Annotated in this window: 109 protein-coding genes and 1 CRISPR repeat array (2 of these 110 running past the window's edge); of the genes, 55 read left to right on the top strand and 54 right to left on the bottom strand. The window is 28.1% G+C overall.

Going from position 1 to position 115,343, the window contains the following annotated elements; all coding sequences use genetic code 11:
- The 10 genes from J3E06_RS06395 to J3E06_RS06350 form a co-directional block, all read left to right on the top strand.
- Nucleotides 1-186: the 3' portion of a hypothetical protein gene (locus J3E06_RS06395; protein WP_013179798.1), read on the top strand. It extends 54 nt beyond the left edge of the window; 186 of the gene's 240 nt are visible here — the last part of the coding sequence; its start codon lies off the left edge, out of view; its stop codon occupies nt 184-186.
- A 153-nt stretch (nt 187-339) separates the two neighbouring features.
- Nucleotides 340-1,086, top strand: coding sequence for a hypothetical protein (locus J3E06_RS06390; RefSeq protein WP_013179797.1), 747 nt, complete (start codon nt 340-342; stop codon nt 1,084-1,086).
- Nucleotides 1,087-1,220: 134 nt separating this feature from the next.
- Nucleotides 1,221-1,559, top strand: a complete 339-nt coding sequence (locus J3E06_RS06385; protein ID WP_013179796.1) for a hypothetical protein — start codon at nt 1,221-1,223, stop codon at nt 1,557-1,559.
- Nucleotides 1,560-1,714: 155 nt separating this feature from the next.
- The gene (locus tag J3E06_RS06380; RefSeq protein ID WP_013179795.1) at nt 1,715-2,488 is read left to right on the top strand and encodes a hypothetical protein; all 774 of its coding nucleotides are present in this window, start codon (nt 1,715-1,717) and stop codon (nt 2,486-2,488) included.
- Between the two features lie 61 nt (nt 2,489-2,549).
- Nucleotides 2,550-2,846 (top strand): hypothetical protein, encoded by a 297-nt coding sequence (locus J3E06_RS06375; RefSeq protein ID WP_013179794.1) that lies wholly within the window; start codon nt 2,550-2,552, stop codon nt 2,844-2,846.
- A complete protein-coding gene (locus J3E06_RS06370; protein ID WP_013179793.1) occupies nt 2,839-3,180 on the top strand; it encodes a hypothetical protein in 342 nt (113 codons plus the stop codon). Before J3E06_RS06375 ends, J3E06_RS06370 begins: the two co-directional genes overlap by 8 nt.
- A gap of 51 nt (nt 3,181-3,231) precedes the next feature.
- On the top strand, nt 3,232-3,936 hold the full coding sequence (locus J3E06_RS06365; RefSeq protein ID WP_013179792.1) for a hypothetical protein: 705 nt from the start codon (nt 3,232-3,234) through the stop codon (nt 3,934-3,936).
- Between the two features lie 110 nt (nt 3,937-4,046).
- Complete coding sequence (locus J3E06_RS06360) at nt 4,047-6,869, top strand: phage distal tail protein (RefSeq protein WP_013179791.1); 2,823 nt, start codon at nt 4,047-4,049, stop codon at nt 6,867-6,869.
- Nucleotides 6,870-6,929: 60 nt separating this feature from the next.
- A complete protein-coding gene (locus tag J3E06_RS06355; protein WP_013179790.1) occupies nt 6,930-7,787 on the top strand; it encodes a hypothetical protein in 858 nt (285 codons plus the stop codon).
- A 69-nt stretch (nt 7,788-7,856) separates the two neighbouring features.
- Complete coding sequence (locus tag J3E06_RS06350; protein ID WP_013179789.1) at nt 7,857-8,810, top strand: Gp37-like protein; 954 nt, start codon at nt 7,857-7,859, stop codon at nt 8,808-8,810.
- Nucleotides 8,811-8,901: 91 nt separating this feature from the next.
- On the opposite strand, the gene J3E06_RS06345 is transcribed toward J3E06_RS06350, so the two are convergent.
- Nucleotides 8,902-11,298, bottom strand: coding sequence for a beta-propeller domain-containing protein (locus J3E06_RS06345; RefSeq protein WP_013179788.1), 2,397 nt, complete (start codon nt 11,296-11,298; stop codon nt 8,902-8,904).
- Nucleotides 11,299-11,932: 634 nt separating this feature from the next.
- On the opposite strand from J3E06_RS06345, the gene argF reads away from it, so the two are divergent.
- On the top strand, nt 11,933-12,859 hold the full coding sequence (gene argF / locus J3E06_RS06340; RefSeq protein WP_013179787.1) for an ornithine carbamoyltransferase: 927 nt from the start codon (nt 11,933-11,935) through the stop codon (nt 12,857-12,859).
- 183 nt (nt 12,860-13,042) lie between these two features.
- Here argF and J3E06_RS06335 read toward each other — a convergent pair whose 3' ends face one another.
- From J3E06_RS06335 to glmM, 7 genes are all read right to left on the bottom strand, one after another.
- Nucleotides 13,043-13,504, bottom strand: a complete 462-nt coding sequence (locus tag J3E06_RS06335) for a hypothetical protein (protein ID WP_048187068.1) — start codon at nt 13,502-13,504, stop codon at nt 13,043-13,045.
- Nucleotides 13,505-14,048: 544 nt separating this feature from the next.
- The gene (locus J3E06_RS06330; RefSeq protein WP_013179785.1) at nt 14,049-14,693 is read right to left on the bottom strand and encodes a class I SAM-dependent methyltransferase; all 645 of its coding nucleotides are present in this window, start codon (nt 14,691-14,693) and stop codon (nt 14,049-14,051) included.
- A 123-nt stretch (nt 14,694-14,816) separates the two neighbouring features.
- On the bottom strand, nt 14,817-15,707 hold the full coding sequence (locus J3E06_RS06325; RefSeq protein ID WP_013179784.1) for a DMT family transporter: 891 nt from the start codon (nt 15,705-15,707) through the stop codon (nt 14,817-14,819).
- Between the two features lie 376 nt (nt 15,708-16,083).
- Nucleotides 16,084-16,275 carry a 50S ribosomal protein L24e gene (locus tag J3E06_RS06320; RefSeq protein ID WP_013179783.1) on the bottom strand — a complete coding sequence of 64 codons (192 nt, stop codon included), beginning with the start codon at nt 16,273-16,275 and terminating at the stop codon, nt 16,084-16,086.
- Between the two features lie 131 nt (nt 16,276-16,406).
- A complete protein-coding gene (locus J3E06_RS06315) occupies nt 16,407-16,637 on the bottom strand; it encodes a 30S ribosomal protein S28e (protein ID WP_013179782.1) in 231 nt (76 codons plus the stop codon).
- A gap of 97 nt (nt 16,638-16,734) precedes the next feature.
- Entirely contained in the window at nt 16,735-17,088 is a 354-nt protein-coding gene (rpl7ae, locus tag J3E06_RS06310) for a 50S ribosomal protein L7Ae (RefSeq protein ID WP_013179781.1), read from the bottom strand.
- Nucleotides 17,089-17,422: 334 nt separating this feature from the next.
- A complete protein-coding gene (gene glmM, locus J3E06_RS06305) occupies nt 17,423-18,799 on the bottom strand; it encodes a phosphoglucosamine mutase (protein WP_013179780.1) in 1,377 nt (458 codons plus the stop codon).
- Between the two features lie 228 nt (nt 18,800-19,027).
- Here glmM and J3E06_RS06300 point away from each other — a divergent pair, with 228 nt between their 5' ends.
- The gene (locus J3E06_RS06300) at nt 19,028-20,023 is read left to right on the top strand and encodes a hypothetical protein (protein ID WP_013179779.1); all 996 of its coding nucleotides are present in this window, start codon (nt 19,028-19,030) and stop codon (nt 20,021-20,023) included.
- 54 nt (nt 20,024-20,077) lie between these two features.
- Here J3E06_RS06300 and J3E06_RS06295 read toward each other — a convergent pair whose 3' ends face one another.
- From J3E06_RS06295 to J3E06_RS06280, 4 genes are all read right to left on the bottom strand, one after another.
- Complete coding sequence (locus tag J3E06_RS06295; RefSeq protein WP_013179778.1) at nt 20,078-21,163, bottom strand: M42 family metallopeptidase; 1,086 nt, start codon at nt 21,161-21,163, stop codon at nt 20,078-20,080.
- A 245-nt stretch (nt 21,164-21,408) separates the two neighbouring features.
- A complete protein-coding gene (locus J3E06_RS06290; protein WP_013179777.1) occupies nt 21,409-22,167 on the bottom strand; it encodes a rhodanese-like domain-containing protein in 759 nt (252 codons plus the stop codon).
- 84 nt (nt 22,168-22,251) lie between these two features.
- Nucleotides 22,252-22,911 (bottom strand): selenouridine synthase SelU-like subunit, encoded by a 660-nt coding sequence (locus tag J3E06_RS06285; RefSeq protein WP_013179776.1) that lies wholly within the window; start codon nt 22,909-22,911, stop codon nt 22,252-22,254.
- 309 nt (nt 22,912-23,220) lie between these two features.
- Nucleotides 23,221-23,973: a HesA/MoeB/ThiF family protein gene (locus tag J3E06_RS06280; protein ID WP_013179775.1), complete on the bottom strand. Its 753-nt coding sequence runs from the start codon at nt 23,971-23,973 to the stop codon at nt 23,221-23,223.
- A 115-nt stretch (nt 23,974-24,088) separates the two neighbouring features.
- Here J3E06_RS06280 and thpR point away from each other — a divergent pair, with 115 nt between their 5' ends.
- Nucleotides 24,089-24,679 carry an RNA 2',3'-cyclic phosphodiesterase gene (thpR, locus tag J3E06_RS06275; protein ID WP_013179774.1) on the top strand — a complete coding sequence of 197 codons (591 nt, stop codon included), beginning with the start codon at nt 24,089-24,091 and terminating at the stop codon, nt 24,677-24,679.
- Between the two features lie 155 nt (nt 24,680-24,834).
- Here thpR and J3E06_RS06270 read toward each other — a convergent pair whose 3' ends face one another.
- From J3E06_RS06270 to J3E06_RS06260, 3 genes are all read right to left on the bottom strand, one after another.
- Entirely contained in the window at nt 24,835-25,257 is a 423-nt protein-coding gene (locus J3E06_RS06270) for a winged helix-turn-helix transcriptional regulator (RefSeq protein ID WP_013179773.1), read from the bottom strand.
- A 349-nt stretch (nt 25,258-25,606) separates the two neighbouring features.
- A complete protein-coding gene (locus J3E06_RS06265; protein WP_013179772.1) occupies nt 25,607-26,365 on the bottom strand; it encodes an ABC transporter ATP-binding protein in 759 nt (252 codons plus the stop codon).
- A 136-nt stretch (nt 26,366-26,501) separates the two neighbouring features.
- On the bottom strand, nt 26,502-27,263 hold the full coding sequence (locus J3E06_RS06260) for an ABC transporter permease (RefSeq protein ID WP_013179771.1): 762 nt from the start codon (nt 27,261-27,263) through the stop codon (nt 26,502-26,504).
- Between the two features lie 441 nt (nt 27,264-27,704).
- Between J3E06_RS06260 and J3E06_RS06255 the strand changes: the two genes are divergently transcribed.
- Nucleotides 27,705-28,565 carry a PLAT/LH2 domain-containing protein gene (locus J3E06_RS06255; protein WP_013179770.1) on the top strand — a complete coding sequence of 287 codons (861 nt, stop codon included), beginning with the start codon at nt 27,705-27,707 and terminating at the stop codon, nt 28,563-28,565.
- Nucleotides 28,566-28,623: 58 nt separating this feature from the next.
- On the opposite strand, the gene J3E06_RS06250 is transcribed toward J3E06_RS06255, so the two are convergent.
- The 3 genes from J3E06_RS06250 to J3E06_RS06240 all read right to left on the bottom strand — a co-directional run bounded on the left by J3E06_RS06250 (nt 28,624) and on the right by J3E06_RS06240 (nt 31,293).
- Nucleotides 28,624-29,574: a damage-control phosphatase ARMT1 family protein gene (locus J3E06_RS06250; protein WP_048187065.1), complete on the bottom strand. Its 951-nt coding sequence runs from the start codon at nt 29,572-29,574 to the stop codon at nt 28,624-28,626.
- Between the two features lie 219 nt (nt 29,575-29,793).
- Nucleotides 29,794-30,501, bottom strand: a complete 708-nt coding sequence (gene rpiA / locus J3E06_RS06245; RefSeq protein ID WP_013179768.1) for a ribose-5-phosphate isomerase RpiA — start codon at nt 30,499-30,501, stop codon at nt 29,794-29,796.
- Between the two features lie 333 nt (nt 30,502-30,834).
- Entirely contained in the window at nt 30,835-31,293 is a 459-nt protein-coding gene (locus J3E06_RS06240) for an FKBP-type peptidyl-prolyl cis-trans isomerase (protein WP_013179767.1), read from the bottom strand.
- A 734-nt stretch (nt 31,294-32,027) separates the two neighbouring features.
- Between J3E06_RS06240 and mch the strand changes: the two genes are divergently transcribed.
- Nucleotides 32,028-33,002: a methenyltetrahydromethanopterin cyclohydrolase gene (gene mch, locus J3E06_RS06235; protein ID WP_013179766.1), complete on the top strand. Its 975-nt coding sequence runs from the start codon at nt 32,028-32,030 to the stop codon at nt 33,000-33,002.
- 130 nt (nt 33,003-33,132) lie between these two features.
- On the opposite strand, the gene J3E06_RS06230 is transcribed toward mch, so the two are convergent.
- Both J3E06_RS06230 and J3E06_RS06225 read right to left on the bottom strand, forming a co-directional pair.
- On the bottom strand, nt 33,133-33,291 hold the full coding sequence (locus tag J3E06_RS06230; RefSeq protein WP_013179765.1) for a hypothetical protein: 159 nt from the start codon (nt 33,289-33,291) through the stop codon (nt 33,133-33,135).
- Nucleotides 33,288-33,866: a hypothetical protein gene (locus J3E06_RS06225; RefSeq protein ID WP_013179764.1), complete on the bottom strand. Its 579-nt coding sequence runs from the start codon at nt 33,864-33,866 to the stop codon at nt 33,288-33,290. Before J3E06_RS06225 ends, J3E06_RS06230 begins: the two co-directional genes overlap by 4 nt.
- 297 nt (nt 33,867-34,163) lie before the next feature.
- Here J3E06_RS06225 and J3E06_RS06220 point away from each other — a divergent pair, with 297 nt between their 5' ends.
- The 4 genes from J3E06_RS06220 to J3E06_RS06205 all read left to right on the top strand — a co-directional run bounded on the left by J3E06_RS06220 (nt 34,164) and on the right by J3E06_RS06205 (nt 38,230).
- Nucleotides 34,164-35,747, top strand: coding sequence for a Na+/H+ antiporter NhaC family protein (locus J3E06_RS06220; RefSeq protein ID WP_013179763.1), 1,584 nt, complete (start codon nt 34,164-34,166; stop codon nt 35,745-35,747).
- A gap of 329 nt (nt 35,748-36,076) precedes the next feature.
- Nucleotides 36,077-36,679 carry a winged helix-turn-helix domain-containing protein gene (locus J3E06_RS06215; RefSeq protein ID WP_013179762.1) on the top strand — a complete coding sequence of 201 codons (603 nt, stop codon included), beginning with the start codon at nt 36,077-36,079 and terminating at the stop codon, nt 36,677-36,679.
- Between the two features lie 68 nt (nt 36,680-36,747).
- Complete coding sequence (locus tag J3E06_RS06210) at nt 36,748-37,755, top strand: DMT family transporter (RefSeq protein WP_013179761.1); 1,008 nt, start codon at nt 36,748-36,750, stop codon at nt 37,753-37,755.
- A gap of 25 nt (nt 37,756-37,780) precedes the next feature.
- Complete coding sequence (locus J3E06_RS06205) at nt 37,781-38,230, top strand: DUF61 family protein (RefSeq protein ID WP_013179760.1); 450 nt, start codon at nt 37,781-37,783, stop codon at nt 38,228-38,230.
- A gap of 62 nt (nt 38,231-38,292) precedes the next feature.
- Here J3E06_RS06205 and J3E06_RS06200 read toward each other — a convergent pair whose 3' ends face one another.
- Both J3E06_RS06200 and J3E06_RS06195 read right to left on the bottom strand, forming a co-directional pair.
- Nucleotides 38,293-38,487, bottom strand: a complete 195-nt coding sequence (locus J3E06_RS06200; protein ID WP_013179759.1) for a helix-turn-helix transcriptional regulator — start codon at nt 38,485-38,487, stop codon at nt 38,293-38,295.
- A 78-nt stretch (nt 38,488-38,565) separates the two neighbouring features.
- A complete protein-coding gene (locus J3E06_RS06195) occupies nt 38,566-39,018 on the bottom strand; it encodes a DUF2178 domain-containing protein (protein WP_013179758.1) in 453 nt (150 codons plus the stop codon).
- A gap of 338 nt (nt 39,019-39,356) precedes the next feature.
- Between J3E06_RS06195 and tfrB the strand changes: the two genes are divergently transcribed.
- On the top strand, nt 39,357-40,967 hold the full coding sequence (gene tfrB / locus J3E06_RS06190; RefSeq protein WP_048187063.1) for a fumarate reductase (CoM/CoB) subunit TfrB: 1,611 nt from the start codon (nt 39,357-39,359) through the stop codon (nt 40,965-40,967).
- A gap of 118 nt (nt 40,968-41,085) precedes the next feature.
- Nucleotides 41,086-41,583, top strand: coding sequence for a cyclic pyranopterin monophosphate synthase MoaC (gene moaC, locus J3E06_RS06185; RefSeq protein WP_013179756.1), 498 nt, complete (start codon nt 41,086-41,088; stop codon nt 41,581-41,583).
- Nucleotides 41,584-41,614: 31 nt separating this feature from the next.
- On the opposite strand, the gene purF is transcribed toward moaC, so the two are convergent.
- The 4 genes from purF to J3E06_RS06165 form a co-directional block, all read right to left on the bottom strand.
- Nucleotides 41,615-43,003, bottom strand: coding sequence for an amidophosphoribosyltransferase (gene purF, locus J3E06_RS06180; RefSeq protein ID WP_013179755.1), 1,389 nt, complete (start codon nt 43,001-43,003; stop codon nt 41,615-41,617).
- A gap of 311 nt (nt 43,004-43,314) precedes the next feature.
- Nucleotides 43,315-43,983 carry a triose-phosphate isomerase gene (tpiA, locus tag J3E06_RS06175; RefSeq protein ID WP_013179754.1) on the bottom strand — a complete coding sequence of 223 codons (669 nt, stop codon included), beginning with the start codon at nt 43,981-43,983 and terminating at the stop codon, nt 43,315-43,317.
- A gap of 263 nt (nt 43,984-44,246) precedes the next feature.
- Entirely contained in the window at nt 44,247-45,071 is an 825-nt protein-coding gene (locus J3E06_RS06170) for a 2-amino-3,7-dideoxy-D-threo-hept-6-ulosonate synthase (protein ID WP_013179753.1), read from the bottom strand.
- Nucleotides 45,072-45,709: 638 nt separating this feature from the next.
- Nucleotides 45,710-45,892, bottom strand: coding sequence for a hypothetical protein (locus J3E06_RS06165; RefSeq protein ID WP_013179752.1), 183 nt, complete (start codon nt 45,890-45,892; stop codon nt 45,710-45,712).
- A 314-nt stretch (nt 45,893-46,206) separates the two neighbouring features.
- Between J3E06_RS06165 and J3E06_RS06160 the strand changes: the two genes are divergently transcribed.
- The 8 genes from J3E06_RS06160 to J3E06_RS06125 all read left to right on the top strand — a co-directional run bounded on the left by J3E06_RS06160 (nt 46,207) and on the right by J3E06_RS06125 (nt 55,158).
- The gene (locus J3E06_RS06160; RefSeq protein ID WP_013179751.1) at nt 46,207-47,736 is read left to right on the top strand and encodes a NosD domain-containing protein; all 1,530 of its coding nucleotides are present in this window, start codon (nt 46,207-46,209) and stop codon (nt 47,734-47,736) included.
- Nucleotides 47,737-48,116: 380 nt separating this feature from the next.
- Entirely contained in the window at nt 48,117-49,361 is a 1,245-nt protein-coding gene (locus J3E06_RS06155) for a right-handed parallel beta-helix repeat-containing protein (RefSeq protein WP_013179750.1), read from the top strand.
- A gap of 15 nt (nt 49,362-49,376) precedes the next feature.
- A complete protein-coding gene (locus J3E06_RS06150) occupies nt 49,377-50,663 on the top strand; it encodes a hypothetical protein (RefSeq protein WP_013179749.1) in 1,287 nt (428 codons plus the stop codon).
- 292 nt (nt 50,664-50,955) lie between these two features.
- Nucleotides 50,956-51,684 carry an METTL5 family protein gene (locus tag J3E06_RS06145; protein ID WP_048187354.1) on the top strand — a complete coding sequence of 243 codons (729 nt, stop codon included), beginning with the start codon at nt 50,956-50,958 and terminating at the stop codon, nt 51,682-51,684.
- A gap of 179 nt (nt 51,685-51,863) precedes the next feature.
- Nucleotides 51,864-52,706, top strand: coding sequence for an AAA family ATPase (locus J3E06_RS06140; protein WP_013179747.1), 843 nt, complete (start codon nt 51,864-51,866; stop codon nt 52,704-52,706).
- Nucleotides 52,707-52,762: 56 nt separating this feature from the next.
- Nucleotides 52,763-53,197: an ACT domain-containing protein gene (locus tag J3E06_RS06135; RefSeq protein ID WP_013179746.1), complete on the top strand. Its 435-nt coding sequence runs from the start codon at nt 52,763-52,765 to the stop codon at nt 53,195-53,197.
- Nucleotides 53,194-53,793, top strand: a complete 600-nt coding sequence (gene cyaB, locus J3E06_RS06130; RefSeq protein WP_013179745.1) for a class IV adenylate cyclase — start codon at nt 53,194-53,196, stop codon at nt 53,791-53,793. Before J3E06_RS06135 ends, cyaB begins: the two co-directional genes overlap by 4 nt.
- 615 nt (nt 53,794-54,408) lie before the next feature.
- On the top strand, nt 54,409-55,158 hold the full coding sequence (locus J3E06_RS06125) for an exodeoxyribonuclease III (protein ID WP_013179744.1): 750 nt from the start codon (nt 54,409-54,411) through the stop codon (nt 55,156-55,158).
- 94 nt (nt 55,159-55,252) lie between these two features.
- Here J3E06_RS06125 and J3E06_RS06120 read toward each other — a convergent pair whose 3' ends face one another.
- A complete protein-coding gene (locus J3E06_RS06120; RefSeq protein WP_013179743.1) occupies nt 55,253-55,741 on the bottom strand; it encodes a peptidylprolyl isomerase in 489 nt (162 codons plus the stop codon).
- A gap of 402 nt (nt 55,742-56,143) precedes the next feature.
- Here J3E06_RS06120 and J3E06_RS06115 point away from each other — a divergent pair, with 402 nt between their 5' ends.
- Nucleotides 56,144-57,643, top strand: coding sequence for a DUF2193 domain-containing protein (locus tag J3E06_RS06115; RefSeq protein ID WP_013179742.1), 1,500 nt, complete (start codon nt 56,144-56,146; stop codon nt 57,641-57,643).
- Nucleotides 57,644-57,894: 251 nt separating this feature from the next.
- Nucleotides 57,895-58,614, top strand: a complete 720-nt coding sequence (locus J3E06_RS06110) for an MIP/aquaporin family protein (protein WP_013179741.1) — start codon at nt 57,895-57,897, stop codon at nt 58,612-58,614.
- Nucleotides 58,615-58,733: 119 nt separating this feature from the next.
- On the opposite strand, the gene J3E06_RS06105 is transcribed toward J3E06_RS06110, so the two are convergent.
- Together J3E06_RS06105 and J3E06_RS06100 are read right to left on the bottom strand one after the other, a co-directional pair.
- Nucleotides 58,734-60,710 carry a DNA topoisomerase VI subunit B gene (locus J3E06_RS06105; protein WP_013179740.1) on the bottom strand — a complete coding sequence of 659 codons (1,977 nt, stop codon included), beginning with the start codon at nt 60,708-60,710 and terminating at the stop codon, nt 58,734-58,736.
- A 213-nt stretch (nt 60,711-60,923) separates the two neighbouring features.
- Entirely contained in the window at nt 60,924-61,424 is a 501-nt protein-coding gene (locus J3E06_RS06100) for a 6-carboxytetrahydropterin synthase QueD (RefSeq protein ID WP_013179739.1), read from the bottom strand.
- A 263-nt stretch (nt 61,425-61,687) separates the two neighbouring features.
- On the opposite strand from J3E06_RS06100, the gene J3E06_RS06095 reads away from it, so the two are divergent.
- A complete protein-coding gene (locus tag J3E06_RS06095; RefSeq protein WP_013179738.1) occupies nt 61,688-62,245 on the top strand; it encodes a cupin domain-containing protein in 558 nt (185 codons plus the stop codon).
- Between the two features lie 56 nt (nt 62,246-62,301).
- Here the strand turns inward: J3E06_RS06095 and J3E06_RS06090 are convergent, their stop codons facing one another.
- The gene (locus J3E06_RS06090) at nt 62,302-62,943 is read right to left on the bottom strand and encodes a CatB-related O-acetyltransferase (RefSeq protein WP_418904718.1); all 642 of its coding nucleotides are present in this window, start codon (nt 62,941-62,943) and stop codon (nt 62,302-62,304) included.
- Nucleotides 62,944-63,199: 256 nt separating this feature from the next.
- Between J3E06_RS06090 and J3E06_RS06085 the strand changes: the two genes are divergently transcribed.
- From J3E06_RS06085 to J3E06_RS06040, 10 genes are all read left to right on the top strand, one after another.
- Nucleotides 63,200-63,760, top strand: a complete 561-nt coding sequence (locus J3E06_RS06085; RefSeq protein ID WP_013179736.1) for a KH domain-containing protein — start codon at nt 63,200-63,202, stop codon at nt 63,758-63,760.
- Nucleotides 63,761-64,294: 534 nt separating this feature from the next.
- Nucleotides 64,295-64,963 (top strand): TrmB family transcriptional regulator, encoded by a 669-nt coding sequence (locus tag J3E06_RS06080; protein WP_013179735.1) that lies wholly within the window; start codon nt 64,295-64,297, stop codon nt 64,961-64,963.
- Between the two features lie 411 nt (nt 64,964-65,374).
- On the top strand, nt 65,375-66,031 hold the full coding sequence (locus J3E06_RS06075) for a CBS domain-containing protein (RefSeq protein ID WP_013179734.1): 657 nt from the start codon (nt 65,375-65,377) through the stop codon (nt 66,029-66,031).
- A 155-nt stretch (nt 66,032-66,186) separates the two neighbouring features.
- Nucleotides 66,187-67,032: a CBS domain-containing protein gene (locus J3E06_RS06070; RefSeq protein ID WP_013179733.1), complete on the top strand. Its 846-nt coding sequence runs from the start codon at nt 66,187-66,189 to the stop codon at nt 67,030-67,032.
- A 692-nt stretch (nt 67,033-67,724) separates the two neighbouring features.
- Entirely contained in the window at nt 67,725-68,234 is a 510-nt protein-coding gene (locus tag J3E06_RS06065) for a hypothetical protein (RefSeq protein WP_013179731.1), read from the top strand.
- A 566-nt stretch (nt 68,235-68,800) separates the two neighbouring features.
- On the top strand, nt 68,801-69,199 hold the full coding sequence (locus tag J3E06_RS06060; protein ID WP_013179730.1) for a translation initiation factor IF-5A: 399 nt from the start codon (nt 68,801-68,803) through the stop codon (nt 69,197-69,199).
- A gap of 300 nt (nt 69,200-69,499) precedes the next feature.
- Nucleotides 69,500-70,585 carry a sodium:calcium antiporter gene (locus J3E06_RS06055; RefSeq protein ID WP_013179729.1) on the top strand — a complete coding sequence of 362 codons (1,086 nt, stop codon included), beginning with the start codon at nt 69,500-69,502 and terminating at the stop codon, nt 70,583-70,585.
- A gap of 236 nt (nt 70,586-70,821) precedes the next feature.
- A complete protein-coding gene (locus J3E06_RS06050; RefSeq protein ID WP_013179728.1) occupies nt 70,822-71,442 on the top strand; it encodes a TetR/AcrR family transcriptional regulator in 621 nt (206 codons plus the stop codon).
- Between the two features lie 394 nt (nt 71,443-71,836).
- Entirely contained in the window at nt 71,837-72,991 is a 1,155-nt protein-coding gene (locus J3E06_RS06045) for an efflux RND transporter permease subunit (protein WP_013179727.1), read from the top strand.
- Nucleotides 72,992-73,090: 99 nt separating this feature from the next.
- The gene (locus J3E06_RS06040; protein WP_013179726.1) at nt 73,091-74,668 is read left to right on the top strand and encodes a COG1361 S-layer family protein; all 1,578 of its coding nucleotides are present in this window, start codon (nt 73,091-73,093) and stop codon (nt 74,666-74,668) included.
- A 349-nt stretch (nt 74,669-75,017) separates the two neighbouring features.
- Here J3E06_RS06040 and J3E06_RS06035 read toward each other — a convergent pair whose 3' ends face one another.
- On the bottom strand, nt 75,018-77,243 hold the full coding sequence (locus J3E06_RS06035; RefSeq protein ID WP_013179725.1) for a hypothetical protein: 2,226 nt from the start codon (nt 77,241-77,243) through the stop codon (nt 75,018-75,020).
- A gap of 267 nt (nt 77,244-77,510) precedes the next feature.
- On the opposite strand from J3E06_RS06035, the gene rbr reads away from it, so the two are divergent.
- Nucleotides 77,511-78,089 (top strand): rubrerythrin, encoded by a 579-nt coding sequence (gene rbr, locus J3E06_RS06030; RefSeq protein ID WP_013179724.1) that lies wholly within the window; start codon nt 77,511-77,513, stop codon nt 78,087-78,089.
- 249 nt (nt 78,090-78,338) lie between these two features.
- Nucleotides 78,339-78,707: a DUF1894 domain-containing protein gene (locus J3E06_RS06025; protein WP_013179723.1), complete on the top strand. Its 369-nt coding sequence runs from the start codon at nt 78,339-78,341 to the stop codon at nt 78,705-78,707.
- A 94-nt stretch (nt 78,708-78,801) separates the two neighbouring features.
- Here the strand turns inward: J3E06_RS06025 and cbiB are convergent, their stop codons facing one another.
- The 5 genes from cbiB to J3E06_RS06000 form a co-directional block, all read right to left on the bottom strand.
- A complete protein-coding gene (gene cbiB / locus J3E06_RS06020; protein ID WP_013179722.1) occupies nt 78,802-79,734 on the bottom strand; it encodes an adenosylcobinamide-phosphate synthase CbiB in 933 nt (310 codons plus the stop codon).
- 176 nt (nt 79,735-79,910) lie between these two features.
- Nucleotides 79,911-80,390, bottom strand: coding sequence for a YqaA family protein (locus J3E06_RS06015; protein ID WP_013179721.1), 480 nt, complete (start codon nt 80,388-80,390; stop codon nt 79,911-79,913).
- A 135-nt stretch (nt 80,391-80,525) separates the two neighbouring features.
- Nucleotides 80,526-80,918, bottom strand: coding sequence for a CBS domain-containing protein (locus tag J3E06_RS06010; RefSeq protein WP_013179720.1), 393 nt, complete (start codon nt 80,916-80,918; stop codon nt 80,526-80,528).
- Nucleotides 80,919-81,114: 196 nt separating this feature from the next.
- Nucleotides 81,115-81,975, bottom strand: coding sequence for a UPF0280 family protein (locus J3E06_RS06005; RefSeq protein ID WP_013179719.1), 861 nt, complete (start codon nt 81,973-81,975; stop codon nt 81,115-81,117).
- A gap of 133 nt (nt 81,976-82,108) precedes the next feature.
- A complete protein-coding gene (locus J3E06_RS06000) occupies nt 82,109-83,371 on the bottom strand; it encodes a dicarboxylate/amino acid:cation symporter (RefSeq protein WP_013179718.1) in 1,263 nt (420 codons plus the stop codon).
- Nucleotides 83,372-84,045: 674 nt separating this feature from the next.
- On the opposite strand from J3E06_RS06000, the gene J3E06_RS05995 reads away from it, so the two are divergent.
- Complete coding sequence (locus J3E06_RS05995) at nt 84,046-85,530, top strand: sodium:solute symporter family protein (RefSeq protein ID WP_013179717.1); 1,485 nt, start codon at nt 84,046-84,048, stop codon at nt 85,528-85,530.
- 137 nt (nt 85,531-85,667) lie between these two features.
- Nucleotides 85,668-86,525 (top strand): precorrin-6A reductase, encoded by an 858-nt coding sequence (cobK, locus tag J3E06_RS05990; protein WP_013179716.1) that lies wholly within the window; start codon nt 85,668-85,670, stop codon nt 86,523-86,525.
- Here cobK and J3E06_RS05985 read toward each other — a convergent pair.
- From J3E06_RS05985 to J3E06_RS05975, 3 genes are all read right to left on the bottom strand, one after another.
- Entirely contained in the window at nt 86,515-86,703 is a 189-nt protein-coding gene (locus J3E06_RS05985; protein WP_013179715.1) for a hypothetical protein, read from the bottom strand. The two genes, cobK and J3E06_RS05985, sit on opposite strands and share 11 nt — an antisense overlap.
- A 90-nt stretch (nt 86,704-86,793) precedes the next feature.
- Nucleotides 86,794-87,681 carry a tyrosine-type recombinase/integrase gene (locus J3E06_RS05980; protein WP_013179714.1) on the bottom strand — a complete coding sequence of 296 codons (888 nt, stop codon included), beginning with the start codon at nt 87,679-87,681 and terminating at the stop codon, nt 86,794-86,796.
- 36 nt (nt 87,682-87,717) lie between these two features.
- On the bottom strand, nt 87,718-88,362 hold the full coding sequence (locus J3E06_RS05975; protein WP_013179713.1) for a hypothetical protein: 645 nt from the start codon (nt 88,360-88,362) through the stop codon (nt 87,718-87,720).
- Between the two features lie 933 nt (nt 88,363-89,295).
- Here J3E06_RS05975 and J3E06_RS05970 point away from each other — a divergent pair.
- The 6 genes from J3E06_RS05970 (at nt 89,296) to J3E06_RS05945 (ending at nt 93,000) form a co-directional block, all read left to right on the top strand.
- A complete protein-coding gene (locus J3E06_RS05970; protein WP_013179712.1) occupies nt 89,296-89,538 on the top strand; it encodes a hypothetical protein in 243 nt (80 codons plus the stop codon).
- A gap of 98 nt (nt 89,539-89,636) precedes the next feature.
- On the top strand, nt 89,637-90,122 hold the full coding sequence (locus J3E06_RS05965) for a hypothetical protein (RefSeq protein WP_013179711.1): 486 nt from the start codon (nt 89,637-89,639) through the stop codon (nt 90,120-90,122).
- An 85-nt stretch (nt 90,123-90,207) separates the two neighbouring features.
- Nucleotides 90,208-90,546 (top strand): hypothetical protein, encoded by a 339-nt coding sequence (locus J3E06_RS05960; protein ID WP_013179710.1) that lies wholly within the window; start codon nt 90,208-90,210, stop codon nt 90,544-90,546.
- 114 nt (nt 90,547-90,660) lie between these two features.
- On the top strand, nt 90,661-91,341 hold the full coding sequence (locus J3E06_RS05955; RefSeq protein ID WP_013179709.1) for a hypothetical protein: 681 nt from the start codon (nt 90,661-90,663) through the stop codon (nt 91,339-91,341).
- 252 nt (nt 91,342-91,593) lie between these two features.
- A complete protein-coding gene (locus tag J3E06_RS05950) occupies nt 91,594-91,749 on the top strand; it encodes a hypothetical protein (protein WP_013179708.1) in 156 nt (51 codons plus the stop codon).
- Between the two features lie 12 nt (nt 91,750-91,761).
- The gene (locus J3E06_RS05945; protein ID WP_013179707.1) at nt 91,762-93,000 is read left to right on the top strand and encodes a restriction endonuclease subunit S; all 1,239 of its coding nucleotides are present in this window, start codon (nt 91,762-91,764) and stop codon (nt 92,998-93,000) included.
- A gap of 21 nt (nt 93,001-93,021) precedes the next feature.
- On the opposite strand, the gene J3E06_RS05940 is transcribed toward J3E06_RS05945, so the two are convergent.
- The gene (locus J3E06_RS05940) at nt 93,022-94,566 is read right to left on the bottom strand and encodes a type I restriction-modification system subunit M (protein ID WP_013179706.1); all 1,545 of its coding nucleotides are present in this window, start codon (nt 94,564-94,566) and stop codon (nt 93,022-93,024) included.
- A 178-nt stretch (nt 94,567-94,744) separates the two neighbouring features.
- Nucleotides 94,745-97,516, bottom strand: a complete 2,772-nt coding sequence (locus J3E06_RS05935) for a type I restriction endonuclease subunit R (RefSeq protein ID WP_013179705.1) — start codon at nt 97,514-97,516, stop codon at nt 94,745-94,747.
- 235 nt (nt 97,517-97,751) lie between these two features.
- Between J3E06_RS05935 and J3E06_RS05930 the strand changes: the two genes are divergently transcribed.
- Nucleotides 97,752-100,286, top strand: coding sequence for a tetratricopeptide repeat protein (locus J3E06_RS05930; protein WP_013179704.1), 2,535 nt, complete (start codon nt 97,752-97,754; stop codon nt 100,284-100,286).
- 537 nt (nt 100,287-100,823) lie between these two features.
- Nucleotides 100,824-103,467: a CRISPR direct-repeat array (repeat unit 37 nt; unit sequence GTCACAGTGCATAATCCATTAAAACAAGGATTGAAAC).
- A gap of 15 nt (nt 103,468-103,482) precedes the next feature.
- Here J3E06_RS05930 and J3E06_RS05925 read toward each other — a convergent pair.
- From J3E06_RS05925 to J3E06_RS05905, 5 genes are all read right to left on the bottom strand, one after another.
- Complete coding sequence (locus tag J3E06_RS05925) at nt 103,483-105,525, bottom strand: hypothetical protein (protein WP_013179703.1); 2,043 nt, start codon at nt 105,523-105,525, stop codon at nt 103,483-103,485.
- Nucleotides 105,522-107,384, bottom strand: a complete 1,863-nt coding sequence (locus J3E06_RS05920; protein ID WP_013179702.1) for a carboxypeptidase-like regulatory domain-containing protein — start codon at nt 107,382-107,384, stop codon at nt 105,522-105,524. Before J3E06_RS05920 ends, J3E06_RS05925 begins: the two co-directional genes overlap by 4 nt.
- Before the next feature lie 6 nt (nt 107,385-107,390).
- Entirely contained in the window at nt 107,391-107,981 is a 591-nt protein-coding gene (locus tag J3E06_RS05915) for a hypothetical protein (protein ID WP_013179701.1), read from the bottom strand.
- 13 nt (nt 107,982-107,994) lie between these two features.
- On the bottom strand, nt 107,995-108,354 hold the full coding sequence (locus J3E06_RS05910) for a hypothetical protein (protein WP_013179700.1): 360 nt from the start codon (nt 108,352-108,354) through the stop codon (nt 107,995-107,997).
- Nucleotides 108,355-108,415: 61 nt separating this feature from the next.
- A complete protein-coding gene (locus J3E06_RS05905) occupies nt 108,416-108,865 on the bottom strand; it encodes a hypothetical protein (protein WP_013179699.1) in 450 nt (149 codons plus the stop codon).
- 165 nt (nt 108,866-109,030) lie between these two features.
- Between J3E06_RS05905 and J3E06_RS05900 the strand changes: the two genes are divergently transcribed.
- Nucleotides 109,031-109,261 (top strand): hypothetical protein, encoded by a 231-nt coding sequence (locus J3E06_RS05900; protein ID WP_013179698.1) that lies wholly within the window; start codon nt 109,031-109,033, stop codon nt 109,259-109,261.
- Nucleotides 109,262-109,419: 158 nt separating this feature from the next.
- Entirely contained in the window at nt 109,420-111,723 is a 2,304-nt protein-coding gene (locus J3E06_RS05895; RefSeq protein WP_013179697.1) for a KAP family P-loop NTPase fold protein, read from the top strand.
- Here J3E06_RS05895 and J3E06_RS05890 read toward each other — a convergent pair whose 3' ends face one another.
- From J3E06_RS05890 to J3E06_RS05855, 8 genes are all read right to left on the bottom strand, one after another.
- On the bottom strand, nt 111,724-112,188 hold the full coding sequence (locus J3E06_RS05890) for a hypothetical protein (protein ID WP_259164644.1): 465 nt from the start codon (nt 112,186-112,188) through the stop codon (nt 111,724-111,726).
- 85 nt (nt 112,189-112,273) lie between these two features.
- Nucleotides 112,274-112,504, bottom strand: coding sequence for a hypothetical protein (locus J3E06_RS05885; protein WP_048187046.1), 231 nt, complete (start codon nt 112,502-112,504; stop codon nt 112,274-112,276).
- Nucleotides 112,479-113,711: a hypothetical protein gene (locus J3E06_RS05880; RefSeq protein ID WP_048187042.1), complete on the bottom strand. Its 1,233-nt coding sequence runs from the start codon at nt 113,709-113,711 to the stop codon at nt 112,479-112,481. Before J3E06_RS05880 ends, J3E06_RS05885 begins: the two co-directional genes overlap by 26 nt.
- A gap of 117 nt (nt 113,712-113,828) precedes the next feature.
- The gene (locus J3E06_RS05875; RefSeq protein ID WP_013179693.1) at nt 113,829-114,110 is read right to left on the bottom strand and encodes a hypothetical protein; all 282 of its coding nucleotides are present in this window, start codon (nt 114,108-114,110) and stop codon (nt 113,829-113,831) included.
- Nucleotides 114,111-114,115: 5 nt separating this feature from the next.
- Nucleotides 114,116-114,310: a hypothetical protein gene (locus J3E06_RS05870; protein WP_157209397.1), complete on the bottom strand. Its 195-nt coding sequence runs from the start codon at nt 114,308-114,310 to the stop codon at nt 114,116-114,118.
- Nucleotides 114,311-114,318: 8 nt separating this feature from the next.
- Entirely contained in the window at nt 114,319-114,621 is a 303-nt protein-coding gene (locus tag J3E06_RS05865; protein WP_013179692.1) for a hypothetical protein, read from the bottom strand.
- 8 nt (nt 114,622-114,629) lie between these two features.
- Entirely contained in the window at nt 114,630-114,995 is a 366-nt protein-coding gene (locus J3E06_RS05860; RefSeq protein ID WP_013179691.1) for a hypothetical protein, read from the bottom strand.
- 12 nt (nt 114,996-115,007) lie between these two features.
- Nucleotides 115,008-115,343, bottom strand: the 3' portion of a protein-coding gene (locus tag J3E06_RS05855; RefSeq protein ID WP_013179690.1) for a hypothetical protein. It continues 99 nt past the right edge of the window; 336 of the gene's 435 nt are visible here — the last part of the coding sequence; its start codon lies beyond the right edge, outside the window — the gene reads right to left on this strand; its stop codon occupies nt 115,008-115,010.

Genomic DNA, 115,343 nt, shown 5'->3' with positions numbered 1-115,343 from the left:
GACATTGTAAGGTCTATAGCCAGAGATGAAGCTGAAAATATGAAAAAAGACCTTAAATTTGAAGCAATTCAAAAAGAAGTTATGGAACTTAAAATGAACAAAATTGCAACAGATGTTGTTGAAAAAGACAACATATATGAAGAGTTAAAAGACTTAAAAAGCAAAAACTCAAATGTTAGAGTCTAAAATTTCAAAATTAGAGGGTAAAATTGATATAATTGTAAAAATACTTTAAAAATTTAATTTACGACCCTCTTACTAAATTTTCACATTTAAACATAATATAATACCCATAATAAAATTAAAAAATATAAAAATTAACTAAAATCAGGTAATAATATGAAAAAATTATTCTTGCCAGTTTTGAATATAACAAATTTAGACGGGTTTGAAATAACTGAAGAATGGTTATCAAAGAATTATGAAACATTAAAGGGTAAACCGGTAAATGTTGACCATAATTACGATAAAAATAGTAATTATGCAGTAGGTCATGTCTCTGAGATAATACTTTCAAAAACTAATGAACTTTATGCAGTTGTTGAAGTTTTTGAGGAAATTTATGAGCTTAAAAATAATTTAAGAGGCTGTTCGATTGAATACAATGAAAATACATCTGGTGAAGAAGGTATTATACGAGCATTAGCATTGTGCTTCGAAACAACTCCAAAAGTAGAGTTTGCTAAATCCAATGGAAATATTGACGTTGCTGAGCTATTAGCATCTATTAAAAATGAAATTAATGAAATTAATGAAATTAATTGTGAAAATTCTAATTCAATGACTAATTTTGAAGAACCAGGTGATAAATTAGATGTTATAATTTCTGAAATTGGACTTTTAAAAGATTTTTGCAATAAAAATAATTCTTTGTTGAAAATGATTATAAAAAAATCCGATGAAAAAAATGAAATTATGGCATCAATGTATTTTAATAATTTTGACAAACCTTTTGATGAATCAAATGATGAATCTTTCAGTAGGATTAGTAAAAACAGTTTAAAATCTTTTAAAAATAATATAAAAGATGAAAATATACCAAATCCCAATAATAAAAGTTTAAAATCTTTTAATATAGATTTTTAAGTCAAAAAATTGTTAAAATACCATTAACAACCTTAATAACATCCTTAATATTTAGAAATTAATTTATTATCACAAAATATTAATGATTAATATTTAGTCGTTATTACGTATAAAATCAATTTAAAGGTGATATTGTGAATGTAATTTCCGTAAAATTGGCTGAAAGCATTGAACCTAATACTTTTGTCACCATTGGTCAAACTGGCGTATTAAAAGCCAGTGGGGCAGATATAATCGGCGTATTATCTAATGAAGGTTGTTATGATACCAAAACCAACAAATTAGAAGCTGAATCTATTGGAAACATATTTGTATTGGGCGTTCAGCGTGTTAAAACTAATGAAGCCTCGTTAATACAAAGTGGCGATTATGTGATAGCAGGTACTGAAGGCTACGCAATAAAATCAGGTACGGCTACAGGTTTCAAAGTTATGCGAGTTTCAGGTAATTATGTAGACGTATTACTAAGATAATCAAAAATAGACAATTTAAAAATTAAATTATTAATTATTAATTATTAATTATTAATTAGTGAATTATTAATTATTGATAAATAATACTGCCAATGTAAAATAACAAAATTTTGATTAAATGTATTTTAATCGTTTAAAATAACCGGGGTGAGGATATGGCGAATGGTTTAACACCTGAACAGCAAAAAATAGTTAAACAAATGTTTAGCAATATTAAAGACTCGCAAGACGTCATTAAAAAAGTAATGCCTGAATCAATAATCGATTCAGCCAGTAGAAAATACATTACGGAGACTATTAACATAGATGATACTACAATATTGGATAAATCCGATATGGAAGTTGTAAACATACCCTATGGTCTTTCTGACGATGTAAAACGTATATTCGATTTAAATGCTAAAATAGTAAGACCTACAAGAATGATGACAAACGAAGGAATATCGAAATTTTCGATAATTTTGGCCAAAATAATAACTAAATCAATAAATTACCACGGTATTAATGAATTAGTCTCAAATGGAACTGAAAAAACTACTACAAATGCGTGGGACACCTGCACCATTAGTAATATTGTGGAAGACATCGAAGACAGCGCCTTTGAAATAATGGAGTACAGTTCTGCCCCCATTAATATGATTGTACCGACCAGTAGAAGAAAGTATCTCAATAAGTTAAATGAATACGGTTTAAAAGCCATCAGGGAATTAGATGGAACTATAGCCAATATATACACATCTAACTTTTTAAATAACGATACTGTGGTATTAGTACCTTATGATGCAAGTATTACAACATTTAACAAAGCTACGCCATTATCTGTCGATTTAGAAGTTTTTGAAAAGACGCAAACAAAACTAATAGCTACGCAAGCTATTTGTCCATCCGTAGATGATAAGAATGGAGTTATTGTTTTAAAAGGCATTTAATTAAAATGACATTTAATTGAAAATTGAAAATAATTTGCCATAAATTATATCTTGTGATATTATGACTGAAATACTGATAACTGACGTAATTTCCAAAATGAAAGTTTATTTAAATTTAGAACAATTTTCAAATGGTGAATTTGCCGAAGAATGTGCAAAAACCGCTATTAATGTATGTTCTGTTGAAAATCTAAACATTATAACGTTTTATGCTTGTTATTTATATATGCGACCATATGATGAAAGTTCTAATGCTTACTTAGAGATATACAAGAATTCCGTGGAAGAAATCAAAAATGGAACGATAGATATAGACAAAGGATTTAAAGAACTTACTGGAGATTGCTATAATGATTAAATACTCCAAATATTATCAATTATTACATAATATAACCATAGAATTTATTAATTCAAATATTACAGTTAAATCACAGTTCAATCCGAAAATTTCGGATTATTTATTTGAAATGGAAATATTTGCTAAACCAAATTTTGATAAAAAAATCTGGAATATTGAATTAATCTTAAAAACTAAACAATTTCACTGTATAAAATTAAACAGTTCTAAAATTGAAGATATAAATTCTAAAATAGACGTTTTAGAAAATATTTTGCAAAAATATGACTTAATATTAAATAGTGTAGAATATAATGATTCTGAACTAAATTTAATATTTAAAACTAACCATTAAACATTAAAATTAAACACCCGAATATAAATTAAGATACAAAAAGGTGAATGAATGGTAATTGCAATTCAAAAACCTGACCAAAAAACCATATCTGCGAGTGGAAAGCTTGCTATCCTGTTAGCCGATTCTAAAGAAGAAATACTTACTACAGACGGCTTAATTACTGAGTTCTCTTTAGAATCTCCTGAAGCTCTTTCAGGTTCTGAAATAATCGCCAAAAACGGATTAAAACTAACGATTGGAAACGATTACGAAATAAACGATACTTTCGGTATTTTTAATAAAATAACGTTTAATACGGCTCCTTCAAGTGAAGATGTGATAACTGTAGAATATAGCTATGCAATTAAAGGACTCGGCGGTGCAAGCGAATTAGAGGTTAAAGAAGAAATTGAAACCGAAGAGAAAAGTATTGACTTTAGTTATGCCAAAATACAGATTGAAAAAGGGAGTTCTTTAAGTGCAAGCTTCAAAGACCTTATTACACTTGGAGATATTGATACGATGGTCGAATTTGGGGGAAACCTCGAAATTACAACAAAATACCGTAAATATATAAATGGTAGCTCAAAAACTGCCACTATTGCAGTTCAGGTATATGAAGAACAAGCTGACGTTGCTTACGGCAATAACTCCCCAAAAAGATTAATTATATTAAAAAACGTTAAAAAGAAGAGTTCTGATTTAAAATTTTCAGCAGCTGAGCGTAATTTTGATTTAACCGTTCAAAAACTTGAGATAATTGACTATCTTTAAATTTAAATTAAAGATGATTTAAAATTAATTAATTAACTAAATAACCATTTAATTTAATTCAACACTTTATTTTTTCATTATTTATTTTAAACGTATAAAAATGTGATAAAATGACATTATATTATCATAAAGAGGCAAATAGCAACATTATAACTGTTAAAGTTCCTTCAATTCCTGCGAAGGGTAGTAAAACTTTATTAATAACTGAAAATAGTGAATACGGTAGTTTTAACAGTCCTAATGACGTTTATAATTATTTCTGGAAGTTTTCAGATATTAGTGCACTCGACGATTGGACGGTTGTAAGCGGTTCAAAAGATAATGCACAATTTAACGACGGAATTATGGAATTATCATCAGTTAATCAGTTTAAATACGCCTTAAACCTACCTGAATCCTATCGTTTAATATCTCGATTTAGACCGAATAATATATATTGCAGTGTTCAGCTAAAAAACGAAGCTGAAAACGACATGTTGCAAATGGGGGATGCTACATACAACTCTGGAAATTATCAAGAACAATACTACAAATTAGGTCAATATACGTACGTTCCATATAATTTACTAAATTCTAACTGGTATGTCCAAGAATTTCACCTTTCTGATTCAAAAGTATGTTTTTATGCAGATAAAAATCCCATATTTGAGCAAACTATATTATATAACGTTAGTTCATTAGATACTCTATATATTAACAGTACTGGAAGTAGCGGTTTAATTTACATTGATTATATTGCAATTGCAGAACATTTTGATAATATACAGTTGAGTTCCGTTAAAGTTGATAATACTTTGGAAATTACCATTTCTAACAACAATGACTTTGATTTGGTTAATTATCAGGTTGATATCGATGTATCAGAGTTGAATGTTAGTTCCAATAATTTAAAAATTGAAGTTTTTGAAGATATTGTGCCGATTATTATATTTAACAGTCAACAGCTTTATACAAGCCAGGATAATTTTGACGTTTATGCAGAAGTTTACTGCGATAATGAGATAAACAGTGTAAAAGTGCAAAATAATCAATATGAACCTCAAAATATGACCAAAATAGCAAGTTCACAAAATACATATGCGCTAAACGTATCACTTTTAGATTCAGTTAATAATTTAAAAGTTATTGCCACAAATGTTAATGGTGCGACGTCAAATTCTAATATAAAAATAGTAAATAAGTTAAATTCCGTTTATGAAGATAAACCTGTTGTAAATATTATTAAAAACCCTGCAATTCCTGAAATTACAAATGAAAATTACATTAATTTAAAGTGTGAAATTACAGATTATGACGAAATACTTTATGTTAGGGCATACAGTAATAAATTAAGCGGTTATATTGAATTAACAAAAGTTGAAGGAACTAATACGCAATACACTTGTGATATACCCTTATTTTATGGGGATAACCATATTAATATAATTGCTTCAGATATTGAAAGCTATTTGGGGACTTCCGAAACTATCGTTATTAGTAAAAATGATACCACCCCTCCAAAAATTGTTTTTGATACAATGGACGTCAAATGTATTGATGAATCATATAAAGCCCGTGCTAAAGTTTACGACGATGAAAGCGGGTTAAAAGATGTTAAAATAGTACATTATGGCGATGAAACTCAAATAAAATATATGGAATACCTTGGAAATGGAATATATGAAAAATTAATAAATTTAATAGACGGTGAAAATCAAATAAGAATTATTTCATCGGATAATAACAATAATGAATTAATTTCAGATGTTAAAACAATTATAAAAGAAAATAAAGAGATAATTAATGTAATTAAGCAAGAATTAACGCCCCAGTTGGATATAGTCTTTGAAAAACCGATTAATAAAGTAGTTAAATCAGATTACTTGATAGAATGCTTTATAAATACGAATTTGGATATTGATGGAATTTATGCAATATTAAATGGAAATTCTGTTCGATTAGACTGTATGGGCGATAAAAGATACGGAAAAAAGGTTAAATTAAAGGAAGGATTAAATAATTTATATTTACAAGCTAAAGGACAGGGTTTAACCAAAAATACCAAAAAATACGCAATATATTACTCGTTAAAAAACACTCTGAAATATATAAATAACGATAATGAGGTCATTATTTTTGAAAAAAATATAAATTTTGAAAAAATAGAAAATGTTGATACATTAATATTTCAAAATATAGAAGGTTTAAATTGTTCAAAAATGAATTATGAGACCAAAAATTCAAATAATGGGATAATTATTAACAATGGAACATTAAATCCGTATAATTTAAAAATAAATGGCTTAATAATTTCAAAAAATCCCGAAATACTAGAAAAAAAGATTAGCAATATATTTTCACCGACTAAATCAGGTGTTCTATATTTACAGTACGATGAAACTTATGAATGCCCTTGTAAAGTTTGCAATATTAATATAAACTCTAATCCAAGCTCTAAAACAGATACGGTTCGTGAGTTTTCTATTGAGTTAATGGCTGAAAAACCTTACTGGTTATCGAGTAAAAAAGTCGTAGACTTTTCAAAAGGCTCTTTAGGATTTACCTACCCATTATCATTACCGTTGAATTTTGGACAAGTAAATAACCGTAAAACAGTGTTAAACACAGGATATATGGAAACTCCAGTCTATTTGGAAATTAATGGACCCACGAATAGCGTTGATGACTGCATATTAATCAATAATACGTCTAATGAATTTATAAAATTGTGTAAAAAACTCGAATCTGATGAATCGGTGTATATTAACACTGAACCAGTAGATGTTATATATTGGAATAAAACTACAGGGGAACGTAAAAAAGCTTATGATTATGTTTCAATTGATAGTAAATTTTTTAATTTAAAAACTGGAGCTAATGATATCGAATTGATTACATCAAATCCTGAATTAAAGATTAATATAATATATCGACTTCGAAATTTGACAATATAACTTTAATAAAATTTTAAGTTAGATTAATTAACAATTAATATTAATAAATAAGGTGATACGATGGAATGGAGCGGATTTTTTAATGATAATAATGGTGATAGACAATACGATGCCGTAGACTGGGCAAAATTTATTACTAAATTAGTTAGTTCGGGTTTATTGTATTTGGGCGATAATTTAAAAGTAGAACACATTTCTAACTCAGATATAATGATAAAAAAAGGTTCTGCACTCATTGAAGGTTATGGTTATGAACTTACCGAAGATAAAATAATTACCTTAGATGTCGGCGGAAGCTCTACAAGGATTGATAAAATTGTTTTAAGACTTGACCGTAGCGAAGATGTTAGAAATATAAGTTTAAAAGTAATAAATGGTAATATGGTGAGAAATGAAACTATTTATGACCTATTAATCGCAGAAATAACCGTTAATGCTGGTCAAACGTTTGTAAATCCTGACAATATTGTCGACAAAAGAGATGATTATTCAGTTTGTGGCGTAGCTCACTCTACAAATCAAGAAGCACAAATCGACACTTGGTTTGATAATATTAAAGAAAAATATAGATTACCACTTGTTGGAGAAATTACCCTATATCAATCATCGGATACGGCACAAATGTACAATAATAATAGTTATACAATTCCAAACTGGCAATTATATGATAGTATCCGTTTTGAGGTTATTTGGCAAGGTAAAGAAGGGTATTATGGAAATTTACAGGTTATTTTAAATGGTGAAGAATACTATATATATACCGATGATGCAAATTGCGAATCACTCCATAAGAAATTTCCAGCTTGTGAAACTGTAAATTGGATTATGACCCCCCAATTCCCCGGTGATAGGTACAGACCTGGACAATTAGTGCAGATGCGAATAATTGGGGAGTATGGAACCAGTTTTTTAACTTAAAATTAATTTTAATTAGGTTTATGTAATTTTAATTAATTTTTGAGCATACGTAAACAATTGTGTGATAATATGTTAAAAATATTAAATAAAAATTTTGAATACATTAATGCAATAAAAATAAGCGAATTATTAAATTTAAGATGGGATAGGAAATTTTATTCTGTAGATGTATTTTCATTTAATTGTAAATATGATGAGCATATTGATGTTGGGCAATACGTGCTTTATAACGGTTATATTGGTATCATAGAATACATAAAAACAACGCTTGACGGATATATTCAGGTCAATGGTAAAAGTGCTTTGTCAATACTGAACAGGCGTATAACAATTAATGAAGATTATGTCGATAGCTTGGCACGACCCTTTAAATCGATTATACTTGAACTAATGTATACAAACTTGGTAAATCCTACGGACAATAACCGTAAAATAGACGTTATTAGCCTTTCGGATATTGTTGCAGATGGCGATACTTATGAATGTAGATGTAAAAGTAAACCCATTGGTGATGTATTAACAACCATATGTAAAGATAATAAAATTGGTCAACGAATGGTTTTTGATTATACTGCTAAAAAATTTATTTATGAGCTTTACAACGGCAAAAATAGAAGTATAAATCAAACTGAAAATGAATGGGTGATATTTTCCCCTGAAATTAAAAATGTGTATGGCCAAGAATATATTAAAGATATTAAATTAGTAAAAAACGTAGAATATGACGATAAATATAATTTATTCACTAAATCACCCTATTCCATTGAAATTGCTTCTGGAATGGATAGATTTGAATTTACCGATGACAATTTTGTTGATACCATAATTACGCTAAATACAACAGTTAGTGATAATTGCGGGTATAAAGATTTATGGGATTTGGGCGATATTATCACCTGTAAGAGTGATAAATTTAATTTTAGCGTAGATTTACCCATTATTGAAGTTTCAGAAATTATTAAAAACAATAATTTTAATTTAAGTGTTAAATTTGGGGATTTAGAGGGATTTAAATTAAATTAAATTAAATTAATATATAATATACATTAAAGTCATTGATTTAAAGATTTAAAAAATTAAAAAAAGTTAATTTTTATTTTTATTATTATTTTTATTATTTTACTTCAAATTCATAAACTATTTTTTGAGTGGTACTACCTTCTTCCCACGTTCTTAAATATTCGAACTCAATTGTAGCATTACCTGTTTTTAAGGCATTTAATTTCCATTTATGAGTACCGGAAGCTCCTATTAATTCCGTTTCTGGTGCAAAGTAGTTATCAGTAATTATTTTCACGACACCGTCGTTTTTAGTATAATTATATTCCCAAGAATAGCCTGTTGATAGGTTTTCTTCGAGTTCTATTTCATAAGTATCATTCACGCTTAAAGAAATTTTTTCGAATGTCGTTTCAACGGAAATCTCTTTTTCAGGCTTAACTACTGTTTCAGTGTCATTATCAATGATTATATCATCATTATCGTATATTTCTACAGTACTTGTAGTTTGGTCTTCACTATCTTCATCATAAATTTTTATTCTATCATCTGGAAGTCTAATTTTTTTAACAACGTCCCAGGTTTCTTGACTAATAATATGTATCTCATCATAAGAGAATGTAAACAAGTAATCATTAATGTATAATGACCTTGAAACACTGAATTCGTGTTTATCTTGTTTTTTCATTGTTATTTTGTAGTCATCAGATGATTCTGCAATTTTTAAAATGTATGCACTATCACCAGATGGGAGAACTACAACTCTGTTTTTATCGTCCCATAAGAATGCGTGAGGTTCATAAAGTGCTGTTGACCATTTTTGACCAGCTATAGAATAACTACTTAATTCAGTTGGGTTTTCTACATCACTTACATCGAATATTGATAATTTTACGTCATTATATTCATCTTTACCAATTCCAAGAACGATATCTTTTTCGAGTGGGTGTAAATATGTTGAATATCCTGGTATTTTTAAATCGCCCAATAAAGTTGGTTTTTGAGGATTACTTAAATCAATCACCATAAATGGGTCTATATCTTTGTAGGTTATTAAATATAATCTTTCACCGTCAAACCTTGCACCGTATATTCTTTCATCGATTCCAAGGTCGTTTAATTCACCGATTACTTTTATTTTATTATCATCATTATCGATATTTGTTATATCGAGAACATAAACTGAATTTGATGATTTGGTTTCAGAAGCCCAATAACCTGTTTTTGTGGTAGCAATTCTTAAATTACCGTCGTATTCATCCATTGAATACTTATTCAATAATTTACCGTTTACACTACCAGATGCTACGCTCAAATCATCGAGTTTAACTTTAATTATTCCAGTACTTTCAATTTCGTCCCATTGTTCTGACATATATTTATCAAAATTTTTGTTAAATTTATCTCTAAGGTCGTATGCTTCTTCGCTTGGAAGGCTATTGTAATACTCTTCAATTGTGCTTGTTATTTCAATATACTTAGCATAGTTCCCAAAATCCTCGTTGCGGTAAACCCTGCTAATTTTATCAGTAATTTCTACTGGGAAATATATATCTCCACTATCTAAAATATACTGAATCATTGCTTTGCTGTAATCTGGTGTAATATAGTATGTAAAGTAAAGATTATCTTCTGAGAAATAAGCTGTTGAATCGTATGTACCTGCAACACTGATTGATTTTTCAATATCTCCGGTGTTTGCATCCATTTTGGTGATAATATAGTTTGTTTCATCATTATAATCTACTATTGGAGGTAATACGGGATAATACATATTTGAATATTCTAACTTATAATTTCTGTAGACAATTGGGTAGTTGTATCTTTCTGAAAATATCATATACAATTTTCCATCAATTATTCTTGAATCAATGTATCTTGTGTCATTTAAATTCTTTGTCCAACTTAATGAAGGGTTTTTAATATCTTCCACGTTGTAGCAAGAAATTTTATCATATTCTATTATCAATAAATTATCGTCTTGAAGGTATAATTCACCACTTTTTCCAATTTCACCGATTAATTTTGCGGTTTCAGGAGGTAAGGCGTCAATCATATATGTTTTACCATAATAACTGTTTGGCGAATAATATATATTTTTACCATCTGTTTTAACGATATCTGCTTCATCTACGCCTTTTACCTGAACGTTTGTTTCAGAATATCGTGAAGAATCTGCCGATTCACCTGTACCGACTGCGGAATCCATTGAAGTTTTGGAAACAGCCGTATTTTCTACGGCATTATAACTAATTGCATCGTTAGTACGCAAACCCATTTCATAACTACTCATTTGAGAATTTTTTAATTCAGTCCTCTGCTCTAAAGCTTCTTTTGAGCCGATTGGAACCATTTCAAAGGTTAAACCATTACCATTATTATTAAAATTCCAATCTTGTAATGAAATAATATCAAGATTAGTATCTTTGTAGTTTTGGCTATTAAAACCTATAATTATGGCGCCTAATGCTACAATTATAAATGCAAGTATGGAAAACTTTTTTAAATCCATTTTAACACCCCTAAATAGTTATTTAAGATATATATTTAAATTTTGATTAAATTGATTAAATTGATTAAATTGATATTTAAACTAATGAGTTATAAATTTTAATGACATTTTTAATTAGAAATATAATAGCATATTAAATATTAGGCTATTAAAATATAAAAAATATTATAATTTGTAAATTACATATGAATCCACAGTTATAATGGATTTCATATGTGTAAATATCCTTTAAATTCGTACAAAAGTACTGACATTTAAATTTGGAGGTTTAGTTTTTATACAACCATTTTTTAGTGAGTCAGTGCTTTAACTCACAATATAGTATATAAATATACTTTATTAAATCAATAATTATTATGTAAGGTACTGACCGAACATTATTTAAGCGTACTTAAATTTAAAATAAATAGATATGAAAAAATGATATTATATGTATATTTATATCTCTAAATAATCAGATTTATATATTATGTGTAATAAATAGTATAACTTGTCAAAATTACCAAATTAATTGTTTTAAATCGAAAAAATGAATTAGAAATAAAAAAATAGATGAAAAATAGATGAATTTTGTTTTAAATTAAATTTTGAATAAATAAATTAAATTTATTTGAAAATAGGAAAGGTGAGTAATATGAGTTTGTTAACACTTTGGGATTTAGAACGCAAAGATATTTCCAAACTTATGGAATATGCAGAATATTTTAAACAAAATAGGTATGGGCACGATGTTTTAAAAAATAAAAACATTGCATTAATATTTGAAAGTCCATCTACAAGAACCAGAATCAGCTTTGACCTTGCAGTAAATGAATTAGGGGGGCACAGTCTAACATTGAACCATAACGAGATACACCTCGGTAAAAAGGAAAGTATTGAAGATACTGCCAGAGTAATGGAAAGATTTGTCGATGCAATAGTTGCAAGGGTTAAAAAACACGATACACTTGAAGAATTGGATAAAAACAGTAAAATTCCGATAGTAAATGCTTTAAGTGATTTAGCACACCCTTGTCAAATATTAGCAGATATACTAACCATTAAAGAAACAAAAGGATTTAAATCAATTGATGAATTCAAAGGATTAAAACTTTCATACTTTGGAGATGGAAACAATATCGCTAATTCGTTAATAATTGCAGGTGCAATTCTTGGAATGGACGTATTTATCGCAACTCCTCGAAGTTATGAACCTAATGGAATATTTGTAAAAAAAGCACTCGAAATAATCGAAAAATATGGTGAAGGTAGTCTTACATTGACTAACGATGCCAAATTAGCTGCAAAAGATGCTGATGTTTTATATACTGACGTTTGGATTAGTATGAGTGATGTAAACAAAGATTTAGAAACTATTAAAAAAATATTCCCGCCATACCAAATAAACAGCAGTTTAATGGAACTTGCAAAAGAAGACTCAATCGTATTACACTGTTTACCGGCTAATAAAGGTATGGAAATTACGTCTGAAGTATTTGAAAGTAAAAATTCATACGTCTTTGACGAAGCAGAAAATAGATTACACGCTCAAAAAGCAGTTTTAAAGTATTTATTTGAATAATTATTGTTTAAATAATTATTGTTTGAATACATTAGTTGATACATATTAAAAAGTATATTATAAGATACTTAAAATTATTATTAATTTAAAATATCTTACTATTTTCTTTATTTTTAGCCAATATTAAGTTATTACTAATTTATTAAGTTATTATACTACTATTTTATTATTATGGTTGTATTATTAAGAATTATCATATTTTTCATAACCTAAATCTGAAAAATCATTATCTTTTAAAATAACAACGCCCGATTTAGACGAATATCTACACATATTCTCATTATTTAAATAATAGTTAACATTTAATTCTTCATTTTCATCTAATAGATGTTTATTTTTTAAAGCACTGTTTAATTCTACACCTATGTTATTAGCAAGAATTTGTTGTTCTAAAGAAGATTTCTGAAGCCATTCACTTGACAAAAATACATTTAAAGTCTTTGGATTTTTATCAAATTTGATTTGTGAGATTGTATGATTATAATTACCAGTGATAAGTCCTAAATCATAGTCGATGGTATATTTGGGGGTATAGGTTGGTATTACATCGTATGCAGATTCTGAAAAAATCATAAACAATCCGATAATTAAAAAAACTAAAAAGTAAGATAAATATACCTTAAAACGTTTTTTGGAGACGTTCAAAGAAATCCCTCCGAATGATTATACTATATACTTGATACTTATATTTACCACATATGGGTGTATTGTTTATTGGATTAAAAATATTAACAATTACATAGTAATTCAACATAAATTATCTTGTATGTTATAACGGTTTTATTTATTAAATATTCGCCATTTAGTTAATTAACCATTTATATGATGCTGTTTACCACATAGTATGCCATACTACTGTTATACTGTTATTATTGAATTTATTAAATAAGTACTCATATAATATTCATAAAATATTTGTGATTATTATAGTATATAGTATTTTCGATATGTTTTATCGTCCTTATCATATAGCCAATATATTAGTACTTGTATGTAAAAAAGTAATATTAAATAATAAATAAAATATATTTTTTAATAAAAAATAATACTAATTTTATATATTTATAAAAAAAGTACGATAAATAAATTAATTTAAATTTACCCGATTAAACTAACTAATATGATAAACGTTAATAAAATAGTATTAACAAGGTTAATATTTACCATATTTGTCATTTGATAGGGTATTTTATTCATTTACTGAATTATCTACTGAATTATCTACTGAATTATCTAATGATTTATTTAAACTACATAAAACTCTATAACCAGATTTTATTTTAACAATTTCCACATTTCCGTATGTTTTTTCCATAAAGTCAGTTAAAGACTTTGCACCGTGTTTTGTTTTAATAACCACATATATTTTACCATTTGGCTTTAAGAAATTTAAACCTTCAGATATTATCTTATGAATAATAGCTTTACCTGCTTTTATTGGAGGGTTTGAGATTATTGTATCAAATTTAGCATCTTTTGGTACTTCTTCGTACAAATTTCCTTGAAATATTTTTATATTTTTATTTTTCACGTGGTTTAACTTTATATTTTGTTTTGCTAAACTTACAGACCTTTTATTTATATCAGTCATAATTACCGAATTAACGTCATCTGCTAAGGATATGCCTATAGCACCATAACCACAACCCATATCCAATATATCATCTTCTTTTTTAAATTCAGAGTAATGTACAAGAATTTGAGAACCTTTATCCACATAATTTGGGGAAAAAATCCCTGCATCTGTGTTAAATAACAGTACTTTGTTATTTATGGTGCCCCTTATAGTTGTTTCATTGTGTTTTGAATTTGGATTTTCTGAAAAATAGTGCATAGTTTTACCTTTTGAAATTTTAAGTTAATTTAATAATATATTAACTTAATTTAATTTAATTTAAGTAATTTAGAATTATTTAAAATTAATAAGTAATTATAGTATAAAAATATTTTATAGAAATTATTTAATTTTACTCTTTCGTTTTTCAGAATAGGTTAACAAACCTACAGACATTAAAACCAAAAAGGTACCTGAAATCATTGAAATATTTAAAGATTCACCCAATAGTAAAACTCCAATAACTACACTCACAATTGGCTCCATAGTACTTAATATAGCTGCGTTAGAAGCTCCTATTTGTCCTACACCCCTTAAGAACAATATTAAAGAGATTGCAGTTGAAAATATTGCTATAAATGCCATAGCACCCCAAGCCATAGGTGTTAAATTTAGTGCAATTCCATTTGTAAGGAATCCATATATCAAAAGAATTGCAGATGCTGAAACCGTTAAGTAATAAGATGATACAATAGCATCTGAACACGTTAATTTACCTTGCCCTGCTGCTACAATGTACACCGCATACAATACTCCAGATATTAAACCTAAAAATATCCCGTAAGGGTTTAAAATTCCACCCTCGCCATTTGCTAATAATACTACACCGATTATAGAAAGTAAAAGGCAAAATATCTTTTCAGCGATTACTTTTTCTTTAAATAACGCCACCATAATTATTACAACAGAAGCGGGGTAAACAAAGTGTAAAACTGTTGCGGCACCTGTTGGTATGTAATAATATGCCATAACTAATGATAAAGCCGCAGCTACATAAAATAACGCTCCATAAAGTGCTATATCAAATATTTTGGTTGTAGTTATTTTTTTATCCACTTTTTTTATATTTAAGTATGCGCCCAAAAAAATGGCTGCAATTAAAAATCTGAACAATATAACCGTTGTAGCATTAGAACCGCCATCAAAAGCGATTAGTGCGAAATAAGGCACCATACCATAAGAGCCTGAAGCCAATAAAACATAAAGAATTCCTTTTAAATTAGATGAAGACATTAAATTACCTTTTTTATTTTATGAATTGATTAAATAACGTTTATAGGGTTAAAGATTATAAATTATATATAAATTGTAAAAATAACTGAAAAATTCTTAATTTTAACGAGTGTTAAAGATTTTTAACTTAACAGAGGTTAATTATCAAGATTAATCAATAAAAAATAATATTCATTCGATATAATCATACGAACCATCCATTTAGATATATGATATCATATCTGTAAAATATTAACAATATTAAATATTACTAATATTACTAATATTATTAGTATTAATAAAAGGAAAATAATAATTTAAATTTAAATTAATTTAGTTATTTAATATAGTTATTTAACTTAATATTAACTTAATTATTTAACTTAAATTATTAAATTTATTGTTGTCCTTTTGTTATTCTTCTGAAGATGTTTGTCCATCTTAATCTTCTTCCTACTCTACCGAGTTTGAAGTTTTTTTCACATTTTGATGAGCAAAAGTGCATAATTGAACCATCTTTTTTAACGTATTTTTTTCCGCATCCTGGTTCAATTTCACCTTCACAAAAGCTACATGTTTTCCATTCCATTTTCATCACCAAGTCGGAATTGTCAGTAATTGAACATAAACAATTGGTAAACATATTAAAAATATTTAATGTTTATAGTTTAACTACTGTATGATATCCGATTATAAGAATATGTTAGGATTGTTATCCACTTATCTTCTTCTTTTTCCTAAAGGTTTTGCTTCTCTCTCGGTTTCTCTTAACATAATAATATCGCCGAGTTTAACTGGACCTTTAACGTTTCTTGTTAAAATTCTACCATTGTCTTTTCCACCTAAGATTTTACATCTTACTTGGAAAATTTCGCCAGTAACTCCTGTTTTACCATTTACTTGAATGATTTCAGCAGCTACTGCCTCTTTGTATACCATTTCATCAGCCATTGCTAATCACCTAATTTGTGCTTATGCTTCGTGTTTCTAATTAATATAGATAAATTCATAAAGCAAATCTAAATTAAATTAAATTAAATTAATTAAATTATGCTTTTAAAGCGTTAACTTTTTCAACTAACTCGTTTAATCCTTCAGCATCTTCGGTTTCGATAATAGCAATTGCTGATGTAGGAACTTCTAAGTTTGCAGCTTTTCCTAAATCTTCTTTTGTAGCGCAATATGTGTATGCGATACCTTTTTCTTCACAGATAGCAGGGATGTGTGCTACGATTTCTTCAGGTTGAACATCTTTAGCAACTACTACTAATTTTGCTCTACTTCTTTCTACTGCTTTGGTTACTTCGTTAGCTCCTTTTTTAATCATAGTAGCTTTGGAAACTACTTCAGCAGTTTTCTCTTCTAATTCTTGTGGTACTTCAAATTTTACATAAACAGCCATATTATGACCTCCTTCACTATTTAAAAAAATTTTTTTTATCCGGATGGCACCCACTCGTATCATCATGGTATTATTAAAAGAGTGGTACACTACTATACTATACAATAGTATATAATATTTACGGTCAAAAAGTTAAAAAATAGTAATAATTAGAAATAATTAAAAATAAATAATGGTATTAATTGGTATTTATCAATACTCTACATATATTTAAGAAAATAAATTATATAAATCAAAAAAATGTTTTTAATCGATTTTAATAGTATATTCTTCTTATTATTTTATTATTATTTTATTATTTTATTATTTTATTATTTTTATTATTTTTATTATTTTAATTTAAAAAATTATCCAATAACTCTTTTGATTGATTAAATAACTCTTTTGCAACTTTTTCATCCTTTGCTTCTACCCTAATTCGAATGTAAGGCTCAGTGCCGGACGGTCTAATTAAAACCCAAGCATCTTTATCTTCGAGGTCAAACCTTGCACCGTCAAGGGTATTTGGTACACAGTTAAACAATTTTTCGCCTTCTTTTGCAACTTTTTGCATTACTTCGCTTTTTTTATCATCACTACAACTTATTTTTTCACGCATATTATCATAAGCGGGTATTTCATCCATTATGTCACATAATTTTTTATTAAAGTGCTCCATCATTTCCAAAAGTCTTAAACCGGACAATATCCCGTCAGGGGTCATATGTATTCCACTGTGTATCCAAGTACCGGAAGGTTCTCCCCCAAATTGAACATCTTCCCCGTTTTTAGCTAATTCTTTAATTTTATTCGATACAGCAACGTCTCCAACTTTTGTACGCATAATTTTTATAGATTTACCTTTTGAATTAGCGTTTACATATTCATCGAGTGCAATAGATGCATCAATTGTTGTAATTATGCTGTTTGTATCCGTTGTTTCTACAATAAATCGAGAATATGCGGTTAAAAGTTTATCAAAATCCGTTATACGTCCTTTTTCGTCAATTGCTATCATTCTGTCGGCATCACCGTCGTGTGCAATTGCGATATAATCTTTATTTGGAACCGAATTTAACCCTTTTATCATATCCATTGTTTCAATTAAGTTCTTTTCGTTTGGTTCGGGCATTCTACCAACAAAACGACCGTCAAAGTGTGAATTTATAGATATTACCTTACAACCCATTTCAGTAAATAAATATGGCGATAATTCGCAAGCTGCAGCGTTGCTACAGTCCACTAAAACGTTATGTTTGTAAGTTAATGGTTTCAAATTGTTTATTATAAATTTGCAATATTCAATTATTGAATATTTGTCTTCAACCACTTTGCCTATAGTACTCCAATTAGTTCGCTCATAATCCTTATTTTCAATTATGGACTCAATATGATGCTCTTGTTCTTCTAAAAATGCAGTACCATCTTTATTAAACAATTTTATACCGTTGTACTCGGGAGGGTTGTGGGAAGCTGTAATCATAATCCCCATTTCATAGTTTTTTGAAGCAAAACCAAGCACTGGTGTGGGTACAATACCTAATTTGCTTACAGTAGCCCCTCCATTTAAAAGACCGGTGATTATAGCACTTTCTATTAATTCGCCGGTTGTTCTTGAGTCCCTACCAATTACTACGTTCTTATAGTCTTTTGCGATTGCAAAACCTACATTATACGCTATTTCGGGGCTTAAATTTTTCATTCTGATTCCTGATGTTCCAAATAATTTCATAATATCCCATTTTTAAAGTTTTATTGCAAAATTTATTAAATCTTGTAAATTATTGTAATATATTGTAATATATTGTAATATATTGTAATATATTGTAATTATTACATTATTTTATATATTTGTATTTATTTAAATTATAATATAGAAAGATAAAATAATAAAATAATTAATTTTAAAAAATATAATATTTAAAAGTTTAAAAATTTTAAAAAGATTAAAGGTTAAAACATGTATAAAATTCTAAAAATGGTTGAAAACATGGAAGATAACGAATTAAAGGATTTTGTAGATGTACTATATCAATATTATATCAATAAAGAAATTAATTTATCTGATGGAAAACTCAAACAATACGGTATTTTTCGAGAAGTTGACGAACTCTTAATATATGATAAAAAAGGACCATTATATATAAGTTTACATAATTTTAATGAAATACCACTGTTTAGAACTGAAATAGAATCTATAGAATATATTAAATCTATGAAACTAACTCCAGAAACGCCATATGATGAATTAACGGAATTTGAAAAGGGGATGCTTACAGAAAATCTTATACAAAAGGCTAAAAACAAAGTACCCATAGGGTACAAAAAACTCATAGAAGATGTTTTAATGGGCAATGATTATTGGATAATCAATAAAAACGGTGAAAAAACACATTTGTGCAAATACGTCGCATATTTAAATGCTTTATGCAAAATAGGAAAATTAAACGAAGCAAAATACGCATTAAAAACTAAAAGTATGGAAAATCATATGGAAAACCTAAAAGATTATAGGATACTTTTAGCAAAATCCATATCAATTTTTGATAATTTAATCCCTAAAAACATCAAATATGCAAATATAGATTATAAATTTATGGGTAAAAGACGAAGACACGAAGAATATAGTATGCTTTGTCAATACGTCCACGTAAATAAGAATTTATCAGAAACGATAATGTCAAAATTGGGTTTAAACAATAATTCGCTCTTAAAAAAGTACTATCCTGTTTTAGTACATACTGCATATACTAATCCAGATATAAGTTATTTAATGCCTTTCTTTATATTTGATGGCTTTGAAAATGTTTCAGTTTATGCTAAAATACCTAAATTACTGAAATTAAAGTACAATATTGACTTTAAAGGTATGGATTTAACTGGAAACAATATTTATTTTGGCAATTGGTCTAAAAAACAATTAAAATCATATTTAAGACCGGGGGAAAGAGTTTAATTTGAAAAATATTAAAATAAAAATAATATTAAAATAAAATAAAATAAAAATAGATTAGAAATAGTTATGTACATTTTCTAAACATTTTATAATTAATTTAGTAGTATTTTCTAAATCTTCGATTTCAATAACTTCCACTGGTGTGTGTATGTATCTTGAAGGTACTGAAACTACTCCTGTAGGTATACCATCTCTTGTTAAGTGAATAGCGGTTGCATCAGTTGTTCCACCGTCTCCCACTTCATATTGAACTGGTATTTCAGTTTCAGTTTTTCCTTCCACTACTTTTTTGTTGATTTCTCTCATCATTTTTAAAACTTTACCACTAACGAGTATGCCCCTTCCGGCTGCATCTGCGATTGTAATAACTGGCCCTTTACCCATTTCGACAGGTGCATCCTCTAATTTAATTCCCGGATGGTCTCCACAGATTGTAACATCTAAAGCAAATGCTACATCAGGGTTTATTCCAAATGCGGATGTTTTAGCCCCTTTTAAACCAACTTCTTCCTGTACAGTTCCTACTGCATAAAACTGGCACTCGATTCCATCTTTTTCGTTTGATTCTGAAATCTGTTTCATAGCTTCCAAAAGAACGGCGCAACCTGCCCTATTATCGAATGATTTACAAGTGATTCTTTTATCTCCAAGCGTATCGAAATCAGTTCTAAATGACATAGGCGTACCTATTTCAACACCCATAGCCTCAGCTTCTTCTCTGTTTGAAGCTCCTACGTCGATAAACATTAAATCGGATTTTATTAATTTGTTTCTTTCGCTTTCATCCATTTTGTGAGGTGGTTTTGAACCTAAAACACCGATTATATCCCCTTTTGTAGTGTGAACAACTACTTTCTGGTTTAATAACATCTGGTCGTTTATTCCGCCGATTTTAACGAATTTTAAGAAACCTTTATCATCAATGTATTTTACCATAAGACCAATTTCGTCCATATGTGTTGCAATCATTATTTTAGGTCCTTTTGTACCTTTTTTTGCAATTAAATTTCCAAAATTATCTTCGTAAATTTCATCAGCGTATTTTTCTAATTCTTTTCTCATGTAATTTCTTACATTGTCTTCATTTCCTGAAATACCTTTTTCAGTTGCTAAATCTTTTAAGTAGTCTAATGTAGACACGTTTTCACCTTCATATGGCGGATTATTAATAATAGCTTTTGCTATTGTTTTATTTATATCTATTATTTTAGTGATAATTTATAAAGATATCTTTTTTAATTTGTGTTTCGCAATAAAATATACATAAACTAAAATTAAAAATAATAACTAAAAAATAAATAAAAATAATAACTAAAAATAATAAATAAAAAATAAAAAATAAATAAAAAATAAATAAAAAAATTAATTATATTAAATAATGTATATTACTTGAGTTTATATCCTTTAAACCCACCTATTAACCGTTTTGTTTTAAAACCCATTAATTTTAATAGCGTTGCTATTGTTTGGCTTCTCATACCGCCCCTTGCACAATAAACGATTATTTCCTTATCTTTATCGAGTTTTAAGAACTCATCCACTAATCTTGGAATACCTGTCTTCATATAATTGCCTGCAAGTTCGATAGCTCTTTCTTTACCTTCCTTTTTAAAAGCAATGCCTATATTTTTATGTTCATCATCCATAAAAAGCGGAATGTTTATGGAATGAGGTATCCTTTTCTCATTGTACTCATTTGGAGCTCTTGCGTCAATCAATATGTAATTTTCCTTGAAATTGTCATAACCATCAATTATGTCATTTTCGGTTTCAATATATTCCGATACTCCATTGTATGTGATGTCTAAATCAGATAAAATATAGCTTAATTCCTCATTTGTTATTAAAGAATCGTCTAATTCTCCACCGATTGATTTTAAGAAGGATTTTATATCTATAGGTTCAAAATAAATTAATTTATTTTCATCCTCTATTTTTTCAAAAGTATACAATTCTGGCTTTTTAACATTCCGATTTTTAATATCTTTCGAAGTTTTTAAAATAAATGAAGCTAATTCACCATTTAATTTACCTGCGAGTATTTTTTCCCCATCAGTTATCACTTTTGAACCATTATGTAATATTATTACCAATATCACATCTTTTTTAAAGGTTAATAACCTTGAAAGTATTTCTTCATCCATAAAATCACATTTTATTAGTTAATAATGCCATTCCTACCATTTTTAATTTTATTCTGGTTATTAATTTTTATTTAAAATTTAGAATTAGGGTTTTAGATTATTTTCTTTTAAAATTACGTTTATATAATCCACCACTTCGTTAATTGAATCTTTTGAATCAACGTTATTTATCTTTAAATTACAGTCAACTTTTTGAATATGCCTTAAATAATGGTCTGCATAAAGATGTTGTTCAATCATTTGCGAAGCTTTATAATATTCATCATTTATAATTAATTCTTCAATCTCTTTAAGAACGTCTACCAATTTATTTTTAAAAAAACTTTCCAATAGTTTAATTTTATTTATTAACATCTCTTTTTCTTGTTCGTTTTGAGGTTCATACCATTTTAAAAGTCTTTTCATCTGACAGTCATATGGGCAGTCAATCAAAATATTGTGTTTGTAGTTTTTTAAGTTTGAATATGGTTCGGGAATTTTAACCTTCTCCTGACCTCCAATATACCTACCTTCAAATTCTACGATACAATAGCCTTTTTTGAGTGCTTTATCGTGTTGTTCACTTAAAAATTTATCAAAAATTTCCTGATTGTTCTGTTTTAAATGGTATAAATCACCTAAAACACTTCCCTTAGTATTTGCGCAACCTTCTATATCTACTACAGAATAGTCTTTTTCTTTTAGTAAATCCAATATTTCGGTTTTTCCGCAACCCGTTTTTCCAAATAGTCCTATAATTATCATTTACGCACCTATGTAATCAATATACTTAATTTATGCTTAAAAAATCCTAATTTCTTAATTTAAGATTTTAACTTTTTGAATATGATGATTACATATGACGTCGTAGTATAAAAACCCTATTAAAAATCTAATACCTATCGGAAAAACTAATTAATTAATGGTATTTCAAAAGTACATTTAAATATAAGAATATAAAAATATATAAAATTATAGGACTATAAAATTATACGCTGTACAAATATTATAAAAATGAATATTCAAAAATAATATAAAATAATATAAAATAATGTAATTACTAATAATTTGATTTTATTGGTTTAATTTATCATTACATATACAATTTGGATTTTTCTTGACTTTAAACGTTAAAAATTCGTTATTTTTTAAATTAATAGATAATAATTTATTTTTCAGTGTTTCACCGTATTCTGTAATGTACTTTATAGCTTCCCCTACTTGTATGGAACCAACAACCCCCGCAGTAAAGCCTAAAACTGGTACTTTATCCTTATTTTCCTTTGTTTTAAAAATACATCTTAAACACGGGGTTTCGTTTGGCACTATTGTACTTACTTGTCCGTGTAAACCTTCAATTGCTCCGTGTATTAGTGGTTTATCATATTTTAAAGCCAAATCATTTAAAATATACCTTGCTTCAAAGTTATCGAGGCAATCAACTATCAAATCACTTTTTTTTATAAATTTTAAATCCGAATCAGGTTGATTTTTTTCTAATTTTTGATTAAAAATATTTATTTTTACATCGGAATTTAATTTTTCTAATTTTTCTTTTGCAGATTCTACCTTTAAATGTCCCAAATTAGTTTCATTATGGATTATTTGCCGATTAAGATTTGACAATTCAATATCCTGATAATCCAATATATTAATTTCGCCTATTCCTGCAGAAGTTAGATATTGCAAAACTATTGAACCTAAACCGCCAGCTCCGATTACTGATACCTTTGAATTTAGTAATTTGTCTTGCGAATCTTTTCCAAAACCTTCTAAATTAATCTGTCTTGCATATCTTTCATAACTATTTTGATTTATTAACCCCATAATTTCACCAAATTTTCCGAAGTTGTAAACTGATATTAAAATATTGCATTATTTATATATAAAGTCCCTACAATATATTTATGGATATTACGACTATATTAGGGCTTGTGATACTATGAGATGTTTTTTAGCGATTGAATTAGATAATGGGATAAATTTAAAAATTAACGAGTTTAAACGTGAATTAAATACTAAATTAAATAATGAAGATACTAAATATAATAAAAATACTAACAAAAACATAAAATTTGTAGAAGATGAAAATTTACATATTACTGTGAAATTTTTAGGTGAAATATCAGAAAAACAGCTTAAAGACTTAAAAAAATTGAAATTAAGTATTAATAAAGATATAATAGTTAGTGGATTAGGTGTTTTTCCCAATAAATACGAGCCTCGAGTTTTATGGGTTGGAATTTCGAATTTAGAAGACGAATTCAAAGAAATAGATAAAAAATTGTCAAAAATCGGTTTTAAAAGAGAATATGGTGCAAATTACACTAAAAAAATAATTGCACATCTAACTATTGCAAGAATTAAAAATGTGGATTATGAAACTAAGAAAAATATACTTGAAATTGTTAAAAATAATAAATCTTTCGAATTTGGAAAATGTAATATAAATAAAATTTCTTTAAAGAAGAGTATTTTAAAGCCAAACGGACCGATTTATGAAACAATTCACGAATATACGAATTTATCATAAAATAATAATAATAATAATAATAATAATAAAATAATAATTAAATATTAAAAATACTTATTTATTTTAGTATTATAATTAGTATCATTTTATTATTCTACTATGTAGGTCATCCATATTGTTGATTAAATTTAATAATTTAATTAGTAGTACTTGAATTATTTTAATTGTTCAAGGATGATTGCAGGACATATTTTTTTAATGCCTTTAATAGTGCCCAATTTATTAAATAAGATGTCAGAAAGTTCTTTACCGTCTTTTGCCCATATTTCAGTCATAATCATGTGGTCGCCAGTTGAAGTGAATACTTTTTTAATTTCTTCAAACTCGCATAAACTTTGTGCAACAGATAAAAAGTCTTCGGGGTTTGTATCAAAACCAGTTAAAGCAACTACACCATAGCCAAGTTTTGAGGTATTTATATTGGTTGTGTATCCCTTAATGACCCCTTCGTCTTCCATCTTTTTTACTCTTTTTCTAACAGAACTTTCGCTTGTTTTAAGCTTCTTTGCAATTTCAGTAAATGCCATCCTGCCATCATCCATAAGCATATTTAAAATATCCATATCTTTATTATCCAAATTATCACCCAAACCCGTTGGCATATAATTTTTTGATAAGATTGAAACAATTATACCCATATTAGACACGTGTTTAACAAGTTTATAAAATTAGTAATAACATTAGTAATATTTGTTAAACCCTTATTTCTAAAATTTTTAAATGTAGTATAGTATATTTTGATTATTAGCAATCAACTATTAATCAATTATATATTATTAATGTATACTATATATAGTTATTAATTTAATTATTTGTTAACTTATTAATTATAAATTATAATCTACCTTAAAAAATATAATTAATATTATTTTTCTTATTATTCGTATTATAAATTATTCTTATTATATATATTATTAATTTTATCAGTTATTTATATGATTTTAAGACTTCCTCTTTTAGACTATCGTATATTTTTTTCTTATAATCTAAAAACTCCGGGCTTATCCTACTTCGTGGTCTTTCGATGTTTATGTCGATGATTTCTTTAATTTTACCCGGTCTTGCGCTCATAATAACCACTTTGTCAGATAAATATATCGCTTCATCCACGCTATGTGTGATAAATAAGATTGTTTTTTTATCTGTTTCCCATATTTTCAACAAGTGATTTTGAAGCATAGACCTTGTTTGTGCATCTAAAGCACCAAAAGGTTCATCCATAAGTACAATTTTAGGGTCATTTGCAAGAGTTCTTGCAATTGCAACTCTTTGTTGCATTCCCCCACTCAATTCATAAGGGTAAGAATTTTCGAATTCTTCTAAACCAATCATTTTTATGTATTTTCTTGCAATAGACAATCTTTCTTCTTTTGGGATATTTTTAACTTCGAGACCAAATGTGATATTTTGAAGCACAGTTCTCCACGGCATAAGCGTGTACTGCTGAAATACCATTCCTCTTTCTGCATTTGTACCGTCTACTTTTTTACCATCGAATATTATTTCTCCACCCGTGATGGTTTCAAGACCTGCGACCATTCTTAAAAGTGTTGATTTTCCGCAACCACTCGGGCCTACGATTGATATAAATTCACTCTTACCAATTTCCAATGAAACGTTATCTACTGCAAGTACTTCATTTTTACCAGTATATTTCTTTATAATGTTTTTTATCTGCAAAGTCATGAAGTACACCTATTTATTTTGATTTACGTTATTTTTTATTATATTATTATTTTTTATTAAATTAGTATTTTATTATTATTATTATTATTATTATTATTACTATTATTACTATTATTACTATTATTATTTTATTAAATTATTTAACCATAGATTTCCATTTAAATTTCTTATCTTGAATATATCGTAATCCCCTATCTAAAACTATGCCAATTAGCCCAATTACAATCATAGCTGCTACAATAATGTCCATCCTACTCAAAGAATAAGCATACATAATTAAATAGCCCAGTCCTGAATCACTCCCAGGCAACATTTCCGCTGCAACAACACACATCCACGCAATGCCTGCCCCGACTCTCAAACCGGTTAATATACTCGGAGAAGCTGCGGGTATGATTACTTTCCTTAAAACGTTAATTCCAGTACATCCCAAAGTTTTTGAAGCCTCTACCAAAATATTTGGGACTTCTTTAACACCTGCTACAGTATTTATCAATATCGGGAAAAATGCACCTATAAAAATGATAAAAATTATTGAAGTACTACCCACACCAAACCAAGCCAAAGTAAGGGGAACCCAGGCAAGTGGGGGAATAGGTCTTAAAAGCTCCATAAAAGTATCAAATATATCATTTACGGGCTTATAATACCCCATCATAATACCTAAAGGAACTGCTACTGCAAAAGCCACCAAAAACCCTGTTAAAACTCTTGTAATACTAATAATCGAATTATCTATAATTGTACCAGTACCCAATAAAGTCATTGTAGGGTTTAACAATACTGCCACTATTGCCTCTAAACGAGGTATTACCGTTGGTTTACCCAAGTATATAGCAAAAACTTCCCAAGCAATTACTACTAATGCAGGCAATAACATACCTTTCAAATTTTTCACGAATGACACCTGTTCATTATTAAAATTAAATTAAAAAGAATTAAACACGTTATTATAATATAAACTATGTTTAATTGAATTAAAACTAAGTTTAAATGTATTTTAAATAATATAATATGGAATATAGTATATAAAGATTAAACATTACGGGAAAATTTTTAACATAAGTATAGATTATACGAAAACTAAATTTAATAACAGATATTATAAGAAATATGTAATTAACATTAACATAATATGAGCTAATTTTTAGAATAAAAATACAATTTGAATACAAAATAATAATTTGATTGTAAGCATATATTTGAATATATAATATAATGAATATATACTTAAACAATTAATTTTAAAATAATAAATATGGTTTTAAAACCATAACCCAAATAGAAAAATGGGTAAATTATCTATAAAAATGGTATAAAAAACATTTGGGGGGCTAAAATGGGAGTAAAATATCAAATAAGTATAAAAACAGAAGATAGGCGATACGCTGGTACGGATTCTAATGTATTTTTAAAAATGTATGGTGAAAGGGGGATTAGTGAAACATACAGATTAAATAAATACATTAAAGGTAATGCTTTTAAAAGAAACGCTACAGACACTTTGGAATTAGACGTTGGGCAAGATATTGGAGATATTTATAAAATAAATATATCTACAGATGGTAGATTTGCAGGTTCTGGATGGATGCCCGATTATATTACAATCAGCAATGATGGTTCAGAAAGAATGGAGTCAAAATTCTTTATTAATCAGTGGCTTGATGGAAATGAAGTTGAAAGAAACGCTGTAAATTACAATAGCGCTTCAGTTGACCCTATTGAACAGAATTCCATATCTGTTGCAGGTGAAACTAAAATATTCGACAATAGACAAGGTAATGAGTCAATAGATTATAACTTTAGGTTTTTAAGTAAATTTACATCAGAAATGGACTTTTTAGAAAAAACTGCTTCGACAATATCGACAGGCACTGAAATAAAAGGTTCATTTTTAGATTACTTTGAAATGTGTGTAAAATTGGAAGCTACAGGTGCCGTTGAGAACCAGATTGAGAAAAAAATCGGTACTGAGGAGTTAATTGAGGAAAGCGTGGCTATGACAATACCTGCAAAAGAAATGATTGAATTGACGCCCTATTGGATAACCAATTATTATAAGGATATGGTTAGTATGGGGGACAGCTCTATTGAATTACTTGTCCCATATCAAAAAGAATTTGGTGGGTATAAACTAACAAGAATAGATGCTGAAAATAACCAAAACGTTATGGTTTCAAACAGTAAAAAACTAATATAAAATAAAAATATAAAATAAAAATATAATTTTAAATTATTTCTTTTTTTAAGTTATTTATTTAAAAGTTATAATATATAGTACTCTTCAAAAACGCATTTGCACCAACATAACTGTTGTTATATTCTGCAATAGGCTCACATTTAACTTTAAATATATAATATATGGGCTTTGAACTACTATTTTCATCTTTAGTCAATTCATACTCTGTTAAACTTTCATAGTTACCCATACCTTTTGAAATAACTATGTCTGCACTTTTAAATTCCTGTCTAAATTCTTCTGAAGATTCTTCGAATCTCGTACCTATTACATCAGTACCACTCGTAATAACCTTTGTAATGTCCGTAATTCCTGCTTCGATAGCATCTTCCATTGTCGCATCATTTAATATTGGTTTTCCCTTAACTGATACGATAACTTCTGCATAATTCATTAATTCTTCAATAAATGGTTTATCGAATACAATTTCGCCCGCATTATCACATATATAGATTATTTTAAGTTTTTCACCGTTATTTTTTGCTTTTGCTTTTGCCTTTTCTTTTAATTTACCCTTTAAATCATTTAATAAATCCTTTGAATAATCAATGTCCAAAATTCCTTCGAGTGTTTGCTCAACTTTTTGCTCCATATTATCTTTTGTACCATAAGGTCCAAAATCGATTACATTTCCAGCTATTGCCAATTTTGCTTTACTCTGTAATCTTTTTAAGTCGTCTCCTTCGTTTACTTCATCAATTATAGTTTTTGTAAGGTACTGTTTTGCATATTTATTTGCATTCATCTTTAATTGCTTATAGGGGTCGTCAGAATTGCTAATTTCTTTAATATGCCTATGCACGTGAGTACCCATCCACGCCGGAACAGCTTGAGAGCCGTAAACGTCTGTTATTTTTTGCATAGTTGATTTTATTAATTCGAATTTTTTTTCGTCATCGTCAGTTATTTCGTTTATTGCGTCCACTATTTGTCTACTTATACATATGGAACAGGATGGTTTTATTTTCAAAGTATCACCGTTGATATACTGCATAAAATAAGTTTAATAAATTAATTTTGATTAAGCCACATTTGTGAAATAATAAATTAAATAATAAAATGTAATAATCATATAAGTGATTTATCCTAAAATAATATTTGAATATTGGAATTTGAAATAATATAATCTATATTTAAAAAAAATGATTTAATAAATAAAGTAATTATTGGTTTTTTAAATTATTTTAAATTATTTTTTTAAAACCTTTACTTTTTTAGAGTCATTACCTACGAGTACCTTATCACATTTTGAGAAAATACCGTTTTCTACAACTCCTACGATGTTATTTAATTCTTTTTCCTTTACATCAGCTTCATCTATTTTAGTGAATACATCAATTATCATATTTCCATTATCTGTAATAACTGGACCCATTTTACCGCCTGAAACTCTAATGGATGGTGCTGTATTCATTTCTAATAATGTGTTTAAAACTGTTGAATATGCAAATGGCAATACTTCTAAAGGTACCGGTGTATTTTCCCCTAATGAAGCTACAACTTTGCTCTCATCAACTAACACTACAAACTCTTTAGCAGAGTAGTCGATAACTTTTTCCATTGTATGGCAACCACCACCACCTTTAATAAGTGATAAACTTCCTTCTTCTACTTCATCAGCACCATCAACTGCAAGGTCGATTTGTCCAGCTTGGTCGAGTGAAACTAAAGGTATACCACATTGACTTGCTAACATTTTAGCATCAAAAGATGTAGGTACTCCGTAAATATATAATTCCTCATCTACGATTCTTTTACCCAATTCTTTGATAAACATGTTTGCGGTTGAACCTGAACCTAAACCGATTACCATTTCATCTTTTACTAATTTAGATGCTTCTTGTGCTACTTTTAATTTTAAATCATCTTGTGTTTCTGCGGATTTTTTCTTAGCCATTTTTTCACCATAATATGCAATAAATTTTACTTTTAAATTTACTTATAAGTTTAATTTTAAGTTTAATTTTAAGTTTAATTTTAAGTTTCAATTATAATTATTATAAATGTACTAATTGTTATAATAAACAATTATTGAATTAAATCATTTTGGTAGCATATAACAATTTCATAAAACTTTTAAAAACAAGATTATCTTTAATTTTGAATATATTACTTATTTAATTAGTCTTTATTTATTTACCTATTTTAATAGTTATTTTAATAGTTATTTTAATAGTTATTTCTTTAAAATACAATTAAAATTAATTAATGATAAATAATTAATCATTAATTATAATTCTTCTAATAATTTTATTGTAAATACTAATGTTTCTCCTGCTAATTCAGGGTTAAAGTCAATTACAACTTCTTCCTCTGTAACTTCTGCAATAATTGCTGGCGGGTACATTTCTCCTAACATAATACACATTCCTTCTTCGGGTTCAAATTCTGCATTTTCGAATAAGTTTCTTGGGATTTTTTCAACTAATTCATCGTTTCTTTGACCGTATGCTTTTTCAGGTGGTAATGTAACTGTGATTTCCTCACCTACTGCAAGGTCTAAAACAGCCTCTTCAAAGCCTTGAATCATTTGTCCTTCGCCAACTACAAACTCTAAAGGTTCGTAAGGTCTGTTTTCATCGTATAAACCTTCTTCTTTAGCTACTGCTTCAATAGATGTGTCGAATATACCGCCATCTTCAAATCTGCCTATGTAATCTACTTTTATTTTACTTCCTTTTGAAACCATTGTATCACTTGAATTTTTTGATTTAAGTTTAAGTTTAAGTTTAAGTTTACTTATAAGTTTAACTATTTACTCATTTCAGTTGAAATTAGTATTTAAATTTGTATGTTATTAATTAGCGATTATAGTGTAAAATTACAAAATCATAATAATTACAAATCATAATTATAATATCTACAATATTATGATACTCATATGAAAGTATCTTGATTCAATATATTTAACATTATTTAAAATAAGTTCAATATAATAAACTCATGTACACTAATTATTTTTATACCTATTGATATATATGTCGAATTAATCGAATTATATACATATATCCGCATCATTATATTATATATATTTTATTATTTAATAAATTTTATAAAAGCCTTGACATAAAAGAATTAATTATAAGATGCTAAAGGAATTATTTAATGGTTCAATTATCATTAATCATCATTTTATAAAGTTGTAGATTAATATAATATTAGCATATGTTAACGTTTCATTAATAATTGTTTTATATCGCAAAGTTTTTAAAATAATTTTTTTTAAATCAAATCAAAACATATAAAAATTAAAAGAGATTAAACTTTAAAAGAGTAATCTTTACAGAGGTAATGTTTAAAGATTATTTTTCACAGGAATTTTATTATCCTCATATATTTGCATAGCATATATTGTACATAGTACATATTATACATAACCACATTAACCTAACCCATATCGATATTAACCACAAAGGTGAAAAAATGATTAGTGTAAACAAAGCATCATTACCTATCGTTGAAAAAATGATGGAAAATGCTGAAGAAATGAAAATTGACGTTTTAAAATTAGAAAACGGTGCTACAGTTTTAGATTGTGGTGTTAACGTTGACGGTAGCTTTGAAGCTGGTAAATTATTCACAAAAATTTGCTTAGGCGGTATTGCTCACGTTGGTGTAAGCATTACAGGAACTTTAGATAATGGTATTGTATTACCTTGCGTAAAAGTTAAAACTTCACAACCTGCAATCGCTACATTAGGCGCACAAAAAGCTGGATGGAGTATTAAAGTTGGCAAATTCTTTGCTATGGGTTCAGGACCTGCAAGAGCTTTAGCAAAAATGCCTAAAGCTACATACGAAGAAATTGACTATGAAGATGACGCAGATATTGCTATTTTATGTTTAGAAGCTTCAACATTACCAAATGAAGAAGTAGCTGAGTTTGTTGCTGAAAAATGTGGCGTAGCTGTTGATAAAGTTTACTTATTAGTAGCTCCTACCTCATCAATAGTTGGTGCTATCCAAATCAGCGGTAGAGTTGTAGAAAACGGTACATACAAAATGTTAGAAGCATTACACTTTGACGTGAGAAAAGTTAAATTTGCAGCAGGTATTGCACCAGTAGCTCCTATTGTAGGGGACGATATGAAAATGATGGGTGCTACAAACGATATGGTTTTATACGGCGGTAGAACCTACTACTACATTGAAAGCGATGAAAATGACGATGTAGAAGCTTTATGTAAAGCATTACCTTCCTGTTCAGCTGAAACATACGGAAAACCATTCTTAGAAGTATTTAAAGAAGCAGAATACGACTTCTACAAAATCGACAAAGGAATGTTTGCTCCAGCTGTTGTAACAATTAACGATATGAGAACCGGCAAATTAGTAAGTGCAGGTAAAATGAACGAAGAAGTTGTTAAAAAATCATTAAAATACGTAGAATTAGAATAATTAATAATGTATAATAAAATAACATAATAGTATTAATAATATAAAATAATATTAATAATATAAAATAAACTTTTTTTCTTTTTTAAATATTGTTAATTAACTATTGTTAAAAATAAAATTTATATTCAAATTAATATGAAACATTGATGTAGTGTAATACCCGAACATGTTTATCTTTTTTAGATTTTTGTTCTTTTTTGGCACCATTAACTTTTGAATCTTCGATTCTTAAAACTTCATTTGCAGGTCCTTTTTTTATAATTACTTTTAAGGATTTTTTTGAGTTCATAACTCATCACCCCTACGATCCATAATTTTTAAGAGTATTTTAAGCATACCCCATATTAGTATTAATATTAAAACTATTGTTATATAATTACTATATATTGCATTATATATATAATTTCCACATAATGTATCTATAACTAAAGCCAAAATCAAAAATATAACCACATATTCTAAGCGTATTAATTTATTTAATTTTCGATTTGATGTAATCATTTTTGATTCCAAAAAATCATAGTACTCGATGACTACTAAATAATAATCTTCTATACTTTCAGAATCTTCAAAAATAGGTTTATTTTCCCCTCCAAAAATTGCCAATGGTTTTCCATGATTAAATATTTCATATAAAACCATTAAAGCCGAAAGAATCAGTGCCAAACTAATTGAAGTGCAAATCGGGTTAATGGATTTAAAACAATTTTGAAATACTCCCAATAATGTCGCAAATATGACATATATTGTCAATATATTAGTTGTATGATTTTTAAGATGGTTATGTTCATCCAATTGTATATAATAAGATTTCTCCAAATCTTCAGAATATTTTTTTAAAAGCTTAATACGTTCATCCTTCATATTTTCACATATGTATGTATAAATTACCTTTTTAACAATTAATTTAATAGCTTATTAATATATTATTCCACCATATTTATATTTTATTAATTTCTTTTCTTTTTTAACCACGTGTTTCAAATCAAAACATATAAAAACAAATTACAATAAATTTATTTTGTGTGTTAATTTAAATATATTAAACATATATACCTGTGAATTAAAATTCCAAATCATATTAATCTACATATACCAATTAAAAAGTTTTATATAGTTGGTATTCAAACGTTTTCAAAATTACTTATTTGGAGGTAAACAATGGAATTTGGATTATTATCATTAGTTCCGCCTATTGTGGCAATTGGGTTGGCACTATTAACTAAAAGAGTATACGCATCGTTATTTTTGGGTATCGTAGCTGGTTCATTAATATTTAATATGAACAATTTGGGCAATGTACCTATGCATTTAATCGATAGCTTTTTAGGAAGTCTTGAAATTACATCAATTACAGGTATTTCGTCATTCACAGAAGTCGGTAATTTATGGAATTTGTTAATTTTGTTATTTTTATTTATGTTAGGTTCTTTAATAGCTTTGATTACCCGAGCAGGCGGAGCTCTTGCTTATGGAAACTGGGCTACTCAAAAAATCAAATCAAAAGAAGGAGCTTGTGTTTCCACATCAATATTAGGTTTATTATTGTTCATCGACGATTACTTCAACTGTTTAACCGTTGGTACGGTAATGAAACCAATAACTGATAAATTTAGCATTTCAAGGGCTAAATTAGCTTATATTATAGATTCAACTGCAGCACCTGTATGTATCCTTATGCCTGTTTCAAGCTGGTTTGCTGCTGTTTTGGGTAATTTAAAAGATTCTGGTGTTGGTAGTGGTGCTTTAGCCAATATGACACCTTCAGATGTATTTATGTCTGCGATTGCTTTTAACACATACGCATTAGTTGCTTTATTTATGGTTATAGTAGTTATTTCGAAATTAAAATGGGATTTTGGACCTATGAAAGACCACGAAAAAGTTGCAGAGGAAACTGGAGACTTATTCCACGGTAATGAAGATATAGCTTCAGCAGAATCAGAAATCGAACCATTAGGAAACGGAAAAGTAAGCTATTTAATTATTCCAATATTAGTATTAATTATTTCAATTGTAGCAGCTATGCTTATATCCGGTGGATTATTAACCGGTGCAAGTTTATTTGATGCAATTACCGGTATTGATGCTTCTTGGGGTTTATTCTGGGGTGGATTAGTATCTTTAGTATTTACAACAATCTACTTCATAATTACAAAAGCGGTACCTGTTGCAGAAACTGGTAAATTATGGTTAAAAGGTTCAAAATTAATGTTGCCTGCTGTATGTATCTTAATTTTAGCTTGGACATTGGGTTCAATCATTAAAGGCGATTTAAACACTGGTGCATTCCTTGCTTCAGTAATTCAAGGTTCAATACCTATAGAAATAATTCCTGCATTATTATTCGCAATCTCTGGATTTATGGCATTTGCTACAGGTACATCTTGGGGTACTTTTGGTATAGTACTACCTATTGCTGTGCCTATTGCAGTAAGCTTGGGCAATTTAGACTTAGTTGTTCCATTTGTGGCTGCTACGTTAGGTGGTGCGATATACGGGGACCATTCCTCACCTATTTCAGATACAACAATTATGAGCTCTGCAGGTGCGGGTACAAACCACGTTGACCACGTTAACACACAGTTGCCATACACAACATTAATCGGTGCTTGTGCATTTATTGGCTACTTGTTAGTTGGATACACGATAAATATGGGATACTGGGTTTCAGCACTCATAAATTTAGGATTTGTAGGTTTAGCAGTGTTAGGACTCTCATACATACTCCATAAAAAATTCTAATTAATTCTAATTAATTCTAATTAATTCTAATTAATTAAAAATATAAATTCTATTTTCTTTTTTTATTTTATTTTATTTTATTTTTTTATTATTATTACTTATAAATTATAGTTAATACACTAATTAATCAAAAAATGTTTTTGTTGAACCTTATTAAATATATATTAATCGTTATTAAAATAGTTAGTAAGTAATATATAGCACGATATTTAATATATTATAATTATTAAATTAATCGAGATACTATTATACTGTAATAAAATGGTAAATACCGTAATTAAATAATATTAGGATGGTAAATAAGGATGTGTGTATAGATTGGTGGAATTGTGCAAGATAATGATGAATATTTGTCCGAATTAAAATCCATAAAGGAAGAATTAAAAGCACTTAGGGTATGTTTAATTGAATATATAAACAGTAATATTAAAAATTCTAATTCAAAAGAAGAACGAAGTAGTTTTGATAAGTTTAGTGAAAATAGGGGCAGTGATAGCAATTTTATGGATTATACTAATTACGAAAATTATGATTTAGAAAATCATTCTTTGGAATTTGAATCGAGTACGTCAAATGAATTCCCTACTCCCGGCGAAAATAGTGAAAATGAATTAAACCATACAAATCACAATCAAAATACAAAATACAAAGAAGTATCTGAAATGGAATTAATGGATGTTCTTTTTGAACCACTTTCCAATAAACGAAGATTATTGATTTTAAAAGCACTTTTAATGTCTAACCGAACATATTCTGAATTATCCATAATTACAGGAATACGGGGGGGCAACTTATTGTTTCATTTACGAAAACTTCAAAATTCCAAGTTAGTATCTCAAAATAGGGAACGAAAAGACTATTATTTAACACATAAAGGAAAGACAATTTTAAATTTGATATATCAAGTATACTATATAATTAGTGAAAAATGAAATAAACTTAAAGAATTCTGGAATAATTTTTTAATGTTATAATTATCAAAATTTAAAGTGGTGTTATAATGATTAACTTAAAAAACATCGTTAAAAAAGACGTTAATAAAGCATATATTGCTGCCACATTAAACGCCACATTAATCGGTTTAACATTTTTATTTACAAAATACGCATTGGTTTATATAGAACCTTTCGAAGTTTTATCGCTTAAATTCGTTATAGCGTATATATTTTTAGCTATTGTGATAAATTTGGGTGTTAAAAAGGTTAATTTTAAAAAATTATATGAATTTAGAAAAGAAATGTTAATTTTGGGGATATTTCAACCAGTCTTATTTTTTGGTTTTCAGGTTTTTGGGCTCAATTATTTACCCATTGCACAAGTCGGGATATTATATTCAATAGCGCCAGTAGTTACGGCCATATTTGGAGTATTATTTTTAAAAGAAACCATAAATTTAAAACAAACAATTTTTATGATAATTTCAATTATCGGAATAATTTATATATACGTTATGCGTAGTATTGGCGGTTATTTTGACCCTGCAAACGAAACAAGTATTATGGGAGTCTTATTTATCGTAATTTCAATACTTGCCACTTCTATGTACGCCGTATCGAGTAGAAAGCTTTCTAAGAACCTTGACCCGATTACAATTACTTACGGTATGATGTTAATCGGTGCATTTGTATTTACACTATTAAACATCGGGATTTCTGCATTTTATGGCGTTCCAAATATATTTGTTAAATTATATACTGTAGGGTCAGATTTATTAAATATTAATTTCATATCGTCCATACTTTACTTAGGGATTGTAGTATCTGTTATTACATCATTTTTGGTTAATTACAGCTTAAGTAAAATAAAAGCTGCAGAATATTCCATTATTTCTAAACTATCGGTTGTAGTATCAATATTGTCCGCAATCATATTTATGAACGAGACTGTTGCGTCCTATCAAATCATAGGCGTTTCTGCAATCATATTTGGGGTAATTGGAGCTAATTATTATAGCGATAACCATATTAAAAGTAAAAATGCAAATGATGATAATGGTAAAATAAAATAGTAAAATAAAATTTAACGGTGAAATAATGAATAAGGGTAATAATAACAATAATAACTTAGGAAAACCATTAAATGAAAGTAATTTATCAGATAAACATATTTATGGGCTTATTAAGGGGTTAAAAAGTTCATTTACTAAAAAAACTTTAGGAGAACTTTTAAACGAAGATAAACCCGTAGTTATGGTAAATGGAGAAAGACATAGGATAAAAAGAAGAGAATTAGATTACTTAAAAGATATTGCTTCAAAAGATTTAAAAATACCAATAGTTTTACAAGTTGATTCTAATTTAAACGAGGGTACTGTTAAAATAGAAGGAATAGATGAAGTAAATGTAATTTCTAAGATATTATCTAAAGAAATTAACAAATTTGATGAAAATAAATTATTATATATTTATAAACCTGAGTTAAGGATTGTTAGACAAAAATTACCAACTACGACGACTTATTTATTTAGAATGGGGTTAGATTAAATCGCTATGATTAAATAAATAATAAATAAATAAATAATAATTAATATCTTTGTAAATTAAAATTATTCTTCATATAAAAAAATCTCTTCAATTTTTACATTAAATAATTTTGATAATTTGAAAGCAATTATTAAAGAAGGGTCATATTTGCCTTTTTCTATCGCCGAGATAGTTTGCCGAGTAACACCTATTTTTTTGGCAAGTTCGTCCTGTGTAAGGTCATTCATAGCTCGAAAAACCTTTATTTTATTTTCCATAGTATCACAATCATAATTGTTTAGTTTTATTATTTTCCCACATTTTATTTATTTTTTTGGATTATTCTAAATTTTTAATTAATCACATCTCCTTTGACGACCTAATAAACCATACTTCCTACCATAATAGTATTTAAAACCAACAAATGAAATTAATAGCGCCATAGCTGACCAGGAAAGCGTTATGCCCATATTTACATAACCTTCCCAAGGTTGTGCAATAACTGGTTTTCCATCTATTAAACTAAGTATAGATACTATATTCATTAGTATTAAACCAGCAACTGCAAAAGCAATTGTACATAGTGCCATTGACGCATTTGCTGCTTTTTCACTTACTTTTAAAACTAATTCATCGACAAGAACTTCTTCTTTATCTAAATTTCTTCTTAATAAAAACATAAATAGCATTCCTGTTAATACTGCACCAAATACCACCAATACTTCTTTTGAAGTAATTCCATAAGAGGTTAATAGTGCCACATAAGCTATTACAATTAATCTGTATTTTTTGTACGTTTCATAATTCATATTATCACCGTATTTACTTTTATTCCACTTATTTTAAAGTTAAAATATTAAAAAATTAAAAAATTAAAAAATTAAATTAAAGTAAATTAAGTTATATCAAGTTAAATTACATAGATTTTAAATTTAAAGATTTGTGTAAATTTATTGTTCCATTTTGTAGACTATAATTTACAAAATGTAAAGTATAATTATAATAATGTAAAATATATTTTACATTTTATTATATTGTGTATGTACTATATAAAGTTTTTGGAATTGCATAAAATAAATATTTGATTTGATATACTTTATATACAATCAAGATAATTATTAATTAAAATGTAATTATGTGTGAAATTATGAAAAATAACGACGATTTATTAATTCCAATTTATATTATGCGAAATAAAATATTTAAAAAATATATGGTTCCAAGCGATTTAACTATCATAGAAGCCTTAGAATATTTAAATAACAATGGTTTCGAAATAAAATATCGTTCATCCTGTAAAGCTGGTCAATGTGGTAGTTGCGCAGTTTGTGTAAATGGTTTACCAAAATTAGCTTGCAAAACCAAAGTTGAAGAAGATATGAAAATAGAACCGCTTAGAAACTTTGAAATAATCGAAGATTTAATCGTAAATAGGGACGAATACTACAAAGCTCAGAAAGAATTTGAAAATTGGATTCATAAAAAAAGTGATGAAAATACTAAAAGTGATGAAAATGATGAAAAAACAGGCGACAATTTAAAATTGCTTAGTGATGAAGATTTATTTTCCACTATTTCAGATATTGGAGAAGTTAGAAACTGTATTGACTGTATGAGCTGTATGTCAACCTGCCCTGCTCGTATGTACTCCGATTATACCGGACCTACATTTATGCGTTTATTGGCAAGATATGCCCGAGATGCCCGAGATAACAAAGATAGGGTGAAAGAAGCCTTTGAAAATAACTTGTACAACTGTACAACCTGCGGAAGATGTGTTAAAGTATGTCCTAATAGTATTGATACCGTACATAATGCCGTTGAAAAATTAAGGGAACTTTCATTTAAAAAAGGTCTAAATTTAAAGAATCATCTCGAAGTTAGGAAATTTATTAATGAAAATCCTGCTAAAAGGACAGTTGCAAGACCTAAAGCTCCAGAAATTCCGTTGCTTGAAGATATATGGAATAATCCGGAAAAATTTAACACAGAATTTACTGAAAAAATTGTGATTGAAAATAAAGACAACGTTAATAAAAGTATTGAATATATTGCAAAAAACGCAAAAACCACTGTAGCTTTATTTACCGGCTGTTTAATGGATTATAGGCTACAAGAATTAGGTAAGTCTGCTATAAGAGTGTTGAATGCTCATAAAATATCTGTAATCATTCCGATGAATCAGGTTTGCTGTGGTTCTCCGCTTATAAGAACAGGACAAACCGATGTGGCAAAAGAATTGCGAAATATCAACCTTGAAATATTTGATAAAGTATTCCTCGATAAATCACTTGATTGTATAGTAACGTTGTGTGCCGGTTGCGGTAGTACTTTAAAAAATGACTATAAGGAAAAGAAATTCATCGTAAAGGATATTACAGAATTACTTGTCGAAAAAGGTTTATTAAATTACAAACCTTATGATATTACAATCACTTATCACGACCCTTGTCATTTGAAAAGAGGACAGGATATATTTGAGCAACCACGTATTATATTAAACAGCATTCCTAAATTAAAGTTCGTAGAAATGGAAATCCCCGACCAATGTTGCGGTGCCGGTGGAGGCGTTAGAAGTGGAAAGCCAGAAGTAGCGTATAGTATCGGCGAGAAAAAAACAGAAATGATACTCAATACAAAAGCTGATTATGTGATAACGGTTTGTCCATTCTGTAATTACCATATTGAAGACTGTCTTAGCAAAGTTTCAAATATCCCCGTTATGAACATTGTTAAATTGCTGGATAAGGTTATTTAATTGGTAATTCATTAAAAAATAAGAATAATAAAAATAATAAAAATAATAAAAATGTACAATTGATTAATAATTATAATTATCAAAAATATAAAAATATAAAAATATATATGGTGAAATTATGGAAAATATTAAAAATACTCAAGAACTTACACACGTTGACGAAAACGGCGTAAAAATTGTAGATATTTCTAAAAAGAATGACGTATATAGAGAGTGTACTGCTAAAGGACTTATAAAATTAAAGCCTTCGACAATTAAAGCAATTGTAAAAAATGAAATTGCAAAAGGGGATGTTTTAACTACTGCACAAGTTGCAGGTACTATGGCCGTTAAAAATACATCAAATATGATTCCCATGTGCCACCCCGTGCCTATTACGTCAGCAAAAGTTAGATTTGAAGTTGATGAAGAAGATAACACAGTTGAAGCTATTTGCAAGGTAAAAAGCACTTATAAAACAGGTATTGAAATGGAAGCACTTACTGGCGTTAGTGTTGCCCTTTTAACTGTTTGGGATATGGTTAAAGCCATAGAAAAAGACGAAAATGGACAATATCCTAATACAAACATCTCTAACATAATGGTTGTTGAAAAAATTAAAAGAGATATTGAATAATTAATAATTGAGTATTAATTATTTTTATTTTTTATTTATTTTTTATTTTTTTATTATTATTACATAATTTACAAGATACATCTGTAGGGTATTCGCCGTTTAAACAAGCTAAACATAAATCTTCCCTACCGATAGCCTCTATTAACCCTTTAATGCTTAAATATTGAATAGAATCGGCGTTTATTGACTCAGCGATTTCTTCATCTGTTCTCGAACTTGCAATTAACTCATCTTTGGTTGCCATATCAATACCATAGAAACAAGGCGATACAATTTTAGGAGAACCTATTTTAAAGTGGATTTCTTTAGCACCGGTTTTTTTAACCATTGTAACAATTTTTTTAGAAGTTGTGCCCCTTACGATACTATCATCGATTAAAATTATCTTTTTATCCTTAATCATATCTTTTACAGGGTTTAATTTCAATCTAACGGCTAAATCCCTCTCTTCCTGGGTTGGGAGGATAAAAGTTCTTCCGATGTATCGGTTTTTAATCAAAACTTCTTTATAAGGAATACCTACTTCTTCAGTATAACCTTGTGAGAAAAGGATACCGGAGTCAGGAACTGGGGAAACTACGTCTGCATCAGTGTTATTTTCTTTTGCGAGGATTTTTCCGATATTTCTCCTTACTTCGTGAACGCTTATTCCGTCAATTGTAGAGTCAGGTCTTGCAAAGTAAACGTATTCAAACATACAGGTTGAAGATTTTTCCGCCTTATTTGGCAAATCATAAGATTTTACTTTATTTCCTTTTACAACAATCATTTCTCCGGCTTTGATATCTCTTTCAAGGGGTACATCTACGATATCTAAAGCACAGCTTTCAGAACTAAAGTATATTTCTCCGTTTTTCATTCCCATACACAATGGTTTAAAGCCTTTTGGGTCCCTTACAGCTATCATCATATCATTGTACACAATTAACATTGAATAAGCTCCATTTAGCTTTTCAGAAACGTTTTTCATAGCTTGGACAATGTCATCGGTTTTTAATAGTTCTCTAACCAATAATTGAGCTATAACTTCGGAGTCAGTTGTAGATATGAAAATATGTCCGTTTTTCTCCAATTCTTCCCTTAATAATGCCGAATTTACAATATCGCCGTTATGAGATATTGCAAAATTCCCAAAAGAGCTATTTACAACGAAAGGTTGGCAATTGTCTATGTTATTCCCGCCTGTTGTTGAATATCTTACATGACCAATACCGATATGACCATAAAGATTTTGGAGTTCTTTGTTTGTAAAAACTTCTGGAACTAATCCAACACCTTTATAACTACCGATATTTTTACCATTTCCTACTGCAATCCCTGCACCTTCCTGACCTCGGTGTTGCAAAGCATATAATCCGTAGTAGACTTTTTTAACGATATTATTTTTAGTTGGTGAGTATATACCAAATATTCCGCACATTTTATCACAAAATCGATTTAAAAGTATATTTTCTTTTAATCTTTTTCTTTTAATCTTTTTAATTTTATAAGCGTATAAGTTTATAATTTACTTATTGAATAATTCTAATATAATAATGTAAGATAATATAATGAAAATATGAATATTAACTATCTGATATATTAAAATATCGATGATTTGAGTTAATAATTTTAAATTTATATGAATGTATACTGAAAACAAATATATAAATTAAACTGAAAATATGACTAAAATAATATAAAAAAATAAATAAGAATATAATAATATATTAAAATTGAATAAAGATTATATTATAATTCGCTTATTAAATCCCTAATTGACTGTTCAACGTCTTTTGCTTTTACTACACCCGAAGCAAGCAAAACACCTTCTGCTCCGAGTTCTAATGCTGATTTAACGTCTTCCCCTTTAGAAATACCTGCACCACAGAGTACTTTCACATCTTTGTTAATATCGTGCACTGCACTAACCGTTCCTTCTACAACTTCAGGGTTAGCTTTTGAAACCGGAATACCTGAACCTATTAATTCAGGTGGTTCAACTGCAATGTAGTCAGGCGATAATGCCGAAACAGCTTTCGAAACGCCGATATTATTTGTACAAACTACACTTTCAAGTTTTAGCTCTTTTGATTTATTTATGATTTCTTCAATGTCTGAAAGTAATAAACGCTTTTCAGAATGGTTTATAAGTGTTCCGAACGCACCAGTACTTTTTACAGCCTCGGGCAAAATTTTACCGGTGTTGCTACCTGGTTTTATCGCATCCATATGTTGAGAGTAAACTTTTACATTAGTTTGCTCTACGATTGTTTTTAAATCTGTGAACTGAGGGGCTACAGAAATCTCTATACCGCTCTCTTCACTGACTTTTTCCGCACATTTTGCTATATTTAGTCCTTTATCGCTAATACTTTCCATATATGTCTTGTAATTAATTATAACAACTGGTTTAATAATATCACCAAATTATTTTACATAAATATGTCGATATATCACTTATGTAGTTTATTTTTAATTTTAAATTTTAATTTTAAATTTTAATTTTAAACATTTTTCTTTGTTTAAATTTTATTTCATAGTATTATAATGCTTCTTATGTGTTTTATATTATTTATATATGAACTAAAGATATTTAAAAAAATAAAAAAGATAAATATATAAGACTAATAAAATAAAAAATTAAAAATTAAAAATTAAAAAGATTGAAAAATATTATATGATTATTCTTCCGGTTTTATTTCTTTTAAGGCTTCTTCGACACTTACTTCATCGTGAACTATCCTACAGATTGCTCTTGTAATTCCGCTTACATCCCTATGTTGGAATACATTTCTACCGGAAGCTACACCGATTGCACCCGCACTTATCGCATCTTTAACCATTTGCAAGAATTCTTCGTCAGTGTTTGTTTTAGGACCGCCTGCTATTACAATAGGCACAGGACATCCTCTTACAACTTCCCTGAAAGAGTCTATATCGCCCGTGTAATTAGTTTTAATAATATCGGCACCTAATTCAGCACCTAATCTTGCAGCGTGAGCTACATATTCGGGGTCTCTTTCGTCAACCACTTTTTTACCTCTCGGGTACATCATTGCGATTAATGGCATTCCCCAGTATTCGCAAGTTTCAGCGATTTTTCCTAAATCTTTATACATTTCATCATCAGTTTCTGCACCCACGTTAACGTGCACTGAAACAGCATCTGCACCGATTCTTAGTGCTTCCTCAACAGACGTAACGATTACTTTTTTATTTGGGTCGGGTGAGAGGGACGTACCAGCGGACAAATGAACTATTAGTCCTATATCTTTACCATATCCCCGATGACCGTATCTAACAATACCCTTATGTTCCAATACGGCGTTTGCGCCACCTTCTGCAACTTTATCTACTGTACTGGGCATATCTTTAATACCATCTAATGGACCAGATGAAACACCGTGGTCTAAAGGTATTATAACCGTCCTTTCGCTTTTTCTATTGAATATGCGTTCTAATCTGATTAATTTTCCAACATTTTTGAGGTTTCCGAATCTTTCCATAATTTCACCATTATCATTATTATCGTTTTTTGTTTTTGTTTTTCATATAATTTATATTATTTGGTTTTAATTTTCCTAAATTAAGCATATATTTTATTTATATCCAATTAAAAGATATATTTCAATAATTCATTTATTTTATTAAATAATACTCATTTTTAAGCTAATTTAAGTCATTTGATTAATATATAGTAATAATTGTTAATAATTGTTAATATATTCGAATATAATTATATTCAAATATTATATAGTTCCATCTAAAATATCAATATATCTATATGAACGATATTATGAATATCACTAATCAATACAGCCCATAAAATACTTGATAAATTAACTATGGTTAAAATTTATTAAAATCCATTAAACTTTATTAAAACGCCATACCGCAAAATTGAATTTAAAATAACAATAATTTATACTCGAATTACAATTTATGACCATATAAATCTATAAACTTATAAATCTAAAATTCACAAATTTACACATTCGTATATGTATATACACAATAACATAGGATATCATACTATAATGAATATAACACAGTATACGGCAAAAATACGGAGTATAACCTTATTTACCAATATAAATACAACAATGCACGTAAATTACGCATCAATAAATACACAGAGATACAATTAATACCACTGGAAGCTAAAATAACTAAAATAACTAAAAATACCAACATTTGATTTAACATTAACAATACTATCTTCTATATTATCCACTAATTTGTTTATGCTGTTAGCTAAACTCATCTTGCTAACTTTACTATCGTGTAGCATACACCTGCTATTACAACTATTTGCAAGGTTTTTCATTTTTATTCACCTTTCATTTGGTTTAATTTATTTGTTTTGTTTCAATGTTTGTTTTTAATGTTATTTTATTAATTTATAATTATTAACTTATCAATATGCTATATATAGTTTATGTATTTTTTAGGATAATTTTTTGCATAATCATATTGTTTTGAAATATTTATATACCCAAAATAATAAATTTACTTATATATTACATAAAAATTACATAAATACTTCATTATCATTTTTTTATTTAAATTATAGGGGTTATTTAGCTTATTTACTTGTGTTAATAAATTAATTAGATTTGATTAAATTGTATGAGGCGAAATATGAGAAATTTATGCGATAAAAATAATAAGAATAATAAGAATAATAAAAATAATAATAAAAATAATAAAAATTTGATAAAATACTTCTTCATACTATCGATTATAGCATTTAGCCTTCAATTAGCAATCGCTGAAAACGAAATATGTGAAGATATTGAATCCATCTCTCGTGAATATATATGCGTTGAAGATATGGATGAGTATGAGCTAATTAATAAAGAAAATATTCTAAATTCAATGAATAATGAAGAATTTAACAGATTTACTTTCATAAAATATAATATTTCAAACAATATGTCTCAAAAATCTAATAATACGACAATTTCAGTCCAAAGTTCGGTGCGAATGGTTAGAAAAGTGATTGAACCCATAAATAACGAATATTATCTATCAAAGGAAAATTTCAGTGAAAATAAAGATTATCCTTACGTGATAAATAATCCCGGCAAATATTATATTACTGAAGATATCGAAAAATATCCAGGTATTTGTTTAAATACCAGTAATGTACTTATTGAGGGAATGGGGCACTTAATGACAAGCAATCGGTCAAATGCAACGATTGCCAATGCAGGAATTACTAATTTATGCGGAGTATCAAATATTACCATTCAAAACTATCACGTTATGGACAATAATGCAGGTTGTGCCATTAGATATGGGGTTTACAATATAACATTTATAAATTGTAGCACTATTGATTGCAATACTGGATTCTTATTTCAAGGTGCGGAAAACTTAACTTTCATAAACTGTAATGTAAGCAACTGTACTAATTACGGATTTGCAGTATCAACCACATCACATTTAGATTATGAAAATTGCTACTGTAATAATGACTATAACCAAGGATTTATGTTTTTATTAGTCGATGACATAAGCGTTAAAAATAGTCTAATTAAATATGGAGGGGCAGGTATTTACGCAGCCTATTGTGAAGATTTAGTGATTGAAAATTGTAAAGCCTTGAATGGAAGTAGTGGAACGTACATACTTCGAACAGAAGACATAGTAATTGATAACTATGATATTAACAACTATTTGGAAGCAGGTCTTTTATTGATTATTACCGAAAATGTTTCCATTAAAAATTCTGATTTAAACAATAATTCCATAAACGCACACTTAGCTTGGATGGAAAATGCTAAATTAGAGAATAATACCTTTAATAATGGAATAAGGGGACTATATAGTGATATAATTAATGGACATGAAGATACTCATTTTAAAAATATTACTATTGTAAATAATGACTTTTTCAATAATACAAGATATGCTTTAAGTTCAGAAGGAACTTCAGAAAATAATTGGGTCTACTTAAACGAATTTTATAACAATAGCAGACTATTGAATACAATGTTTATGATGGGCAATTATATGAATTCACCAGTTATTAATTATACATATAACAAAAAGGATTATACGGGACATCTTGGAAATTATTATTATGATTACACATCAGAGTTTAAAAAATCCTCAAACGGTATATATCAAAATCCTTCATTCGTATATTCCGAAATTGACCTATAATAATTAAAAAATAACATATTCAACTAAATAACCATAAATAATAGAATGATTAGATATTTAAATACAATATTTATTCAATATTGAACTAAATTCCAAATTTGGAATGTAAATACTAATGAAATTCATAATAAAATAATAAAATAATAATAAAATAATAAAATAATAATAAAATAATAATAATAATAATAATATCAGTCATTCAAATGAAATACAATATAATACTTTAAACAAATATTAATAAATGGAAAAATAAATAATTAAAATATATGAATATATAATCTATGAATATATTAATATCTAAATATATGAATATTTACTAAAAAATTAAAATCAGTATAATTATAATTGTATCGAATAATGGATACATAAAGAGGTTAATAATGAAAATACAAAATTCAAGATATATACTATCATTGATGGTATTTTTATCATTGATATTGTGTTGTATTGGCGCATGTAGTGCAGATAACCCATACATACACGAATACGATAGTGAAAATAACACTGTGATTAACAGTAGCTATAACCTTACACATGGTCAAGGTTTTGGATTAATAGCTTCAAGTAATATTACACTTGATTTTGAAAACAATACATTAAATTCATTGAATGAATTTTCAAAAGCACTTGTAAGTTCAAATGAAGATAATAACTATACCAATATTACCATAAAAAATTTAGTATTAACTAACTTCACAGAAGGTATATATTTAAATTATATTGATAATTTAAAGCTTGTTAATGTTAAATCCATAAATTCAACAAATCCTATATACATATCAAATTCTGATAATTTAGTTGTTGAAAACTGTGAATTTATAAATTGTTCAACAGGTTTAAAAATAAAAAATATTTCAAATTCCGAAATTAAAAACTGTTTATTTAACCTATCAAAATATGGTTTAAATAACACTCTTGATTTAAATAATTCTGTGATTGATTCCTGTGTTTTTACAAACGGCGTTCTAGGAATTATGTTTGAAACAAATACGATATACAATATCACAAACAACACTTTTAAAAATAATAAATTTATAAATAATTCCGAATATTCTATCTATTGTGATGAATTTAAGGAATGTGAGAATAATACGTTAGAAAATAACGAATTTATAAATTGTACATATTATACGGTTGTATTTATAGGTACGGGCGACTCATACTTTAACCATAATGATATTAAAAATAATAAATTTATGAATATTTATAACTTAGAAAATTCGTGGAACGGTTGTGCTATTAAAGTAGAATCTACAACCATTGAAAATATGGCCATTACTAATAACACCATTAATAATTGTAGTGATTGCGGTATGTATATATGCGAAGAGTGTATCGGTACTAACAATACGATATCACAAAATACGATATCTAATTGTAGGGATGGTATTTCATTAGAAACTACTGGCGTACATATTTATTTAAATAATCTTCAAAACAACAGATATGCTATTTCACCATATTCGGTATCTTCAAACTATCCACATTCGCCAATTATGACTTTTGCATACAATGGTAAATCATACACCGGTAGACTTGGGAATTACTATGGTGAAGATTTAGGCGATAGTAATAATGGTATTTATGTAAAACCACAAGGCGGTATAGGTGTAGTACCTAGATAATAAGGGGGTGAAAAATTGAAAAAATCAGCATTATTAAGTTTAACCATATTGTCTCTTACACTATTTGTTTTAGGAACTTGTAGTGGAGCAATAATGACATTTAATACGACAATAAATGAATCTGGAACATATACGTTTGATGAAGATTTGATTATCGCACAAAACTACCAATCAGGTATTTTAATAAATGCAAGTGATGTAATAATTGACGGAAATAATTTTAAATTAACTACAAATGCGTCTGAACCAGGGTTTGGTATTTACGTAGGAGAAGGCTATAATTTTACAAATATTGAAATTAAAAATTTAAATATTTCAAACTTTGAACGTGGTATTTACATATGTAATGCCAATAGAGTTTCAGTACATAACTGTGAATTTCATAACATTAGTGAAAATATATTTGCAATAGATGGTGCAGAATTCTACGCATATTTAAATAAAATAAATAAATCTGAGCGTGGTAGTGTACGTTCGGGTCCTATTGCATCACCAAAAGTTGTTTATGAATACGATGGACAAGAATTCACATACAGACTTGGAAATTACTATGATTTAAATGATTCGTACAAAGATGACGACAACAATGGAGTTATAGACTCAGTAATTAGTATTTCTCGTATGCATGACCCATATCCATTAAAAGAAACTCCTGATAACTATGTTATTAAGGAATTATACTACCCAACTGTTGAAAATCTATCAAGATATGAAAAACCTATGATAGTTGATATATTTGCTTTAACAGATGAACCAAAATACTATATGGGCGCAGTTAAACCTGAGCCAACTCCTGAACCTGAACCAACCCCTTCAAAAAGTAGCGTAGGAACAATCGTAAAAGAAGAACAACAACAAGGTACTAAAGAAGGATTCGGTTCACAAAATATAAGGGATAGGGTCACATTATCAAATGTAATTGCTGACGACCCATTAGATGCGAAATTAGCAAGAGAAGAATTAAAAGATAACGTATTGGGCTACAAAGACGATATGACATTAAATGAAGATGCAGTCGTTATAGGCGGACCAGTTTCAAACGCATTCGCTAACAAGTACAATGATATGTTTGAAAAACCTATTTCAAATGATTACCCTGGTGAAAACACCGGTATAATCCAAGTACTTAAAGTACAGGAAACATCTGGTTCAATTGTTCAAACACATTACATAATTTATATAGCGGGTTCCGATAGATTTGGAACAGAAGCTGCAGTCGAATACTTTAAAACACTTACCGAATTACCAGAAGAGCCTATTTTAGTTAAATGGGTTGATGGTAAGCCAGTTTTAGTTGAATAATCGTATAAAGTATGACTAATATTATTCAACTAATCTATTTTTTTTATTCTATTTTTAGTATAAGATTATGTTTATTTATTTTATCTATTTTATTTATTTTATTTATTTTATTTATTTTCATATTCATATTCATATTTACTTTTTAAAATTTTGAAAATATATCATATATATTATAAAAACAATAAACTTAATAGTAATAAAATCTATTTTAAATTTGCAATTATATTTTAAAGTAAATAATAATCCATTATGTAAATCATATATAAATTTATAAGAATTTGGTGGAATTTTGATAAAAAAGAAACATCTTGAAATGGTATTAGATAATTTAAAGGCTCATCCTAACCCAAAAGTAGAATTGGAACAATATTCCACAGAGGGAAACCTTGCAAGCGAATTATTAATGTTTGCAAGAGATGATATACAAGACAACATTATTATTGAATTGGGCTGTGGAACTGGTCGATTTTCAATAGGTTCTTTACTACTGGGGGCTAAATTTGCTTATGGGGTTGATATCGACGAAGAATCAACTAAAACGGCAAATTATAATTTGAAAAATATGGTAAATATACTTGAAAAATTTAACTTAAAATATGTACTTGAAAATAAAAATATTAATAATGTTGAAAATATTTGCATTTTTGAAACTATGGATATAAAAGATGTTTCAAAAGAAAATATACTCAAAAAATTGGAAGATTTAAAAAATAATGAGGATATTAATAATTTTGAGTTAAATGGGAATGAAAAAATTATCGTAATTCAAAATCCACCATTCGGAGCTCAGACTACAAATAAATTTGCAGATAGGGTTTTCCTTGAAAAAGCTTTGGAAGTTGCAGACGTTATTTATACAATTCATAATACTCCGTCTCGGGAATTTATAAAAAAGTACGTTTCAGACAATAATCGAAATATTACCCATATTTTCCAGGCATATTTTAGAATTCCTGCAATTTACGAGTTCCATAAGAAAAAATTCGTTAATATACCTGTCGATATATACCGAATTGAATAAAAATTATATCAAAACTATATCAAAACTATATCAAAATTTGATTAGTAATTTATTAACAAATCCTAACAATTATTAACAAATTATTATATATTAGATTTTACAAATAGTTTTTATAATTTTTAAGGCTGAATTTTATAAAATTAAAAGTACAATAAATATAATTTAAAGATAGTGGTTATATGTTAAAAGGAATAATTAATGGAGAAATCGAGAAAAAAACCATAACTCAGATATATGGACCTCCCGGAAGTGGTAAAACAAATATTTGTATTATTGCAATGATAAAATTTGCTAAAAATAATCAAAAAGTAATATACATTGATACAGAAGGTAGTTTATCCACAGAAAGAGTTAAACAGATTTGTCCACAAGATAGTGAAGGTATTTTTAAAAATACACTACTTTGCGAACCATACACTTTTGAAGAGCAATGCAACGTTATTGAAAGTCTTGAAGCAGTTGAAAATATTGGTTTGATAATTGTTGATGGTATTTCATCATTATATAGATTGGAATTATCAAACAATGTGTTTCATAACACTGAATTAAACCGTAATTTAGCAAGACAGATTCATATATTAAATAAAATTGCTAAAAAAAATGATACTGCCGTCCTTTTAACTAATCAAGCTAAAGACAGTATCGGATACAAATCAGAACCGCCTACAGATTATAAAAATAAAGACTTTAGCGAAGAAAATGAAACAAACGGAAAATACGGAAAATACGGGGATTTGAAAAGTAATAAAATTAGCCCTAAAAATTCGTATGATGATAGTTTTGAACCTACTGGCGGGAAATTATTAGCTTACTGGAGTAAATCCATATTAAAATTGGAAAAATTTAAGAATTTTAGGAGATTAACTCTTGAAAAACATAGATTTCATAAAGACGGGGAATACATAGATTTTCAAATTGTTCAGCACGGATTAGAAGAACTATCAGAAAATAATGAATCTAAAGATTTTAAAGATTCCAAAAATGATATGAAAAAACAAATTTCATTAAAAAATGATTCATAAAATTTATAAAAATTAAAATGCAGATGCTGACCAATATACTGGTTTAAAGTGAGAAAATGGAAGTTACTGGAAAAACTCTTGAAATTATGCAAGCAATAGAAGGCGTATGTACAACAAAAGATGTAGCGGGGAAATTAGAAACCCATCCTAAAAATATTGACCGCCACATTCGAGTACTACGTGATTTAGGACTTGTAGAAACACGAAAAGGTAAATTCGGAGGCATTTGCCTTACAAATGAAGGAAAATATTTATTGAAGAAAAAACATATTAATTTAATAAGTATTAAAGTTAGGATTGTTGCAAATGATAAAATAGGACTATTAGCCGAAATTACATCTATAATTTCTGAAAAAGGCGGTAATATATCAGCCACTACCTTAGAAAAAGAAGATGAGCGGGTTGTAGTTTGGTTAAGTCTTGAAAATTTAGATTATGAAGATTTAAAAAAAATATTAAAGGACAAAGTAATAAAGGTGTCATTGGTATGATAGAAGTTGAAATAAAAGTTTCTCTTGAAAATAAAGATATTAATAAAGTTATATCCGGTTTAGAAAATTTAGGGTTTAAAAAATCAGGTATTAAGGAACAAATCGATGTATATTATAATGGTATTGATAGAAATTTTAGAGAAACTGATGAAGCTCTTAGAATTAGACGTTCTGCTAATTTAAATGACGATTTATCCGTTATTGACGAAAATACGTATATAACGTATAAAGGTAAAAAATTAGATAAAATTTCTAAAACTCGTGTGGAGCACGAAACTGAAGTCGAAGATATCGACGTTATGGACAATATTTTTAAAAGTTTAGGGTTTAAAAGTGTTAAACCAGTTCGAAAAGTTAGGAAATTGCTTAGAAAAACCATAGGTGCGACTGAAGAGGAATATATCGAGGCATCTATTGATTCAGTTGACGATGTAGGTCAGTACTTAGAATTGGAGATTACTGTGGAAAGCTTGGAGCAAAAAGATGAAGCTCTTGAAAAATTATTTTCAGTTCTTGAAACGATTGGAATTAACAAAAATAATCTTGAATTAAAGTCATATCTTGAATTAAGGGATGAAAAATTAGGTATTAATTAAATACTCAAAATATCCGAACCATACGATTAATTAAACGATTAATTAGATGATTAACCAAATACTTAATTACTTTTTTTATTTAAAAACTAAAATTAATATAATAAAGTATATATATAAAAAACTTTAAATATTAAATAATTATATTAAATCTGACTTTAAACCCGTAAAAATTAAAAAGCTAATTATACACTATTTGGAGAGGATATTGTGGATAGCAGGAAGTTAGTGGCAATAATTGTTGGCTTAGCAATGATAGGCTCGACGATACCATTATTTTTAATGAATTTCTAAGTGCCATAAAAAATATAAAAATAAAAATTGTATGTCTTTAAAATACGTAGAATTGGGGAAATAATAATTACTTAACAACAAAACCGTATTTTTGATGATAAAGTCCATTAAATCGCAATAAACCTATTTAATGCCAATATATCATCCAAACTTTTTTAATTAGATTATTGAATAATTGATAATTTACTAATTTATTAAATTATTAATAGTTAACATATCACAGTCTTTTAAACATAATCCTGTGTATTATGTTTATTATACTCATTATGTTTATTTTTTACCAAATTAAATATTTTATACCACAATCATAAAAAGGGGGATAATATTAAATTAATATCTTGGAATGTTAACGGAATTAAAGCTATATTGCAGAAGGGATTTGTTGACTTTGTAAAACAGGAAAATCCGGACATACTGTGCCTACAAGAAATTAAAACTAATAGTCCATCTCAAATTTTGGATTTATCCGAATATAAACAATATTGGAATACTGCCTCAAAAAAGGGTTATTCGGGAACTGCAATATTTACGAAACAAAAACCTAAAAATATTACCTATGGGATGGATAATTTCCCTGATGAGGAAGGTAGGGTCATTACCGCAGAATATGACAATTATTATTTAGTAAATGTGTATACGCCAAACTCTCAACGGGGTTTAACTCGATTAGATTATCGTATGAAGTGGGATACCAAATTTTTAGAATATTTGCTTAGTTTGAATGAAAGTAAACCCCTAATTTTTTGCGGGGATTTAAACGTAGCCCATAAAGAAATTGACTTAAAAAATCCTAAAACGAACAAAAAACACGCCGGTTTTACGGAAGAGGAACGTATGGGCTTTGACAAATACGTTGAAAACAATTTCGTGGATACTTTTAGATTATTCAACAAAGAATCGGATAATTACACTTGGTGGTCATATATGCACAATGCACGAGCTAAAAATATCGGTTGGCGTATTGATTACTTTTGCACTTCTAATTCTATTGTAAATTATGTAAAAAAGTCTGTAATATTGGATAAAATTTATGGTTCTGACCATTGCCCTATAAAATTAGAATTAGACTGCTAATTAAAATCAAATTGACAAAAAAGAATAAAATATTAAAATATTAATATTAAAATATTAAAATAATTTAATCAAATAATGATTAATTAATCATTAATTATTCAATTATTATTTTTTCAATTATTACATCTTCTACAGGCCAGTCTTGGAAATAACTTTTATTCCCAGTTTTAACTTTAGCTATTTCGTCTAAAACTTCAAAACCTTCTTTTAATTCCCCAAATACTGCATAACCGTAGTTCATATCATTTTGGTAGTTTAAAAATGCGTTATCGATGTGATTTATAAAGAATTGGCTTGTAGCTGAGTCTACAACGTTTGTTCTTGCCATTGCTAAGGTTCCCCTTTTATTTGACAAACCGTTTTTAGCTTCGTTTTTAATTGGAGCGTGGGTTTCTTTTTGAACTCCGTCTGTTGTGAAACCGCCACCTTGAACCATAAATCCGTTTATAACCCTGTGAAAAATAGTATTATTGTAAAAACCTTCTTCAGCATATTTTTTAAAGTTTTCTACCGTTATAGGAGCTTCTTTTTCAAATAACTCTGCTTTCATTGTACCTTTATTTGTAATTATTGTTGCAATCAAATTTTCACCATGTATTAGTGTTTTATAGTATGATAAAATTTATAAGTATTTTATATACTAATCATATACTAATTATTTCTTTTATTATATATTATTTCTTAATTTTGTTTTTTAGAGTTTAAAGGTTATTTAGTAAATTTTTACGCAATTTATTTTTTATATAATTTATTTTTTATATAATTTAATTTTGAGTCCCAATAATTATACATCTCACAAGTTTATATATTTAGATACCGGACTATATAAAATAGTATTGCATTTAAAATTTATCAATACGACAATATGCCCTCCCTTAAAGGTCATATATATAAGTTACAGGTTTAGATTTTATGAAAAGTATATAATATGATAAAAAACATATTATATATTATACAGTTATATGATATCTGAGGGGGTGCTAATATGAAAGAACTGTATGAAAAAATGATAAATGAAGCAATGGCAGCACAATGGGCTGATGTTGAGGTTATCAAAGCCAAGAGGGGTACTAAATACAAATTAACAGATGGTAAACCATATGTTGATGCAGTTCAAAAAATGGAAGCAATCGGCGACCAATGTAGTGAGGTATTTGATTTACATAAAAATTCAGTTAAAATCCATTACGATACGTTGTGCGATTTAACCGATACGGTACGTCCAGAAGACGACCCATTCGTAGAACATTACCAAACTCCAGCAATATTGGAAATACTCTATAATGAAGACCCTAAATTTAGAGAAGCGGTTGAAAAATTCATAGATTCAGTTGAAAAGAACAGTGCACTTATTGGTAAAGAAGTAGTCCGAAGATACGGCGGATTTTACGGTCCAACCTGTGTAGTTGACTTTGCACTTATACCGGGTAGCACGAGCAATATCGTAAACCAGATACTTAGAAAGACAGACATTTCAGAACATTACAAACAGGCAATATTGGCATCGAAATCTTGGGGTATGAATACATCATATGGGATAGGCGATAAATTCGCCCACGCGGTAGAAGATGGAAAAACACTTGAAGAAGCAATCGACGAAGAAATAAAAACCATAAAAATGATTTATGATACACCAATACAAGCTCAAGCTAAATTAATGGAAGAAGCAGGACATACAAGCTTTGATGTATTAAAATATATGCAAGACTATAAGAAAAAAATGGAGAGCACAGTTAAAAAAGCCATAGACGCCGATGTAAACTATGCAAACATTGTAACAGTACCGGCTTATTGTGTAGGGGATATTTCTCACCACATTGCACAATCTACATACAATATGTGTAAAGACGATGTTATAATGGCCATAATAGAAGCTACATCAAAAGTAATGGACAATACATTAAGAAATAACATAGATAAGTACAAATCAGAGTTTGATGTATTATCTTTAGCAACTGGCTCTACTGCGGCTGCTGTTGAATATATATTGGAATTAGATGGATTTAACGCTCCAACAGTTGTACAATTGCTTACAAGAAGATTCCACAACTATGTACAGTTATATCCAAAAAGAGGAGCTGCTGCAGAATTGCACAACTGTGATTTTATGGATATGATATACAGGGGTTGGAAAACACTTGACAAAGCAAGAAGAATGAAAAATGGTTCTGGAACTAAATTAATGCCTATGGTTAATGATATGCCGGTAGATTTAGACCCAATTGCCGAAAACGAAGTAATAATGAATCCACAAAGATATGCGTACCCAGCGTGTGCTATAACGGTTAGATTCTCATCATTAATGAGATTGTCAGACTATCCTTGTTTATTAACAAGTGAACCAGTCACTGCTACAATGATGACTAATGCTATCGCATTACACAAAAATAACCCTGGAGCACCTGCAAGAGTATGTAAAAAATGTGCTTCATCTTGCTTAGTAGATTTCAGACACGAATACTGTCAATGGAGAGAATCAGTTTAAATATCCAATAAAAAATAAATAAATAAATAAATAAATTAAATATTTTCATACCAACTCTAATTTTTTATCAGTTATTTGGATAAAATAAAAGGAATTAATCAATTCAGAAGAAATATATGAATAAATTAAGAAATAATAATATATTAATAACTAATATATTAATAAATAATATATTAATAAATTAAAAATTTATAAAAAAATAACTGATAATATATTGATTTTTTAATAACAAATGCAAATGAGGGGGTATTATGAGCATTGTTAAAAAATCTATTGCAGAAATGATAGGAACTTGCTTTTTAGTGTTTTTTGGTACGGGTTCTGCAATTATGGCACTATTAATATCAAATAGCTTAGGTATGCCAGGTATTGGAATACTTGGCGGAATTGGTGAATGGCTGGCAATTGGTTTAGCATTTGGTTTAGCAATTACTGCCTCAATTTACGCTGTAGGCGCTGTATCGGGTGCACACATCAATCCAGCTGTCACAATTGCCTTATGGGCAACTAAGGAATTTGACACAAAAGAGGTCTTACCGTATATATTAGCTCAGTTAATCGGTGCTACACTCGGGTCAATACTATTGATAGGTTGTATCGGTGCTTCAGCGGCTACAATTGGCGGATTGGGCGCTACAGCTCCATCTGCAGGATTTACATATATGCAGGCTATGCTTGCTGAAATAGTAGGTACTTTCTTATTGATGATAACAATTATGGGTGTAGCGGTCGATAAAAAAGCTCCAAATAAATTTGCAGGGCTTATAATTGGTTTGGCAGTTGCGGGGATTATCACGACGATAGGCGGTATCTCAGGAGCTTCCCTTAACCCAGCAAGGACTTTTGGACCTTATTTAATGGATATGTTCTATGGTATTGACTTATGGGTTTACTTCCCAATATACGTAATAGGTCCAATTTTAGGGGCATTAATCGGTGCTTTCATCTATAAATACATACGAGAAGAGTAATTAAAATAAATTCTTTCTTTTTTACTTTCTTTTTTTTAAAAATTAATAAAATAGTATTTACTGTTATTAAAATAAATTATTAAAAACTTATAAAAAAATTAAAAAAAAATTAATAAAAATTATCTAAGTAAATAGATAATATTTTCCTCAATTTCATCTTTTGGTTTTTGCGTAATACTGGATAAACCTTCTGCAAATACCATTGCGTACTTCATAACGTACTTTCTCTTCTGTTCTTCTTCTTTAGCTTTTCTAATTCTTGAAATATAGTTATTTAAATCTCTACCGCAAATCATTAAAGCTTGTCTTATTTCGTTAAATATCTCTTCATTATCCTCAGTACCGGTTGAAATCGCTTGTTTACCTGCTGAAGTATATGGGATATGAGTTGAAATTAAGTTAACAAATATGGTAATTGGTGCATCTTCATCACTTCTTAAACCGTATCTCTTCCAATTAACGCTTTTTACTGCGTTTGTCAAACCACAACCTGTGGTATCAAACAATAAAGGCACGTGGTTGGAGTTTCGCATAATTTCCATTTTTCTACCGTTTTCTCCGAATCTACCTGCATTACCGCCGTATGCGATACCTACCTCAACTGCGAAAGGAATTCCACCTTTATAGGTCTTAGGTTTTCTGGTTAAAGTCTTTAAGAAATCTGGTTCGAGTGTTTCAAGTGATTTTAAAATGTTTTCATCACCGATAGGTCTTAAACCTATTGTAGATGGTGCCATAAAGTCCATATCTTGAAGAACGGAAACCAACAATTCAGCTTCTTTCCAATCAACATCTTTTGGATTAATCTTTAATAATTTTTTAATTCCTTTTTTGTATTTCTCTAATTCAACATCTGAAACCATTGAAAACTCAACTAATGAATTCACAAAACTTTCAGGTCTTTTTGTAATGTATCTTACTTTTTTCCTGAATTCATCCATTTGTGAAGCATTTAAATATTGTTTACTTACATATTCCACAAAATTCTCTGGTTTCTTCTTAAATTGATTTCTAATTTCTTTAATATGGTCTTCATCAAATTTATTGAATAAATATTCTGTAATTATATATTTTAAGTAATATTGTTTTAATTCAGATAATCCTTCTGGTAATCCTAAAATTAAATTGTTTACTTCTTCAATTTCCTTTTTATCAAAATATTTTCCATATTTATCAAAGTAGTACTTGAAATCAGCGTTTAAATAACATTCGATAACTGTATCCCAGAAAAAGCTATCTCTATATTGCTCTAATAATTTATCCCTTAAAATGTACATTTCCAATTCTTTAACTCTTTTAGTGGTCACTCTTGACAATTCAGAGCTTAACATACTTGAAAGTCTTGAACTTTCTGTTTCTCTTGCAATGTGCAACATTTCATCGGTTGTTATACCGTGTGGGTGAGGTTTCATTTCTTCAGGTTTTTCCGGAACTTGGAAAACTGTTCTATCGAATAAAACTTCTTCCTCGGGGTCTTTTAAGGTTATTTTTGAGTGAGGTGTTGATAAACTAATTCTTCTAAGGTATTCGAACGGTCCTTGTTCTCTTCTGCTGTAAGTAACTTCTTTAAACTCGCCTTCTACTTTAGTACCTCGGTACATTCCTTCACGTGTTTTGTGGCTAAGTACGTCTCCTTCGTTTTTGGAGATACTCATTTGTATATCCATTTCGTGAATAACGCCATCGCCGGTTGAAGTAGTAATTTTTAAAGGTTTTCCTGTCGTCATTTGTGAAAATAACAATACACCAGCTGCACCGATACCTTGTTGTCCTCTTGATTGTATCTGCCTGTGTAATTTTGAACCTGCTAACATCTTACCAAATACTTTTGGCACGTACTTAGGAGGTATACCCGAACCGTTATCTTCTACAATGAGTTTGTAGTATTCGTTGCCCAATCTTTCGATTGTAACGTTTATATCTGGCAATATTTCAGCTTCCTCACAAGCATCCATACTGTTAGTCACCAACTCGTGTATAATGGTTGTCATACTTCTTAATTTACCACTATAACCTAACATATGCTTGTTTTTTCTAAAAAATTCGGATATTGAGTGTTCTTTAAACTCATCGAATAGATTGACTTCATCAGCCATAATATCACCAACATTAATATTGTATCGATATATCGATATTGATAAATAATAAAAAAATGTTTTAAATTAAATAATTTAAAATTTAGAGGTTATATATTCAGAATTTGAACCCCAAATTTACATACTAATTTTTAATTTTACATTAATTGTAGTATATTCATTTTAGTATATTAAATGTACTGTATTAATCATTTAAATTTAAATTTTAAGTTATTATTTTATTAAAAGATTACTTCTTGCACCTTGACCTATGCCTTCGTTAACGGTTGTTTCTATCCATTCTATGCTATTCAAAAGCCCTAACTTGTCCAAACCATTTTTAATATGTTCTCCGAAGTATTCTGACATTTCTTCAGCAGTTGTCGAAGCTAATGGCAACATTAACACATCTTCGCAAGGGAACATATATTTTTTAAGTTTTCCATCGTGATTATATTCCATAAATAAATAATCGTCTTTTATTTCGTATTTTACCTCAGGATGGTATTCAGGAACTAATAATTTATGGTCCATTTCATTTGCAAGCTCTTTTACAATGCTTTTAATGACTTTAAAATCACATACAAAGTTAAATTGTCCCGTTTGTTCCCCAGACAATTTAACATCTATATAGTACGAATGACCGTGTATTACACCACAACTTTCGTGTCCAAATACAATGTGGGCTGCAGAAAATCTTAAACCGCCGTAAATTCCGTTTAATTCGATAATCATAATTTATCACCGTTATTATTAATAATTACACGTTAATAATTACACGTTAATAATTACACGTTAATAATTACACGTTAATGGTTAATGGTTAGTGTTTAATAGTTAGAAATTATTTTAAAATAAATCATTTTGTATTTGATAATAATATTTTTTATTTGATAATCATAAATAAGATGTCATATTATAATGTCTTTACTATTGTATAATATTATATAAACTTTTTAGAATATTTAATTAAATTATTAAATTTAAAACGTGAAAAAATGAAAAATATTAATTCGAAATATTGGGTAAAAAAATTAGATTTAGAGCCACATATTGAAGGAGGGTATTTTAAAAGGATATATCAATCCGAAGAAACTATACACCTAAGCAATTTGCCAGACTACTTTAAAAATAAAACTAATGGTGAAAATTTAGAATATAGATATATTTGCACTTCAATTTATTATTTATTGGAAAAGGGGCAAGTTTCGAAATTTCACAGAATAAAATCTGATGAAACTTGGCACTTTTATGCTGGAAAACCGCTAAATATTTACACAATTCAAAATGGGGAACTTTTAACATATTTATTGGGCAATAATCTTGAAAATGGCGAGAGTTTCCAGATTACGGTTCCAAAAAATACGTGGTTTGCTGCCGAGCCGTTGGGCGATTATTCATTAGTTGGTTGTACAGTCTCACCAGGTTTTGAATACGTTGATTTTGAAATGGCAAGTTTTGAAGATTTAAAAAAGGATTTAATTGATTTAAATTTAATGAATGAGGATAATAATAATAATAATAATATTTTAAAATTTATTTCTAAAGTGGAATAATTAAATAGGTTATATGGCCTAAATAAATTATCTAATTTAATAATATAACATTGTATTTATAAGTCTTTTAATTTTTTCAATGCTTCAAAATTCTCACTCATTAAAATAGGGGTACATTCCCTTATTTTTTCAACATCCCAATTCCACCATTTGATATTTTGTAAAATTTCTATTTTTTCGTCGCTAAATCTCTTTTTAATGACTTTTGCGGGACAACCGCCTACAATAGTGTAAGGGGGCACATCTTTAGTTATAAGACTTCTTGTACCTATTACAGCACCGTCTCCGATTTTTACGCCTGGCATAATGAGAGATTCGGCACCTATCCATACATCATTCCCTATTATAGTATCTCCCTTTTTTACAAATTCTTTGGGGGTTTCAACATCTAAATCCGTAGGCGTATGTGAAATAATGGACAAAGGGTACACAGAAATGTGATTATAACAATGTCCTTGGTTTCCGCCCAACATAAATTTTACACCTGATGCAATACTACAAAACTTCCCGATTATTAATTTATCGACAATTTTATCCTTATCCTGTTCATCAAGGTACATTATACAATCTTTAAACGAATGACCGTGATAATAGCCCGAATAATAGGTATATTCCCCGATTTCTACGTTTGGGTTATCGATTTTTTTTATATTAACGTTTTTTCCAAAGTTATGATTTTCTAACGCCCCTACATTCATTATTTGTATGTCCCTATAAGAATTAAAAAAATTTTCAGCCATAAAATCACCAATATTCTGATTTATAGATATTTAATTTGTACATATTATTTAATAACTTAATTACATATACTATGATATTATATATTATAAATGCGAATCTAATAAATCATTAAATATTGTTATTTAAAATTAAACTTAAAATTAAGTTAAACTTAAAATTAATTAATACATTATTTTAGCAAAAATCATATATGGGACTAAACACGGTGAAACTATGCAAGATTACGAAAACGTAGAAGTTGTAAAGATTCCAAAAGACAGAACTGGCGTTCTTATTGGAAAAAGTGGCGATACCAAAAATAAAATAGAAGAAGCACTTGGTATTGAAATAGAAATCGATGAAGAAGGGGAAATCACAATATACTCAACCGATAAACAGGTTGACGCCCTTTCACTATGGAAAGCGAGAGATATTGTTAAAGCTATTGGCAGGGGTTTTAGCCCAGAAAAAGCTTTAAAATTACTTTCAGATTCGTATATGTGTGAAATAATTGATATTTCAGAATATGCCAACTCAGAAAAAGCTTTATTGAGATTAAAAGGTAGGATAATAGGTAGTGGCGGAAAATCACGTCGATATGTTGAAGAATTAACTGGTACATACATATCAGTTTATGGAAAAACTGTCTCCATATTGGGCGAGTTTGAGCAAGTACAAATATCAAAAGATGCTATCGAAATGATATTAAAAGGCACTTCTCACGCTAAAATGTATAAATTCCTCGAAAGACATAGACAAAGCGTAAAAAGAAGAGAATTAGAATTATGGAAATAAATGGATGAATAAATAAATAAATAAACATATTTTGTTTTACTATTTTTATTTTATATTATTTTATTATTCTTATTACATTCCTATTTGCTATTTTTTCATTTATTATTTTTAAATTAATTTAATATAAAGGACTTATTAACTCGTATTTTTTTATATGGATATTACAACGATAAGCAATTTATAAAAATAATTGTTTACTCGAGTGATAATATAAAATATCGGAATTTTTAACATATTAAACTTCTAAAAACGTAAGGATATACTCATAAGTATAACGTAAATAATATTATTATATACGATATATTAATAAAAAAGTACGTTGTACGTGATATATCGGTACTTATTCATAATATTTATATATTGTGGATAGAATACTTATTATATCATTAGATATAAACTAATAGTAAAATACCTAATAATTATGTATCAAATATGTATCAAATATGTATCAAAAATAAGTTGTGTATCAAATTAATTTAATATTTGGGTGTAATTAACCGAAAGTATAATATTATTTAAGTTGGAGTGAATATAATGACAAAAGAGGAGTTCAGAGAGATTAATCTTAATAAAAGCACCGACCCCCTTAGTAATTTTGACAATAAAAATGAAAATAACGAATGTAATGAAACTAATGAAAACATTAAGAATAAAAATATTGGGGAAACTAATAATAACGGTAAAAATGACCTTAGAAATATACATAATATAAACGAAACAAAAACTTCAAACATATCTAACGAGATTTACAGTTCGAGATTTGAAACTACAAACAAAGATTGTATAGACAAAGTATATAGTTTAGACGACCTCGACCCTAACATATTAAAAAAAATATCTTCATTGTTTTCAAGTGAAGTTAGGGCTAAAATATACATATTTTTGAGAATGTATCCCGAAAGTACTGTTGAAGAAATAGCGGAAGGTACCAATATTTATTCGTCTACAGTGCGAGACTATATAGTTGAAATGTATCGAAACGACTACGTAATTCGTAAAAAAATTAAAAAAAGTAAATTTGGAAAAAAACCGTATGTATATTGCGCAATAGAGCCTACTTTAATGGCTAAAAAAGTATCAAAAAGCTTAAAAGATAAAATAACCTTATTAGCGAATATTGATATGTTTTTCAATCCTCAACACGATGAAAAAACTGTAATAATAGATGTAATCAGTAGTAAATCAAGTAAAAATATACAATAACAATTAATAACAATAATAACAATTATAAACTCCAATTATCATTTATTTTTTAAAACGTCTCATATATTATATATTTATAATAACTCATACTTATCAAATAACAGAATTTTTAATTTAATTTTTTAAAATTGCATAATCTTTTTTTAAAATATTAAAATAGTGATTTAATACCTTTTAATCTAAAAAAAAGGAATAATTATGTGAATATCTAAAATTAAATAAAAAATTATATAAAACAATAAAGTCATAAATTAATTAAATTAATATTAATATTATTTCTTTAAATGATACTTATAGACAGTATATATCAAAAATTCATAGCTTTAATTTAGTATTTTAATATTTATTAATAATTTAATTTATTAATTTAGTATCATTCTAAGAAATAAATAATTACCAATCGGTGATACTATGAATCTCGAAGTTTCGGTCACGGAAGCAATGAGTGCTCCCGTAAAAACCGTAAAACTGGACACTACATTATACGAAGTGGCAAACACATTAAAAGAACACGGAATCGGTTGTTTAATTGCTCTCAACGACTTAGAAAAACCAGTGGGAATAATCACGGAAAAAGATTTGGTTTTAAACGTAGTTGCAAGAAACTTAAAATCGAAAGAAATTACCGTTAGAGACATAATAAGCTCTAAAAAATTAATATCTATTTCACCAAGGTCCACCGTGATGGATGCAGCTAAAAAAATGGATGAATTAACCGTTAAAAGATTACCTGTAATCGATGGTGATAAATTATTTGGTATTATTACAGTAAGTGATATTACAAAAGTTTCACCAGAATTATTTAATTTACTATTAGAAGCTTCAATAATTCATGAAAACGAAAATGAATATGATTTCGTAAAAAAAGATGAAATAAACGGAATTTGTGAAATATGTGGTGCTCAAGATAGTGTAAACTGTATAAATGGTAAATATATATGTAGGCACTGTATGGATAGCGGATATTCGTCTAAAGAAGAAGATATGAATGAATATGATAAATACGCTGAAAATTATGAAGATTATGAAGATTACGAAGAATATCAAAATGAAGATATGAAAGAATAACTTTAAAATAGGTCAGATAAAGTAATCTAAAAAATCTACGCCGATAAAATAAAGGAAATGATAAATAATAATGATAAATAATAATAATAATAATAACTAATAATTATAAATAATAAATAATTTAACGCATAACCAATTGAGATTAGAGGGATATTTTGAAAATAACTTCCATAATTAATCCTGAAAAACAAATAATTAAATTATTCCCTACAACATCCATAATAGATGCATTAACAATGCTTTATAACAAGAATATGAGAAGAGCTATTATTGTTGATGCAGGGACTAACAGGGTAGTAGGTGTATTAACAAATACGGATATAGTTAATCTATTTGGTGGCGGTTCAAAATATAATTTGGTCAAATCTAAGCATAATGGGAACTTTTATGCGATGATAAATGAACCAATCAAAGAAATAATGACGGAAGACCCAATATGTGTTAAAGAAACAGCTTTAACAAAAGAATTGGTTTCTTTATTCGTTGAAAGATATGGTGGTTTACCAATCACCTCAAAAGATGACATATTGATAACAGTAATCACAGAAAGGGATTTATTGGACAAATTGGCGGATAAATTAGATGTTAATTTAAAAATTAATGATTATATGACTAAAAATCCAGTTTTGGCATCTATGGGTCAAACTTTGGGTGATGTTGCAAAAGTAATGCTAAGGAATGGATTTAGAAGACTTCCTGTAGCTTCAGAAGGTAATTTAAAAGGAATAATCACATCTACGGATTTTATAAAACTAATTGGTAGCGAATGGGCGTTTGAAAAACTTAAAACTGGAAATATTGACGAAATAACCGATACAAGAATCAGCGAACTTATGAATGAAAATGTAAAAACATTAACGCCTGAAAACAGTATTTTAGATGCAGTCAATTTAATATTAAATAATAATTTTGGGGCAATTCCGATTGTAGATTCTGAAAATTCTACCAAAATAGTGGGAATAATTACTGAAAAAGACATATTATCCTGCTTTTGCAAATAATTAACAAATTAAATACATTATATTTTTAAACTATTTTTTATCTTTTTATTTTATTTATCTTTTTATTTTATTTCGTTTTTTTATTTATTTTTATAATTTTGTTTATTTGTTGATAAAATATAGTAATAATGTTTAATATACATTTATATTATATATTCTCGTCATATCGACAATTATAGTTAAAAACATAGATAATATTATAGTTATTACCAAAACGATAGGGTATAATCCGTCAAATCAATAAATTATATATAGAAAAACGTTGATAGATAACTACACTTTCAATTCAACATATTTATATAAATATGAAAATACCCTTAAGTGAATATCCCCCAGGGTAGTATCAGTCTTACTATAAAATATGATATATGAATTGAAGTTATTTAATTAGTAGTTAGATATCTTGTAATATGGATAGTTGCACATACAACTATTTGTATATCCATTAGTTAGTAATACAGTCAACAATTGATTTTAACTAAATAAATGGTTAATTAATATTAAAAAATTAAAATAAACTAAAATAAATTAAAATAAATTTTATGGAAAATTATAGATTTCCACATATAAATACAACTATTTGTAAACATTACTCCGACACCCCTAACATAGCATATGGCATAAATATGACTATAATTGTGTCCGAATCTAATCACAACGATAGAAGCGAAAGAGATAATTAGGAGGATAGGATGCAACACAAATTAGATATTGTAGAAACAGACTATTACTTGGGTTTAATAGATAGATACGATACGTTTGTAGAATGCTTAATAAGAAATCCCGAAATTAAGGAATATTTCCCCGAATTAATGAGCAATATTGCAAAATGTATGAGGTTATATGAAGACTTATCATTGTTATATAAAGGACATATTTCAGAAATTAAAGTTTCAAAAAATAACCCTTATGTAATTTATTGTTTAGAAACTTTTGAAAATATAATGGAATGTAATAGTTATACATCTAAAATTTTAACATATGTAAGAACTGAAGAAAATAACTATTATAGAATATCTGGAAATTTTGTTGATAATACTCCTCAAAATCACAAATTTCCAATATATGAGTACATAAGCAATTTCTTAATAAAAATTGTATGTAAAATCAACAAAATAAAAGAATTCACAAACGATAACTTTGAAAATTTCAAAGAATTATGTGAAAGTGGAAAATGTACTATTTCCGTAAGCTATCTTTAACTTATTTCTAAATACCTTAAAAACATATAGCTACTTATAGATACTAATAACAGCTTATAACTATTTATTAACTATTTTAATTACTTCACTATTGCGTACCCGTACAATTTAAACATATTTTTGATATTATATTGTTAATACTTATTTTACGACCTTAAGGAAAATTAAATATAAAAATTAAATCAAGATAGTTATGTATAAATATTATAAAATATTATATAGTAAAAAAGTTAAAAAATTAATCAAATAAGAGTCTTTTAATAATATTTGCTTTTAAAAATTCAACGAACTTTATGCATACAATTCGTTGTACTCATTATTTGAAATGATTTACATTTCAATAGCTTGAACTATCTTATCTAAAATTAAGATTTTAAGATATGTTGGCTCTTTTATGATAATAAGAAAACACTGATAGATACATCTATCAAAAAATAACAGAATATAAATTCAATATAAAATCTAATAGACTAAAATCTAATAGAGTAGATATAATACAGATAAATACAGATAAATACAGATAAATACAACTAATTAAACAACCAATACACTTATAAGGTGAAAATATGGCTGGAACAAAACCAAGCGAATTAGGAGCATTGAAAGAAGGACAATACGTAGTTATCGACGGTATTGCATGTAGAGTTGTAGGTACTGCACACTCAAAACCTGGTAAACACGGTGGTGCAAAAGTAAGATTAACTGCTATGGGCATCTTTGAAGCTACTAAAAAAGAACACGTTGGACCTGCAAGCTCAAGAATCGACGTTCCACTTATTGACAAAAGAAAAGGACAAATTTTAGCAATCGTTGGAGAAGACCAAGTTCAATTAATGGACTTAGAAACATACGAAACATTAGAATTAGATATGCCTTCAGATGTTCCAGGTATTGAAAGCGGTGTGGAAGTAGAATACTTCGAAGCTATGGGTAGATACAAAATTACAAGAGTTATCAGCAAATAAGTAGATAACTTGAATAAAACAATAAATTAAATTAAATATAGTTCATAAATTACTTTTTTTAATTTTTTAATGGCAAATTTAATCAAATTTAATTGATATTCGCATATAATAAAAACAATATATATTTAATTTTATTGATAAATATATTAATAGGAATAATGTTTTAATACTATAATTTTTAGTATATAATTTACTAATTCAAAATAGTATATAACAGCATAGAATAATTTAAAATATAGAATAATTTAAAATTTATAACAAAATAATCATATTAATCATATAATTATGCGAGAGGATTAAATGTTTGAAAATATAATTACCGATTTACCATCTTCTTTTATGGCATTAGTTGTTTTAACCCTTGTAATAAACTGGGGTTCCTCAAAACTCGGCGACAGTTTGCATACACTCGGTGTTAAACTACATATCCCCGATTCTGTTAGAGGTGCAACTTTCGATGCCGTAAGCTCGTCATTTCCCGAATTAGTAACTGCTTTAGTAGCTGTTTTAGTATACAACCAATTTTCAGATGTTGGTTTGTCAACAGTGTCAGGTTCTGCCATTTTTAACATTTTAATCATCCCGATGTTTTCAATATTTTTCTATAAAGCTGTTAAAACCAGCAAAAACAATAAAAATAGTGAAAATAGTGAAAATAGTGAAAATAATACAATTAGTGTTGATAAAAAAACCATAATACGGGATACCTTATTTTATATCCTCTCTATCGGAGCTTTAATATACTTCACATTACAAGGACAATATACCCAATTTTCAGGATACGTATTGCTTGCAATCTATTTTGCATATGTATGCATACTATACTCACAATATAAATCCCATAAAAAGAATATAAAATCGTTAAAAGAAACTGTTGGATACTGCGATGAAGAATGTGAATTCGAAGAAGATATGACTTATTCCGAAATTATGTTCTGGATAACTGCAGGAATATTTATAATTTGGTTCTCAATTGACGGATTAGTGCAAGCTGCGATTACATTATCAAATATATTGAATATTCCGGTATTTATTACGTCAGTAATCATAGTAGCTGCCTGTACATCAATACCTGATACCATATTATCAGTTAACTCTGCGAAACGTGGAGATGCCGACGGTGCAATTGCTAATGCGATAGGTTCTAATATATTTGATATCTGCATTTGCTTGGGCGTACCCATGATAATTGCAGGCGTAGTATTGCCAGTTGACCCATCTGAAAGCTTAGGTGTTTTAGCTTTCGTCGTATTGTCAATGATTACCACATCGAGTTTATTGTTAAAAAATAATGTATCGAAAAAAGACGCTTATCTAATGTTTTTCGTTTATATATTATTCATTGTATACATTGTTGCAAAAACTTTTGGCATTATTCAATTTTAATAAATTTATAAGGGTATTGTATATTTAAAATGAAAATTAAAATGAAAAACGAAAAAAATTTAATTGAAAGATAATAATGTAAAAAAGTAATATAAAAAATTAAACGTTATTCTTTTATTATTTAACTTTTTGAAAAATAAAAATAAAAATAAAAATAAAATTACCGAGTGCATATATGAAACTATTATATAATAGTAATCACATATAGATACATACCGGACGGTAGGTAGATATTTATGAATAATATTACATTGGAAAAAGAACCCAGTATGGATACAAAGGAAACTATATTAAGAAACGCTACAGAATTATTTTTAAATAAAGGATATGATAGAACTTCATTAAACGAAATTGCCAAATCATCGGGAATTACAAAGGGAGGAATCTATCATTATTACAGTAGTAAAGAAAAACTACACGACGCAGTTATAGATTATATTTTTTCAAGGTTATTTGACCCTTTGATTGAAGATATTAAAAATGAAGCGTCCTTTAAAAAAGTTATTGATTTAGTTTTAAATATGGATGAAGGATATTACGAAGAACCGCAAACATTTAGGGAGAAATATAAATATTTAAAGCTTTTTGTAGATTATTTAGAAAAAACTCCCGAATCCATAGATATAATTAAACAAAAAAATGAAGAATTTGCAAAAATTATTGTATCGAAATTTTTAGAATGTCAGAAAATAGGGGAACTTAAACCAGATTTAAACCCGTACAAAATAACTGCTAAACTATTTGCTTTTTCTATAGGCGTTAAACATTGTTTTGGTCAATTACATTTTGAAAAATATAAATCAGAATTAAAAAAGGAATTATCTCAAGAACTTTGGGATTCCATAAAAAATGAATAATATATAATAGTTAGATGACTTATAAATTTATAAAGTTATTAAATTCCCACAACTTTATTAATTATTCTTATTGTTATTTTTTATCATTATTCGTTTATTATTATTATTATTATTATTTTATATTATTATATTATATTATATTATATTATATTATATTATTATATTAAGAGAAGTATATTAAAAATAAAATACTATTTTTATAGAATTTAATTAATTCAAGTTATCCATTATTAAATTACAATAATGGATAAAGATAAATAAAATAAATTTAAAACATACTGAAATAATTCAACTTATGCTACATACCGGAAGGTAGGTAGGTAGGTTTATATAGTAGATTATACACATACCTACTGGTAGGTATTACAATATCAAAGTTGATATTGGTGATTAAATGATAGAAAAAGCACTTAGCAAGATAGCTCATATTTCTGAGAGAAGGCCGTTCTTGGTTGTTGCTATTGTGATGCTTATTACAGTTTTTATGGCCGTTATGGCGGGCACTGTAAAAACTGAAACAGGCTATGAATCGATGTTACCTGATGATAACCCCGTTATACAAGCATTAGATGACGTAAGGGATAAATTCGGCGGTAGCAGCGTCATAAACGTTGCAATTAAGTTAACGCCATCGGATAACTCAAATCGGGTAAATGATATTAGAGACCCCGAAGTTTTAAAGGCTGTCGATTATATAAAACAAGACATAGAAACGATGGATTCCATTACAAGAGTTTCTGCAACTTCTGATGTAATTGTTGAGCAAAATGGTGGGATAGTACCGAATGATATTCAAACGGTTAAAACTATATTTTCAGGATTGCCTGAAGATAGTAAATCAAAAATATTTGGTAATGACTACACTATGATATTAATTTCTGCAAATACAAATGCAGATTCAACAAGACAGAAAGAACTTGCAAAAGACTTGATGGATAGGGTTAAGGAAGCCCCATTACCTGCAGGAACTACGGCAGTTGTTACAGGTTCTCCGGCAATCAGCCAAACTATGACTGATTTAATGAATGAGGGAATGGTTACTACAACAATATTCGCAATGGTTGTAATCTTCCTTATCTTATTGCTATACTTCAAAAGCCCGATAAAATCTGTGTTGCCACTTATACCGGTTGTTGTAGCGGTGATATGGTCACAAGGTTCAATGGGTATTTTAGACATACCAAGAGATACTGCGAGTTCATTGGTTTCATCCTTATTGCTTGGTTTGGGTATTGACTACGGTATACACCTTTACCACAGATATAAAGAAGAAAGAAAACTTGGTCATTCACTTGATAAAGCTATTGAAACAGCAGTTGTTTCGACAGGTAGCGCAGTGATGGTAACTACAGCTACAACTGTTGCAGGTTTTGGAGCTCTTACAATCGCCCCATTACCAATGATGGCTAACATGGGAACTACTTGTGCGTTAGGTATTGCATTCAGCATGGTTGCAGTAATCATATTATTGCCAGCGTTGATTGTGATAGATGAGAAACATACACCAAAAATAATAAATGGATTTAAATTTTTGAAAAATAAATTATAATACGTAAAATAAGAATATTACATAAAAATTAAAAATAATTAAAAATAATTAAAAAATAATACCAAAAATGTATATAATTACTCTAAAATAGGTGAATTTATGAATGCTAAAATTCTTAAATTATCACTTTTGGGATTAATACTTACATTAACTGCTATTTCGGGAGTAAATGCAATCCAAATAGATGACCCACAATACAGTCCCTCTGTAATAAAACCAGGGGATGATGTGGATATTTGGATTAAGGTTACAAACGACGAAGGAAACGACAGAATAATTAAAAATTTAGTCGTAGAGTTGGAAGACGGATACCCAATAGAGATAAAACAAACTAACCCTGCAAAGGGAATTTACACAATATCTAATTTAAATAAAGGAGAGTCAGATTTAGCCCACTTTAAGGTAAATATTGACAAAAACGCCGAAACTAATGACTTTAAAATTTACGTAAAAATCACATACGACGTTTATGAAGACAATAATGACAAATCTCCAAGACATGAAACAAGGGATAAAACATACTATTTACCTGTAAAAGGAGAAGCAGACTTCGAATTAACCTCCGAGGACGTTCAACTAATCCCTGCTTCAAATATGGATTACCCAATTATTATTAAAAACGTTGGTACAGGGATTGCAAAAGATATTAACGTTATAGTAGGTAGTTCAACATACATAAACCCCGTGGGTGGAGTAAAATATACCATTAAGGAATTAAACCCTTTAAGTAGCGAAGAAGTAGTTTTAAATTTACACGCTGACTCAGAAACTACAGAAGGCTCTTATATTGTACCAGTGCTTTTAAAATGGACTGATGAAGACGGTACAGTACAAAACGAAACTATTGAATTTGGAGTAATTGTAGAAGGAGATGTTAATTTAGGTATCTCTAATGTAATTACAGAACCAGCTGAAATAAAACCAGGAACAAACTACATTAAAATAAGTGTAGATATTACAAACAACGGCCACGGTGAAGCTAAAAACATTGATTTGAACTTAAAAACTTCAGAACCATTTAGCGACAGTGGTAGTAATGTAAACTTTAAAAATATCGGTACATTAATCAGCGGAGACACAAAAACCGCAATATTCTACGTTGATTTAGACAAATACGCAAGTGCTCAAAAATACGATATACCTCTTGAAATTACGTATTTAGACGCATACAATAAAGAACATACTGAAAATGAGAACATTAGCGTACTTGTAAAAACAAAACCAGAAATTGAACTTGTAAATAACGACTACACGCTTTACGCAGGTAGACAAACTGAAATTATGGTTACAGTGGAAAACGTAGGTACTGAAAAAGCTGAAAAAGTTAAAATAACTGCCATAAAGAATTCAGCTCAACCTTTCGATTACACTGAAAAAACTGATGACATTGGTACATTAGAAATCTTCGAAAACGGTACAGGTAGATTAGTAATTGAAACAGAAGCTGACGCAGCTGTTAAAGATTATTTAATCAACTTAGAAATTCGTTCCGTGGGAGACCACGAAAAAGGAGATGAAGATGTATACGTAAGTCAAAAAACGCTTAAAGTACACGTTGAAAGGCCTGCCGGTTCTTATTTGCTACCAATTTTAGGTGTTATAATAGTTCTGGCAGGTGGTGTGTACTATTTAAAAGTATACAGGCCAAAAAAGAAATCCAAAGTAGAAAATAATTAATAAATAACTAAATATGACAATAATAATAATACTAAATAATGAATAATAATGGTGTCAAATCATCATATATTATTTATAAATTAACTATAAATTGCCTATAAATATGCCCAATAATAAAATATATAAACAATATATGACAAAGTAATAAATTGTATTAAATTTTTTTAATTTAATACTACTTGTCAAACAACAACAACAACTTTTTTTTATTTTTTTTATTTTAAATCAAAATCAAATTTATAATGTTTAAACGAGTATATCATATACAATATTTATTATTTTACAACATATCGTTTAAAAATTAAAAAATAGTTTAAAAATAGTTATTTTATTATTTTATTATTTTATTTTAAGTTTTAAATTCATTCGAATATAATATTACAGGTTCAAAATTATCACCGTATAAAATGCACTTTAAATATGCGTAATTATATTTTGGAACTCTTATATTCAATACGGCATAACCTTTGCTACCTTCAGGGTATTCCTCATTTAAAAGCAAATGGTAATCCTCTAAAAGGTTATTATTTTTATCGAATATCATAATATACATTTCAGGATATTTTGCAGTACCAGAACCTACATTCTCAACGTCGCATACCAAATTGTAGTAAACGTATAAATTATCCGTTTTTGTAAGGTTTGCATAGAAATCAAAATCCATACGTGGAATTTGCACCAATGGAATTACTTGGGCCTCTTCATACATATATTTACTCGGTAAGTCTCCTATATTCCAATCTTCGCCGGTAGTTTCTACGTAATAATATCGAGTATTCTTATAATTGTAGTAACTACCTGTGTACATACCATTGCATTTTATCGCCACACCCATATGATCGCTAAATTCTATTACCATTACATCATAGCCCAGCTCGTTTAATATGGCAGATATAATTATTGAAGTATCTTCACAATCACCCCCTTCATCGATTAACGTTTCTACAGGATATCTTGGGTATTCATCGTAGCCTGTTGTAATGTTATCAGAGGTATACTCTAAAGATTGAACAAATGTGCTCACTAAAAGCACGGAATCATATTCAGAATAATTGTTTTTAACGATTATATCATTAAATTTATTTGATAGATATTTTACAAATTCTCTATCGTTATCGGATAGAGCATATTGTGCATAATTATATTCTTTATCGTGAGGTTTATTTTTATAATATTCATACATTAATTTTGGAATTATTATCTCGATAGTATGTGTTTTTGAATTATATTCCCACGTATAATTCTTTAAATAATGTATTGATGGGTTATACACTAAATTTTCATAATCTGGCTCGTAATATTCGCCTAATGAACTATTATATATTTCTGATTCGCTATTTGTGTTTTTAGAATTTGAATATAAATCATTATTAATATTATTTCCATAACTATAATAATTAAATTTATCAACTATTTTAAACTTTGAGAGTTTATAAATTCCAAGCGGTAATCTCGCAGTTAAAATATAGTCCCCCAAAGGCAACGTATTAATTGCTAAATCTACATCGTAATTGTTATTCAAAACTGGTATTTTATAGTAAACTTCCCGTAATACGTGTTGATTTGAAATATTTACATATAAACTTTCTGGATTTCCTGTAGTTTTGCCATATATTGATAAATTATCATCATTTGTTAATATATTTGATTTTAAGTTCAAAGTTAGCGATTCTGGGATTCTTGACTCATTTAATTTGCCACAATAACCCGATACATTTATTATAGAGTATTCTCCACTCTTAAATAACGTTAAATTATTAGTATCTGTGGAAGCTACAACCCCTAAATTTTTAGATGTTTTAGTGATATTGGCATTAGAATTGAGATTATTAACATTAATGTTATTAGTTTTATTAGTAGCATTATTATAATTAATACTAAAAATATACAAGTTTGGCCCATTAGATTCATTTAACTCATTAGATAGATTAGATTGATTTTCATCGACTTTAATATAATCTATAGGTTTATTGGGTCTTAAATCGTACTGGAACCTTAAACCTTTTATAAAACTTTCTGAATCATAATTTGTATTAAACATATATGATATTATTGAAAAATCAAGCAATTTTTCTTTAAAAGATGATTCACCATATCCATTTAAATTATAAAACCCAGTGATATAATAATTAAAAGTGTAATTCGACTCATAATATGGCTTTTGAGATAAATAACCACGTATTGATGTAAAGTTATACAACCCTTCAAAATTTGCATCTTCCAAAATTTGCATATTTGGGTCAAAAACTGTAGCATTTAGATATTCTGATTTAGTTATCTGATGTGCAACTAAATCCGTTAAATTAGATGAATTATAGTAATTATAGTAATTATAGTAATTACGAGAATTATCCGAATTATATAAGTAATAAGAACTGTATGAACTGTTTAAAGTAGATATATTTGATATATTCGATATATTCGATATATTTGATAAATTGCTGTTTTCCGAAGCTTTGGATTCAAAACCAGATATTGGTTGATTTGGTTGATTTGGTTCAGCCGCTAAAAAATTTATTGTCAAAAATATTAAGAATACCCCGATGAGTGATGAAGTTAAAAATTTTAAATTCATAGATATACCCCCAAAATACTAAAAAATAATAATTTAACCCCCAATAATAAATTAATGATAAATTAAAATTAATTTATACATAATAATGTCATAAATACGATAAAATTAATATTTGCCCCTATATAATTATTAAATTAATAGGTAATATATGTTTTAAGTTTTGAATTATTTGAAAAGATATATGTATTAAAAATTACAAAATTATATATGAATATTAAATAACCTAAATTACTTTAAAAATACATAATCTAATACAAGGGGTGAATTATGGAAATTATAAAGTATTTGGCGATGGCTTATGCAGGCGAATGCCAAGCAAGAAATAGATATACGTTTTATGCCAAAATTGCCGTTAAAGAAGGCTATCAACAGATAGGAGATTTATTTTTAAAAACTGCCGAACAAGAATTACAACATGCTAAATGGATGTATAAAATGATTAATGGGTTGAAAAAACCTGATGAAACCTATTTGGAACTCTCTGAAGAAGTTGGAATACCTACTACTTTTGGGACTACAGTTGAAAACCTGACTGCATCAATACACGGCGAACACTTTGAAAACAGCGAATTATATCCAAAAATTGCCAAGATTGCGGACGAAGAAGGTTATCCAGAAATTGCAGACAGAATGAGAGCAATCATAATTGCTGAAAAACATCACGAAGAAATGTATACAAAACTTTTAAATCTTATAAACAATGCAAAAGTATTCAAAAGAGATGAAAAAACTATTTGGGCTTGTAAAAAATGCGGATACTTGCACGAAGGATTAACGCCACCGGAAGAATGTCCTTCTTGCGACCACCCGTACGAATACTTCTCAAAATTATGTGAAGACTTCTAATTTAAATAATAAATTAAAAATAAAAATAAAAATAAAATAGATTATTGCGTTATTATTAAATTATTATTAAATTATTACTAATTTATTACTAATTTATCACTTATTAATATACTACCACTTTTTTTAATTTTAATTATACACATAATTGAACTATTAGTTTTAATTTTAAGTTTTAAATTACAAAAATTAAAAGAATTTATATATTAACAAAATAATAAAAATAACCATAAACTAAAATTAGGGGATTATATGGCATCGTGTATTGACCAATATAGATACGAAATACTTTTAAAAGGCTCATTTAAAGAATGCAATGATTACATTCAAAAAAACAGTAAATCAATTGTCGAAATAAGCCCGGGCGATGAAATATTAGATGGAATAATGATTATAGGCGTTCCGCCAATATATATGGGTTTTAATGAAGATAATGTATTATTTCCATTCACAAAACCCTGTTATGGTACGCACGTGTTAAAAGTTTCAATGGATGAATATATGGAAGGTACTAAAAAAATGCGTTCAAAAACTGGCGATAATAAAGAAAATAAAGAAAATAAAGAAATAAAAGAAGAAACGGAAAAAAAGGGGATTCTTTCGAAATTAAAATTTTGGTAAATTTATGAATTTATTATTTTTATTATTTTTATTATTTTTATTATTTTTATTATTTTTATTTGTCATAACTTATAACTTAATTATAAATTATAATTTACTTCATAAATAAAATACCATAAATTAACCCATAAATTATTAAAAATCCAAAAGTCGTGCAATCAATAGCTTTTAAAGATTGATAACCTTTTTTTAACGTTATTTCGCCCTGTCCAAGTTTATAATAACCTATTTTTTCCAACTGCATATCTAACGAATTTGCCAATACTGCCATAGTATAACCAGAATTAGGCGAAGGTGTTTTATTTCCCTGATAAAAGTATCCTTTTAACCCTTTAAGTATGCTACCACCATAAAATGGTGCTGAAATTGCTAATATCAATCCTGCAATTCTTGAAGGTATAAAATTAGCAATATCATCTAAATATGCGGAAAATCTACCATAATAATTGTATTTTTCATTTTTATAGCCCAACATCGCATCCATTGTATTTATCGCCCTGTATATTACAGCCCCATATATTCCAAAAAATATGGTGTAAAATAAGGGCGCTATTATACTATCCGTGATATTTTCGGAAGCACTTTCAATTCCTGCAGATATAATATGACTTTCATCTAATTCAGCTGTTTTTCTGCTTACAATATGTTGTACGGACTTTCTCGCATTTTCAAAGTCATTGTTTTTTAAATATTCAAGAGGGGATTTTGAAAACTCAATTAAAGACTTATGACCGATTACTGTTGAAATAACTATGGATTGACCCACTAATTTTAAAAAACTTGGCAAAAAGTTTAATAAATAATCAACAATTGAAACAATAATCAACAATATAAAAATTACAGATAAATTTAATATTATTCCTTTTATTAAATCCATTTTTGGATTTTTAGAATTGGAAGAGGGGATTATTTTCTGAATTTTATATATGATATTTCCAATCATAACAACAGGGTGCATATTTTCTGGCAATTCCCCAAAAGTACGGTCAAGTAAGTCTGCCACTAATAAAACGAACGGGTTAATCATATTATCATCTATTATTAAGTTATTACTCTTTATTATTAGTTTATTCTTTTATTATTTTTATTTTATTATTCTTTTTATTTTATTATTCTTTTTATTTTATTATTCTTTTTATTTTATTATTCTTTTTATTTTATTATTCTTTTTATTTTATTATTCTTTTTATTTTATTATTCTTTTTATAATCCGAATATTTTTCCAAATTCCATACCAAAATAAGCTACTATAATATATCTTGGTAATTTACCCACAAAAGTGGCTATTAAGAAAGGTTTAATTGGCATTTCGAATATACCTGCCAACCAAGCGACTACTTTATACGGGACTGGGGTAAATCCTGCGATTACAACCCCCCAAACACCATATTTTTTAAATAATGCTTCTCCTCTCTTGTAATTTTTTTCACCAAAAAGTTTTAAAAAGGCATCTTCGCCTAATTTTTCACCCAACATATAGCCCACATAGCCACCCAATACTGAGCCCGTTATTGCCACTAAAACACTAATCGTTAAGTTTAAACCAAAAATGGTATTACTTGCCAAAAAAATGTCTGGTATTATGGGTTGAATAAACGATTCAGTAAAAGAAATTAAAAATAAGCCCATATACCCATAATCTAAAACCATCTGCTCTGCAATTTCTGCAAGAGATTCAAACATATTTGCACTTCCATAATTTTAATAGTATTATATTATTTTTAAATTTTTAAATTTTTGCGTAAATTTTATTAAATGTTAGCCCCCGGGTTTAAAAAAGATAATAAACTTTATAATATTTATATGTAAATTATTAGGTTATTTTTGCTCAAATTCTCTGACTAATACTCTTAATACATCAGTTTGAGAAACTACGCCCACTGGGTTTTCATATTCGTCAATTACCAATAAACCGGTAATATCTGCGTGCAACATAATTTGAGCTGCGTGTGCTACACTCTCATTTTTGTTTATTTTTAAGATATCCTTTATTGCAAAGTCTTTTATTTTTGTGTCAAATAACTCAAAGATACCTTTATTTACAAAAACGTTTACTAAATCCCTATAGCTGACTACACCTACGATTTTAGTGTCTTCTTCGATAAAAACTCTTCTAACGCCTTTTTCGTGTAATTTCTTGAATGCACTATATAGACTTTCTTCCGGACTTACTTTGTATATTTCGGGGTTCATTACTTCGTTAACCTTCATTTTTACACCACATTAGTTCTTAATTATTTTAGTAGTATTGTTATTTTTAATTTATTTTTAATTTATATATCTTATTTTTACTATTTTATCATTACAATTCGATATAAGTATATTATAATTATTTATTAGATTTATTAGATAATAAATGTTTTGATTAAATTTAAACGGATAAATATTGTTGTATCACATATTTAAATTAAATTAACTCAAATGTAGTATTATATGTTTCTTTTTTATCAGTACTGACTAATTTAGGCAATTTTCCACGTATGCCAACATTTTCACCCATTGCAATAAAAACGCCATCAATTTTATCAATTTCGTCTGCTCGCTCCAAACACTTTGAAATGGCTTCTTCGGGCGTTCCTTTAGCGTAATTACCTATACTTGTAGCTGCTGCGTCGGCTATGTACGCATTTCTTGCAAAAACCACGACTGCGTCAGCATTTCCCAAACTAACAGAATGTCCAACAGTTCCCGAAGATGTACAAACACCATATCCCTTTTTTAAAGTTTCTTTTTTTAATTTAAAACCCAGATGTCCGCTTATATTCGATTTTCCCGCATAAAGTCCAATTACCGTATCTTCATTATCACAGGGTTTTCCATTTTGCTTTAAGTAAATATCGCCCCCATTTTCAGCCACGGGGTTTATACAATCATTTTTTATCAATTCTTCCACCACTAACTGACTAAAAGTACCTGCAACGCTTGCCATCGGCCCTACATTTGCGTTTTTTCCCGCTTCTATCATATTAGTTATTATATTTGGAATTTCATCCTCATTCCTTTTAATGTTGAAAATAGAATTATCCATTTGATTTAAATTTAAAGGTTCGTAAGAGGTTAAAAATAGGGGGTTTTTTAAGATATAATTTTCGAGAATTGACCTATTTTTAATAATTGTATCTTTTGCAATTTTCACAAATTGATTATTTTTATTGTTAATTTTATTATTTACATTACCATTTTTAAATTTTAAAAGAATATTTGTTTCTTTTATGGATAATTTCGCCGTAAATTTTTCTTTAAATTCGTTTAAATTAGATTTTATCATAAATATCCCAAGTTTTGTTAAATTTAAAGTATTAAAAAATAAAATATGAATAATATATATTTATAGATTATCATAAAGTATTGCAATTATTATAAATTAGTATGGAATAGTATAGATTTTTATTCGTTATTTTTTATTCCCATTTTGTAGTATCTATTTCATGCTCAGACTTTGCTACAACTGTCGTACCCACAGTATCACCCATTACGTTAACTAATGTCCTACCCATATCCAATATAGCATCTACACCCAATATCATAGCATATGCAGCGGCTACAGAAGGATTCTCCAAGGATATACCGATACTTGCAAGAACCATTGCTAACATTATAGGTCCTGCACCAGGGACACCCGCAGCCCCTATTGATGCAAGTAAAGCAGTTAAAACGATTATCATTTGTTGTTCAAGCCCTAATGGCACACCAATTGCATTTGCAATGAAAAATACGGCTATACCTTGATATATCGCCGTACCGTCCATATTTAATGTAGTACCCAGAGGTAAAGTAAATGAATAAATCGATTTGGAAATCCCTAAATTTTCATCTGCAACTTCCATAGTAATCGGCAAGGTGCCACTTGAACTTCTTGTCACGAATGAGGTTATAATAACGTCTTTTACCTTATTAAAAAACTTTAATGGATTAAATTTAAAGATTCTGAGGATTATGCCATAAACAATTAATATCTGTATTGCATAACCTACAAACATAATTGAAGTAATTCCAAATAGTGAATAAATCGCTGTAGTTCCTTGTGTCCCCATTACGTAAGCCATAAGTGCGAATACGCCAATCGGTGCATACTGCATTACGCCCTTAACTATTAAGTACATTGCTTCAGCTAAAGCTTCAAAAATTTTATAAAAAGTCTTTGCAGAGCTGGATATCCTCTCATTTTCATTATCTATAAGATAACTTAAAGCTATACCTAATATCACTGCAAAGAATATTGTAGGCAATACTTGACCTGACGCAATAGCCGTAAATGGATTTGTAGGTACAATGTTTAAAAAGGTGTCTATTAACGAAGGTGCTTGATTAACAGTAATTTCAGCAGTATTAGAAACTAATTGTAAACCCATACCTGGTTTAAATATATTTCCAAGAGATAAACCGACTATTACAGCAAAAGCTGACGTTAACATATAAAACAATACTATTTTTAAGCCCACTCTTTCCAATCTTGCAGGACTAATGCTTGCAGAACCTACAATAATCGTAGACAATATTATTGGAATAACCAACATCTTCAACAGTCTTATAAATAAATCACCCAACGGTTTTAAGAATATTATCGATTCTCCAAACATAATGCCCACAATTGAACCTAAAATCAGCCCAATAAGTATTTTATTTAAAACTGGGTAGTTTAAATAAGCTTTTAGTAAATTCATAATATCCCCGCCATACATATTAAAAATGATAAGATTAAAATAATGTTCTAAAAATTTTTAAAAATTGAATATTAATAAAATTATACGATATATTTTATATTAAAGTTGCTATTTGAATTAAAATAATTAAAATAATTAAAATAATTAAAATAATCAATATACTTAATATATTGTAATATAAGCATATTTGTATGTATATAGTATTTTATCGATATATTGCCACTATTATCAATAAATTTAATAACAATATCAAAAAACTAATAGATTGATTTTTATAATACTTTTAACATAATAATGATTTGCATAATAAGAATTTATGCAAGTATTGTAATTAAATAATTATTTGTTAAACGAATTTACATATAACTTACATATAATAATCATAAATTAAATTTAATAACACTAAATACTTGTAATCCTTTATTGTGCAATATGTATACACCACCATAAGTAATGAATTGATTAACGGGGCTAAAATAAGTCAATAACTTAATTAAGCCTTGTTCATTACTTTTGAAACATAAATATCTAAATAGAAATAATATAATAAAAATAATAAAAATAATAGAAATAATAAAAATAATAGAAATAATTACTTAAATTATGAGTAATAATAGAGATACTAATTTTTTTAAATATTTAAAAATCTATATTTTACCGTTTGAGGTGTTTTAATGGATAATTTAATAATCTGGATTACGATATCCGGCTATTTATTGTTAATGTTGTTTGTAAGTTTATACGCAAAAAGATTTATCAAGAATTCGACCGATTTCTTATTAGCGGGTCGTAATTTAGGGATATTTTTAACAACTGCTACTTTAGCAGCTACACATTACGGAGGGGGCTTTATATTGGGCGGTGCTGAACACGGTGTATTATCTGGTTTAGGTGGCGTTTGGTATGGTTTTGCTTGCGGTTTAGGTCTCTTGTTATTGGGGTTATTCCTTGCGAAACCGATGAGAGCTTTAGCATTGTTTACAGTTCCTGAAGTTTTAGAAATGAGATATAATTCCAGAAATATAAGATATTTATCTGCATTTTTATCGTTAACGGCTTTAATAGGTATTATTGGAGCTTTAATAAATGGTGCTTCGTCAGTTTTCCAAGTTCTTGGTATTGACCCACTTTTGGGCGCAATAATCTCAACATTTATATTCATTGCATATACGGCAGCTTCTGGTTTATGGGCTGTTGCATTAACTGACTTCATACAAGTCATTATCGGTAGCGTTGGTGTTATTTTAGCTACAGCTTTAGCTTTTATGAAAGTTGGGGGTATGAGTGGAATTTCTACCGGTTTACAAGCATTACAAAAAACTAATGTTTTACCAATACCTGCGGACCAGTATTTTAACTTTGGTTCAGCGGGAATCGGAACTATTGCGCTTATTTTAGCAGGTACTACAATGTATACATTGATAGGACAAGATTTTTACCAGAGATTATTTGCATCTAAAAATGAAAACGTAGCTAAAAAAGGTGCCATAATTTCAGGTATATTATTGATGATATTATCATTCTTACCGGCATTAGCGGGTATGGCTGCTTTAGTTTTATCAAATGACCCTGCTGCAATAATTGCAAGCCCGAGAACAGCTGTTCCAGAACTTATGATTACAGTATTCGGTAGTGGCGTAGGTGCTTTGTTTTTAGCTGCAATATTGGCGGCCGTAATGAGTACATCAGATTCATTATTGACTGCTTCAACATCACACATTGTAAAAGACTTCTATCAAACAAATAATCCAAATGTAAGCGATAAGAAGATATTAAACTTATCAATATGGAGTACCATAATAGTTGGTATTTTTGCTTTAGTTATATCTTTAAATTTCGATAGTATACTTACTTTAATGGTTTATTCGTACGATGTTTACACGTCTGGCGTATTTATACCATTAGTATTGGGCTTGGTTTGGAAAAGAGCTACAAAAGAAGGTGCTTTGGCTGGAATGGTAATCGGTAGCCTTGTAAGTGCTGGCTTAATATGGGGCTTAGAACTAAATTTATTTACTGGTCTTGTTAGTGGTGCTTGGGAAGCTATTTACGCAAGTAGTGCTTTAGTTTCGTTAGTTGTGATGGTAATTGTTAGTTTAATGACTAAACCACAGCCAATTAATGAAAAATTAAAAGAAGCTTTCCCTAAAATTCAATAAATTTTCTATTTTTATTTATTTTTATTTACTTTTATTTTACATTTCATCTACTTTTTTGAGATTAATTTTTAAATCGTTATTTTTAAATAATGTATTAAAGTAATAAAATAGTAAGTTAATATAAAAATGGCGATTCTATGAAAAAAGATTTAAATTTTAATATTTGGGTTAGAGGAGGCACAAGCGATGCAACAAAGATTGTGCAAGGCCTAAAAGATAATTTAAATAAAAATACGGGTAGTAATAAAAATTTAAAAATAATTGTAACTACGGCAACAGATTTTGGTGGAGAAATCGCTAAAATAAATGCCGATAAAGTAATATCTAAACCATTACGGTATGAAGAATTAAAAAAAAGGTTAATAGAAGAAGAAATAAATTTTTTTATCGATGCTACACACCCTTATGCAATGAAAGCAAGCCAAACTGGATTAAAAGTATGTAATGAATTAAAAATCCATTATTTAAGATATGAAAGACCAGGCAGTGATATTGAAGAGTTAGAAAAAGAATTAAAAGAAGAAAATATAATTTTTGCGGAAAATTATGAAGATGCCATACTCAAAGCCTTTGAAATCAGTAAACCGAGCTGTAATATATTTTTTATGGCAGGTATAAAAAATTTAAAAAGTGTCGTTGAAGTTTCTGAAAATGCTATGTATGATAAAAACAAAATTATAGCGAGAATGTTGCCTGTTTCAGTTTCAGAAGCTTTAAAACTTTTGCCACCTAAAAATATAGTTGCTATGCAGGGAGTATTTTCAGAAAAGTTGAACAAATATTTAATTTTAGATTATAATTGTGATGTGGTAATTACTAAAGATAGCGGTAAAGCAGGCGGATTCTACGAAAAAATGAATGGTGCAAAAGAAGCAGGTGCTAAATTAATAGTTGTAAAAAGACCAATTTCTAATATAACCGATTCTGAATTTAATCAAAAATACGAGTTAAAATTTAATAAAATAGATGAATTAATAAAATATTTTATACAGTAGTATTTATTGTGCTATTAAAAGTATTATTTAACGTATTATTTAAAGTACTATTTATCAATTCTGGGAAGTTATTTAATATAAATAAAAACAGTGCAACTAAAATAATTAATATAATTAGTGCTAAGACACCGAAAACGCTCATATCCCCTTTTTTACCTTTTAAAACTTTTAATGGCATAATACTCCCCATACCCCTTTACATTATGTAATGGTAATTTGATGTATGATAATATATTTATTAATTGAGATATATAATATTTTTTAAAAGTTATAGATAATCTTTATTATTCATTACTCTTAAAAACTCTTTTTTTCTAAACTCCTTACTTGAGTGTATGTAAGTCATTGTCGTGTTAACGTTTGCATGTCCCATTATTTTAGATAATATTTCAATATTCATGTTGCTTTCACAGGCTAATGTTCCAAATGTATGGCGTAGTACGTGAGGAGTTACAATAATATTTAAGATATCTTTCGAGATTGTTCTTAAATATCTTCTATAATCGGATATTTGACCCTCCGAAAGTTTATAACCGCTTTTGGTTAAAAACAATCTATCTATTTTAGGATTTAAAAATTCTCTGTATTTTAAATATTGCTTTATGTGAAGTAATAATTCATCGTCAATGAATACGTATCTGTCCTTGTTTCCTTTCCCGCTCTTGATTATAATCGACCTATCAGATAAATCCATATCATTTAACGAAATGTTTATGAATTCACTTATACGTACGCCTGTTTTTATAAGAAATAATGTAAATATGTAATAATGATAGTCTTCTATTTTTGAAAGTAATAGTTTAGCTTGATTTTTACTTAAACATTGCCTTTCTTTTAATTGAGGTCTTAAAGTCTTTACATAGAGCTTTAAAGGATTATTTATTAAATATTTATTTTCAATTGCCCATTCATAAAAACGGTTAACGTCTGTTAAACGTCTAATCGTCGTACTTATCTGAATTGGTTTTCCATTATGACTTCGATAGTTATTATAGAAAAATAACGCATCATCGATGGTTATAGTTTCCCAACTTTTTTCCTGGAAAAAGTTCATAAAAATATTTAATGAAGCTCGATAACTTTTTAAAGTGTCCTTACTTCGTGCAGATAAAAAGTTTAAATATCTATTTGCTAAATTCCTTGACTCTTCGTTCATTATACCACCTGTTCTATTTTATTAATTATTTAATCATTAATTAATCGCTATTATTTCGTATTCTTCGTTAAGTGGTATCATTTCATCTCGTAATTTAAAGTAGGTATTTCTATCCTGCCCGATACTACGTTCAACTAATGCGTTAAATTCTCTGTCTCTTTCTAAAAGTATTCTAAATTCTTTTTGCTTTAGGTTATTATCAATGTTTAGATATTCTAAAATGTTTTTAAAAGACCACCATTTATCCGGTTCGGTGTTTAAGAGTTTTAAAAGATTACTTTTTAATTTTAAGACGTTTGAACCTGATATACTATTGTTTATTAATTCCGTTATTTTGTTTACGTCTTCCTGATTTTCAGGTAAAACGTTGTCTATATCTTCATAGTTATAGCTTGGACTTCTTTGTTCTTTTTCCATATTTATTTGGTTTTGATTATTGTATGGGTTATTGTATGAGTTTATATTTTGTTTATTTGGATTTTCTACTTTAATTAAATCTAATTTGTAATCAATTCTATTCATTAGGGCTAATAAATCCATATAATGAGGGTATTGTTTATTTGTGAATTCCATTGCAAACTTTGCATATGTGGAAATGCTATTGAAACCCATATTTCTTGCTAACTTTTTAAAGTGTTCTTTCTCGTTATCGTCAGCCATATAAAATGACATCTTAGGCATTGCCATCACCTCTAAAAAAACTGTAAGGTAGCAATAGATTTATATAAGTTAGTAACATATCCGTATTTACGGATAATCGTGTTTAGTAAAAAAGTATACTTTTTGTCGGACAAATATTAAAAAATAATATTTTTATAACGGCGTTCTGGCCTTTATTTAGCATAGTGAAGTTATCACTATGGCTATTATCTAAAATGGGGCTTTAGATAAACCGGTTTCCTTTAAAAAAGCTGGTATAAACCTTGGAGATATGGATGATGACAGATATCAATTAAAATCACCGTACAAACTTGGAAAATAGCTATTTTTATTAATAATTTGTTTAACGGTTGAATTCCTTATTTTTTGAAATAAACGTCAATTCGTGCTTATTTTTTTAGAACTTATTTAAAGATATAGAGGATAATTTAATCTTATTTTATATGAAATAATCATTTATTGTTGATATTCATTCTATGCTCCTTTTGAGTTGTGCGTGAGTTTTACAGTACGGGTCCTTGATAACTATTATTAGTCCTGACGGAGAGCTGTGTCGATTTTGTAATTTTATATTATATACTTTTCTTGAAAGAAAAGTATCAAAAGAACTTTTTTAGCTGTTGGAAAAATTTGGCCTTTCGACCAAATTTTTTATATGACGTGTTAGGCTGACGACTTGCTATCCTCCGCACACCGTAATGGTGTGCTACGGGCAAGTCTGGGAAAATAAAAAAACAGTGTAGTCGACCCTTTCGGGTCTCTATTGGGGACATTGTTGACCAAGTGGCATATTAAACTATTTTAAAATGTTATATTATATATAGGCCGTTGTGCGTACTTTTTTTGAGATTTAAACCGAAAGTTTTAAATATTAGTCCTGCGTATATTATATTGTACAGTACACTATACAGTACATTAATATCAAACATAATTAAATAATGTGGGGTTGAGTAAATGGTTTACAGCGGTTATGTAGAACTTAAATTTAGAAACAAAGATAAAAAGACCGGAAAATATGAAAAATGGGAAAATATAGCACCATTAAAGATATATGTAAATTTCGAAGATTATGAAGAGTTAAAAATAAAAGCGTTAAGATTAGCGACAGAACAAGCGAAAAAATACGAGCAAGTAAGATATGAGATAGATGGAACCGGTCAAGGTCATTATATTAAATTGGGCTTAGTATTAGCGTAATAATGTAGTAGATTGTAATAATCGATTTAGATTTTCAATATTTTAATTTACTTTTAATTATTTATTTAAATTAATATTTTTAGTTTGGAGTTGATAAAGTGAGCACAAGAGGAACATACGAAATAAAAAAGAATGGTTTAAGCTATGTAATCTATAAACATTCGGATAATTACCCGTGGGGTGCATATGTTTATTTAAGACGTATGGCGGGCGGAGACATTAGAAATTTGTATAATATGGAAGATACGGAAATTTTTAAAAATATGTTGGCCAATAAAGGCCACTGCACTGGGTTGGGTTTTCATTCAGACATTGAATATCATTATACAGTTGATTTGGATAAAAAAGAGATAGAAATTTATAAAATTCCGTTTATACCATTTGAAGAAAATCGGGACCCATTTGACGAGCGTGTAAAATTAGAAAGCTTTAAAGATGAAGTTTTAACGGATTTTAAAGAAGAATTGAACTTTTATGAAAATGAATTAAATAAAGAAGCTCCGAGACTTCCAAAAGAGGACCTTAGGAACATGGTAAATTATTTAACGGAAAATATTTCAGAAGCTGAAAAAATTGAATTTTAATTTATTTATTAATTTAATATTTATTAATTTAATATTTAATATTTAATCATTTATTTAATCAATCTTTTAGTTTGGAGTTGGTGAGATGCAAAAAACCGAAGTAGTATTTTTAAAATTAGAAATTGTATGCAATGTTAAAGACCAATGGATGGTTAGAATAACATTACCGCAGATTAACAAGAAGTATGTTTATAATGACGATACGGAAAAATGCACAATAATGGATACTAAAACCGGCAGAATGGAAATAAAAAATTATAAATGGGATACCATTAGAAATTTAGAAGAAAAGACCTTAAAAAGTGAAAACTACGACCTTGCAAAAGCTATGATGGATTATCTAAAAGATAAGACGTATAATAAAGTAGAGCCTAATGTTTATGAGTCTACATTTGAAAAAACAATTTTATTAACGATTTATTAATTTAATATTTAATTAATTTTAATAGATTTTTAATTATTTATTATATATTATTTATTTAGTTATTTATTAATTAATTTAACAAATAAATTAAATTATAGGTTGGTTGGTGAAAATATGGAAGCAATTTCAGAATATAAAACAGTTAACGTACAAAACTTAGAGAATGAACTTAAAAAGATTGAAAAAGATTACAATATTTGTATGTTCCACGTTAAGCACGATTTAACAAGAAGATTGAAAGAACATATATATTCTGAACTTTTAGCGGATAATTATAAAATTAAAGTCGATACAGAGACCGAAAGAAGTTTAATGAATATGAATTCTTATGAAGAAATGGAAAAAATATTTATTAAAAAGTATCCCAACCCCAAAGAACTTAAAATAAGTCAGTTGATGAGAAGTTTAAGCTATTCTAATATTATATGGGACTTAAGAAGAAAAAAAGAACGTAATGAAATGAGCAACGACGATATAAAAAACTTTATTGTAGATATGAATAAAAAAGGAGTACTTTTAAGCGGTGGACGTATAGAAAACGATACCTATTATATGATTTGGGAACTTGACAAGCTAACCGAGTTATTAAACTTAGAGTTTAATTTTAACATTGAATACCAAAAGCCATTTAATAAAGATGTTGAAGAACTTAAAGAAACAATTTCAGAAGCTTATAAGGAAGTCGGAGAAATAAGAATATTTAAAAACGGCAAAATAATTTTAAAACCGAAAGATAAAAGAGTTAAAGACCGCTTAAACGATTTATACGCTGAAACGGTTTTAAAGATTTTATAAATTATATATAAGTTATAATTATAACGATAACGATATATATAAAAATATAACGATATTATGACCATTAAACAGCAAAACAAGAGCAAACGAGGGATTTAACTCCCTCGGCTTTTGGCTCGCCACAGACCCCAACCACGTCCCAAGCCAATATAAAATGTTATTAAATACGCCACCAACAAGACCCCAACCACCACCCTTTATATATTTTGTATGATACATCGTATATTACGTTAGAATAATTTTGGTGATAATTTGATTAAAAAGATTTATAAAAATGGAAACGCTTTCGCAGTAACTTTAAGTAAATCGGACGTAGAATTTATTTTAAAAGATTTAGAAGATAGAGAAGTTAATGTCACTCATGAAATATTTGACGGAGAAAAAGCTATTGTTATAAGGAAAAATTAAATAGTGATAAAAATGATAAAAGAAGGATATAAAGAAACTAAAATAGGTTTGATACCTAATGATTGGGAAGTTAAAAAATTAGGGGACGTTTGTAGTTTCATTGGTGATGGGATACATAGTACTCCAAAATATTGTACTAATGGAAAATATTATTTTATAAATGGAAATAATTTAAAAAATGGGACTATTGTACATACTAACGATACTAAATTAATAAGTTTTGAAGAATTTAATAAATTAAAACAAAAAATTGCAGAAGATGCATTATTATTATCGATAAATGGAACTATTGGAAATTGCTCATATTATAACAATGAAAAAATTTTGTTGGGCAAAAGTGTGGCTTATATTAATCTAAAAAATAAAAATATTAAAAATTTTATTTATTATGTTATTCAATCTCCCAGAACTGTTTCTCAATTTTATTCGGAATTGACTGGCTCTACAATTAAAAATTTATCTTTGAAATCACTACGAAATTTATGTATACCACTTCCCCCATTAAAAGAACAGCAAAAAATTGCGGAAATCTTAACAAAATGGGATAATCATATTGAAACTTTAGAAAATTTAATTTCTAAAAAGGAAGAATATAAAAAAGGTTTAATGCAAAATTTATTAACTGGTAAAGTTCGTTTCCCAGGATTTAATGAAGAATGGAAAGAAGTTAAATTAGGTGAAATTTGCAAATTTTTAAAAGGTAATGGATTATCTAAAGAAAAGTTAAATAAAAATGGTAAATTTAAGTGCATATTATACGGTGAACTATATACGACATATTCTGAAGTTATAAAAGAAGTGCTTAGTAAAACAGATTTTAAAGAAAAAATACATTCCGAAAAAGGGGATATATTAATACCCGCATCTACCACTACTACAGGGATTGATTTAGCAAATGCTACAGCAATAAATGAAGAAAACGTAATATTGGGGGGAGATATTAATATATTAAGAAAAAAATACGAAAATAAATATAATAACGAATTTTTGGCATATTATTTAACATATGGTAAAAAATATGAATTAGCAAAATATGCACAAGGAACTACAATAGTTCATTTATATGGAAAAGACATTAAAAATATGAAAATACAACTTCCAACACTTGAAGAACAGGAACAAATTGCAGAAGTTTTATCATTGCAAGATAAAGAAATAGAAATTTTAAAGGAAAAATTAGAACTTTTAAAAATGCAAAAAAAAGGTTTAATGCAGAAGTTACTTACTGGAGAAATACGAGTTAAATGTTAAAAATAAAAATATTTATTTAATTTATAATTCTAATTCATTTAATATTTTTTCTAAATCTTCATCCTGTTTTAAAAATTGTTCTTTTAATTCTTTAATTTCTGCTTTAACTTTTTCCATATTGACTGGTTCTTCTTCTTCAAAAGTATCCACATATCGAGGAATATTTAAATTGTAATCATTTTCTTTTATATCGTCCAAAGTAGCAACCGCTGAATATTTATCAATTGCTTTTCTTTCTTTATAGGTATCAATTATTTTCTCAACGTCTTCGTCCCTAAGTATATTTTGATTTTTACCAGGTTCATAATCGTTTGAAGCATCTATAAATAAAACATTGTCCCCAGTTTCTCTGCATTTTTTAAATACCAATATAGTTGTAGGAATACCCGTTCCAAAGAATATATTTGACGGTAGTCCTATCACAGCATCTAAATAATTCTTTTCTTTTATAAGGTATTTTCTTATAGTACCCTCTGCATTACCCCTAAATAATACACCGTGAGGTAATACAACGGCCATGACACCTTTATCTGCTAAATGGTAAATCATATGTTGTACAAAAGCAAAATCTGCTTTGGAATTTGGAGCCATTTTTCCATATTCGCTAAATCTATCGTCATCATTATGCATAGAATTATCCCAAGTTTGAGAATATGGTGGATTTGCAACTACTGCATCAAACTTTTTACCCAAATGTTTAGGGTTTTCTAAAACATCATCATTTTGTATGTCAAATTTATCATAAGATACGTTGTGTAATAACATATTCATACGTGCCAAGTTGTAAGTGGTCGATATAACTTCTTGACCGTAAAATTTACGTACATCTGCCTCTTTTGATATCCTAAGTAATAAAGAGCCTGAACCACAAGTTGGGTCGTAAACACTTTTTAAATCTTTTTTACCCATCGTTACAATTTTGGCCAATATTTTAGATACTTGTTGAGGTGTATAAAATTCCCCTGCTTTCTTTCCCGCACTTGAAGCAAACTGAGATATTAAAAACTCATAAGCATCTCCTAAAACATCAATTTCAGAATCTTCGTGACTAAAATCAATTTCTGCAATCTTAGAAAGTACTTTAGCCATAAGTTTAGACCTTGCTTCTACTTTCTGGCCAAGTTTGTTGGATTCCAAATCTAAATCGTCAAATAAATTTTCAAAAGCATCCTGACTTTTTGTTCCGAGTGTAGATTCGTTTATACTACCAATTGCTTTGGATAATTCCTCAATTGTAAAGTCTTTAGTATTCGTTATTTTATTTACCATTGTGGAAAATAAATATTCTGGTGCAATATAATAACCTATTTCATCTAATAATTCTTCTTTAAGCTCTTCAGTGTATTCTTCGTCATTCCAAGCTTCCGCATAAGTTATGTTATCTTCTTTAAGTAAGTTAGAAACCCTATTTTCCAATTTTTCAGAAAGATATCTATAAAAAATTACTCCTAAAATATAATTTTTAAACTCATTATGTTCCATATTACCCCTTAAATCGTTGGCAATGGACCATAATTTAGTATTTAATTGATTTTTTTGTTCTTTTTGTTTAGTGCTTGTTATCATAATTACCCTTAATATATTATTATTTTATTAAATTATCATTATAATATTATTAATCTATTACGTAATTATCTTTACCTATATTTTAATTTATCATTTAATTAAATTTAAAAAAGTAATAGTTAATTAAATATTTTAAGTATATTTAGTGTATTTAGTGTATTTAGTGTATTTAGTGTATTTAAGCGTATTTTTTAGCCTGATATTGTATAAATTCGCTAACTTTATTGATAATTCTCTTTTTCTTCAAAAATGGAGCTGAAATACTATCGCCTACGGCTTTTTTATCCAAAGTTTTCGAGTAATCATATTCTTCCACATAGCTCCATAATTTGGTAGTATCGATATTATTTTCTTTTGCAAATTCTTCAACTTCTTCTGTTCTTTTTTTATCTTCAAATTCATAATATAATGATTCAATATCATCCTGATTATTTAATTCGATAATTTTTGGGACTTCTTTTTCTAAAAATTCCTGTATTAATTCTACTTTTAATCTTAATTCTTCATTATCTGCCTTTTTCAACTTATCGACGATATCTTTTATTTCTTTATCTCTATTTTTGGTATTATCTATATCCAAATTCTTTAAAAGATTGAGAATATAATCCACATTTATTTTATCGGTATACATTAACTCAATACTAAAATCTATGTCTTTAAGAACTGATGTACCTTCGTATTCACCTCTAGTTACATCATCATAGACCATAAGGTATTTAGTTTTATACTCCTGATATGTTTGTTCATCAATGCCAAGTTTATCCTCTTCAAATTCGAATTCTACAAAATTCTTCATCGTAACAAGTACCTTAGTCAAATTTTTAAATGCCATAACAAATTCGGAAGTTTTTGATTCACCTTCTATCAAATCTACATCGTCAGGCGTATTTGCGATATTATGTAATTTTTCTAAGCGTTCTTTAAATTTATCCAAATAAAATTCGTAGCTTTCCATAAGTACAGTATCTACATCATCCGTTTGAGAAAATAAACGAATAGCATTTTCAGTTTTCTCTCTCAAATTTCTATAACATACTACATTACCATGTGGTTTATTCGCAGAATATACCCTATTAGTTCTTGAAAAAGCCTGTATTAAATTGTGATATTTCATATCTTTATCGATATAAATTGTATTCAATAATTTACTGTCAAAACCTGTTAAAAACATATTTACGACAAGTAAAATATCAATTTGGCCATTTTTTAATCTTTTAGAAATATCTATGAAATAATTTGAAAATGTATCTGTTGAATAATTCGTATTATAAATTTTATTATAATCGCTGATTATTCGTTCTAAAATATCCCGAGAATGCTCTGCATTTATGCCCGCACTGGCCTCATTAGCTTCATAAGTATAAATTCCGGCTATTTTTAAATCGTGGTCAAACTCTTTAAATTTATTATAGTACTTTATAAGTGATGGAATACTATCCACCGCAAATATAGAACAGTATTCTTTATCACGTGTTTTTAAGTTATGATTTTTAACAATGTCATTACAAATTAGGGATATACGTTCGTCTGTACTCCAAAGCTCTTTTTTATTTATTTTATAAATTTTTGTATCATCATTTTTATCATAGTTACCTTCAAAAGTTTTAAAATACTGAATAAGGAATCCCAATACGTTACCGTCCCTAATTGCATCTTTTATAAGATATGTATGTAAACATTTTTTAAACAAATCGGCAGTGACCATGTCTTTAGCCCCTTTATTTTCCTTAAAGATTGGTGTACCTGTAAATCCAAAATATTGAGCGTTAACGAAATGCTTTTTTATAACCCTGTGCATTTCACCAAATTGAGACCTATGACATTCATCTATTATGAATATTACTTTATCATCTTTGTATTTGTCCATTATTTCAGCATATTTTTCAGATTTAATGGCTATACTCATTTTTTGAATTGTAGTAACTATTAATTTTCTATCAATTTCTTGAATTTGCTTAACTAAATTTTTAGTATTATCCGTATCATCTACAGAATCCTTTTCAAATTTATTAAATTCCTTTATTGTTTGTGCATCCAAATCTTTTCTATCAACTAAAAAGAAAACCCGGTCAATTTTGGGATTATTCGCTAATAATTGACTTGCTTTAAAAGATGTAAGTGTTTTACCACTGCCCGTCGTATGCCAAACGTATCCGTTACTATTCGTATTTATGGCACGGTCTAAAATGGATTCAACCGCATAAATCTGATAAGGTCTCATAACCATTAGATTTTTATCCGACTCGTTAATAATCATATATTCGGAAATAATTTTAGCAATACGATTTTTTTCTAAAAAGTTATCTGCAAATTCATCCAAGTTAGTTATACGCTTATTATCTACATTAGCCCAGAAGAAAGCACTATTAAATAAAATTTCCCCATCACGGTTTGCAAAATACTTAACATTTTTATTACTTCCAATTACAAAAATTTGTATGTATCTAAAAAGACCTTTATAAGAATGCTTCCTATACCTCATAACTTGATTAAAAGCTTCTTTTATATCGACACCTGCCTTTTTTAATTCGACTTGTATCAAAGGCAAGCCATTTATTAATAAGGTAACGTCATAACGATTTTCATACTTTCCTTTCATCGTAATTTGATTAGTTACTTGAAATATATTGTTATTTAAGTTATTACTATCGATAAATTCAAGATATACTTTTTTAGGAGTATTGCCCTCATCACGCTCTAATATGCATTTATCTCGAAGTATTTTAGCACTTTCAAATATGCTTTTGCCAGATAACTGAGTCATGATCTTGTTAAATTCATAATCACTAAATGGAATATTATCTAATTTTTCTTTATTGTGTAAATATAATTGTTCTCTAAAATTATTTTCTAAGTCTTTTTCATCTTCTATTTTAATTCTTGAATAACCTTGATTAACTAATTGTTTAATAAATTTATTTTCAAGTTGCGATTCGCTTTCAACTTCCATATCGTCCACCATATATAAATTATAATTGAATAAGTTATTTAAATTAAAAATTATTTTTATAAAATATGCGTATATTATGCATATAAATTTAATAAATAATTAGTCCCTTAATTATATAATTCTTTTTATATCGTTTAAAATTTAAAAAAAGTATTGTTTTTATTCCGTACTAAATGTAACTATTTTTTATACTATTTTCACCCCATTTTTAAGTATAAAATATAATGGTGTTTTAATGAGTAAAAGAGTATCTAAAAAATATGGTAAATTACCTTATGAAATTAACAATTTATTAAAGAATCACAAATATGTTGAAGCTTTAGATAAATTAAATAAAATTGAAGAGTTTCAAAATAAAAATCCTGACTTTTATACTAATAGGGGAATAGTATATAGTGAGCTAAAACAATATGATAATGCCATCAATGATTTTACAACTGCTATTATGTTAAAAAATAATGATCCAAAGTTGTATTTTAATAGAGGTACGTTATATAAAATACTTAAAAAATATAGTGAAGCATTAAAAGATTACGATATGGCATTATCGTTAAATTCTAAATATACTGATGTATATCTCAATAGGGGAATAATATATAGTGAGCTAAAAAAGTACGATAAAGCCATTGATGATTTTACAACTGCCATTAGTATAAGAAAAGATTCCAAATCTTATTCAAATAGGGGTCTTATATACACCAAATTAAAAATGTATAATAATGCCATGGAAGATTTCAATAATGCTCTCAATATAGATTATACTAATACTGATGCCTATGAAAATAGGGGGTGCTTATATGGCGAACTAAAAAAGTATAATAATGCCATGGAAGATTTCCAAAAAGCAGATGAGTTGAAAAATGATTCCAATACAAAATATAATCTCGGAACATTATATAAAATGTTAAAAAAATATGATAAAGCATTATTCTACTTAAACAAAGCTTTGGAATTAGATAATAAAAACGTTAAAGCACTGATAAATAGAAGAAATATCTATGTTGAGTTAAGAGAATATGATAAAGCATTAAAAGACAATAATTATATTATCAATATTCAAAATAATTCAAAATCATATTTTGAAAGAGGTACATTGCATAAAATATTTAAAAAATATGATAAAGCATTAAAAGATTACAATATAGCCATAAACTTGGATAATAATAATTATGACGCATATATTAATCGAGGAATAGTGTACAGTGAGCTAAAACAATATGATAATGCCATGGAAGATTTCAATAATGCAATAAAAATAAATCCAAAAAATCCTATGGGTTATAATAATAGAAGCTTTATTTATCTAACACTAAATAATAAAACGAAAGCAATAGAAGACCTTAATCGAGCAGTTGCGTTAGATAAAAATAATTATGAGGTATATCTCAATAGAAGTATTGGATATGATAAATTAGATCAAATTGAAAAATCGAATCAAGATTATAACGAATCTAAAAATATAAAATATAAAAAAAATATGTCAAGATATATTAATAATTATTACCTCAAAAATTTAAAAAATTTAAAAATCACAAATGAACTTATAGAAAGTACCATAAGTCTTGCGGAAAAAGTAAACGACTTTAAAAATAAACAAATTAAAACTATTAATATCAATAATAAAAATTCTAAAAACCAGTCAACTAATAATAATTTAATAGTTCATTATACCAAACCATCAACAGTTAAATCCTTAATTGTACCAGAAAAAGACTTTGAAGAAGAAAAAAATAAAGGGAATAATTTTACTAAATCTTACCTTAGATTATATAATGCAAAATATATGAACGATCCTGAAGAGGGAAAATTATTAGTAAATGAATTATGTAAAAAACAGTATAAAGAATTATTTAATAAAAATAATGACGGATATAGTATTCAAACAACATTTATAGGTAGTTTTTTACCCGATACTGACAGATTATATTTATGGAGGACTTATGGTAAAAATGATAACGATGAAGAAGCTGGAGGACTTAATATAGTTTTTAAAGAAAATTTCTTTGATAATGAGTTAGACCCCCAATTAGAACCTATGAAATTAATGGATAAATCCTTAGACGAATTAAATACCTCATTTGTAAATTCCCAAAGTTATGATAATATTAATAAATCCAAAAATCCTTTGGAATTAACCCATTTTGAAAAAGAACGTAAAATATATTATAATTTATATGATGTAAGTTATATATCTAAAAAAGAATTAAATGATTGTCTTTCTAGAGATTTTAAGGATCATCAAAACCGTCAAAACGAGCTAAAAACTATCATTGATAACTTAAAAAAATATGAAAAATATAAGGATATTAAACGATATATTAAAGAACTAGAAAAGTTACGTGAATTAGAAGAGTTTACTTACCAAATCGATATAGAATTAAAAAAAATATATAAAATTTACGAAGAATTAACGTCCAAAATTGAAAAAGAAAGAGTAACTGATATGATAATTTCCATACTAAATGACGTTAGCTATTTAATAAAATCGTCAGATTATAAAGAAGAGCGTGAAATGAGAGTTTTAGTTACCTTACCCACGGATGATGAATCTATACAATTCCATGTTCTGAAAGAATTTAATGAATATGAAGAATTCCCAGAACGAATGTATATAGATATAGAAAAAAGCCTAAATGATGAAAATAATAAATATGATAAATATATTGAGAAGGTAACAATGGGGCCAAAACTTGTAAATAAAAATAGATGGGAAATTTATTTGAATAGAAAAGGAGTGACGGTTAATGATTCACTAATTAATTATAGATAACCACTGAATATTTACCCTAATTGTTTACTATTTTATTTTTCACAACTGACAAAACCAATGTTTTGTCCTTTTTATATATTTTAACGATATTTTAAGGGATTTTATATATTTTTTTAAAAAATAAACGTTGAGATTATGTAGAGTAATACTTAGTATGATTTTTACGTGACCTTTGTAATAACGCATTTCAAAATCCAAAATTATTAAGCCCGTTCTGAGCTTCTTTTTTTAGAGTTAAAAAATTTAGTAGATACTATGAGATTTGTTTAATCTATTCTATTAGTTATATGCTCAATTCATTCTGTATGGTTTGATTATTAGTTCTTAGTTATTTTGTATTTATTAAAAGAGTTACTTTTTATATATTCAACTAACCCCGAATTATAATTTTAAAATACAAATGGTAACTTTTATATAGGGTCTGAAACAAACTATATATTGCTGAATTACATTATTTTTGCGATACGGCTAAATAGAGCTTTGTTTAATCTATAAGCTGTTTTAAATGCTTATTGGTGAGTAATAATTTAACTACGTGTCACAGTGCATAATCCATTAAAACAAGGATTGAAACCATAATTCGTTGATATGTGGTTCAAACATATCAATAGTCACAGTGCATAATCCATTAAAACAAGGATTGAAACCTGGCAATAAGTGTACTGGCACCGATAGCGACACTAGTCACAGTGCATAATCCATTAAAACAAGGATTGAAACTCTTCTTGATAATAACTTTGTTCTTGTACAATATGGGTCACAGTGCATAATCCATTAAAACAAGGATTGAAACCGACAAGTAATTGATGGGTTAAGGGGTAAACCTGAACGTCACAGTGCATAATCCATTAAAACAAGGATTGAAACTAAATATCTTTTATATGAATAGTTTTACGCCATTTAGTCACAGTGCATAATCCATTAAAACAAGGATTGAAACTTATGTTGACTTAAAAACAACATAATAAAATAAAGTCACAGTGCATAATCCATTAAAACAAGGATTGAAACTTGCACTTTTTGCACCGTGTCCGTACGGTTCGTCATCTGTGTCACAGTGCATAATCCATTAAAACAAGGATTGAAACTGAAACCATCGTCTGTAAGCACGCGGTTAGACGATTTACAGAAGAGTCACAGTGCATAATCCATTAAAACAAGGATTGAAACTTCAATATTTAGTTTTTCAACTAATTATATTATATGAATGTCACAGTGCATAATCCATTAAAACAAGGATTGAAACAATATATAGATTCATCAATATATCCTATATGACCTTTTTGTCACAGTGCATAATCCATTAAAACAAGGATTGAAACTATCATAGAATTTTTTGAACTGTCCTTTTAGAAAAAAAGTCACAGTGCATAATCCATTAAAACAAGGATTGAAACATAATTATTGTTTTGTAATACTATTCATCTAAAAAGGTCAGTCACAGTGCATAATCCATTAAAACAAGGATTGAAACTATAAATATTTCTATTAAATAATTAAATAAATATTTAGTCACAGTGCATAATCCATTAAAACAAGGATTGAAACATATATCTATTCCCAATATACCTAAGAGGATAAAATGTCACAGTGCATAATCCATTAAAACAAGGATTGAAACTTAATAAACTATCGTTAAATTTTGTACTGTTATCTTGTGGTCACAGTGCATAATCCATTAAAACAAGGATTGAAACAAAATTTGTTAATGTATTATGAAATATATTTTATTATTTTAGTCACAGTGCATAATCCATTAAAACAAGGATTGAAACTAACATTATAGCCGATACTAACGAGCCTCGTACAAGTCACAGTGCATAATCCATTAAAACAAGGATTGAAACACACCCTATTTGTTAAAAGTATGGGGGTATGATAAAGTCACAGTGCATAATCCATTAAAACAAGGATTGAAACGTAATATTGATTATACATCAGCATACAATCAATATGATAGTCACAGTGCATAATCCATTAAAACAAGGATTGAAACTCTGCAATATCATCAATAGTCATTCCACAAGATTTTGTCACAGTGCATAATCCATTAAAACAAGGATTGAAACGTTCATCTCTTAATCGATTAGGTACATACACATGTCACAGTGCATAATCCATTAAAACAAGGATTGAAACCTACTAAATTTCTTTGTACAATTGAATACAATTTTGTCACAGTGCATAATCCATTAAAACAAGGATTGAAACTGCAGATAAGAGTCTCAGAAAAGCAAGCTAAGTACATCAGTCACAGTGCATAATCCATTAAAACAAGGATTGAAACATATATTCTCCAATTCTTTAGCTTTTTGCTGATTACTATGTCACAGTGCATAATCCATTAAAACAAGGATTGAAACGATTGTATATATATATGATTTGGCAACTCTTCAGATGGTTTGTCACAGTGCATAATCCATTAAAACAAGGATTGAAACTAATTAAATGATACTAACAACATTTTTGTTGTTAAAAGTCACAGTGCATAATCCATTAAAACAAGGATTGAAACCTATTATCACAATGATATATTTTTTTAGCAATGTCTGTAGTCACAGTGCATAATCCATTAAAACAAGGATTGAAACAGCAAGGAACAAGCTGAAATACTTTTAGATAATTTAAAAGTCACAGTGCATAATCCATTAAAACAAGGATTGAAACGTTATTAATATTTCAATTTCACCGCAAATCTTGTATAAGTCACAGTGCATAATCCATTAAAACAAGGATTGAAACATGCTTCGAAGGAAGATCCTGTCACTTCTCCATCAGTCACAGTGCATAATCCATTAAAACAAGGATTGAAACTCAGATACTGAAAGAGAGTGGGGTTTAGTAGACATGGTCACAGTGCATAATCCATTAAAACAAGGATTGAAACCTATATTGTATATAACCCCCGCAAAGTCCGTATTTAAGTCACAGTGCATAATCCATTAAAACAAGGATTGAAACAATCTGTTAAATTGGGAGAATACGGACGGCAACAGGGTCACAGTGCATAATCCATTAAAACAAGGATTGAAACTGGTTTTTCGAAACCTAGACAGATTAATACTGCAAGTGTCACAGTGCATAATCCATTAAAACAAGGATTGAAACATGTCTACAGAAAAGAATATTAAATTAGACGTAGCAGTCACAGTGCATAATCCATTAAAACAAGGAAAATAAAAAAAAAGTATTTAAGTTAATATCGTCTTTTATAACGTCTATAACTTTTTGATACAGAACTTCTATTTTGATATATTACAATTATTAATCCTAAGGTTATTAAGGTTACATATCCAAAAGGTATGTTTTTTATTAAGTTATTAAGTGATTCGCCTATTATAGGTATCTTTAGAATCCAACATTCTATAAATTGATTAGTATTGTCTATTAATCCGCCATTTCCAAATATTGGTACTGCTGATTTTTCAGTCAAATCTTTAGCATCTTTTTCGACTTGCTCTGCTTGTTCATCTTTTCCATAAGTATAAAGTTTAGATGCCTTAAGGAATTCATCTCCTGCTACCTCATAGACTCTAACGATTTCTAAAGTATCATCTACTTCTTCTATTTTATTTTCATTATTATAATCAGTAGATTCGTAAAGTTTTATAAAGCTGTTGTGAAGCTCTGTAAGTAATACAGTACCTTCTTTATAATTTTCAATTGCTTTATCTGCACAGTCTATCGCTTTTGAAGAACTCGCTATTTCTGCTTTTTCTTTATAGTTTTCAGCTGTTGCTATCTTGTTATTTAAACTATTATTTGTAGAGACTAATATATTTAAAACTCTTTCTCTTGACGATTCGTCCCACTCGGAAAGACTACGTAAATCGTCTAATTCTTCTAAAGTTTGACCTGCCACAGTTCTTTCTGAACCGTAAACAAATATTGTAGGTTTATTAATCGTCCATACTGGTATTTTTACGCCATCTGTTCTTGTTATTTCACCGTAAACGATACCGTAAGTTGTAAAGTCTAATAAATCTTCTTCGTTATTAGCTGTGTAACTTGTGTAAATTTGGATAGGGTCAACGCTTGTAAAATAACCCTTTTGAATAGCTTTTTTACTTGATATTTCTATTTCGTGGTTTGTAGTTTCTCTTAATGTTACAATTGCAACATCGTCGTAAATTTTAGCGGGAACTCCTGCACGTGTAAATAATTCACCGCAATTATCTATGTATACATAACGCATATCAGGGCTTCTATTAACTGCATTTACGGGTGAACTCCATAATACGCTTAATATATTACTTGTAGAACCTTGACATACGGATTCATAAGGTATTAATTTATCTCCATCAGATTCTAAATAGTCTACAGGTAATGAACCTTTAGAAAATGAACCTATCATATAGTTTCCGTTTTTGATTCTACCATCTAAACCATTAGTATTTCCTAAATGGTCTACTTGTATATCTTGCCTCTTTCTAACTTCTCTTTGAACTCCATCATCACCAGTTACAGTATATTCGACCCATTTTTCAATGTGTCCGTGAACTTCATAGTATATTTCAAATGGTTCTACATTTGAAGATAATATCTCTTCGATATCTGAGTAATCAACGTTTGCATTTGCAGTAAAGTCTCTAACTCGTACACTATGTGTATCAGGAGCTTTCATTATTGTATCCACTGTATCCGAACCTTCGATTTCATATTCTGAATCATAAGCGTTCTCTAATTGATTAAATGTTTGATTATAGGTTTTATCTAATAAGTAATATTTTATTTCACTATTGTTATTGGATTTAACATATATTTTTACATTTGTTACGTGGAATGAATCCCCAGTACATTTTGTAATTGATAATTTTGTTGGGAAAGCCGAGTATCCATATATTTTATCGGGAGCATATAATCTTGTAGTTATATCATTATTTCCCGAAGTATCGACTGTGTAAACAACCATTTCAGAAGCTGTTTTTTCTTTTAAAAGGTCTAAAAGTTGTTTGGAATCTGTTGTAAAATCATACTCTTTAAAGTCTCTTTTTTCCTCAAGAGTTTGATTAACTACAGTATTGTTTAACATTAATGCTACATCTTCACCAAATACTAATGAGTTCATATAGTCATATGCCTCATAAAATCCAGCTACTGCATATTCTGTCACAGTAAATAATGGATTCGTAATAAATTTCATAGGTGCTAAAACCCAATCGACAGGATTATTAACATCTACGGCATACGTTGGAGAAACTAAAAGTAATAAGGTTAATAAAGCTATTAATCGCTTCATTTTATCACCTTTTTACCTTTCTTTCTACTTCTTAAATAAAGGATTCCACCGCCTAATATAATAATGGTGATTCCACCGATAATTAATGTATTACTACTTATACCGTTTTCATCATCGATAATAGGGATAAATCCTGATGTTTTTATATTTATAGTTATAGTTTCAGAATGTATTTCTTCATTATCTAATATTACTTTAGTTATTGTTGAATAGCTATCGTATTGTAAACTATCTTTTAAATTAGCTATTGCATAAACCGTTTTTGTTTCTTGTGGAGCTATTGAATAAGTTAATTCTGTATTATTTGTTAAACAGCTTTCAGAAGTTCCTTGTAATTTTACAGTATAATATTTTGTTAATGGGTAAGGATTTGTTATTTGTAAAGGGACTCTTAATTCACTTCCTTTCGAAATCTCAAAGCTCTTGGTAGGCACTATTACAGCATTTTTAATATTAAGTGTATACTTAGCTTCGTAATTGTCTGTAGAAATAGTTAATATGTAATCTTTAACTTCTAAGTCAACATCAAAGTTAATAGATTGGTAAGCTCCTAAATCATAGTCTTTTGAATATACGTTCGTATCTTCGTCTTTTAGGAGTATTGAAAGTCTTTGAGCACCACCTGATTTATCAGTTATTTTAATATTATTATTTCCAGCTACTAAACTTGGTATATCAACTTGTATAGGTAATTCTTGTACGTTGTAGTTAATCATTTTATTTTGTACATAGAGTTCTCCGGAATAATCTGCACCGGTTATTCTCATATTTATGTATCTTGAACCGGTTAAAGCTCCTGCAGGTAATCTTAAAGTTAATTCGGTTCCCTCTGTTCCTATAGTTCCTAATTGGTATATATTATCGCTATTTTTAGTTATTTCTTCGATTCCTTTTCTTACAGAAACTGCTTCTGTTGTTGGAAATTCAAGTCTAACGCTTGTAACCTCTTGTACAGGGGCTACGTTCATTTTAACTACAAATTCATTATTTTGATAGGTATTTACGGTGTCTAACTGACTTATTTTAAATATCGATGATTCAGGGAATAAATCAACATTTAAGTTTATAGTTTCATTTTCAATAACTGTTAAAGTTCTTGACTCATTCCAAAAGCCAGCTTTGGAGAATTCTAAAGTATAAGTTCCTACAGGTACGTAAAGTTCTGTATTATTAGTTATAGATTGTATTTTACCGCCTATTTTTAAATTACAGTCGTCTACTATAAGTTTTATAGTACCTCTCGGTAATGGTGTAACTAATCTTTGATTAGCTGTAGGAATATCTACAGCACCTTTTGCTACTAACCATACTATAGAATTTGGCGGTTGTGTTGAATCATAATTGGCAATTATGGATACAGTTCCAGCATTAGTTAATATAGCGTTATAATCTCCATAGACTGTTCCCGAAGTTGAACCCCAGCAACTGACTCCGTCCAAATATACATTTGAACCAGAATAGAGGTATTTACCATATGAAGAACCAAATAAATAAGCTCCGCAAGGTGAATACGATGTATAATTAAAATCTTTACTTGTTTGTGAAGTCATCTTATATATTGTATATTCCGTTAATTCGTTATTTATATACAAATCTACGTTAGAAACAAATAAACTATCTGCTGAATATGACGGATTCACAAATGCTCTAAGTACATCTTTTTCAGTTTGAAAATATACGATATTACCTTGTATTGATTCTATTTGAGGAGTGTATCCTTGCCAAGTGGTATTAAACTTTTGTTGGAGTATATCTTCCGTATAATCTGCGGAAAATTCCATATAATAACCAGTCTGTGCAAAGGCTGAATTTATTGTTATCAGTAAAAATAAAAAGAATAGATAATAATGTTTTTTCATTATCTATCACCATTTTTTACTGTAATTATTGTTACTGTTTCCAAATCCTTTATTATCAAATGTTGGTTTTTTCTTTCTCTTATCGCCAATAAGGCATATACCAACGATTATAAAGGCCATTCCTCCAACGACTACGATACCTAAATTATCATTGATTAAAGTTTCTAATTGAGCTCTTATATCATCATTATCGTCTAAATTTACTAAAATTATTGTTCTATTGTCTAAATTAGTATTATTTGTATCATTAAGAGTATTATTATTAATAGTTTGATTTAAATCGTCATTTGAATTATTTTCAGTATTATTTGTATCATTTATAATTTCAACGGGCACGAATGTTAAATTAATAACCATTGTTTCATTAATATTCAATAATTTAGTTATATTTGTATAATTTAATTTAATAAATGTTAAATTTTTAGTACCATTCAAATTTATGACGTTAGAATCGTTATAAATCCCCAAATCAGTTTGATTGTCATAAATAGTAAACTCATCAACATTTGAGTTCAGAGTTATATTATGAGCAGAAATAGGACTTATAATAACAGTCAATATCATCAATATTGCTAAATGAATTAATCCTTTTTTCATCTATCCACCTCATTTAATCCGATTTTGCCATAGCTACAAGTGTAATGAAACAAGCACCCCAAGCAACGACTTTAATTGTAAATTCATTCAATACATCGAGTTGTAAAAATCCGTAATTGATTATCACAAAAGCAGAAATCAACATACCGATTATTTCGTAAATTGTTAACCTTTTAGACTTAAATTTCCCGAATTTATCACTAAGTGCTACAGCTATGAAAGCTAAAGCGTAAACCCCTATTGAATAATAGATATTTTCAAAGATTATCGCATTAAAAACGATATCGTAAAGAGTAAAAGCACCGGCTAAAATTCCAAACGCTTCCACAGGGCTTATTTTTCCAACAGGGAACAATTCTATTTTATTACCCATTAATTCACCTCGTAAATTAAAATTTGATATTCATATGTTTTATTGAGGGCAATACATCCAATTAGCCAAATTCATTATATAACGTGCTTAAAGCAAGCAAAGTTATTAAACAGATTACTCCACCGACTATAACGTCAACAGAGCCACTACCTACTGCAGGAGCTACAAAACTTAGTATGAACGCCATTACTTTGGTTAGTAATGAAGGAATTATAAATACTAAAAGCCAAGCTAAAGAAAGCGTATCCATAGCAGTTTTCCTTTTAGCGGTTGCATATAAAATAAATCCGCACACGACGACCCCGAAATAGCCTACACCCTCAATAAGTGTGCCTACAATCGTACCAAGTCCAGCAGGTATCACGCTTAAAAAGTCGGAGAATACAGTTCCTAAAGCAATTCCACAGCCTACAACGTAAGCCAAGAACCTAAAACTTGAAGAATTTACCTTAGGTTTATAACTGCCTCCACCTCCCCTGTAATTATTATATTTATTGTTTGGATATCCCATTTTTTCCTCCTTAAAGTACCAATTAGTTTTATTTTTAGTTTATCTTAGTAATTTAGATTTATTTTAGGTTATTTCCGTTTAGGTGCAATATGAAATAATGAAAATTAATAACGTCTTCTTTTAGGCCTTTTCCTCCAAATCTTACCAGTTGGGCGGGAGTAAGAAATGAAAAATGCTAAAATCATTAAAACGGCAACGAGCAAAACACAGACCTCATCTATCGACCAACCTATAAACAATCCGAAAGATTGTAAAAATTCAGCTACTTTGGCTCTATACCACGCCGTAGGTGCGAGAACGGAAGCTATTATAAGCAATACAGAAGCCATAGGAACTGCCAATTTATTAACTAAATATCTAATAATCACTTATTGTAATCACCTCTTAAAGCTCTAATTAAGAGTTATTTCGAAAAAAGTATTTAAATAAACGGTTTATATCCTAAAAACCGGATATTAGGATATTAAAATATTTTAAATTTGAAATATATCATATTTTTATACAATTAATTAGATAAGATAATAAACTAATTATATTGTTAAAAAGGTGGTACAATGGGCACATACAATTCCGCAATCATTTCAAGTGCGAAAAGACGTAAATTAAAAAACACATCCTCGGTACTTTCTCGATATAAAATTGATTTAAATAATTCAGATGATTTAGCAGTGCAAGAACAAAATGATTATATAAAAATCTCTAAAGATAGAGAATTAGAAAAATATGAAGATTTACACGTTTCACGTCAAAAATTAGTAGATTTATTAGCTGATGCAATTATTAATATAGAAAACGATGACAATAGTACAGTAATAGGAGTGACTGGCGAATGGGGTTGTGGTAAAACTTCAATATTTAATGCAATGAAAAAAATTTTTTCAGAAAATGAAAAAGCTAAAAACGAAATAACGACAATGGATTTTAACCCATGGTATTTTGAAAATGAATATTCGTTGATATCTGCATTTTTTGAAAAAATGTATCAAACTATTATTAAAGTATCAGATCATAAAAAGGTTATTTTGGAAGATGTGGGATTTATTACAAACTTACTTGGAAAATTAGTAGGTAATGGATGGAGTGTTTTATCAGGCGATGACGTTTATAGAAATATAAGTAAAGAAAATGAAGAAAAATTTGAAAATTTTAAAAAATATGGTTCAGAAGACCATGATATTTTTATATTAAGAGATAAATTATCTAACTATTTAAAAGAATTAGATAAAAAAATAGTTATTTTTATAGATGATTTGGACAGATTAACTGGCGAACAAATCAAATTAATGTTTAAATTAATTAAATGTATAGCAGACTTTCCAAATATCGTTTATATTTTAGGTTATGATAAAAAAATAGTGTCCAAAGCTCTTGCTGATGTACAATGTAGTCCTGAACATGAATATGTAGAAGAAGGACGTAAAAGAATACTTAATAATAAATTAGGAGCCGAATATATTAAAAAAATAATTCAGGTAGAATATTCTGTCCCTGAACTTTCAAAAAATGAATTAATAAGAGATTTTTTAGAAAAAATAATTGAAAATAATAAAGAATTACAACAATATGACTACGAAGAGTTAATTTATTCATTTGAAATATTAAAAACATTGCGAAACCAACGAGATTTTAACAGATTACACAATATGTTTTCTTTTGAATATGGTATTGTAAAAGAAGAAATTAACCCATTTGAATTTTTAGGATTATCTATACTTAAATACAATTATTCTAAAATATATAAACTTATTAGTGAATATACTTATTATATGGACAATAGAAAAAATAGTCAATCAAATTATGAAGTACCACAATATAAGGAATACGTGGAAAAAATAAATAAATTACTAATTGAAGTTGAAGATGAAGAATATAAAGAAATTTTAAAAAATTTTATGGGAATTTTAATTCCTAATAGTATTGAACAAAATACAATTCCAAAGAATTTATTATTACAGGAACGAAACTACGTATTTAGAACTTATGACTTTGGAGAATCTAAGGATATATTAAATATAAAAAATATGGGTAAATATTTTAAATTAAATCATTATACGAAACCAAAAGAAGATATTATACATATATTATCTTCAAAAGATACATTAAATAGTTTTAAAAAATTAAATAAAGAATTAAAAGATAATAAAATTAACATTGATGAAGGAAATACATTTTCAAATATCGTTGTAAAATTAGCAAATAATAGCTCAGAACTTAATTATGTACCATCCCCCAATTACCGTGGATTAATGGAATTACTACTAAATCCCAAATATTGCGATAATGTAAATCCGTTAAAAACAAAAATGATTGTAGATACAGTTTATAAATTATCTGAAATAAACTTTAACGCATTATATACAATTTTAGATAATAATCTACAAGATAATCAAGATAAAAATACATTACCTAATGAGGTAACTATAAAATTAATTTGTAAATTACATACTAAACAGCCCAATATAAGCACTGAATCAATCACACAATTGAACAATTTAAAAAATAAATTTGTTAAGATTTTAGAAGATTACGAATTATCAACTAATGACGATATTGTTTATATTATGGAAGTCTTGCAAATGGTTAATAGTACAAAAGTACAAAATAAATTTACTAACTTATCCCGAGAATTAACTATCGAATATATAATAAGATATGTAAATCAAAATTACGATATAAGGAATAATGGATATTATAACAAAAAAATACTTTCAGAAGATGCTCGAAATTTTGATAATATGTGTGTATTCTTTAAAAATGGATTACCTAAAACTCATATTAAAAATTGGTTAGATGATGATAATAACAAAAACGAAAAAGAATATAAGATAATATCTGAAATATATAATAAAATTAAGTAATCATTTCTTTTTCTTTTCTTTTGATTGTTTAATTGTATCTAAGTGTTTATAAAATCTTTCTTTACGTCCCCTATTTTCTTTTAAACGTTCTTGTTTGTTGAATTTATCAGTAGGGTGTTTTACATATAGTTTTTTACCCATTAAAGAAACAATGAACATTTTATCATTTTTAGCTAAAATGGGGGCTGGATTAAAGAATGTTCTAAAATCTTTATCTAATAATAAATAAGATGGTGAAGAACTTACAATTATAGGTATATTGGTTCTAACTTCCTGTAATAATTTCATAAATTCTTTATTTTGAACTGTTGCAAAGTCTCTTTTATTAAATTTAGTTCCAAAATCATCTAAAAAGAGACAATCACAAATATCTATATCTTCAACGTCATAAGCGAAGATAGTAGAATAAGAAGTATGTTTTTTAATTTCTTCATACATACCTCTTAAACAGGTTGTTTTTCCCATACCTCTCGCCCCATATATTATAAAAGCTAAATGTGATACTTTTTCCTTTTTTAGTTTTATTAACTCCGATATGGTTAAATAATCATTATTCATTAGCTTCTAACCTCTTAGTTTCCATTAATTCGACAACTTTTTCCCAGTCTTCTAATTCTGCAGTTTGTGTTAAATAACCCATTTTTTCAGGTTTTCTATTTGCTATCATTTCAGCCCTTTTTTTAATGAACTGATTTCTTATGTCTTCAGGACACATTGAAATGTACAATTTTTCATACTTCGTTAAATTATCGCAGTTAGCTATTAGGCTGACCATCTCCATTAGTTGCTCCTTCTCCATTTTCTACCTCGTTTTTAGTTTCTACTTTGTAATTATCGTCTTCTTCCTCAACCATATCCTTAAAATGTTCTACTATAAAGTCTGAATACTGTTGTGTGTTTGGTAATGTACTCATAATTACATTTACACCGTGCTGTGCTAAATTCACAACGTCGTTACCTCTTGCATTTTTAAGTTTGCAAATTTCTCCATATAATTTGTATAATCTATCATTTAAAGCTTCTAAAGAGCCTTTTAAATGTACACTTTCTTGTATTTCTTTATCCATTATTTTAGAGTGTTCTACAGTTATTTTACCCGTTATTGTACCTTTTATATAATCTCTTAAATAATCTTGTAGTTTTTCTAATTTTGTAAGTATTCTATTCCAGAACGTTTCTTCATTGTAAACTTTTGTTGGGTATTCTTCTACTTCATAACTTGTTATTTCGTATAGTTCACCGTCAAAATCAAGTAAATCATCGTATAACTTAGAGTTATTAACTTTAGGTAGTATTATCTCTTTTATTTTATTGTCAATCCATCTAACTATTATTTTTGATTCCTTTTCCACGTAAGGAACTCTTAAAAGTTTTCTATAGTTATTTTCAAAGTCATAGTGTAATAAACTTATGTATTTTACATTAAATAGTTTAAATCCTATTGTATATCCTATAACAGTTATTATAGGTATTATCCAGTTTCCATAACTAAAAATAATGTGTATTCCATAGTAATTATTGTAAATCATTATTAGTAGGCAATCTATTATTACATTTAGTATTATTACAGGATATGCCTGTGCCACCCTATCCATAAGTAAATTTTCAATTAATAGTTTTTTTGTTATTATTAAGCTAATTATAAAGAATATCGTAGCTACTGCTACCATTTGAGCTGAAAAGAATGTTATAGCATAAATAGATGCAAGATAGATTTTATCAGGTAAGGTTAAAGATGTTGCATCTTTTTTATAAAGTATCATTCCATTATCGTTATAAAGTGCTATGAAGAATTTACCGCCCTTTAGTTTAACGTTGTTAAATGTATAGTTGTTTTTACCAGCTTCTACGTAAATTGTTTTAAAGTTCTGTCCGTAAACGTCATAAGTGTTTACAGTTTTTAAATTGCCATCGTAATTATCGATTATTAATGTTAATTCATTTGTTGACTCATTAAAATAGTGTGAAGTAATCTTAAAATTGTCCATACTACCGTCTGTAGTATCTTCTACTTCGGAATCTCCAAAGTAGTCATAGGCATTAACTGTATTCGTTAAAAAAAATAAAAATAAAAGTATGTATATTTTTCTCTTTATATTATCCCTCTACGCTCGTATCTCGTAATTAACTTCATTATCGTTTAGTCTTTGTTTCCATGTGATTATAAATAAATCTCCGTAGATTGAAACGTCATTTATTTGTCTTATAAATCTTCTGCCGTCTGTTGACCTTATTATTATAGCTAAATCTTTTAAAGTTCCGTCTGCAAATTCTTTTAATACTTTAAATCTGCTACCGCCGTCGTTATTTCTAACAGTATTGTTCTTTTTATCGCTACACTCTTTATCGAAGTATTTTGAACTTGAATTAAATTCTACTGCTATCATTGTACCTACTCTTTGAGTTCTTTTTTAGATAAGTAAATCAATATGGCATTACAGGTAATTATTATGTAGATATAAACCATATTTTGAATTGTAATCGTTTGTGATAATATATAGAGTGTAAATAAGATAGTTATAATGTTAGAAATGTAAATTATCAAGTTATTATATCTCGTTTTATCAAACTGTAATTTGAAATTCAAATTATCACCTATTTAAATTCAAATTTTTTAAGTTCTTCTTTGGTTAATATTGTTAAATTATCGTTTTTTAATTCACAAATTTTAATATCTACTGCCAATACTGTTATTTTACCCTCATTTTTAATCCAACCATATCCGCCGTAATCTTTATTTTTAAAAGAAAAACCTATATCTTTTAAAAATTCTCTAAATTCGTATAGCTTTTTTTCTCTTTCGTCTGCATCCTCATTTCCTGTGTCATTCAATTTTACCCATTCTGTTAATCTTTCTTGAAGTTGGGAATTTTCATTAACTTTGTAGTAAACGTACATTTAACCACCTAACCGTTAATCCATTCTATGTTATTGTATTCTTCAGTGGTATACCAAGATTGAAAAGATGCGTAAAGCACATTTGCAGGGTAGATTTTTTCGACGATTTCTAAAATTTTGTAAAGTTCTTCAGCCCTAACTTCTGTAATGGTTGGGCTTGTAAGTAATAAATCGATTGAGGTCATCTTGTTAAATCCCATTCCGTTAGGTAATATTTCTAATTCTGAACAAGTGGCTCCTTTAAAATATAAATCGATTGAATACACTATTTCTTTAGTGTTAACTACTACATTGTAGCCCATTTCGTTAAGTTTTGCTCCAAGTTTTAAAATATCCTTGTTAATTTGAGCTAAATTTTTACGGGTGTATCTCATCTTTTTCACCTATTACCAATTTTCTACAATATAACCTTCTTTTGATGTCAAATACTGCGAATCTATTTTAATATAAATTTCATCTTCAATTTGACTAAATCCTGGCCTATAGACTACACTTTTTGAGATATTTAAGCCATCCTGTATTTCAAACATTTTTTCTATGGAAATAGATGGGATTCCGTTAAATTCTTCGTAGCAAGTCGTTCCTTTAATTGGCACATACTCGTCATTAAAAAGCCTGTGGTCGTTAGGACTTTCAGATGCACTAAATCCAGTAATCCAAAACGCTAATCCGTAATTTTTATAGCAGTAAGAACAGTCGTTCCCGATGTGTTTTTTACCATA

Source organism: Methanococcus voltae (genome assembly GCF_024807655.1).
In the GTDB taxonomy this organism is placed as follows: domain Archaea; phylum AGJL01; class Methanococci; order Methanococcales; family Methanococcaceae; genus Methanococcus; species Methanococcus voltae_D.
The sequence above is the reverse complement of the archived record's forward strand: the minus strand, read 5'-3'. Positions and strand labels throughout refer to the sequence as shown.

Coding starts and splice junctions, on each gene's coding strand:
- J3E06_RS06355 (WP_013179790.1), top strand. CDS start 6,930: ATGGAATGGAGCGGATTTTTTAATGATAATAATGGTGATAGACAATAC.
- J3E06_RS06200 (WP_013179759.1), bottom strand. CDS start 38,487: ATGGAAAATAAAATAAAGGTTTTTCGAGCTATGAATGACCTTACACAG.
- J3E06_RS05905 (WP_013179699.1), bottom strand. CDS start 108,865: ATGGGATATCCAAACAATAAATATAATAATTACAGGGGAGGTGGAGGC.
- J3E06_RS05860 (WP_013179691.1), bottom strand. CDS start 114,995: ATGAGATACACCCGTAAAAATTTAGCTCAAATTAACAAGGATATTTTA.
- tfrB (WP_048187063.1), top strand. CDS start 39,357: ATGAAAAATAACGACGATTTATTAATTCCAATTTATATTATGCGAAAT.
- J3E06_RS06280 (WP_013179775.1), bottom strand. CDS start 23,973: ATGGGGTTAATAAATCAAAATAGTTATGAAAGATATGCAAGACAGATT.
- J3E06_RS05945 (WP_013179707.1), top strand. CDS start 91,762: ATGATAAAAGAAGGATATAAAGAAACTAAAATAGGTTTGATACCTAAT.
- J3E06_RS06015 (WP_013179721.1), bottom strand. CDS start 80,390: ATGTTTGAATCTCTTGCAGAAATTGCAGAGCAGATGGTTTTAGATTAT.
- J3E06_RS05935 (WP_013179705.1), bottom strand. CDS start 97,516: ATGGAAGTTGAAAGCGAATCGCAACTTGAAAATAAATTTATTAAACAA.
- J3E06_RS06320 (WP_013179783.1), bottom strand. CDS start 16,275: ATGGAATGGAAAACATGTAGCTTTTGTGAAGGTGAAATTGAACCAGGA.
- J3E06_RS06090 (WP_418904718.1), bottom strand. CDS start 62,943: ATGAATGTAGGGGCGTTAGAAAATCATAACTTTGGAAAAAACGTTAAT.
- J3E06_RS05930 (WP_013179704.1), top strand. CDS start 97,752: ATGAGTAAAAGAGTATCTAAAAAATATGGTAAATTACCTTATGAAATT.
- cbiB (WP_013179722.1), bottom strand. CDS start 79,734: ATGATTAACCCGTTCGTTTTATTAGTGGCAGACTTACTTGACCGTACT.
- J3E06_RS06195 (WP_013179758.1), bottom strand. CDS start 39,018: ATGAATTATGAAACGTACAAAAAATACAGATTAATTGTAATAGCTTAT.
- J3E06_RS06365 (WP_013179792.1), top strand. CDS start 3,232: ATGGTAATTGCAATTCAAAAACCTGACCAAAAAACCATATCTGCGAGT.
- J3E06_RS05925 (WP_013179703.1), bottom strand. CDS start 105,525: ATGAAGCGATTAATAGCTTTATTAACCTTATTACTTTTAGTTTCTCCA.
- J3E06_RS06000 (WP_013179718.1), bottom strand. CDS start 83,371: ATGAATTTACTAAAAGCTTATTTAAACTACCCAGTTTTAAATAAAATA.
- J3E06_RS06285 (WP_013179776.1), bottom strand. CDS start 22,911: ATGATAATTATAGGACTATTTGGAAAAACGGGTTGCGGAAAAACCGAA.
- J3E06_RS06055 (WP_013179729.1), top strand. CDS start 69,500: ATGTTTGAAAATATAATTACCGATTTACCATCTTCTTTTATGGCATTA.
- J3E06_RS06225 (WP_013179764.1), bottom strand. CDS start 33,866: ATGAAGGATGAACGTATTAAGCTTTTAAAAAAATATTCTGAAGATTTG.
- moaC (WP_013179756.1), top strand. CDS start 41,086: ATGGAAAATATTAAAAATACTCAAGAACTTACACACGTTGACGAAAAC.
- J3E06_RS06050 (WP_013179728.1), top strand. CDS start 70,822: ATGAATAATATTACATTGGAAAAAGAACCCAGTATGGATACAAAGGAA.
- J3E06_RS06290 (WP_013179777.1), bottom strand. CDS start 22,167: ATGGATGAAGAAATACTTTCAAGGTTATTAACCTTTAAAAAAGATGTG.
- J3E06_RS06370 (WP_013179793.1), top strand. CDS start 2,839: ATGATTAAATACTCCAAATATTATCAATTATTACATAATATAACCATA.
- J3E06_RS05910 (WP_013179700.1), bottom strand. CDS start 108,354: ATGGGTAATAAAATAGAATTGTTCCCTGTTGGAAAAATAAGCCCTGTG.
- J3E06_RS06255 (WP_013179770.1), top strand. CDS start 27,705: ATGGGAGTAAAATATCAAATAAGTATAAAAACAGAAGATAGGCGATAC.
- J3E06_RS06115 (WP_013179742.1), top strand. CDS start 56,144: ATGAAAGAACTGTATGAAAAAATGATAAATGAAGCAATGGCAGCACAA.
- J3E06_RS06265 (WP_013179772.1), bottom strand. CDS start 26,365: ATGACTTTGCAGATAAAAAACATTATAAAGAAATATACTGGTAAAAAT.
- J3E06_RS06390 (WP_013179797.1), top strand. CDS start 340: ATGAAAAAATTATTCTTGCCAGTTTTGAATATAACAAATTTAGACGGG.
- J3E06_RS05865 (WP_013179692.1), bottom strand. CDS start 114,621: ATGTACGTTTACTACAAAGTTAATGAAAATTCCCAACTTCAAGAAAGA.
- J3E06_RS06065 (WP_013179731.1), top strand. CDS start 67,725: ATGCAACACAAATTAGATATTGTAGAAACAGACTATTACTTGGGTTTA.
- J3E06_RS06100 (WP_013179739.1), bottom strand. CDS start 61,424: ATGATTATCGAATTAAACGGAATTTACGGCGGTTTAAGATTTTCTGCA.
- purF (WP_013179755.1), bottom strand. CDS start 43,003: ATGTGCGGAATATTTGGTATATACTCACCAACTAAAAATAATATCGTT.
- J3E06_RS06380 (WP_013179795.1), top strand. CDS start 1,715: ATGGCGAATGGTTTAACACCTGAACAGCAAAAAATAGTTAAACAAATG.
- J3E06_RS06165 (WP_013179752.1), bottom strand. CDS start 45,892: ATGAAAAACCTTGCAAATAGTTGTAATAGCAGGTGTATGCTACACGAT.
- J3E06_RS06210 (WP_013179761.1), top strand. CDS start 36,748: ATGATTAACTTAAAAAACATCGTTAAAAAAGACGTTAATAAAGCATAT.
- J3E06_RS06160 (WP_013179751.1), top strand. CDS start 46,207: ATGAGAAATTTATGCGATAAAAATAATAAGAATAATAAGAATAATAAA.
- glmM (WP_013179780.1), bottom strand. CDS start 18,799: ATGAAATTATTTGGAACATCAGGAATCAGAATGAAAAATTTAAGCCCC.
- J3E06_RS06075 (WP_013179734.1), top strand. CDS start 65,375: ATGAATCTCGAAGTTTCGGTCACGGAAGCAATGAGTGCTCCCGTAAAA.
- J3E06_RS05970 (WP_013179712.1), top strand. CDS start 89,296: ATGGTTTACAGCGGTTATGTAGAACTTAAATTTAGAAACAAAGATAAA.
- J3E06_RS05890 (WP_259164644.1), bottom strand. CDS start 112,188: ATGGGAAAAACAACCTGTTTAAGAGGTATGTATGAAGAAATTAAAAAA.
- J3E06_RS05920 (WP_013179702.1), bottom strand. CDS start 107,384: ATGAAAAAACATTATTATCTATTCTTTTTATTTTTACTGATAACAATA.
- J3E06_RS05955 (WP_013179709.1), top strand. CDS start 90,661: ATGGAAGCAATTTCAGAATATAAAACAGTTAACGTACAAAACTTAGAG.
- J3E06_RS06105 (WP_013179740.1), bottom strand. CDS start 60,710: ATGGCTGATGAAGTCAATCTATTCGATGAGTTTAAAGAACACTCAATA.
- J3E06_RS06045 (WP_013179727.1), top strand. CDS start 71,837: ATGATAGAAAAAGCACTTAGCAAGATAGCTCATATTTCTGAGAGAAGG.
- J3E06_RS05940 (WP_013179706.1), bottom strand. CDS start 94,566: ATGATAACAAGCACTAAACAAAAAGAACAAAAAAATCAATTAAATACT.
- J3E06_RS06360 (WP_013179791.1), top strand. CDS start 4,047: ATGACATTATATTATCATAAAGAGGCAAATAGCAACATTATAACTGTT.
- rbr (WP_013179724.1), top strand. CDS start 77,511: ATGGAAATTATAAAGTATTTGGCGATGGCTTATGCAGGCGAATGCCAA.
- J3E06_RS06330 (WP_013179785.1), bottom strand. CDS start 14,693: ATGCACTATTTTTCAGAAAATCCAAATTCAAAACACAATGAAACAACT.
- J3E06_RS06345 (WP_013179788.1), bottom strand. CDS start 11,298: ATGGATTTAAAAAAGTTTTCCATACTTGCATTTATAATTGTAGCATTA.
- J3E06_RS06375 (WP_013179794.1), top strand. CDS start 2,550: ATGACTGAAATACTGATAACTGACGTAATTTCCAAAATGAAAGTTTAT.
- rpl7ae (WP_013179781.1), bottom strand. CDS start 17,088: ATGGCTGTTTATGTAAAATTTGAAGTACCACAAGAATTAGAAGAGAAA.
- J3E06_RS05980 (WP_013179714.1), bottom strand. CDS start 87,681: ATGAACGAAGAGTCAAGGAATTTAGCAAATAGATATTTAAACTTTTTA.
- J3E06_RS06155 (WP_013179750.1), top strand. CDS start 48,117: ATGAAAATACAAAATTCAAGATATATACTATCATTGATGGTATTTTTA.
- J3E06_RS05985 (WP_013179715.1), bottom strand. CDS start 86,703: ATGCCATTAAAAGTTTTAAAAGGTAAAAAAGGGGATATGAGCGTTTTC.
- J3E06_RS06085 (WP_013179736.1), top strand. CDS start 63,200: ATGCAAGATTACGAAAACGTAGAAGTTGTAAAGATTCCAAAAGACAGA.
- J3E06_RS06140 (WP_013179747.1), top strand. CDS start 51,864: ATGTTAAAAGGAATAATTAATGGAGAAATCGAGAAAAAAACCATAACT.
- J3E06_RS05915 (WP_013179701.1), bottom strand. CDS start 107,981: ATGAAAAAAGGATTAATTCATTTAGCAATATTGATGATATTGACTGTT.
- J3E06_RS05960 (WP_013179710.1), top strand. CDS start 90,208: ATGCAAAAAACCGAAGTAGTATTTTTAAAATTAGAAATTGTATGCAAT.
- J3E06_RS06205 (WP_013179760.1), top strand. CDS start 37,781: ATGAATAAGGGTAATAATAACAATAATAACTTAGGAAAACCATTAAAT.
- J3E06_RS06170 (WP_013179753.1), bottom strand. CDS start 45,071: ATGGAAAGATTCGGAAACCTCAAAAATGTTGGAAAATTAATCAGATTA.
- J3E06_RS05875 (WP_013179693.1), bottom strand. CDS start 114,110: ATGATAGCAGTAGAATTTAATTCAAGTTCAAAATACTTCGATAAAGAG.
- J3E06_RS06040 (WP_013179726.1), top strand. CDS start 73,091: ATGAATGCTAAAATTCTTAAATTATCACTTTTGGGATTAATACTTACA.
- cyaB (WP_013179745.1), top strand. CDS start 53,194: ATGATAGAAGTTGAAATAAAAGTTTCTCTTGAAAATAAAGATATTAAT.
- J3E06_RS05895 (WP_013179697.1), top strand. CDS start 109,420: ATGGGCACATACAATTCCGCAATCATTTCAAGTGCGAAAAGACGTAAA.
- J3E06_RS06080 (WP_013179735.1), top strand. CDS start 64,295: ATGACAAAAGAGGAGTTCAGAGAGATTAATCTTAATAAAAGCACCGAC.
- cobK (WP_013179716.1), top strand. CDS start 85,668: ATGAAAAAAGATTTAAATTTTAATATTTGGGTTAGAGGAGGCACAAGC.
- argF (WP_013179787.1), top strand. CDS start 11,933: ATGAGTTTGTTAACACTTTGGGATTTAGAACGCAAAGATATTTCCAAA.
- mch (WP_013179766.1), top strand. CDS start 32,028: ATGATTAGTGTAAACAAAGCATCATTACCTATCGTTGAAAAAATGATG.
- J3E06_RS06300 (WP_013179779.1), top strand. CDS start 19,028: ATGTATAAAATTCTAAAAATGGTTGAAAACATGGAAGATAACGAATTA.
- J3E06_RS06230 (WP_013179765.1), bottom strand. CDS start 33,291: ATGAACTCAAAAAAATCCTTAAAAGTAATTATAAAAAAAGGACCTGCA.
- J3E06_RS05995 (WP_013179717.1), top strand. CDS start 84,046: ATGGATAATTTAATAATCTGGATTACGATATCCGGCTATTTATTGTTA.
- J3E06_RS06010 (WP_013179720.1), bottom strand. CDS start 80,918: ATGAAGGTTAACGAAGTAATGAACCCCGAAATATACAAAGTAAGTCCG.
- J3E06_RS05975 (WP_013179713.1), bottom strand. CDS start 88,362: ATGCCTAAGATGTCATTTTATATGGCTGACGATAACGAGAAAGAACAC.
- J3E06_RS05900 (WP_013179698.1), top strand. CDS start 109,031: ATGAAAAATGCTAAAATCATTAAAACGGCAACGAGCAAAACACAGACC.
- rpiA (WP_013179768.1), bottom strand. CDS start 30,501: ATGGCTAAGAAAAAATCCGCAGAAACACAAGATGATTTAAAATTAAAA.
- J3E06_RS06110 (WP_013179741.1), top strand. CDS start 57,895: ATGAGCATTGTTAAAAAATCTATTGCAGAAATGATAGGAACTTGCTTT.
- thpR (WP_013179774.1), top strand. CDS start 24,089: ATGAGATGTTTTTTAGCGATTGAATTAGATAATGGGATAAATTTAAAA.
- J3E06_RS06135 (WP_013179746.1), top strand. CDS start 52,763: ATGGAAGTTACTGGAAAAACTCTTGAAATTATGCAAGCAATAGAAGGC.
- J3E06_RS06060 (WP_013179730.1), top strand. CDS start 68,801: ATGGCTGGAACAAAACCAAGCGAATTAGGAGCATTGAAAGAAGGACAA.
- J3E06_RS06220 (WP_013179763.1), top strand. CDS start 34,164: ATGGAATTTGGATTATTATCATTAGTTCCGCCTATTGTGGCAATTGGG.
- J3E06_RS06035 (WP_013179725.1), bottom strand. CDS start 77,243: ATGAATTTAAAATTTTTAACTTCATCACTCATCGGGGTATTCTTAATA.
- J3E06_RS06025 (WP_013179723.1), top strand. CDS start 78,339: ATGGCATCGTGTATTGACCAATATAGATACGAAATACTTTTAAAAGGC.
- J3E06_RS06315 (WP_013179782.1), bottom strand. CDS start 16,637: ATGGCTGATGAAATGGTATACAAAGAGGCAGTAGCTGCTGAAATCATT.
- J3E06_RS06095 (WP_013179738.1), top strand. CDS start 61,688: ATGAAAAATATTAATTCGAAATATTGGGTAAAAAAATTAGATTTAGAG.
- J3E06_RS05880 (WP_048187042.1), bottom strand. CDS start 113,711: ATGGACAATTTTAAGATTACTTCACACTATTTTAATGAGTCAACAAAT.
- J3E06_RS06350 (WP_013179789.1), top strand. CDS start 7,857: ATGTTAAAAATATTAAATAAAAATTTTGAATACATTAATGCAATAAAA.
- J3E06_RS05885 (WP_048187046.1), bottom strand. CDS start 112,504: ATGGAGATGGTCAGCCTAATAGCTAACTGCGATAATTTAACGAAGTAT.
- J3E06_RS06325 (WP_013179784.1), bottom strand. CDS start 15,707: ATGTCTTCATCTAATTTAAAAGGAATTCTTTATGTTTTATTGGCTTCA.
- J3E06_RS06240 (WP_013179767.1), bottom strand. CDS start 31,293: ATGGTTTCAAAAGGAAGTAAAATAAAAGTAGATTACATAGGCAGATTT.
- J3E06_RS06005 (WP_013179719.1), bottom strand. CDS start 81,975: ATGATAAAATCTAATTTAAACGAATTTAAAGAAAAATTTACGGCGAAA.